102 protein-coding genes and 1 other RNA gene (1 of these 103 cut by a window edge) are annotated in these 115343 nt (G+C 30.0%); 92 read left to right on the top strand and 11 right to left on the bottom strand.

Features of this window, described 5'->3' with window-relative positions; translation table 11 throughout:
- Together ABCM86_RS01505 and ABCM86_RS01500 are read left to right on the top strand one after the other, a co-directional pair.
- Window positions 1–271, top strand: partial view of a class I SAM-dependent methyltransferase gene (locus tag ABCM86_RS01505; RefSeq protein ID WP_195929204.1) — the final stretch only. 476 nt of this gene lie to the left of the window's left edge; 271 of the gene's 747 nt are visible here — the last part of the coding sequence; the start codon falls outside the window, past its left edge; its stop codon occupies window positions 269–271.
- A gap of 58 nt (window positions 272–329) precedes the next feature.
- Window positions 330–1271 (top strand): Hsp33 family molecular chaperone HslO, encoded by a 942-nt coding sequence (locus ABCM86_RS01500; RefSeq protein ID WP_195929206.1) that lies wholly within the window; start codon window positions 330–332, stop codon window positions 1269–1271.
- A gap of 184 nt (window positions 1272–1455) precedes the next feature.
- Here ABCM86_RS01500 and ABCM86_RS01495 read toward each other — a convergent pair whose 3' ends face one another.
- On the bottom strand, window positions 1456–2775 hold the full coding sequence (locus tag ABCM86_RS01495; RefSeq protein WP_343003321.1) for a hypothetical protein: 1320 nt from the start codon (window positions 2773–2775) through the stop codon (window positions 1456–1458).
- Between the two features lie 231 nt (window positions 2776–3006).
- Between ABCM86_RS01495 and ABCM86_RS01490 the strand changes: the two genes are divergently transcribed.
- The 15 genes from ABCM86_RS01490 to secG all read left to right on the top strand — a co-directional run bounded on the left by ABCM86_RS01490 (window position 3007) and on the right by secG (window position 21726).
- Window positions 3007–4182, top strand: a complete 1176-nt coding sequence (locus ABCM86_RS01490) for a M20 family metallopeptidase (protein WP_295733396.1) — start codon at window positions 3007–3009, stop codon at window positions 4180–4182.
- A 131-nt stretch (window positions 4183–4313) separates the two neighbouring features.
- Entirely contained in the window at window positions 4314–5771 is a 1458-nt protein-coding gene (locus ABCM86_RS01485; protein WP_343003320.1) for an MFS transporter, read from the top strand.
- Window positions 5772–6477: 706 nt separating this feature from the next.
- A complete protein-coding gene (locus tag ABCM86_RS01480; RefSeq protein WP_295733402.1) occupies window positions 6478–7509 on the top strand; it encodes a sugar-binding domain-containing protein in 1032 nt (343 codons plus the stop codon).
- A 108-nt stretch (window positions 7510–7617) separates the two neighbouring features.
- Window positions 7618–8625, top strand: coding sequence for a type I glyceraldehyde-3-phosphate dehydrogenase (gene gap / locus ABCM86_RS01475; protein WP_195929216.1), 1008 nt, complete (start codon window positions 7618–7620; stop codon window positions 8623–8625).
- 247 nt (window positions 8626–8872) lie between these two features.
- The gene (locus ABCM86_RS01470; RefSeq protein WP_330593235.1) at window positions 8873–10069 is read left to right on the top strand and encodes a phosphoglycerate kinase; all 1197 of its coding nucleotides are present in this window, start codon (window positions 8873–8875) and stop codon (window positions 10067–10069) included.
- Window positions 10070–10307: 238 nt separating this feature from the next.
- Window positions 10308–11054, top strand: a complete 747-nt coding sequence (gene tpiA / locus ABCM86_RS01465) for a triose-phosphate isomerase (protein ID WP_295676687.1) — start codon at window positions 10308–10310, stop codon at window positions 11052–11054.
- A 16-nt stretch (window positions 11055–11070) separates the two neighbouring features.
- Window positions 11071–12597, top strand: a complete 1527-nt coding sequence (gene gpmI / locus ABCM86_RS01460) for a 2,3-bisphosphoglycerate-independent phosphoglycerate mutase (protein WP_343003319.1) — start codon at window positions 11071–11073, stop codon at window positions 12595–12597.
- 268 nt (window positions 12598–12865) lie between these two features.
- Window positions 12866–14158: a phosphopyruvate hydratase gene (gene eno / locus ABCM86_RS01455; RefSeq protein ID WP_195929224.1), complete on the top strand. Its 1293-nt coding sequence runs from the start codon at window positions 12866–12868 to the stop codon at window positions 14156–14158.
- A gap of 303 nt (window positions 14159–14461) precedes the next feature.
- A complete protein-coding gene (locus tag ABCM86_RS01450) occupies window positions 14462–15088 on the top strand; it encodes a methyltransferase domain-containing protein (RefSeq protein ID WP_343003318.1) in 627 nt (208 codons plus the stop codon).
- Window positions 15089–15284: 196 nt separating this feature from the next.
- Window positions 15285–17144, top strand: a complete 1860-nt coding sequence (locus ABCM86_RS01445) for an FAD-dependent oxidoreductase (RefSeq protein WP_343003317.1) — start codon at window positions 15285–15287, stop codon at window positions 17142–17144.
- A gap of 13 nt (window positions 17145–17157) precedes the next feature.
- The gene (locus tag ABCM86_RS01440; protein ID WP_295734612.1) at window positions 17158–18087 is read left to right on the top strand and encodes an ABC transporter ATP-binding protein; all 930 of its coding nucleotides are present in this window, start codon (window positions 17158–17160) and stop codon (window positions 18085–18087) included.
- A gap of 12 nt (window positions 18088–18099) precedes the next feature.
- Window positions 18100–19248: an ABC transporter permease gene (locus ABCM86_RS01435; protein WP_343003316.1), complete on the top strand. Its 1149-nt coding sequence runs from the start codon at window positions 18100–18102 to the stop codon at window positions 19246–19248.
- Entirely contained in the window at window positions 19241–20347 is a 1107-nt protein-coding gene (locus ABCM86_RS01430) for an ABC transporter permease (protein ID WP_343003315.1), read from the top strand. The genes ABCM86_RS01435 and ABCM86_RS01430 overlap by 8 nt, the downstream gene beginning before the upstream one ends.
- A gap of 247 nt (window positions 20348–20594) precedes the next feature.
- Window positions 20595–21338, top strand: a complete 744-nt coding sequence (locus ABCM86_RS01425) for a metallophosphoesterase (protein ID WP_295734602.1) — start codon at window positions 20595–20597, stop codon at window positions 21336–21338.
- A gap of 148 nt (window positions 21339–21486) precedes the next feature.
- Complete coding sequence (gene secG, locus ABCM86_RS01420; RefSeq protein ID WP_243269529.1) at window positions 21487–21726, top strand: preprotein translocase subunit SecG; 240 nt, start codon at window positions 21487–21489, stop codon at window positions 21724–21726.
- Between the two features lie 172 nt (window positions 21727–21898).
- Here secG and ABCM86_RS01415 read toward each other — a convergent pair whose 3' ends face one another.
- Both ABCM86_RS01415 and ilvD read right to left on the bottom strand, forming a co-directional pair.
- Window positions 21899–22837, bottom strand: coding sequence for an AEC family transporter (locus ABCM86_RS01415; RefSeq protein ID WP_295676211.1), 939 nt, complete (start codon window positions 22835–22837; stop codon window positions 21899–21901).
- Window positions 22838–22909: 72 nt separating this feature from the next.
- Window positions 22910–24577, bottom strand: coding sequence for a dihydroxy-acid dehydratase (gene ilvD, locus ABCM86_RS01410; RefSeq protein ID WP_343003314.1), 1668 nt, complete (start codon window positions 24575–24577; stop codon window positions 22910–22912).
- A gap of 435 nt (window positions 24578–25012) precedes the next feature.
- Between ilvD and ABCM86_RS01405 the strand changes: the two genes are divergently transcribed.
- The 16 genes from ABCM86_RS01405 (at window position 25013) to ABCM86_RS01330 (ending at window position 49539) form a co-directional block, all read left to right on the top strand.
- Window positions 25013–25702, top strand: a complete 690-nt coding sequence (locus ABCM86_RS01405) for a FadR/GntR family transcriptional regulator (RefSeq protein ID WP_295734595.1) — start codon at window positions 25013–25015, stop codon at window positions 25700–25702.
- A gap of 772 nt (window positions 25703–26474) precedes the next feature.
- Window positions 26475–28685 carry a ribonuclease R gene (gene rnr / locus ABCM86_RS01400; protein ID WP_343003313.1) on the top strand — a complete coding sequence of 737 codons (2211 nt, stop codon included), beginning with the start codon at window positions 26475–26477 and terminating at the stop codon, window positions 28683–28685.
- Between the two features lie 181 nt (window positions 28686–28866).
- On the top strand, window positions 28867–29796 hold the full coding sequence (locus tag ABCM86_RS01395) for an alpha/beta hydrolase (RefSeq protein ID WP_343003312.1): 930 nt from the start codon (window positions 28867–28869) through the stop codon (window positions 29794–29796).
- Between the two features lie 308 nt (window positions 29797–30104).
- Window positions 30105–30563, top strand: coding sequence for an SsrA-binding protein SmpB (gene smpB, locus ABCM86_RS01390; protein ID WP_007285558.1), 459 nt, complete (start codon window positions 30105–30107; stop codon window positions 30561–30563).
- Between the two features lie 219 nt (window positions 30564–30782).
- Window positions 30783–31137: a transfer-messenger RNA gene (ssrA, locus tag ABCM86_RS01385) on the top strand.
- Between the two features lie 114 nt (window positions 31138–31251).
- Window positions 31252–32115 carry an FRG domain-containing protein gene (locus ABCM86_RS01380; RefSeq protein ID WP_343003311.1) on the top strand — a complete coding sequence of 288 codons (864 nt, stop codon included), beginning with the start codon at window positions 31252–31254 and terminating at the stop codon, window positions 32113–32115.
- A gap of 275 nt (window positions 32116–32390) precedes the next feature.
- The gene (locus tag ABCM86_RS01375) at window positions 32391–32987 is read left to right on the top strand and encodes a DUF1819 family protein (protein ID WP_343003310.1); all 597 of its coding nucleotides are present in this window, start codon (window positions 32391–32393) and stop codon (window positions 32985–32987) included.
- Between the two features lie 15 nt (window positions 32988–33002).
- Window positions 33003–33560 (top strand): DUF1788 domain-containing protein, encoded by a 558-nt coding sequence (locus tag ABCM86_RS01370; protein WP_343003309.1) that lies wholly within the window; start codon window positions 33003–33005, stop codon window positions 33558–33560.
- Window positions 33561–33572: 12 nt separating this feature from the next.
- Window positions 33573–37112, top strand: a complete 3540-nt coding sequence (brxC, locus tag ABCM86_RS01365) for a BREX system P-loop protein BrxC (protein ID WP_343003308.1) — start codon at window positions 33573–33575, stop codon at window positions 37110–37112.
- A gap of 18 nt (window positions 37113–37130) precedes the next feature.
- Window positions 37131–40589: a BREX-1 system adenine-specific DNA-methyltransferase PglX gene (gene pglX, locus ABCM86_RS01360; RefSeq protein ID WP_343003307.1), complete on the top strand. Its 3459-nt coding sequence runs from the start codon at window positions 37131–37133 to the stop codon at window positions 40587–40589.
- 14 nt (window positions 40590–40603) lie between these two features.
- On the top strand, window positions 40604–43198 hold the full coding sequence (gene pglZ / locus ABCM86_RS01355; RefSeq protein ID WP_343003306.1) for a BREX-1 system phosphatase PglZ type A: 2595 nt from the start codon (window positions 40604–40606) through the stop codon (window positions 43196–43198).
- 16 nt (window positions 43199–43214) lie between these two features.
- On the top strand, window positions 43215–43829 hold the full coding sequence (locus ABCM86_RS01350) for a hypothetical protein (protein ID WP_343003305.1): 615 nt from the start codon (window positions 43215–43217) through the stop codon (window positions 43827–43829).
- Window positions 43830–43845: 16 nt separating this feature from the next.
- Window positions 43846–45900, top strand: a complete 2055-nt coding sequence (brxL, locus tag ABCM86_RS01345) for a protease Lon-related BREX system protein BrxL (protein ID WP_343003304.1) — start codon at window positions 43846–43848, stop codon at window positions 45898–45900.
- Between the two features lie 77 nt (window positions 45901–45977).
- On the top strand, window positions 45978–47717 hold the full coding sequence (locus ABCM86_RS01340) for a hypothetical protein (protein ID WP_343003303.1): 1740 nt from the start codon (window positions 45978–45980) through the stop codon (window positions 47715–47717).
- A gap of 33 nt (window positions 47718–47750) precedes the next feature.
- The gene (locus ABCM86_RS01335) at window positions 47751–48791 is read left to right on the top strand and encodes a hypothetical protein (protein ID WP_343003302.1); all 1041 of its coding nucleotides are present in this window, start codon (window positions 47751–47753) and stop codon (window positions 48789–48791) included.
- A 535-nt stretch (window positions 48792–49326) separates the two neighbouring features.
- Window positions 49327–49539, top strand: a complete 213-nt coding sequence (locus ABCM86_RS01330; RefSeq protein WP_343003301.1) for a hypothetical protein — start codon at window positions 49327–49329, stop codon at window positions 49537–49539.
- A gap of 250 nt (window positions 49540–49789) precedes the next feature.
- On the opposite strand, the gene ABCM86_RS01325 is transcribed toward ABCM86_RS01330, so the two are convergent.
- Window positions 49790–50818, bottom strand: a complete 1029-nt coding sequence (locus tag ABCM86_RS01325) for a putative sulfate exporter family transporter (RefSeq protein WP_343003300.1) — start codon at window positions 50816–50818, stop codon at window positions 49790–49792.
- A gap of 279 nt (window positions 50819–51097) precedes the next feature.
- On the opposite strand from ABCM86_RS01325, the gene ABCM86_RS01320 reads away from it, so the two are divergent.
- The 15 genes from ABCM86_RS01320 (at window position 51098) to ABCM86_RS01250 (ending at window position 65075) form a co-directional block, all read left to right on the top strand.
- The gene (locus tag ABCM86_RS01320) at window positions 51098–51994 is read left to right on the top strand and encodes a LysR family transcriptional regulator (protein ID WP_343003299.1); all 897 of its coding nucleotides are present in this window, start codon (window positions 51098–51100) and stop codon (window positions 51992–51994) included.
- A 119-nt stretch (window positions 51995–52113) separates the two neighbouring features.
- Window positions 52114–54054: a [FeFe] hydrogenase, group A gene (locus tag ABCM86_RS01315; RefSeq protein ID WP_343003298.1), complete on the top strand. Its 1941-nt coding sequence runs from the start codon at window positions 52114–52116 to the stop codon at window positions 54052–54054.
- Between the two features lie 162 nt (window positions 54055–54216).
- Window positions 54217–54684 carry a globin domain-containing protein gene (locus ABCM86_RS01310; RefSeq protein WP_343003297.1) on the top strand — a complete coding sequence of 156 codons (468 nt, stop codon included), beginning with the start codon at window positions 54217–54219 and terminating at the stop codon, window positions 54682–54684.
- A gap of 186 nt (window positions 54685–54870) precedes the next feature.
- Window positions 54871–55071, top strand: coding sequence for a hypothetical protein (locus ABCM86_RS01305; protein ID WP_195928710.1), 201 nt, complete (start codon window positions 54871–54873; stop codon window positions 55069–55071).
- 141 nt (window positions 55072–55212) lie between these two features.
- Entirely contained in the window at window positions 55213–56256 is a 1044-nt protein-coding gene (locus tag ABCM86_RS01300) for a LacI family DNA-binding transcriptional regulator (RefSeq protein ID WP_195928712.1), read from the top strand.
- A gap of 42 nt (window positions 56257–56298) precedes the next feature.
- Window positions 56299–57225: an ROK family protein gene (locus tag ABCM86_RS01295; protein ID WP_343003296.1), complete on the top strand. Its 927-nt coding sequence runs from the start codon at window positions 56299–56301 to the stop codon at window positions 57223–57225.
- A 21-nt stretch (window positions 57226–57246) separates the two neighbouring features.
- Window positions 57247–57978: a MurR/RpiR family transcriptional regulator gene (locus ABCM86_RS01290; protein WP_195928716.1), complete on the top strand. Its 732-nt coding sequence runs from the start codon at window positions 57247–57249 to the stop codon at window positions 57976–57978.
- A gap of 154 nt (window positions 57979–58132) precedes the next feature.
- A complete protein-coding gene (locus tag ABCM86_RS01285; RefSeq protein ID WP_195928718.1) occupies window positions 58133–59572 on the top strand; it encodes a glycoside hydrolase family 1 protein in 1440 nt (479 codons plus the stop codon).
- 72 nt (window positions 59573–59644) lie between these two features.
- Window positions 59645–59947: a PTS sugar transporter subunit IIB gene (locus tag ABCM86_RS01280; RefSeq protein ID WP_195928720.1), complete on the top strand. Its 303-nt coding sequence runs from the start codon at window positions 59645–59647 to the stop codon at window positions 59945–59947.
- A gap of 25 nt (window positions 59948–59972) precedes the next feature.
- Window positions 59973–61325, top strand: a complete 1353-nt coding sequence (locus tag ABCM86_RS01275) for a PTS sugar transporter subunit IIC (protein WP_343003295.1) — start codon at window positions 59973–59975, stop codon at window positions 61323–61325.
- 25 nt (window positions 61326–61350) lie between these two features.
- Window positions 61351–61662 carry a PTS lactose/cellobiose transporter subunit IIA gene (locus ABCM86_RS01270; protein WP_195928724.1) on the top strand — a complete coding sequence of 104 codons (312 nt, stop codon included), beginning with the start codon at window positions 61351–61353 and terminating at the stop codon, window positions 61660–61662.
- Between the two features lie 199 nt (window positions 61663–61861).
- The gene (locus ABCM86_RS01265; protein WP_343003294.1) at window positions 61862–62440 is read left to right on the top strand and encodes a TetR/AcrR family transcriptional regulator; all 579 of its coding nucleotides are present in this window, start codon (window positions 61862–61864) and stop codon (window positions 62438–62440) included.
- Window positions 62441–62626: 186 nt separating this feature from the next.
- Window positions 62627–62761 carry a hypothetical protein gene (locus ABCM86_RS01260; protein WP_343003293.1) on the top strand — a complete coding sequence of 45 codons (135 nt, stop codon included), beginning with the start codon at window positions 62627–62629 and terminating at the stop codon, window positions 62759–62761.
- Window positions 62762–63081: 320 nt separating this feature from the next.
- Window positions 63082–64437, top strand: a complete 1356-nt coding sequence (locus tag ABCM86_RS01255) for an ABC transporter permease (RefSeq protein WP_343003292.1) — start codon at window positions 63082–63084, stop codon at window positions 64435–64437.
- A gap of 11 nt (window positions 64438–64448) precedes the next feature.
- Window positions 64449–65075: an ABC transporter ATP-binding protein gene (locus ABCM86_RS01250; protein ID WP_007285587.1), complete on the top strand. Its 627-nt coding sequence runs from the start codon at window positions 64449–64451 to the stop codon at window positions 65073–65075.
- Between the two features lie 103 nt (window positions 65076–65178).
- Here ABCM86_RS01250 and ABCM86_RS01245 read toward each other — a convergent pair whose 3' ends face one another.
- On the bottom strand, window positions 65179–65913 hold the full coding sequence (locus ABCM86_RS01245) for a TraX family protein (protein ID WP_007285588.1): 735 nt from the start codon (window positions 65911–65913) through the stop codon (window positions 65179–65181).
- A 329-nt stretch (window positions 65914–66242) separates the two neighbouring features.
- Between ABCM86_RS01245 and ABCM86_RS01240 the strand changes: the two genes are divergently transcribed.
- Window positions 66243–66791, top strand: coding sequence for a nitroreductase family protein (locus ABCM86_RS01240; protein ID WP_007285589.1), 549 nt, complete (start codon window positions 66243–66245; stop codon window positions 66789–66791).
- Window positions 66792–66856: 65 nt separating this feature from the next.
- Entirely contained in the window at window positions 66857–67681 is an 825-nt protein-coding gene (locus ABCM86_RS01235) for a nitroreductase family protein (RefSeq protein WP_343003291.1), read from the top strand.
- Between the two features lie 335 nt (window positions 67682–68016).
- On the opposite strand, the gene ABCM86_RS01230 is transcribed toward ABCM86_RS01235, so the two are convergent.
- Together ABCM86_RS01230 and ytaF are read right to left on the bottom strand one after the other, a co-directional pair.
- The gene (locus ABCM86_RS01230; RefSeq protein WP_343003290.1) at window positions 68017–68802 is read right to left on the bottom strand and encodes an EFR1 family ferrodoxin; all 786 of its coding nucleotides are present in this window, start codon (window positions 68800–68802) and stop codon (window positions 68017–68019) included.
- Window positions 68803–69121: 319 nt separating this feature from the next.
- On the bottom strand, window positions 69122–69760 hold the full coding sequence (ytaF, locus tag ABCM86_RS01225; RefSeq protein ID WP_195928735.1) for a sporulation membrane protein YtaF: 639 nt from the start codon (window positions 69758–69760) through the stop codon (window positions 69122–69124).
- Window positions 69761–69946: 186 nt separating this feature from the next.
- On the opposite strand from ytaF, the gene ABCM86_RS01220 reads away from it, so the two are divergent.
- From ABCM86_RS01220 to phnE (ABCM86_RS01195), 6 genes are all read left to right on the top strand, one after another.
- Complete coding sequence (locus ABCM86_RS01220; RefSeq protein ID WP_195928737.1) at window positions 69947–70822, top strand: potassium channel family protein; 876 nt, start codon at window positions 69947–69949, stop codon at window positions 70820–70822.
- Window positions 70823–70996: 174 nt separating this feature from the next.
- The gene (locus ABCM86_RS01215; RefSeq protein WP_307993542.1) at window positions 70997–71167 is read left to right on the top strand and encodes a hypothetical protein; all 171 of its coding nucleotides are present in this window, start codon (window positions 70997–70999) and stop codon (window positions 71165–71167) included.
- A gap of 383 nt (window positions 71168–71550) precedes the next feature.
- Window positions 71551–72567, top strand: a complete 1017-nt coding sequence (locus ABCM86_RS01210; protein ID WP_295733983.1) for a PhnD/SsuA/transferrin family substrate-binding protein — start codon at window positions 71551–71553, stop codon at window positions 72565–72567.
- Window positions 72568–72698: 131 nt separating this feature from the next.
- Entirely contained in the window at window positions 72699–73469 is a 771-nt protein-coding gene (gene phnC / locus ABCM86_RS01205; RefSeq protein ID WP_343003325.1) for a phosphonate ABC transporter ATP-binding protein, read from the top strand.
- A gap of 1 nt (window position 73470) precedes the next feature.
- Complete coding sequence (phnE, locus tag ABCM86_RS01200; RefSeq protein ID WP_195928743.1) at window positions 73471–74295, top strand: phosphonate ABC transporter, permease protein PhnE; 825 nt, start codon at window positions 73471–73473, stop codon at window positions 74293–74295.
- A gap of 1 nt (window position 74296) precedes the next feature.
- Window positions 74297–75106 carry a phosphonate ABC transporter, permease protein PhnE gene (phnE, locus tag ABCM86_RS01195; RefSeq protein WP_307993544.1) on the top strand — a complete coding sequence of 270 codons (810 nt, stop codon included), beginning with the start codon at window positions 74297–74299 and terminating at the stop codon, window positions 75104–75106.
- A 194-nt stretch (window positions 75107–75300) separates the two neighbouring features.
- Here the strand turns inward: phnE (ABCM86_RS01195) and ABCM86_RS01190 are convergent, their stop codons facing one another.
- Window positions 75301–76815, bottom strand: a complete 1515-nt coding sequence (locus ABCM86_RS01190) for a bifunctional UDP-sugar hydrolase/5'-nucleotidase (protein WP_195928747.1) — start codon at window positions 76813–76815, stop codon at window positions 75301–75303.
- Window positions 76816–76984: 169 nt separating this feature from the next.
- On the opposite strand from ABCM86_RS01190, the gene ABCM86_RS01185 reads away from it, so the two are divergent.
- From ABCM86_RS01185 to ABCM86_RS01155, 7 genes are all read left to right on the top strand, one after another.
- Complete coding sequence (locus ABCM86_RS01185; RefSeq protein ID WP_288634461.1) at window positions 76985–77626, top strand: TlpA disulfide reductase family protein; 642 nt, start codon at window positions 76985–76987, stop codon at window positions 77624–77626.
- On the top strand, window positions 77619–77768 hold the full coding sequence (locus tag ABCM86_RS01180) for a CD1871A family CXXC motif-containing protein (RefSeq protein ID WP_007285598.1): 150 nt from the start codon (window positions 77619–77621) through the stop codon (window positions 77766–77768). The genes ABCM86_RS01185 and ABCM86_RS01180 overlap by 8 nt, the downstream gene beginning before the upstream one ends.
- An 8-nt stretch (window positions 77769–77776) precedes the next feature.
- Window positions 77777–78694, top strand: a complete 918-nt coding sequence (locus ABCM86_RS01175) for a 4Fe-4S binding protein (RefSeq protein WP_007285599.1) — start codon at window positions 77777–77779, stop codon at window positions 78692–78694.
- A gap of 110 nt (window positions 78695–78804) precedes the next feature.
- The gene (locus tag ABCM86_RS01170; protein ID WP_022071747.1) at window positions 78805–79470 is read left to right on the top strand and encodes a response regulator transcription factor; all 666 of its coding nucleotides are present in this window, start codon (window positions 78805–78807) and stop codon (window positions 79468–79470) included.
- The gene (locus ABCM86_RS01165; RefSeq protein ID WP_007285601.1) at window positions 79470–80930 is read left to right on the top strand and encodes a HAMP domain-containing sensor histidine kinase; all 1461 of its coding nucleotides are present in this window, start codon (window positions 79470–79472) and stop codon (window positions 80928–80930) included. Before ABCM86_RS01170 ends, ABCM86_RS01165 begins: the two co-directional genes overlap by 1 nt.
- Before the next feature lie 303 nt (window positions 80931–81233).
- Entirely contained in the window at window positions 81234–82580 is a 1347-nt protein-coding gene (locus ABCM86_RS01160) for a nucleobase:cation symporter-2 family protein (protein WP_295571418.1), read from the top strand.
- A gap of 233 nt (window positions 82581–82813) precedes the next feature.
- Window positions 82814–83662 (top strand): YwqG family protein, encoded by an 849-nt coding sequence (locus tag ABCM86_RS01155; protein ID WP_343003289.1) that lies wholly within the window; start codon window positions 82814–82816, stop codon window positions 83660–83662.
- Window positions 83663–83680: 18 nt separating this feature from the next.
- On the opposite strand, the gene ABCM86_RS01150 is transcribed toward ABCM86_RS01155, so the two are convergent.
- Entirely contained in the window at window positions 83681–85423 is a 1743-nt protein-coding gene (locus tag ABCM86_RS01150) for an ABC-F family ATP-binding cassette domain-containing protein (RefSeq protein WP_343003288.1), read from the bottom strand.
- Between the two features lie 164 nt (window positions 85424–85587).
- Between ABCM86_RS01150 and bsh the strand changes: the two genes are divergently transcribed.
- Entirely contained in the window at window positions 85588–86574 is a 987-nt protein-coding gene (gene bsh / locus ABCM86_RS01145) for a choloylglycine hydrolase (protein WP_343003287.1), read from the top strand.
- A 71-nt stretch (window positions 86575–86645) separates the two neighbouring features.
- Here bsh and ABCM86_RS01140 read toward each other — a convergent pair whose 3' ends face one another.
- Window positions 86646–87581 (bottom strand): AraC family transcriptional regulator, encoded by a 936-nt coding sequence (locus ABCM86_RS01140; RefSeq protein ID WP_343003286.1) that lies wholly within the window; start codon window positions 87579–87581, stop codon window positions 86646–86648.
- A gap of 183 nt (window positions 87582–87764) precedes the next feature.
- On the opposite strand from ABCM86_RS01140, the gene ABCM86_RS01135 reads away from it, so the two are divergent.
- The 11 genes from ABCM86_RS01135 to ABCM86_RS01085 all read left to right on the top strand — a co-directional run bounded on the left by ABCM86_RS01135 (window position 87765) and on the right by ABCM86_RS01085 (window position 97321).
- Window positions 87765–88733 carry a DMT family transporter gene (locus ABCM86_RS01135; protein WP_343003285.1) on the top strand — a complete coding sequence of 323 codons (969 nt, stop codon included), beginning with the start codon at window positions 87765–87767 and terminating at the stop codon, window positions 88731–88733.
- 237 nt (window positions 88734–88970) lie between these two features.
- On the top strand, window positions 88971–89366 hold the full coding sequence (locus ABCM86_RS01130) for a pyridoxamine 5'-phosphate oxidase family protein (RefSeq protein WP_048926206.1): 396 nt from the start codon (window positions 88971–88973) through the stop codon (window positions 89364–89366).
- A gap of 94 nt (window positions 89367–89460) precedes the next feature.
- Window positions 89461–90063 carry a 4Fe-4S binding protein gene (locus tag ABCM86_RS01125; RefSeq protein ID WP_343003284.1) on the top strand — a complete coding sequence of 201 codons (603 nt, stop codon included), beginning with the start codon at window positions 89461–89463 and terminating at the stop codon, window positions 90061–90063.
- A gap of 77 nt (window positions 90064–90140) precedes the next feature.
- Window positions 90141–90575: an Rrf2 family transcriptional regulator gene (locus tag ABCM86_RS01120; RefSeq protein ID WP_295675503.1), complete on the top strand. Its 435-nt coding sequence runs from the start codon at window positions 90141–90143 to the stop codon at window positions 90573–90575.
- 199 nt (window positions 90576–90774) lie between these two features.
- Complete coding sequence (locus tag ABCM86_RS01115; protein WP_295779071.1) at window positions 90775–91656, top strand: protein-ADP-ribose hydrolase; 882 nt, start codon at window positions 90775–90777, stop codon at window positions 91654–91656.
- The gene (locus ABCM86_RS01110) at window positions 91607–91780 is read left to right on the top strand and encodes a hypothetical protein (RefSeq protein ID WP_343003326.1); all 174 of its coding nucleotides are present in this window, start codon (window positions 91607–91609) and stop codon (window positions 91778–91780) included. Before ABCM86_RS01115 ends, ABCM86_RS01110 begins: the two co-directional genes overlap by 50 nt.
- Before the next feature lie 168 nt (window positions 91781–91948).
- A complete protein-coding gene (locus tag ABCM86_RS01105; protein WP_343003283.1) occupies window positions 91949–92734 on the top strand; it encodes a hypothetical protein in 786 nt (261 codons plus the stop codon).
- A gap of 210 nt (window positions 92735–92944) precedes the next feature.
- Window positions 92945–95431: a LuxR C-terminal-related transcriptional regulator gene (locus ABCM86_RS01100; RefSeq protein WP_343003282.1), complete on the top strand. Its 2487-nt coding sequence runs from the start codon at window positions 92945–92947 to the stop codon at window positions 95429–95431.
- A gap of 119 nt (window positions 95432–95550) precedes the next feature.
- Window positions 95551–95883, top strand: a complete 333-nt coding sequence (locus ABCM86_RS01095; protein WP_307993556.1) for a hypothetical protein — start codon at window positions 95551–95553, stop codon at window positions 95881–95883.
- Window positions 95884–96201: 318 nt separating this feature from the next.
- The gene (locus ABCM86_RS01090; RefSeq protein ID WP_195928770.1) at window positions 96202–96549 is read left to right on the top strand and encodes a PadR family transcriptional regulator; all 348 of its coding nucleotides are present in this window, start codon (window positions 96202–96204) and stop codon (window positions 96547–96549) included.
- Window positions 96533–97321 carry a permease prefix domain 1-containing protein gene (locus ABCM86_RS01085; RefSeq protein WP_343003281.1) on the top strand — a complete coding sequence of 263 codons (789 nt, stop codon included), beginning with the start codon at window positions 96533–96535 and terminating at the stop codon, window positions 97319–97321. The genes ABCM86_RS01090 and ABCM86_RS01085 overlap by 17 nt, the downstream gene beginning before the upstream one ends.
- A gap of 156 nt (window positions 97322–97477) precedes the next feature.
- Here ABCM86_RS01085 and ABCM86_RS01080 read toward each other — a convergent pair whose 3' ends face one another.
- Window positions 97478–98011 (bottom strand): GNAT family N-acetyltransferase, encoded by a 534-nt coding sequence (locus tag ABCM86_RS01080; protein ID WP_343003280.1) that lies wholly within the window; start codon window positions 98009–98011, stop codon window positions 97478–97480.
- Window positions 98012–98289: 278 nt separating this feature from the next.
- Here ABCM86_RS01080 and ABCM86_RS01075 point away from each other — a divergent pair, with 278 nt between their 5' ends.
- The 17 genes from ABCM86_RS01075 to ABCM86_RS00995 form a co-directional block, all read left to right on the top strand.
- Window positions 98290–98619 (top strand): cupin domain-containing protein, encoded by a 330-nt coding sequence (locus ABCM86_RS01075; protein WP_343003279.1) that lies wholly within the window; start codon window positions 98290–98292, stop codon window positions 98617–98619.
- A gap of 3 nt (window positions 98620–98622) precedes the next feature.
- Window positions 98623–98961, top strand: coding sequence for a cupin (locus ABCM86_RS01070; RefSeq protein WP_343003278.1), 339 nt, complete (start codon window positions 98623–98625; stop codon window positions 98959–98961).
- Window positions 98962–99178: 217 nt separating this feature from the next.
- On the top strand, window positions 99179–100531 hold the full coding sequence (locus tag ABCM86_RS01065; protein ID WP_343003277.1) for an enolase C-terminal domain-like protein: 1353 nt from the start codon (window positions 99179–99181) through the stop codon (window positions 100529–100531).
- Window positions 100532–100752: 221 nt separating this feature from the next.
- The gene (locus tag ABCM86_RS01060) at window positions 100753–101214 is read left to right on the top strand and encodes a hypothetical protein (RefSeq protein ID WP_337814866.1); all 462 of its coding nucleotides are present in this window, start codon (window positions 100753–100755) and stop codon (window positions 101212–101214) included.
- Window positions 101215–101744: 530 nt separating this feature from the next.
- A complete protein-coding gene (locus tag ABCM86_RS01055; RefSeq protein WP_337814867.1) occupies window positions 101745–103049 on the top strand; it encodes an SLC13 family permease in 1305 nt (434 codons plus the stop codon).
- A 180-nt stretch (window positions 103050–103229) separates the two neighbouring features.
- Window positions 103230–104357: a glycerate kinase gene (locus ABCM86_RS01050; protein WP_337814868.1), complete on the top strand. Its 1128-nt coding sequence runs from the start codon at window positions 103230–103232 to the stop codon at window positions 104355–104357.
- Window positions 104358–104554: 197 nt separating this feature from the next.
- Window positions 104555–105613 (top strand): sugar diacid recognition domain-containing protein, encoded by a 1059-nt coding sequence (locus ABCM86_RS01045; RefSeq protein WP_337814869.1) that lies wholly within the window; start codon window positions 104555–104557, stop codon window positions 105611–105613.
- Between the two features lie 149 nt (window positions 105614–105762).
- Window positions 105763–107298 carry a galactarate dehydratase gene (gene garD / locus ABCM86_RS01040; RefSeq protein WP_343003276.1) on the top strand — a complete coding sequence of 512 codons (1536 nt, stop codon included), beginning with the start codon at window positions 105763–105765 and terminating at the stop codon, window positions 107296–107298.
- A gap of 25 nt (window positions 107299–107323) precedes the next feature.
- Window positions 107324–108685, top strand: coding sequence for a glucarate dehydratase (gene gudD / locus ABCM86_RS01035; RefSeq protein ID WP_343003275.1), 1362 nt, complete (start codon window positions 107324–107326; stop codon window positions 108683–108685).
- A gap of 15 nt (window positions 108686–108700) precedes the next feature.
- Window positions 108701–109618 carry a dihydrodipicolinate synthase family protein gene (locus ABCM86_RS01030; RefSeq protein ID WP_337814466.1) on the top strand — a complete coding sequence of 306 codons (918 nt, stop codon included), beginning with the start codon at window positions 108701–108703 and terminating at the stop codon, window positions 109616–109618.
- Window positions 109619–109761: 143 nt separating this feature from the next.
- Window positions 109762–110658, top strand: a complete 897-nt coding sequence (gene garR, locus ABCM86_RS01025; protein WP_295761873.1) for a 2-hydroxy-3-oxopropionate reductase — start codon at window positions 109762–109764, stop codon at window positions 110656–110658.
- 186 nt (window positions 110659–110844) lie between these two features.
- On the top strand, window positions 110845–111699 hold the full coding sequence (locus ABCM86_RS01020) for an aldo/keto reductase (RefSeq protein ID WP_295735129.1): 855 nt from the start codon (window positions 110845–110847) through the stop codon (window positions 111697–111699).
- Window positions 111700–111892: 193 nt separating this feature from the next.
- Window positions 111893–112051 (top strand): hypothetical protein, encoded by a 159-nt coding sequence (locus tag ABCM86_RS01015; protein ID WP_343003274.1) that lies wholly within the window; start codon window positions 111893–111895, stop codon window positions 112049–112051.
- A 147-nt stretch (window positions 112052–112198) separates the two neighbouring features.
- On the top strand, window positions 112199–112489 hold the full coding sequence (locus ABCM86_RS01010) for an HNH endonuclease (protein ID WP_343003273.1): 291 nt from the start codon (window positions 112199–112201) through the stop codon (window positions 112487–112489).
- Between the two features lie 182 nt (window positions 112490–112671).
- Window positions 112672–112986 (top strand): lysozyme inhibitor LprI family protein, encoded by a 315-nt coding sequence (locus tag ABCM86_RS01005; RefSeq protein WP_295675486.1) that lies wholly within the window; start codon window positions 112672–112674, stop codon window positions 112984–112986.
- 129 nt (window positions 112987–113115) lie between these two features.
- A complete protein-coding gene (locus tag ABCM86_RS01000) occupies window positions 113116–113805 on the top strand; it encodes a lysozyme inhibitor LprI family protein (protein WP_343003272.1) in 690 nt (229 codons plus the stop codon).
- Window positions 113806–113931: 126 nt separating this feature from the next.
- Window positions 113932–115343, top strand: a 1412-nt coding sequence (locus ABCM86_RS00995) for a serine hydrolase (RefSeq protein WP_343003271.1), incomplete at its 3' end; no start/stop codon positions are given.

The raw sequence follows: 115343 nt of genomic DNA, 5'->3' as shown, positions 1-115343 counted from the left end.
AGAAAACAGAGATGGTGTATCATATATGTGGCAAAACTACTTCGATGATGAACAAAACTTAGTTGAGATGGAATTAACATTTTTTGTTGCAGACGAAGATGGAAAATATGACAAACACGAAGAAAGACATTTACAAAGAGCTTACACAGAAGAGGAAATCCTAGATATGCTTGAAGAAGCAGGTTTTTCTGATGTTAAGGTTTATGGAGATTTTACTTTTGAACAACCTGAAGAAGATTGTGAAAGAGTATTTTTCGTATGCAGAAAATAATATTATGCTTATAATAACTAAGTATGGGCAAATTTTAGATAATTAATGGAGGAATACAATGAAAGATTACGTAATAAAAGCTACAAGTGGAAATGGTGAAATAAGAGCTTATGTTGGTAACACTAGAGAAATGGTTGAACAAGCTAGAATAAACCACAATACAACAAAAGTAGCAACAGCAGCATTAGGAAGAACATTAACTGCAACTAGCATGATGGGTCTTATGATGAAAAATGAAAAAGACGAATTAACTGTAATAATCAAAGGTGGCGGACCAATAGGAACTATACTTGCAACTTCTGATGCAAAAGGTATGGTTCGTGGATATGTTCAAAACCCAGATGTACAAGTTGAAAACTATCCAAATGGTAAATTAAACGTAGCAGGTGCTGTAGGAACAGATGGATACGTTCAAGTAATAAAAGACTTAGGATTAAAAGAACCTTATATAGGATCTTATCCATTAGTAAGTGGAGAAATAGCAGAAGACTTCACACATTACTTTGCATTATCAGAACAAACTCCTTCAGTAGTTTCACTAGGTGTTTTAACTAGAAATATGGAAGTTGAAAGAAAAATAACTAAAGAAGATGGTTCAGAAGAAATAGTAGCATGTAGAGAATTCGACGTTGAACAAGCTGGTGGATTTATAGTACAATTAATGCCATTTGCTAGCGAAGAAACTATAGCTCAATTAGAAAACAACATAAAAGATATACCATCTATAACAACTTTATTAAAAGCTGGAAATAAACCAGAAGACATAGTAGAAATGGTACTTAAAGACTTAGAACCAAAAATACTAGATGTATGTGAAGTTGGATTTGAATGTAACTGTTCAAAAGAAAGAACAGGAAAAGTTCTTCAATCAATAGGAGAAAAAGAACTTCAAGCTATAATAGATGAAGATAAAAAAGCAGAAGTAACTTGTCATTTCTGTAACAACAAATATAACTTTACAGAAGAAGAATTAGTTAACCTTTTAAACGATATAAAATAATAAATTTAAAAGATATGTAGAATAAATATTCACATAAACATAACTGTATAAAAATAAAAAGGAGTATATAAAATAGATAAAATTTTCTACTTTATATACTCCTTTTTCGTATAACAATGGTTAAGTTGATATTTATTAGAGTATAAAAAATAAATGCCAACTTAACCATTGTTATAAATCAAGATTAAATATGGAAATTTAATTCATATACTTTTGTTGGTCGCCCCTTAATATTGCTAGTTTGGGTACAAGTGATTTTTGCATAACCACCTTTTTCTAAATTTTTAAGTATACGGTTTGCATTTCTTACTGTACTTTTTAGATGGGACGATAAATCTTGAGTTGTTACCATATTTGAATTGGTAAGTTTTAAAATGCTTATGATTCTTTTTATTGTAACAGCTGACAGACTACTGTTCTTAGCTATTTTCCCAATATCATAAATTGCATGATTTTCAATAACCATACACGCTTTTGAATTTAGTGGTCCAATAAGGTTGCCCTTTTCAGTAAATATAAAGCTTTTTCCTGATAATAATGCCTCCCTGCGTGCGGTATGTGAATTTTTAATTGCCATGTCTAAGTTAAGTCCTATCCCATAACCAATTGATACTTCAAAATCTAGATGTTTATCTAAATAAACGCTTAAATTACAATTTTGCTCATTATTTGTAATTTGGTGTAAATTATCTACAGTTATAACTGCACAAGCTGAAGCGTTATTTTTATGCATTGCACTATTTATCATGTTAGAGGATAAAAAGTCGTTTATATGTTTTGTGATTAACTCAATATTTTTATCTGTGTTTAAAGTATTATCAGAAGCTGCAACATTAATCATCACAGGTAGGTTTTCATGCATATGATCTAATGAGATAAGATACATAAATTTTTTAACTACATTTTCAAGAAAAACTGGCGTTTCTATTGCATACTCATAAGGGATATTGTGCTTTTCTAAAATCGGTACAATATTACTGTATTGGCATAAAACTATATCTATGGCATCCATATTCCATAGCCTTAAAATTTCATTTACAATTTGGGTTTCTAGTGTTTTTATACTATCTTTACTTAAATTTTTGCTCCAAATATCAATAGGATATTGTTCATAATCTGAATCCATTAAATTTAAATAATCATTAGCCGTAACGCCAATTTCAAGTGGAATCATAAAGTCCAAGATAACCCTATTCATATTTAAGTTCCGATTTCGTAGAAGCAAATTTAAAATTGAGCGATATACTCCCGTCGAATCTATTTCAAAAGAAATGATAGGACGTTTTATTTCATGATCTACCATCTCAAGAATAGCTTTTGCAGCAGAACTGCTTACGATAAAACCATCAGTACAAGCAGCATACTGGTCATAGACTTTGTGTATTTTATCAATACTGTCATAAGCTACGACATTGATATTGCAATCCAAGTCTAATTTTGAGAACATCTCTTCTAGATGAGCCTGGAGAAAATGACTCGTAATAACTACAATATTTGTGTTCATTTTTTATTCACCTCTAGCAATTATATTATCAAAAAGCATTTTATAAATCAATGTAAATATTCCAAAAGGGAAGTGTTTGTTAAAAAAATACATAAATGTATAATAACAAAGCAGAATTATTTGACAAATGGAACAAATATTGATATATTATTATTAAGAAAGTATTCCATATATATTCTATAAATATAGAAAATACTTCAAAAAATATTCCGTAAAAGGAGAACAAAGGTTATGAATTATTATAACAGAGCAAAAGAATTAGCAGAAGAAACGGTTGCACATCGTCGTTATATGCATACAAATGCTGAAGCGGGATTAGATCTTCCTAAAACTAAAGCATATGTTATGGAACAATTAAGAGCGTGTGGGATAGATGCTCAAGATTGTGGATATGGTGTAACAGCTACTATTGGAAAAGGCGGAAAAGTATTATTATTACGTGCTGATATGGACGCACTTCCAATGGCAGAAGAAAGTGGAGAAGAGTTTGCATGCCCAACAGGCAAAACTGCACACACTTGCGGACATGACTTCCATGCAGCTATGTTACTTACAGCAGCTAAAATGATAAAAGAAAATGAAGATGCTCTAGAAGGAACAGTAAAATTAATGTTCCAACCAGCAGAAGAAACATTCGAAGGTAGCAAAAACATGATCGAAAATGGTATATTACAAAACCCACCAGTAGATGCAGCGCTTGCATACCATGTATCAACAGGGCAAATGCCAGTTGGTCTATATATGTACAATAACAAAGATACAATGATGTATTCTGTAGATGGTTTTAAAATCACGCTAACAGGAAAGGGTTCACATGGGGCTTATCCTCATGCAGGTATAGATCCAATAAATATTGGTGTACATGTACATCTTGCATTACAAGAATTAATAGCAAGAGAAAGTGACCCAACACATTCTTGTGTATTAACAGTAGGTAAATTCCATGCAGGAACAGTAGGTAACATAATACCAGAAACTGCAGTACTTGAAGGAACTATACGTACTAACAAACCAGAAGCAAGAGAATTACTTGTTCGTAGAATGAAAGAAGTTGCAGAAAGTGTTGCAGCTGTTTATGGAGGAAGTGCAAAAGTAGAAATGCTTTCAGAAGTACCACCACTAATCTGTAATCCAGCTCTTACTGATGAATTCGTAGGATACATGGAAGAGATAGGTATACCAGGACTTACAGGATACCCAGGAATATCAGCTAGTGCATCTGAAGACTTCGCTGTTATAGCAGAGAAAGTACCAAGCACATTCATGTATTTATCGGCAGGATTCTTAGATGAAAGAGGTATAGCTCCAGCACATAATCCAAAAGTAAGATTCAATGAAGATGTATGTCCAATAGGATCTTCTTGTTTAGCTCATTGTGCAACACAATGGTTAAAAAACAATAAATAATAAATGGGATAAAAATTTATTACATATCGTGAAAACGATAAATTTAGAACGTGAAAACGGTAAATTAAAAAAGAAAATAAAAATTATTTTTAAATAAAAAAAACGGAAAAGAATTAAAGGAGATTTAGATTATGTCTAACGAACGAACGCAACAGACAGTAGCAATACCGCTACCAAAAGCTAAGAAAAATCTTGTACAAATCGGATGTATATGTATGATGCTTTCTGTAGCTATGTACGGTCTTGTATTTTCAACATTAACTTCACCAATATTAGAAAGTGTAAACGCAATGGGATACGTAGGTTTATTCTCTATTTTTGCGGCATTAGGAGTATCTATAATGACACCAATCGGAGGAAAGCTTGGTGACTTAATAGGACGTAGAAATATAGTAGTTATACCAGGTATCATATGTATAATATGTGGGGTTGCATTTGCATTTGTGCGCTCATTAGTACCACTTATGGCTTTACGTTTATTAATAAGTCTTGCACAAGGGGCTTTCACAGCTGCACCTTATATAATAATGGGATTAATAAACGAAAGAAAAGATGTACCAAAAGCAATGGGTATGTTAGCAGCTGCTATAGCAGTTGGTGGTTTTGGAGGAAGTATAATAGCAGGTATACTTACTGATATGAATATGCTTACAGTAGCAATACTTATGCCAGCTTTACCTCTAATCCTTGGTATAGTATTAATCGGATTAAACATGCCAAACCAAAAACGTGAAGGAAAAGTTACAATAGACATTCCAGGAATAATAGCATTAGTTGTTACACTTTGTGCGATATTATTATCTTTAAACTTCGGATCATCAATAGGATGGACTAATCCAGCTATAATAGGTGGATTCATATTAGGAATAGTTGCACTTGTAGCGCTTATAAAAATAGAAGAAAAAGCAGAGGAACCAATAATACCTCTTGCATTATTCAAAAACAAAAACTATACAATGCTTTTAGTAGTAGGATTTGCTAGTTACTTCTATCAAAATGCAATGAACGTTTATGCACCAATAGGAGCAATGCAAGTAATGGGTAAATCAGCAAGTATAGCTGGTTCTTTACAAATGCCTCGTACTTTACTTACTATAATAGTACCAATAATAGCAGGAACATGGGTTGGAAAGAAAACTTCAAACATGTGGAAAGCTATGGTAGGAGCAACTGCTTTAGCAGGTATACCAATGTTAGTTATGGGATTCACTTCTCCAACTACACCAATAATGATATACTTCGTAGCTCTTACATTTACAGGAATTGCAGAAAGTTTCCGTTCAGTATCTATAACACCAGCAGCTCAATCTATGCTTGAGCCAAAAGATATAGGTGTTGGTACATCATTCGTAAACTTCTTCAACTCACTTTCAGGAACAGTTGCAGCAACAGTATTCGCAGTAGCTTACAACATGAATACAGCAGCTGACCCAACAAATGTAGAATTAATACAAAAAGGTGTTAATGCAGTATATTGGGTTGCTGGAATAGTAGGAATAGTAGGACTTATAGTAGTTGTATTATTTGTAAGACCACAAATGTCTGACAAAAAACAACAAGTAGAAAAAACTGAAGAAAAATGTGCTTAATATAAAGCCTTAAATAATATAAAAAATAAGGGATGTTTTATATCTGTAGTATTACAGTATAGGACATTCCTTTTTTTTTATGTATAATAAATTAGAATATATTATTTTAAAAGGAAACAAAATATTTATTGGTGTGATAATAGCAAGTAAAAAATCATCATCAAAATTTAAAGAAAAGATAAAAATATAAGATAATGAAAAAGAGTTGAGCGGGAAAAATAAAAAAGTGGGAGTAAATTAAAAGCTTGCTTATAAACTCAGATAAATAAAAATATAAATTGCTTGAAAAATATAAGTTATAAAAGTGGTAAAGAGGGGACTTTGTAACTTAGAATAAAAAAGTTGGTTAAGGATACAATAAAAAACGAAGATTTACAAAATAACTAATTTATAAATAAAATCAATAGAGAAAATATTTAAATAAAATCATAAATAAATATACTAAACAACAAAAAAAATAAAAATAATGATAGAGATATTAGTATCAAGCGAAGACGGAACTTTGTTTTCTAAGTGAAAAGGCTGGGAAATCAAGGTTTTTATTAAAATATAAAATAAAAACTATAATCTGAGTTAAAAAAATAAAAAATTATGAAAACGTATTGAAAAATATTTGCATCTAAGGTAAAATAAAATTATCTTGTGGGACGCAAATGGATACATAGGACTTAAAAAGTCCCAGCGTAAAGAATGAGGTATAAAACTTATGAACAATTTATTAAAAATGCAACAAAAATTAATTCCACAAGTGCTTGACATAATGACAAGACGATACTCAATACTTAGAGAGATATATTTAAACGAAACTATCGGAAGAAGAAGTTTGGCAAATGTGTTAGGGTTGAGTGAAAGAATTGTTCGTTCAGAAACAGAAGTTCTAAGAGAACAAGGTCTTATCAATGTTGAAACATCAGGTATGAACATAACAGAAGAAGGAATAAAGCTTTTAGAAGGCTTAAAAGAAACTATGAATGAAGTTATGGGATTATCTACACTAGAAGATAGATTAACTCAATTATTAGGAATAAAAAAGGTAATACTTGTGCCTGGCGATTATGAAAAAAACAAAAGTGTTTTAATCGATGTAGGAAGATCAGCCGCATCACATTTTACACATATATTACACGACCACGACATTGTTTCAATTACAGGTGGAACTACGATGGCAGAGTTTTCAAAAGGACTAAAACACGATAAGAAATTTGAAAACGTAACTATAGCACCTGCTAGAGGAAGTGTAGGCTTAAATGTAGAGATACAGTCAAATAATATAGCGGCAGATATAAGCAAGAAATTACACTCACAATATGCATTGCTTAATTTACCTGATAAGTTAGGAAAAGAGTCAATGATGATGTTAGCTCAAGAGCCAGAAATCAAAAAGACTTTAGATTTAGTCTCAAAATCAGACATAGTTGTGTTTGGTGTTGGTAGAGCTGACGAAATGATATTAAGGCGAAACTTATCAAAAGAGGTAGCACAAGAAATACTAGATAAAGGTGCTGTATGCGAGTCTTTCGGATATTACTTTAATAAATCAGGTGAGATTGTATACAGATTAAATACAATTGGTATTGATTTAGAAAGTGTTCAACAAGCGAGAGAGGTAATCGCAGTATTTGCAGGATCTAAAAAGATAGAAGCTTTTCTAGCGATTTCTAAAATTAACAAGAACTTAGTTTTAGTAACTGACGAGCATAGTGGAGAAAAACTTATTGAATTAATTAAAAGTCAATAAATTTAGTCAATAACTAATGATATCAGCATATACTGATAAATAAATTAGTAAAATAGATATTAAAATATAATATAAAAATAGGTTTTATTTTTAGGAGGTTAAATCATAATGGTTAAAGTAGCAATCAATGGTTTTGGTAGAATAGGAAGATTAGCATTAAGAAAATTAATGGAACAAACTGACAAATTTGAAGTAGTAGCAATAAATGACTTAACAGATGCAAAAATGTTAGCTCACTTATTCAAATATGATACTGCTCAAGGTAGATTCAACGGTGAAATAGAAGTTAAAGAAGGTGCTTTCGTAGTTAACGGACAAGAAATAAAAGTTACTGCTGAAAGAAATCCAGAAAACTTACCATGGGCTGAATTAGGGGTAGACATAGTATTAGAGTGTACTGGATTCTTCACTTCTCAAGAAAAAGCTGAAGCTCACATAAAAGCAGGAGCTAAAAAAGTTGTTATATCTGCACCAGCAACTGGTGACGTTAAAACAATAGTTTACAACGTAAATAACGAAATATTAGATGGTACAGAAACAGTTATATCAGGGGCTTCTTGTACAACTAACTGTTTAGCACCAATGGCTAAAGCTTTAAATGACAAATTCGGTATAGAAAAAGGTTTAATGACTACTATACATGCTTACACTAACGACCAAAATACTTTAGATGGTCCTCATCCAAAAGGAGATTTAAGAAGAGCTAGAGCTGCTGCAGGAAACATAGTTCCTAACACTACAGGTGCTGCAAAAGCTATAGGTTTAGTTATACCAGAATTAAAAGGTAAATTAGACGGAGCTGCTCAAAGAGTTCCAGTTGTAACTGGTTCTTTAACTGAATTAGTTTGTACATTAAAAAATAACGTAACTATAGAAGAAGTTAACGCTGCAATGAAAGAAGCTGCTAACGAATCATTCGGATACACTGAAGAATACTTAGTATCTTCTGATATAGTAGGAATGAGCTTCGGTTCATTATTCGATGCAACTCAAACAAGAGTTATGGAAGTTGACGGAAAACAATTAGTTAAAGTTGTATCTTGGTACGACAACGAAATGTCTTATACATCTCAATTAATAAGAACTTTAGGATATTTTGCAAACTTAGCAAAATAATTTAGGATAAGGTCCGGGTTTGTAGTATCTTCTACAGCTCCGGACTTTTTTAGGATAAGGCACAATAAATAAATTTAACATAAAAATAAAACTACTCAAGAGAGATTATCATTTAGATTAGGGAATGGTACATTGGGGAATAAAAAAAGCAAATCGGAATGAATAATAAATAAATACAAATTTTTATAAATATATGATATATTAAAAAAAGGAAAGTGTTTACTTTGAAAGGAGTTTAATTATGTCAATGTTAAACAAAAAAACAATAGAAGATATAAACGTTACTGGGAAAAGGGTATTAGTAAGATGTGACTTCAACGTACCTCTACAAAACGGAGTAATAACTGACGAAAACAGATTAGTAGGTGCATTACCAACTATAAAATACTTAATAGAAAAAGGTGCAAAAGTTATATTATGCTCTCACTTAGGGAAACCAAAAGGAGAACCAAAACCAGAATTATCATTAGCACCAGTTGCAAAAAGATTATCAGAAATGTTAGGACAAGAAGTAGTATTTGCTGCAGATGATAACGTTGTAGGGGAAAACGCAAAATCAGCAGTTGCAGATATGAAAGACGGAGATGTTGTCTTATTACAAAATACTAGATATAGAAAAGAAGAAACTAAAAACGAAGAAAACTACTCTAAAGAATTAGCTTCTTTAGCTGACGTATTCGTTAACGATGCATTCGGTACTGCACATAGAGCTCACTGCTCAACTGTTGGAGCTGGACAATTCTTACAAGAAAGAGCTTGCGGATACTTAATCCAAAAAGAATTAAAATTCTTAGGTGAAGCAGTATCTAATCCAGTTAGACCTTTCACTGCTATATTAGGTGGATCAAAAGTTTCTGACAAAATAGCTGTTATAAATCAATTATTAGAAAAAGTTGATAACTTAATAATAGGTGGAGGAATGGCTTATACATTCTTAAAAGCTCAAGGATATGAAATAGGAAACTCTTTATTAGAAGCTGATAAAGTTGACTATGCAAAAGAAATGCTAGCAAAAGCTGAAGAAAAAGGTGTTAAATTATACTTACCAGTAGATTCTAAAGCTGCTAACAAATTTGCTGCAGATGCAGAAGTATTAGTAACAGAAGATCAAAATATACCAGAGGGATATTTAGGTTTAGATATAGGACCAAAATCAGTAGAAAAATTCGTAGATGTTGTTAAAAATTCAAAAACAATCGTTTGGAACGGGCCAATGGGAGTATTTGAATTTGAAGCATTTGCAGGGGGAACTTTAGCAATAGCAAAAGCTATGGCTGATTTAGAAGATGCAACTACTGTAATAGGTGGTGGAGATAGTGCGGCTGCTGTTAACCAATTAGGATTCGGAGACAAAATGACTCACGTTTCTACAGGTGGTGGAGCTTCACTTGAATTCTTAGAAGGGAAAGAATTACCAGGAATAGTTGCATTAGACGATAAATAAGAAGTATTTAAATATAAAAATTTAAATAAATAATGGGAAAAATAATAATATAAAGTCTAAGGAATAACTTAAAATTAAACTATATCTGATTATAAAGACGATATCTAAGAAATGTTGACATATAGGGAAAATTGGCATATTTTGGATTGTGTATATAAACAGTGTAAATTATAGCGATTTTTTACAATATAGTTTAAAATAAAAAGGTATTCTACATGTTCAAAAGGAGGAAATTTGAATGAGAAAACCAATAATTGCTGGAAACTGGAAAATGAACAAAAACATAAAAGAAGCTCTAGAGTTTGTTAAAGAAGTCGGAACTAGAGCTGATAGAGATGATGTTGAAGCAGTAATATGTGCACCATTTTTACAACTAAAAGACCTTAAAGAAGCTACTAAAGGTACTAAGATAAAAGTTGGGGCTCAAAACATGCACTACGAAACATCAGGAGCATTCACAGGAGAAGTTTCTGCTGAAATGTTACAAGAAATAGGAATGGACTATGTTATTATAGGTCACTCTGAAAGAAGAGAATATTTTGGAGAAACTAACGAAACAGTTAACAAAAAAGTATTAAAAGCATTACAAGTAGGTATAAATCCAATTTTATGCTGTGGTGAGACTTTAGAACAAAGGGAAGCTGGAGTTACTAAAGATCACGTAAAAACTCAAATATTAGCTGGATTAAAAGATGTAACTAAAGAAGATTTAGCAAAAGTTGTTGTAGCGTATGAGCCGATCTGGGCTATAGGAACTGGAAAAACTGCAACTGCAGAACAAGCTAATGATGTTATATCATACATAAGAGAAGTTATCGCTTCAGTTTACGGGGATTTAGCTAACGAAGTTAGAATTCAATACGGAGGAAGTGTTAAGCCAGCTAATGTAGCAGAAATAATGGGGCAAAGCGACATAGATGGAGCTTTAGTTGGTGGAGCATCACTTAAAGCTGATGATTATGTTGCTCTTGTAAATTTTAAATAGGAGTGAAATTATATAAATGAAAAAGCCAGTAGCATTAATAATCATGGATGGTTTTGGAGAGAGTAATAATACAATAGGAAATGCTGTTAAAGAAGCAAAAACTCCTAACTTAGACAGAATCGAAAAAACTTATCCAACAACATTAATAAAAGCAAGCGGTCTTGATGTTGGTCTTCCTGATGGACAAATGGGTAACTCAGAAGTTGGCCATACAAATATAGGAGCAGGTAGAATTGTATATCAAGATTTAACTAGAATAACAAAATCTATACAAGACGGAGATTTCTTCACAAACGAAGTCTTAGTAAAAGCTATGGAAAATGGAAAAGAACATGCTGTTCATATAATGGGATTATTATCTGACGGTGGAGTTCATTCACATATAGATCACCTTAAAGCTTTAATCAAAATGGCTAAAGAACAAGGTGTAGAAAAAGTATACGTACATGCATTTACAGATGGTAGAGATACTGACCCACAAAGTGGTATAAACTACGTTAAAGAAATTGAAGCTTATATGGCTGAAATGGGTGTAGGACAGTTCGCTACTATAAACGGTAGATATTATGCAATGGATAGAGATAAGAGATGGGAAAGAGTAGAAAAAGCATACAGAGCTATGGTTTGTGGCGAAGGTGAAACTGCTACTTCTGCATCTGAAGCTGTTGAAGAATCTTATAAAAAAGGTGCAACAGACGAATTTATCATTCCAACTGTAATAGTTAAAGATGGTCAACCAGTAGGAAAAATATCTGAAGGTGATTCAGTAATATTCTTCAACTTTAGACCAGATAGAGCTAGAGAAATATCTAGATGCATAGTTGATAAAGAATTCAATGGATTTGAAAGAGTAGACGTAAATACATTCTTTGTTTGCTTAACAGAATATGATGTTACTTTACCAAATGTTCAAATAGCATTTGGACCACAATCATTAAGTAATACATTAGGGGAATATTTATCAAAATTAGGGAAAACTCAATTAAGAGCTGCTGAGACTGAAAAATATGCTCACGTTACTTTCTTCTTCAACGGTGGTGTTGAAGAACCAAACAAAGGAGAAGATAGAGAATTAATACCTTCACCAAAGGTTGCAACATATGACTTACAACCAGAAATGTCTGCACCAGAGCTAGAAGCAAAAGTTATGGAAAAAATAAACGAAGACAAATACGACTTCATAGTTGTTAACTTTGCTAATCCAGATATGGTTGGACATACAGGTGTAATGGAAGCAGCTGTTAAAGCTGTTGAAACAGTAGATAATTGCGTTGGCAAATTAGTAGATAGAATAGTAGAAATTGGTGGAAGCGTTATAATAACTGCTGACCACGGAAATGCTGAATTAATGTTAGATCCTACAACAGGAAAAGTTATAACATCACATTCAGTAAACCCAGTACCATTTATAGTAGCTGGTAAAGATTACGTAGGAAAAGAGTTATTATCTGATGGTAGACTATCAGATATAGCTCCAACAATATTAGATATGATGGGATTAGAACAGCCAGAAGAAATGACTGGTCACTCATTAATAAAATAGCAATCTAAATATAAATTTTTTATATTTAAAATTAGGGTGGCTGCTAGTACTCAGCCATCCTACTAAAAAAGCCAATTTATATAAATAATAATTATAAATTTAACAAAAGTATAAAAAGGAAAGCTAATCGAGACAATTAAAATTAAAGAAAATAATAAATATAATTAAAATACATAGATAATTTGCAAACTTATCCATCAATCCGTTTGAAAATAAATTTATGATTTTAAAACTAACTTGATTAGTGGAGATTTGGAAGGAGAAAATTATGTCAGTAATAGAATCAGTATACGCAAGAGAAGTATTAGACTCAAGAGGTAACCCAACTGTAGAAGTTGAGGTTGTATTAGAATCAGGTGCAGAAGGTAGAGCTATAGTTCCATCTGGAGCATCTACAGGAGCTTTCGAAGCTGTTGAATTAAGAGACGGTGACAAAGGTAGATACTTAGGAAAAGGTACTCAAAACGCTGTTAACAACGTTAACACTATAATAGCACCAGAATTAGAAGGATTAGAATCAACTGATCAACCAGGAATAGATGCATTATTATTAGAATTAGACGGAACACCAAATAAAGGTAAATTAGGGGCGAATGCTATATTAGGTGTTTCTATGGCTGTAGCTAGAGCATCTGCTGATGAGTTAGGATTACCATTATTCCAATACATAGGTGGAGTTAACGCTAAACAATTACCAGTTCCAATGATGAACATATTAAACGGTGGAGAACATGCTGATAACAACGTTGACGTTCAAGAATTCATGATATTACCAGTTGGAGCTCCTTGCTTCAAAGAAGGTTTAAGAATGGGTGCAGAAGTATTCCACGCACTTAAAAAAGTTCTTGGAGAAAAAGGATTAGCTTGTGGTGTAGGTGATGAAGGTGGATTCGCTCCAAACTTAGGATCAAACAGAGAAGCTTTAGAATTAATAGTTGAAGCTATAAAAGCTGCTGGATACGAACCAGGAAAAGACGTTATGTTAGGATTAGACGTTGCTGCATCAGAAATGTACAACGAAGAAACTAAAAAATACGTTTTAGCTGGAGAAGGAAAAGAATTAACTGCTGCTGAAATGGTAGACTTATACGAAGATTGGACTACTAACTTCCCAATAATAACTATAGAAGATGGTTTAGATGAAGAAGACTGGGATGGATGGAAAGTTCTTACTGAAAGATTAGGTAAAAAAGTTCAATTAGTTGGTGACGACTTATTCGTTACAAACACTGAAAGATTAGAAAGAGGTATAGAAGCTGGTGTTGCTAACTCTATATTAATAAAAGTTAACCAAATAGGTACTATAACTGAAACTTTAGATGCTATAGAAATGGCTAAAAGAGCTGGATACACTGCAGTAATATCTCACAGATCTGGTGAAACAGAAGATACTACTATAGCTGACTTAGCTGTAGCTGTAAACGCTGGTCAAATAAAAACTGGTGCTCCATCAAGAACTGATAGAGTTGCTAAATACAACCAATTATTAAGAATAGAAGAAACAGTTGGTGCTCAAGCTAGATACTGTGGATTAAAATCTTTCTACAACTTAAACAAATAATTATAAATTAATTAGCAAACAAACAAATTTTATGAATAATAGTATAAATCCTTAAAAGCCTAGGTGGAAACTTCCACCTAGGTTTTTTTTAAAGCAATGGACGAAGCCGCCCGCTTATGAGCGAAGTGAATTTTAAGCAACGGACGAAGTCGTTGGCGCCATGAGCAAAGCGAATTTTTTTATAGTATTTAGATATATTTTTTAAAAAGATAATGAAAATGATATTCATTAACCTTTAAAGTGTGCTAAAATTAGAATTAAAGAAGAATAATTTTAGAATTAAATATTTGAAGGGGGTATATCATGAAAGATTACATAAAGTTATCAGAACAGCATTTTGATGGTCAAGCAGAAGTATATGATGAAAACAATAGTATGTATTATTCTGGTCCTGCAAAGGTTAGTTGTAATGATACTGTCAAGTATTTAAAAGATATAAATTATAATAAATTATTAGATGTTGGGTGTGGAACAGGATATCTTCTCAACCTATTATCTGATAAAAAAGAGGCAGAATACCATGGACTAGATTTATCAGAGGGAATGTTAAAACAAGCAAGAGCAAAAAATATTCGAGGTACAACACTTGTAAAAGGAAGATCTGATGAGTTGCCATATGAAGATAATTATTTTGATGTTGTGACATGCATCCAAAGTTTTCATCACTATCCTGATTCAGATAAAGCTATGCAAGAGGTATACCGCGTATTAAAACCTGGTGGAATATATATACTTTCTGATACAGGGGTAGGAGGTATCGGAGGATGGATTTATAACCATATTATATTTAAGTTAATAAATAGTGGTGATTGCCATGCAGCAAATAAAAATGGAATTTCAAACTTAATGATGAAAAATGGATTTGATGTAGTAGAAAATAAAAAACTAGGTAAATTTATATATACTGTTGTGGGGAAAAAATTAAAATAAAAAGAGATGGCCGAAATTGATGTAAAATTTCAGTCATCTCTTTTTATTTTAAGGAGATTAAATATTATAAATTTAGTGGAGAACATTAGCACCATGAACGTAGTGAATTTTTATTTCACGTTGTAATAGTGAGAAATCTCAATTCATAGATATTAATAATACATGAAAAATAGATAATATAAGGAGATTGATATTTATGAAAAAAGAAGTTGTTTTTATCGGAGCAGGAATTTCAGGTCTTACAGGGGCTGCACTTTTAGCAAAGAAGGGCTTTAAGGTTACTGTAGTAGAGGCACAATTTAAGCCAGGAGGTTCTTGTGGAATATTTAAACGAGATGACGTTATTTTTGAGCAAGGATCAGCTATGATTTATGGATTTGGAGAAATAGGGTTTAATCCACATAGATTTGTATTTAATTCATTAGAAGAACCGATAGATATTTTAAAACACGATAGTTTATATGCAATTCATTTTAACGGACACAAAATAATATTTTATGAAGATATAGATAAATTTGTAGAGCAATTGGGAGAGATTTTTCCAGATGAGAAGGAAGGATTTAAAAAGTTTTATCACGACTCAACAGATTTATATTTAAAAGTTATAGCAAACCAACCGACATTCACAACACCAGATGTAGTCACAAAGGAGCAGGGGTTAATGCAGTTGAAAAGTGCTCCAAAAGCATATTTGAAATTTTTAGGATATATGAATAAAAACACAGAGCATATATTGAAAAAATACTTCAAGTCCAAAGAAGTATTCGATTTTTTTAATAAATTAACATCTACATATTGTTATACAAATGTAAAAGAAACACCTGCCATACTTGCGGCTGTTATGTTTGTCGACAACCATATTGGAGGAAGTTATTACCCAGCAGGTTCAACATTAAATCTAGTTGGTAAGCTGGAAAAAGTAATTGAAGAAAATAACGGCGATATGATTTATAACAAGCAAGTCAAAAAAATACTAATAGAAAACGATAAGGTATCTGGAGTAAAGCTAGACGACGGAAGTATTATAAAATGTGACAGAGTAGTTAATTCAGGTAATGTGTGGAACTTATACAACAACTTAATAGACAAAAATTTATGTAAAAAGGGAAGAGAATGGGCAAATTCACTTATCCCGACATATCCATCATTAGTATTATTCACATTAGTAAAAGAAGACGTAATCCCAGAAGATACACTACCAATCGAGATGCTTATAGGAGATACAGAAAAAATAGATGAAGGCGAAGTAACGCTTTATATATTGGGAAAAGACGACTACACACTTTGTCCAAAAGGATACCAAACTGTAATTGCAATAGGACCAACTTTCAAAGAATGGATAAATCCAAAAGGAGATTATCACACCGAAGCATATTTTAAACAAAAACAAGAAGAAAAGAACAGAATATTAGATTTAATAGAAAAGAGATTCCCAGGATTTAAAGATGCACTATGTCATGTAGAACTAAGCACACCTGCAACTCTACAAAGACTTGTTATGAAAGAAAAGGGAGCAGTTGCAGGTCCAAAACAACAGCTAGGTCAACATATGTTAAAACGTTTAAAGACTAAAGGCGAAATAGAAGGGCTTTATAACTGTGGCGAATCAACAGTTATGGGAACAGGAACACCGGCTGTAACTGTATCTGGGATAAGTGTAGCAAATCTTATTTTGAGAGAGTGCAATATGCAAGAATATGAAGCGAAATACATCAAAGTCGATTATGTAACAATGGTGAAAAAACCGTACACAGGAAAAAACTTAAAATTAAGTTCTGATAAAAATGAAGACAAAATTGGAAAATTAGCAATGAAGTGCCAATATTGTATGAATCCTAGATGCCAAAAATCATGTAAAAACAATATTCCAATAAGAGATATAAATAGAAGGTTATCTGTCGGGAACTTTTATGGTGCAAGAAAGTTATTAAATCAATTTGATACAAATCCTTGCACTAACTGTGAAAATGTATCTTGTGAAGAAGTATGTATAAGAAATAAATTTGCAGAATCAGTAAGTATAAAAGAAATCAACAGTAACTTGGTTAAAAAGTAAAGGAGGAGGTCTGATGTATATTCTCCAGGTAGAGAATTTATACAAATCATATAACCATGTAGAGGCAGTAAAAGGAATTAGTTTCTCTATAAAACAAGGAGAAATATATGGGCTTTTGGGTCCAAATGGAGCAGGAAAAAGTACATTAATCAAGATGATTGCAGGAATTGAAAAAAAGGACAGTGGAAAAATAGTATTTGATGAAAACCAGACAAATATAAATAAGTATAAAAAACACTTGGGAATAATAACACAAGATATCGCAATTTATCCTAGTTTCACAGCTTATGAAAACGTGTCGTTTTTCTGCTCACTATATTCATTTAAAGGAAAAGAATTAAAAACAAGGGTAAAACATGCATTAGAATTTACAGGACTTAGTGAGTATAAAGATAAAAAGGCGTCGGAGTTTTCTGGAGGGATGTTAAGAAGATTGCACCTTGCCTGTGCAATAGCTCACACCCCAGAGCTTATCATAATGGATGAACCGACAGTCGGAATAGATCCACAATCCAGAAATCACATTTTGGAATCAGTAAAACAATTAAACAAAAATGGGGCGAGCATAATTTATACATCACATTATATGGAGGAAGTAGAAGAACTTTGTGACGAGATATGCATAATCGATAAAGGAAAAATAATTGCACAAGGAACAACAGGCGACATTAAATTGAATTTACTCAAGTACAACATTTACACAATAATGCTTAAAAATGAAATAGAAGGAATTGAAAATCATATAAAAAAAATCAAGGGGATATATAGTGTAGATGTAAATGGAAATGAGATAAAGTGCAATTATAACAAAGATATAAATATACTTCAAAAACTCGTAAATACAATTTTTAATAATGGTGGGGTAATCGAAAGTATAAAAGACGAATTGCCGACTTTAGAAACTGTATTTTTAGATTTGACTGGAAAGAAATTAAGAGATTAGAGGGGGATAGAGTTGATTTTATTAACTTTAATAAAAAAGGAAATAATACAATTTTTTAGAAATAAAACTGATGTAATTACAATGCTCATATTTCCAGTCATTCTTATATTTGTGATGGGAAAGTCACTAAACGGTCTTATGAGCATGGACAAGAATATATTTTCTGGAAAAACTATATATTACAATATAGAAAACGACGGTGGGAAAAACAACAATGTGCAAGTTTTTTATGATTTTATTACAGAATTTCAAAAGACTAGTGATATAAAATTTGTGCAGAGTAATAATATTGAGAAAATTACACAACTTGTAAATAAGAATGAGGCTATTTGCTTTATAAATATTGATGGTGATGATATAGATTATTTTAGAAATGAAAATAAAGAAAGCACCGAAAGCAAGGTATTTAGAAATTTATACGAGCAGTACATGAAAAAATACACATTTATCCACTATATTGCAAAGACTGATTCAACTAAAGTTTCAAAAATTCTAAGTTCTAAAAGCAATACAGAAATTAAGTTAGAAGGAATAGGATATGACGAGGTCAACTCATTTACATATTACACCTTTGTGGAGCTGACTTTGATTATATTATACATATCTACAATTACATCAATTTCAATGTATAAGGAGAAATTTTTACACACAATGACTAGATTGAGAGTATCAAATATTAAAAAAATAAATATAATTATCTCAAAAATTGCTCTTGGAATAATTATTGGTCTTATGCAAATCTTAATCGTATACATTTGCTCAACAAAGCTATTTGATGTAGATTGGGGAGAAAATACTACATATATTTTACTTGTCTTGATTTCATTTATAATATTTAGTTCTGTCTTAGGAATATTTATGTATATGGTGTTTGATGATCAAAAGACTGCCTATACATTTAGTAACATGTTGATAATTGTGATGGGGTTTTTGGGTGGTTCTTATGTACCACTTTGTTTGGTAAAATCAGCAAGAATAACGAGTTTTCTGTGCCAGCTAATGCCTAATTATTGGGTAAATATATCACTTCTAGGACTAAACTACAACATAGACACACCTTATTATAAAATGGCAATAGTAATATCTCTCTGGGCATCTGTTTTAATGATTATATTAGGAAATATAATATCGAAACTGAAAGAAGGTGGAAGTGTTGATTAAGCTAATATTAAACACAGTAAAGTTATTGATGAAGAAAAAAAGCTACATACTAATCGGGATAATTATGCCAGCATTTATAGTAGTTTTTTTCAGTTTTGAATTTGGAACAGAATATAAATACAAAGTGGGCATAGTCGACAAAGATAAATCATACGCCTCAAATGAAATTATAAAAAGTATAGACAATCTTGAAGATATAGAAACTACCAAAGTAAAAGAAAAAGACTACGATATTCTCTTGATAACGCAGCAAATCGAAGTAGCAGTAATAATAGATAAGGGCTTTGAAGCTAATTTATTAAATTTTAAAGAACAAGATATAAATATAAAATCTATTAAACATAATGATGTGGAAAGCTCGATAAGCCAATTAATAAATTTAAAATGTGAAGATTTGAGCATGGTGGCGTCTTTAAGCGAGAAAAACATAAATAAATTTAAAGAAATGAATTTAGAATATAACGACCAACTGGCAAACCTTAGTTTAAACAAAATAGAACAAAATATACCAAAAATACAAAATACCCTCGGACTTATGATTTTTACAATATTTATAGTAGCAGGAAATATAGCTAGTTTCTTGATAGAAGATGAAGAAAACAAAACAAAGATGAGAATATTGAGTTCTGGAATTAATAAATGGAAGTACTACATAGCTATGATTTTTATTTTTTACATAATGACTATGTTGACGACAGGTGTTTATTATATTGTCAGCAAAATTTTGAACATAGATTATGGAATGGAAAAAAGCAGTTATTTTTTAATCGTTATGGCAGTTTTTAATTTAATTGCGATAAGTTTTAACTTATGTATTGTTTCATTTACTAAAAGTAGATACGCATCTAGCATAATAAATATTTTGATAGTTGTGCCATGTTGTATGCTTAGTGGGGTGTTTTGGGACTTTGATATTATGGAAAAAAGTCTGCAAAAAGTCGGAAACCTTATGCCGACTAGATGGGTTTATTTATGTATTGAAACGCTTCAACAAAATAACAATTTAAGTGAAATAAATATGTACTTAGTGGCAATGATGATATTTTCTATGGGATTGTTTTTGATAAGTTTCGCTAAATTAAAAATGAATAATGAATAATGAATTATAGAATTGGAAAATAAATTGTAAAACGTAAATAAAGGATTATAGAAATTAGAAAATGAATTGTAGAACGTAAAAAAGGAATATTAGAAATTAAAAAAAGGAATTGTAAAAAGTATAAAAAAATAAGAGAAAAGTTAAACAATTTCTATATAACAGCATATAAATACATAAAATAAAAACTTTATTATAAATAATTAAAAAGGAGTAATTATAACAGAAGTAGAGGGAATGGAGGGAGAACATGATTTATATTACAGGAGATTGCCACGGGGATTATGCAAGATTTAATACGAAAAATTTTCCAGAGCAAAATAGCATGACAAAGGATGATTTTGTTATTGTTTGTGGTGATTTTGGATTTTGGACTCCATCAAAGGAACAAGAACATCAACTACAATGGTTGTCACAAAAGCCGTTTACAACATTATTTATAGATGGAAATCATGAGTGCTTTGATGAGCTTTACAATCTGCCTATAGAAGAGTTTTGTGGCGGAAAAGTTCACTATGTAAAAGACTCAATAATACATCTAATGAGAGGGCAAATTTTTAACTTAGATGGACTAAAAATCTTTACGTTTGGAGGAGCCAAAACCCACGATATGCCAGCAGGAATATTAGATATAGAAGATCCTCACTTTAAACAAAAGAAAAAGAAGTTGGACAAAGAGGGCGCAAAATACAGAATAAACCACGTATCTTGGTGGAAAGACGAGATGCCGAGTCAGTATGAATATAGATATGGAGTTGAAAATTTAGAAAAACACGACTGGAGGGTGGATTATGTAATAACACACTGCTGTCCATCTAGTATACAACGAATGATTGCAGAAGATGAATACAAAACAGATGAACTTACCGATTATTTAGACGAAATAAAAACAAGTTTGAGTTATAAAAATTGGATTTTTGGACATTATCATGATAACAAGATGATTACCGATAAAGATATTTTAATTTACGAACAAATTATAAGAATAAAATAAATTTACTTATAAATTTATAAAAAAGTGGCTAAAAAATTGGTAAATATATACCAATTTTCCTCAAATAAAACACTCGTTTTCTTGTAATAAATGCACTAATATGGTAAACTAAAATTTGAATAAATTCAGTAATAATAGGAGGGTACTCATGCTTAATAATATTTTAATGGGTGTACAAATAGTACTATCAGTACTTTTACTATTAGTTATAATGCCTCAAGAAGGAAAAGGGAATTTCTCTTCTGATTTCAGTGGAGCAGGAGATGATTTTGAAGCACAAGCTTACTTTAAACCAAAAGGAAAACAAGCATTTCTTTTAAAATCAACAAAAATATTCTCAGTATTATTTTTCCTTAATGCATTAGCATTAGTAGTATTAAATAAATAGGGAATTAGATGATTGGCCATCATTTAATAAAATTTAAAGATTGAATTTAGTTTTTAAATAAAAAGTCTTCTAGGATAACTAGAAGACTTTTTTTGTATATTTATATAAGTTTTTTTGTTATATAAAATATGTATATAAGTTATGTATATATTTATATATAAGTAAGTAGATTTTATATAAGCGATAAAGTTTTTAATATATAAATCCACATAAACATTGTTATTATGCAGAAAAATGATGTAAATACTATTATTTGGGCTGCTAAATCGCTATCTCCGTCCATTTGTTTCGCCATTTGGAAAGTCGATACACCTGTTGGCGCACCGTAGATTATAGTCAAAGTAAGAAGTGCAATCCCCCTAATTCCAAGATAAATACTAAGTGGAATCATAATTGCAGGAACTACTAATAATTTTGTTATGACGATAAATATTGTTTCTTTTAGATATTTATTTACATCAGAAAATGAAAATGATGCTCCAAGAAGAATTAGACCTAGAGGAGTTGCCATTTTTGACACATCCTCGACAGTTTCCATTATACAAGATGGAAGTTTTATGCCGATAAGAAGAAAGACAATTCCCACAAATGCACCGATTATAAGAGGGTTAGTAATAACTCCTTTAAGGATATGTTTTAAGTTTATTTCTGAATCTCTAAACATCTCTAGTGATATAACTGCAAGCATGTTAAATAGAGGTACAATAACAGCAATCAACATAGCTGTAGTACCTACATTTCCATCACCATAGACAGAGGTTGCAACAGGAATACCAAAGATGACGAAGTTGCTACGAAATACCCCTTGAATCATAACACCACGCTTTGGATTTTCTTTTTCGATTTTTGGGATAAAAAATAGTAATAATAAGAATAAAATAATCACGCCAGATGCAGCAAATAAAATAAGTTTGCCGTCAAATACTGTCTCCAAATCTGTAGTATATACGTTATAAAAAAGCAGCACAGGTAAAAATACTTTAAAGACGACTTTATTCATAACATCTAGTGTATGTTGGTCAAAGATTTTTATGTATTTTAGAAAATAACCAAGAACCATCATCAAAAACAACGGAGCTACAACGTTAAAAGATAAGATTAAGTTTTCCATAAGATTCTCCCCTTTAAAAATAAAGGACTAAGTCAGATGACTTAGCCCATATTAAGATTGAAAAGATTTCAATTATTTATTTGCTTTTAATACTGCGCCTTTGTCACCAGATGTAACCATAGAAGCATATCTTGCTAAATAACCAGTAGTTACTTTTGGTTCTCTAGGAGTCCAAGCAGCTTTTCTTCTTGCTAATTCTTCATCTGAAACGACAAAATCTAAAGTTTTTTCTTTTATATTTATTTTTATTAAGTCTCCTTCTTCAACAAGAGCTATCGGTCCGCCAACAGCAGCTTCTGGAGAAACGTGTCCGATTGATGCCCCTCTAGATGCACCAGAGAAACGACCGTCAGTTATAAGAGCTACACTAGAACCTAATCCCATACCAGCTATTGCAGAAGTAGGGTTAAGCATTTCTCTCATACCTGGTCCACCTTTTGGTCCTTCATATCTTATTACAACAACGTCGCCAGCTACGATTTTACCACCTTTTATAGCAGCTATAGCATCTTCTTCACAGTCGAATACTCTTGCTGGACCTTCGTGTACTAACATTTCAGGAACAACGGCAGATTGTTTAACTATACCAGAATCAGGAGCTAAGTTTCCTTTAAGGACAGCTATACCACCAGTTTCTGAATATGGGTTTTCGATTGGTCTTATTGTTTCTGGATCTTTATTTATACAATTAGCGATATTTTCGCCTACAGTTTTACCAGTAACAGTCATTATATCTAAGTTAAGTAAGTTTTTCTTAGTTAATTCGTTCATAACTGCATAAACTCCACCAGCTTCGTTTAAGTCTTCCATGTATGTGTATCCTGCAGGAGCTAAGTGGCAAAGGTTTGGAGTTTTTGAGCTTATTTCGTTAGCTATATCTACGTTTAAATCAACTCCAGCCTCGTTTGCTATTGCTGGTAAGTGTAACATTGAGTTAGTAGAACAACCTAGCGCCATATCTACAGTTAGAGCATTTTGGAATGCTTTTTCAGTCATTATGTCTCTTGGTTTGATGTCTTTTTCTACTAATTCTATTACTTTCATACCTGCATGTTTAGCAAGTTTTATTCTTTCTGAATATACAGCAGGAATAGTTCCGTTTCCTTTAAGACCCATTCCTAAAGCTTCAGTTAAGCAGTTCATACTGTTGGCAGTATACATACCAGAACATGAACCGCAAGTTGGACAAACTTTGCTTTCAAATTCTAAAACATCATCTTCGTCCATAGTTCCAGCAGCGAAAGAACCTACTGCCTCAAACATACTTGATAGACTTCTTTTTTCGCCTTTAACACGACCAGCAAGCATAGGACCACCGCTGACAAATACAGTTGGTATATTAACTCTAGCTGCTGCCATTAATAATCCAGGTACGTTTTTGTCACAGTTAGGAATCATAACTAATCCGTCGAATTGGTGAGCCATAGCCATACACTCAGTAGAGTCAGCTATTAAGTCTCTTGTAACTAGTGAATATTTCATACCGATATGTCCCATTGCTATACCGTCACAAACTGCGATTGCTGGGAACACTACAGGAGTTCCTCCTGCCATAGCTACACCAAGTTTAACTGCTTCTACGATTTTGTCTAAGTTCATGTGACCAGGAACTATTTCGTTGTATGAACTTACTATACCTATTAAAGGTTTTCTCATTTCTTCTTCAGTATGCCCTAAAGCATTAAATAATGAACGATGGGGTGCTTGTTGCATCCCTTTTCTTACTGCATCACTTCTCATCTTTATTATCCCCCTAAAATTTAAAATATATTCATTTAATGTAAAATTTTATAATTTATTGTTTTTATTGGTTTCATAAGTTCTGAAACATAAATTTTAAATATCTGTTAAATTCAAAATTATATACAAAAATTTAAAGATTCAGACTTTTTAATTTAAAACTATTGATAATCATTATATTATGAGGTATTATTTTCCTATAAATAATATAACATCATACTAATACATTTAACATATGATGTCAATAATTACTTATAGAAAAATTTAAAAATACTGAAAATATTGAATAATAAGAGAAAAATTAATAAAAAGTAATGCGAAATAAAAAATTGTGTAGATATAAACTAAGATAATAATTAATACCTAGATATATAAATAAAAGCAATGTAACAAGTAATAGCATGGTATATAAATAAAAATCAAGGGGTGGAGAATATGGAATATAAAAAATCACAATCATTATCAGAGCAAGCAGCTGATGAAATACTAGATATGATAACAATAAAAAAACAATTTAAAGTGGGGGACAAATTGCCTAATGAAACAGAGCTATCATCTATTTTAAATGTGAGCAGAACGACATTGAGAGAGGCTATAAAAATGCTCGTCTTAAAAGATATAGTAGAAATTAGAAGAGGAAAAGGAACATTTGTAAAAAGTGACGAAGTAGACAATTTCACACTTTCAGACTTAAAAGGACATTCATCCGATTTGGCGGATTTATTGGAGATGAGGTTGATTATAGAACCTATGGGTGCATATTATGCGACAAAGAGGGCAAGTGACAGCGAGATTGAAAAAATAATCGAATACGGCGAAATGGTAGAGCAAAAAATCCTAAATAACGAAGACAGAACAATAGCGGAACAACTGTTTCACAACGCTATTGCAAAGGCTAGCGGTAACTCATTTATGAAAGAATTAGTACCGATTATCAGCAAAGCGATAAACGAAAGTGTCCAACTTTCAAAACAATACGAAAAAGCAACAGAATTAACATTAAAAGATCACAAGCTAATTATGGATTTTATGAAAGATAGAAATGCAGAAGGGGCAAAAACAGCGATGAACCTCCATATCATCCACACAATCGATAGCTTTGGATTTAATGATAGATTAATATAGGTATAAAAATTGATTAACCTGCCAATAATGACATTGTGACGAATACACACTCACAAAGATGGTCTCAGGTTTAAATATACGGAAATAGCGTATAGAGTTGTTTAATTGAACAGAACTAAGAAAATCGGTGTTACTCTACACCGATTTTTAATTATATAAAAATTTATTATAATGAGCGAAGCGAATTTTAAGCAACGGAATCTTCGATTCGTTGGCGCCATGAGCAAAGCGAATTTCAAGCAACGGAATCTTTGATTCGTTGGCGCTATGAGCGAAGCGAATTTCATATACTTACAAAAAAAGAAAAATTCTCCTACGAAAATCTATAAAATATTTTGCAAATCAAGTATAATATTGATTTGGATTAAAATTCATTAAAATATAAAAGTGGCCAAATACATAAATAAAAATATTTATAGGAAAACTATAAATATTATCTAAAATTAAATAGGCAAATACAAAATTTTAATAAAAATCTTTATCCTAAAGAGCATTAAATAAAGATAGATTTTTGAAAAATATTAATAAAAACTATACTTATCCATAGATTTGTGGTAGAGAAAAATTAATAATATATTAAAAAAAATCTAGAAAATTAAGATAGTGAAAATAATTGAAAATATAAGATAAATATATTAAAAAATAGAGGATATTAAAACTTTAACATCTAAATAACATGTAAACCTAAATAAATTAAAAATTACAACATATAGATTAGAGTAAACACTTTTAATGAATTAATTTAAGAAATACAGTAAAGGGAGGATTCCAAATGACACCGGAAATAAAAGAGAAATTATTAGGTCTTATAAACGAAAAAGCATATAATCCCCTAAAAAAAGAAGAATTAGCATTAATATTTGACATACATTCATGTGAGATGCCGTTATTCAACAACTTTTTAGAGGAATTACAAGATGAAGGATATTTAATTATATCTAAAAAAGGTAGAGTTATGACACCAAGCGCTATGGGATACTTTGTTGGAAAATTCATATCTCATAGAAAGGGATTCGGATTTGTTGAATCAGATGAGGAATTCACACAAGATTTATTTATAGGTCCAGATGATATAAATGGAGCATTAAATGGAGATAGAGTAATGGCTGAGATAGTTAAACCAGCATCAGAAGGCAAAAGAGCCGAAGGAGCTATCGTTAAAGTATTAAAAAGAGAAAACGAAACTGTTATAGGTCTTTTCCAATTATCAAATAAAAACTTTGGATTTGTTATACCAGATAACAAGAAATTTACACAAGATATATACGTTCCAAGCAGATTCTTCTCAGGAGCGAAAGACAACGACAAAGTAGTATGCAAAATCACAGTTTGGCCGACAGAAGGAAGAAAGCCAGAAGGTAAAATAATAGAAGTTATAGGTCAAAAGGGAGAACGTGGGGTAGAAATCGACTCAATAATAAGAGCACATGGACTACCAGAAGAATTCCCACACAAAGTATTAGAAGAAGCAGACAGAGTTATCGTTCCAATACCACAAGAAGAAATAGATAGAAGAATGGATTTAAGAGATTTAAAAACATTCACAATAGATGGTGAAGATGCAAAAGACTTAGATGATGCAGTTTCAATCGAAGTATTAGAAAACGGAAACTACAAATTAGGTGTTCATATCGCCGATGTTTCTCACTATGTTAGAGAACATTCAAAACTAGATAAAGAAGCGATAAAAAGAGCAACTTCAGTTTATCTAGTTGATAAAGTAATACCAATGCTTCCAAAACAACTTTCAAACGGAGTATGTAGTTTAAATCCATTTGAAGATAAATTAACTTTATCAGTATTTATGGAAATAAACGCTGACGGAAAAGTTATAAAATACGACATAGCAGAGTCAATCATAAACTCAAAAGCTAGAATGACTTATACAGAAGTATCTGACATATTAGAAAAAGACGATGAAAAATTAAAATCTACTTTCTCTAATTTAGTAGAAGAATTCCACAATGCTGAAGACTTAGCGAGAATTCTTATGAAAAGAAGAGAGAGAAGAGGATCAATCGACTTTGATTTCCCTGAATCAAAAATAATCTTAAATTCAGAAGGAAAAGTAGCAGATATCAAGTCATATGAAAGAAGAATATCAAACAGAATGATAGAAGAGTTTATGCTTGTAACTAATGAAACAGTAGCAGAGCATTTCTTCTGGTTACAAACTCCATTCGTTTACAGAATACATGAGATTCCTGCAGCAGAAAAAATGGAGACATTAAGCAAGTTCGTTGCAACTTTCGGATATGCTTTAAAAGGTGATTTAGAACAAATTCATCCAAAAGAAATCCAAAGAGTTTTAAACTTAATAAAAGGAACTCCAGAAGAAGAAGCAATAAGCACAATCATGCTTAGAAGTATGAGACAAGCGAGATACGCACCACAATGTGTGGGTCACTTCGGTTTAGCGGCACAATACTACAGCCACTTTACATCACCAATAAGAAGATACCCAGACTTACAAATACACAGAATTATAAAAGAACAACTAAACGGCAAATTAACTCCAAAGAGAAGTGAACAACTTGCAAATATAGTTGAGTACGCATCTAACCAATCTTCAGAACAAGAAAGAGAAGCTGAATTAGCAGAAAGAGATGTACACGATTACTACAAAGCTGTTTATATGGAAGATAGAATCGGTCAAGAATTCGACGGAACAATCTCAAGCGTTACATCATTCGGTATGTTTGTTGAATTAGAAAACACAGTAGAGGGATTAATCAGAATGGTCGATATGACTGACGATTATTACAACTACATCGAAAGCAGCTACTCATTAGTAGGAGAAAGAACAAAGAGAGTGTTCAGAATAGGTGACCAAGTTAGAATTAAAGTTAGCAAAGTAAATGTAGATTTTAGAGAGATAGACTTCGAGCTTGTATCTGTTAAAGAAGACAACAGATTAGTAGACAGCGTTGTTGATGGTAACTTAGCAGAAGTAAATGAAGCTGACGAAAAAGACGCTGAGTAATAGGTTGGAATTAGTATTTAGTTTTAAGCAAAACTGTTGAAAAATGGCGAAAATGCTACTAAGATACAACGTAAAATAGTTGATAAAAGTTTATATAAGGGATATTATAAAATAGACAGTGATATTTTATAATGTCCCTTTTTTAATGTGTAAATTTTTAAAAATACATTGAAGTGGAGGAATGAGTATGGTAGAACCAGTACAGTACAGTTATGAGGAATTTCCAGAATCACATACGACTGCCAAGGGGATGAACGTAATAGAATTTGATGATGATATTGCGTCGATAGTCTGCAAAAGGTATGTGAATTATATCGAAAGAGATGGAAAACAACTAAAATTACAGTTTTTGATGCCTTATTACACAGTTGAACATATGGAGAAATTACCATGCGTTGTCTTTGTACAAGGGTCAGGTTGGATAAAACAAAAGCTGTATCTTAACATTGGAAACTTATCAAAATTAGCAGACAAAGGATACATCGTGGCGATTGTCCAATATAGATCAGCAGAAGACGCGCCTTTCCCAGCACAAGTTCAAGATGTAAAAACAGCAATAAGATTTTTGAGAAAAAACGCAGAAGAGTACAAAATAGACCCAAACAACATATTCCTATGGGGCGATTCATCAGGGGCACATATATCGTTGATTACTGGGATTACAAGTGGTGTAGCTGACCTTGACACAGATGACTACGGCGATTATTCTGACAAAGTAAACGGGATAGTCGACTTTTATGGACCGACAGACATCACAAAAATGAACGATGCACCCACAACAGCAGACTACACAGTTGCCGACAGCCCAGTCGGAATATTGATAGGAAAAGTAGATGTTACAAAGAATGAAGAAAAAGCACAAAAAGCAAATGTACTAAATTACATTACAAAAGGTAGGGACATACCGCCGATAATAATTTTCCACGGGAGCAAAGACAGAATCGTTCCATTTGAACAAAGCGCCATGCTACATGAAAAACTGTTAGCAGAACACAAAGACAGCACAATTTATAAAATAATGGGACAAGACCACTGCGGACCGGGATTTTGGCAAAACGAGGTTATCGATTTAATAGATGACTTTTTTGAAAAACATATGAAGAGAATATAAAAAAATAGGTGTATATTTGGATGGATTATTAGTTGAATATATGGTGGATGATTCATCCTTTTTTATGCGTTTTTTGTATAAGCTGTAAATTTTGGACATAATTATAGTATAATAATAGAGTAGAAATCGCAAAACTGTTTATAATAATTAAAGTATTGCATTTTAGATAGAAAAATGAGAATAATTATTAAATAGAATTATGGAGAACTTGACTAAATTGGTAAACTATGATAAATTATAAATCAGTTTAGTATAATAATTAATAAAGGCAATGAGTAATAAAATTAATAAAAAAAGAAGGTGAAAGTATGGCAGGAACTAAAAATTTAGCGACAAACAAAAAAGCAAGACATGAATACTTTATAGAAGAAACATACGAATGTGGAATCGAATTAAAAGGAACAGAAGTTAAATCACTTAGAATGGGTAGAGTAAACCTTAAAGATGGATTTGCATCTGTGGATAACTCTGAAGTTTTCCTAAAACAAGTTCATATAAGCCCATACGAACAAGGGAACTCTTTCTACAAATTGGACCCAATGAGACCGAGAAAGCTCCTTCTTCACAAATCTGAAATCAGAAAGTTAATAGGGGCGACAACTATAAAAGGTTACTCATTAATTCCGCTTAACATGTACCTTAAAAACGGTAAAGTTAAAGTAGAATTAGCACTTGCAAAAGGTAAAAAGCTTTATGACAAACGTCAAGATATGGCGAAAAAAGACGCACAAAGACGTATCGAAAGAGAAATGTCAGGAAGATACTAAAGAAATTATACAACATAATAATAGAAAAGTTATATTAATATAAGTCAAACAAGACAAGATATATAATGTTTCTATGTTTATGTAACAAATGAAAAATATTTCATTGATTTTTTAACTAAAAAGTATTATATTATTAATACAATAATATTTAAAATATACAACTGAATATGGTGGAACAAATAACAGTTTGCAAAAGTCTCAAAGACTCTAAACATCCATGGGGGTGTAAAGGTTTCGACGTGGGTTTGGAACTTGAGGCTGCGTGTCGTGTTACTCCTCTAGATCACGTTAAACCTGGGGAATTAAAATAAACGCAAACGAAAATTACGCTTTAGCAGCTTAATAACCGCTGCTTGTCCCTCTTAGCCCTCCTGCCGGCTAAGACTGGACATCATCTATGCAGGGAACTACTTCTTGGGTGCCTCGACCTGAAGTGGACTAATTGGGGCTGGCCGATGATGTAGTCTGCCACTGGACGACATCAAAGGCGAGATACTAATACAGATGGCTACACACGTAGATGCAGCGAGGAATAGGCTTGCGGACAGGGGTTCGACTCCCCTCATCTCCACCAGTAGATTATGAGAAGGTATTGACATAGGGATTATGTTGATACCTTTTTTTGTATAAAATCCTTCAGTAATAGTATTAAATAATATAAAAATCTAATAAATAGGGGGAAAGATATTTGGAAGATATAGAATATATAATAGAGATAAGAAATATAGAGGAATTTATAAGAGAACTACCTCCATTAATTCAAAAGTCAAGAGATGGAATATTTTATAGGGGGCAAAGTGATATTAAATATGAATTAGTACCATCTGTATTTAGAGGAAAAGTAAAGAGAAAAGAACAAAATATATATTTAAAGGTACTTGCAGAATGTTCAAATGAGTTTGATAAAAATATGAAACATATTGATATTTTATCTAAAATGCAACATTATGGAGTACCTACAAGATTATTAGATGTTACAACTAATGCTTTAGTTGCATTATATTTTGCCTGTGATGATAAAAATAATCATAATACAGATGGTTGTGTTTATATTTTTACTCCACAGGATAATGAAATAAAACAATTTGATAGTGATACTGTTTCAATATTATCTTCATTACCTAGATTTAATGAGAATGATAAGAATTTTTTGTTAAAAAAGGCTAAAGAATATGGTGATTGTAATAATATAGACAGTGATATTGAGGGATTTAATAATGAAGATACAGTGAAAAGACTATTACATGAAGTAAAAAAAGAAAATCCAGCATTTGAAAATATAATTAATCCAAAACATTTATTACGAAATTATTTTATAATTCCTAAAAAAGATAACCCTAGAATTATTAGACAAAGTGGAGCATTTATTATATATGGGTTAGAAGAAAAAGAGATTAAATTTAATAAAAGAATTAAGATTCCAAGTAATTCAAAAGAAACTATATTACAACAATTAAAATGTTTTGGTATATCCAAGGCTACCTTACATCCTGAGTTATATAAATTTGCAGAATATGTTAATGATTGTATATCAAATAATATAGACTTTTAATATGGTTTTTAAGTAAATATATTTATGGATTAAGAAATTGTTGATTGATGATGCTATAAGAGCCTACTAAGTTTTTAACTTAGTAGGCTCTTATTTTTTTGTTCATTTATTTAAATTTATAATTTATTCTCACGCTAAATATGGACAAATTTACCAAATAATGGTGATATAATTAATTATATACAAACATTATAAAAAAGCGAGGTGAAATAAATAAATTATATAAAATTTTATAAGAATAAATAAGAATAGAAAGGGTAAAGTGAAAAACAGCAATGAATAAATATAAGGCATCTATTACTAGAGAGCAATTTCTATTTTTTGAAATGAGAACAACAGCCAAGTTATTGACTACAGGGATGGACGATTATGAAATAGTAGAAACTATTATAAAAAATAATTTATTTCAATATCCTACAGAAAAATCAATAAAAAGAATGGCTTTAGCATGCATAAATAGGTTAAGAGCGATGGAAGAATACTCTTTAATTGAAGCTATTGCAAGTCAACCTGTTGATGTATCAAAACAGATATGTTTATATGCAATGATGAAACAAAGTAAACTAATTTGGGACTTTATGGTTACTGTTATAGGGGAAAAGTATCGTTTAAAAGAAAGTACTTTTAGTAGATTGGATTTGAATATATTTTTTATGCGATTACAAGAACAAGATAACACGGTATCAACTTGGAGTGAAACAACCATAAATAAGATAAAACAAGTTATAAAAAAAGTGCTTGTAGAGAATGAATACCTTGATAATACTAAATCAGAGTATCTAAATCCAGTATTATTAAATCCACTCTTAGAAAATGTGATTATAAGTAAAGGGGAAAATATTCTACTACCAGCTTTTAATTGTTTCCCATAGAAGGGGGTATAGAAATTGGGGAATATAAACGAAAGATTAGATAAAGTAAAGTTATTAGTTCAAAATACAGATTTTTTGGAAGGAAAAGGTCTAAGTAATGAAATTAATATTAGAATTTTTTGTTATGAACCAGAAGATGAAATGTCGGTTAGACATTTTGTAAAAAAAATAAAAGATGATAAGACTTTAAATTGTAATTTAATAGAATTTAATTTATATGAAGTATTTATTTCTATATGTGATGATAAGCGTATAACTAAAATGATTCCTAAAATGGAAAAAGCTAAGGGAAAAGAAAAATTGTTAAAGGAATTACAGAATATTGTTACTAGTGCTACATTTGTAGAAAGAATCAAATATGAACCACATAATATAGGAGATGTATTAGTATTGACAGGAATAGGAGAGGTATTTCCATTTATGAGAATTCACTCCTTGTTAGAGTCTTTACAACCATACTTTGCTGATATACCGATTTTAGTTTTTTATCCAGGTGTATTTGATGGTCATCAAGTTAAGTTATTTAATAGATTAAAACCTAATAATTATTATAGAGCTTTTAATGTAATATAAGGGGGAGTATAAATGATTATTCGTGATATGTTTGAAAATGACATTAATCGTAAAATACAAGGAGTAATACAAGTAAATCAAGATGTTAGTAATATTATAGAGCAAGAGCTGAATGAATATGTAATTACAAAAGAATTAAAGAAGCATTTTATTAGTTTTTTTAACTCTTATAGTGATGCGTTTGATGAACCTACAGTTGACATCGGTGTATGGATTTCGGGCTTTTTTGGAAGTGGTAAATCTCACTTTTTAAAAATGCTTTCTTATATATTAGAAAATAAAGAAGTAAAAGGTATAAAAACTGTGGAAAGATTCCGTGACAAATTTGATGATGATCCAGCAACTTTTATGCTTATTGATAAATCGACTAAAAATGATACAGAAACGATTTTATTCAATATAGATATTGAAGGATCTATCAATAAGGATAAGACTGCTGTAATGCGTGTTTTTGCTAAAATGTTTTATAATCATTTAGGATTTTATGGAGAAAACTTAAAGGTTGCTAAATTAGAGCAATTTATAGAGAAACAAGGAAAAACAGAGCAGTTTCGTAGTGTATTTGAAGAAAAAAATGGCGAAGCATGGGTTTCAACTAGGGATGCTTTTGCATTTTTTGAAGATGATGTTGTAGATACTTTGGTAGAAGTTTTGGGAATGAGTGAGATATCAGCGCATAATTGGTTTGATAATACAGATGAGGTTGATATGAGTATAGCTCAATTAGTTTCTGAGATAAAGGAATATGTAGACAATAAACCTAAAGATTTTCGTTTGTTATTTATGATAGATGAAGTTGGACAATATGTTGGGACAGATACAGATATGCTTTTAAATTTACAATCTTTAGTAGAGGAAATAGGTAGTAAATGTAATGGCAAGGTATGGGTTGTTTGTACAGGACAAGAAGCAATTGATGAAATTATAAAAGTACGCGCAGATGAATTTTCACGTATCCAAGCTCGTTTTAAAACAAGATTAAGTTTGTCTTCATCTTCTGTTGATGAAGTTATACAAAAGCGTATATTAAAGAAAAAGCCTGAGGTTTCAGTTGAACTAGAAAAATTATATACAAAAAATAATTCTATTTTACGTAATTTATTTAGCTTTAGTGATTCTGTTTTGGATATAAAAGGCTATTCTGGAGGTAATGAATTTGCAATTAATTTTCCATTTGTTCCATATCAATTTATTATAATGCAAAAAGTATTTGCAGAAATACGTAAACATGGAAATTCAGGAAAACATCTATCTGGTGGAGAGCGTTCTATGTTATCAGGGTTCCAAGAAGCTGTACAAAAGATACAAGAAAAAGATGAGTATTCTTTAGTTCCATTTTTTTATTTTTATGATACAGTACATACTTTTTTAGATAGTTCAATTCGTAGAGTTATTGAACGTTGTGATCGTGCAGCTGAAAAAGGTCATGGTATAGAAAAACAAGATGTGGATATTTTGAAACTTTTATATTTAATTCGTTACATTGATAATGATATTAAAGCTAATATTGATAACATTGTTATACTTATGGCTAACAATATTAACATAGATAAGATTACAATGAGAGAAAAAGTACGTCAATCATTAGATAGATTATTAAGCCAAAATTATATTGCTAGAACAGGTGATACTTATAATTTCCTTACAGATGAAGAACAAGATATACAAAGAGAAATTAAAAATACACCAGTAGATACAGCAGATATTGTAAACCGTATTGGTCAAATGATATTTGGAGATATATATACAGCTAAAAAATATAGATACGGAAAATATGACTTTGCTTTTGATGCAATGGTTGATGGAATGATTATAGGGTCAACAACAGGTGGTATGAAATTACGTTTTTTAACAATTGCAACTGATACAATACAAAAGACAGAACTTAAATTAGTGACTGATTCAGATAAACAGGCAATAGTTGTTCTTGGAGATACGTTATATTATGAAGCATTAGAAAATGCTATGAAGATTAGAAAGTATATAAAACAACGAAATGTAAGCCAACTTCCAAAATCAGTACAAGATATTATAAGAAACCAACAAGATGAGGCTACAAAATATGAAATCACTGCTATGGAAGAATTAAATAAAGCTATTTTAAGTGCGGAATTTTATGTGGATAAGGAACATATTCAAACAAAGGGCAAAGAACCAAAATCTAAAATAGATCAAGCTTTAGAGTATTTAGTCTCTCATGTATATAATAATTTAAGTTTAATAACAAAAAATTTTGATTCAGATGCAGATGTTATTTCAATACTTAATGGCTCTTCATATACTGGGTTAATTCCTGGATATGCAGATAATCGTGATGCTGCGGCAAATATAGAAGAATATTTAGAAATGCAAAATATTAAAAATTTACCTACTTCAATGGCAGATATTCAAAAAAGATATAGTGCTGTACCTTATGGATGGAGAGAAATTGATATAGCAGCAGTTGTCGCACTTTTAATTTATGAGCAAAAGGTAACTATTAAATATGCTGGAGTAACTATTCAAGCAGATAACCCTAAATTACCAGATATGCTTCGAAAAAAGACAGAAATAGGTAAAGTATCTATAAGTAAGCGTATTGTAATACCTATTAATAAAATTAGACAGATAAAAAATTTCTTAAGAGATTATTTTGATATTATGGATGTACCTAATGATGAAGACGGATTAATAAAATTCATTATACAAAAATTTGAAGAACAAAAATCTCATTATGAAGAGTTAGACAGACTTTATGATGGGCATAAGTATCCAGATAATGTATTAGTTAAAAATTCAATCTCTTTGACTAACGAAATACTTTCTAAAAAAAGCGATAATATTGCGCTAGTTGATGAAATAATTAAAAAACAAGAAGATCTTTATGATAATAAAGAAGATATGCAAAATGTAGAAGGCTTCTTTAATAACCAAGTAGCTATATTTGATAAGGCTGTTGAATTTGAAGCTAATCTTAGAGATGACCTTGAATATATAGAAAATAATAAAGAAGCGAATGATGCACTTAATAAAATTCGTTTGATTACTTTAGTACAAAGTGGTTCTAGATATAATTATAAACAAATTCCTAAGTTAAATACTTTGATGCCAATTGTAAAATCTATTCATGATGAATTGTTAAAAGAAAAAAGAGCAGATATATTAGAAGTAGTTCGTCAATGTATGGAAGAAATTCATACTAGAGCTGATGGGGAGCCTAGAGTAAAAGAAGTTATTACTAAATCTGATAATTATTTTACACAAAAGAAAAATGCAATTAGCAATACAGAAAGCTTAGCATTACTAGATGGATTAATTTCACCAATGATTTTATATAAAGATAATGCATTCGAAACTATTGAAATAATGCTTAAACCAGTACAACCACCTAAAGGGGAAGAAAATAAAGGGGGTAATGAGCCTAAGAAAGAGAATATAAAGGATGTACATAGACAAGCTATTTTTCCTTCAAAGACTTTAAAAACAGAAAAAGATGTAGATGATTATGTTGAAAAAATGAGGAGTCAGCTAAAACAACTTATAAAAAATTGTGATGGTATAAAGTTGAAATAGTGGATTAGGGGGATAATCATGGATAAAAATGCAATAAAGAATTATGCTGTTTGGGCAAGAAATGAACTTATTGAACGTGTTACTCAAAAGGCTTTGGAATATGGAATTACAGAAAATGAAATAGTGGATGCTGATGTAGATAGTATTGATGGAAAGTTATTAAATGATATTGAAAAAGGACAACGACAAGATTTAATTAAACAAATTGAAATAAAAGGATTTTATCAAGTTATAGAAGAAGTGGCTTATACATGGTTTAATCGTTTTTGTGCTTTGAGATTTATGGAGGTTAATGGTTATTTACCTACTCATGTACGTGTATTTACGGATGATGAAAATAATTTCAAACCACAAATTTTGACAGAAGCAATTCATTTAGATATTGAAGGTTTAAATATAGATAAGATATATAAATATAAAGAAAATAATGAAATAGATGAGTTGTATAAATATCTTTTAATAAAACAATGTAATGCATTAAATGCAATTTTACCAGGAATGTTTCAAAAAATTAACGATTATACAGAATTGTTGTTTCCAGATTATTTACTTCGTCAAGAAAGTATTATAGATCGAATGATAAAAAATATTAAAGAAGATGATTGGAAAGAACAAGTTCAAATTATAGGATGGCTATATCAATATTATAATATTGAAGTTAAAGAAAAAATAGATAATAGACCAAAATCTAATAAGATTGAAAAAGAAGATATTCCTGCAGAAACTCAATTGTTTACTCCAGATTGGATAGTTAAATATATTATAGATAACTCTTTGGGGAGATACTGGGTTGAAAGAAATTCTGAAAGTGATTTAAAAAATGATTTAGAATATTTTATTGAGCCTAGAGACGGATTTATTAATATTATTGATGAGAATATAATTCCAAATAAATTAACATTATTTGACCCGTGTATGGGATCAGCACACTTTTTAGTATATGCGTTTGATGTATTTATAAAAATTTATTCAGAGTACGGATATACAAATAATGAAGCAGTAAAATTTATTATAGAAAATAATTTATATGGATTAGATATTGATGAACGAGCATCTCAATTGGCGTATTTTGCCATTATGATGAAGGCTCGTCAATATGATAGTCGTTTCTTTAAACATAGAATTCAACCTAATTTATATTCGATTAAAGAAAGTGATAATTTGGATATACATTGTTTAAAATATTTTATAAATGATAAAGAGGAATTAAAATTTGAAATTAATAAATTAATTTGTAGCTTCAAGGATGCTAAAGAATATGGCTCTATTATTAAAATACCTGAAATTAATTTTAAAATTATTTATGCAAGATTTGATGAAATTATAAAAGAAAATAGTATATATACAGAAATAATATTGGAGGAATTACTTCCAATTGTAAAAGTAGGAGAGATGCTTTCAAAAAAATATACAATTGTTGTGACTAATCCCCCTTATTTAAATAATTATAATTATAAATTAAAAAAGTATATAGTAAATAATTATAAAGATTATGGTTTGGATTTATTTAGTGTATTTATTTATAGAAATTTTGATTATTGTAAATTAGGTGGATATTGTGGATTTATGTCACCAAATACATGGATGTTTACAAAAAGTTATGAGAATCTACGTAGATTTATTCTTAATAAAAAATCGATTATAACACTTATTCAAATGGCTAAAGGTGCTTTTTTTAAAGAGGCTACAGTAGATATTTGTTCTTTTGTATTAAAAAATGAATACTTAGAAAATAATGGTTTGTATATTAGACTTGAGGATTTTAAGGGAGATATGGATGTACAAAATAAAAAAGTTCTAGAAGCTATACAAAATAAAGATTGTGGATATTTTTTTGAAACCTCAAAAGATAATTATTTTAAAATACCTTTATGTCCTATTGCATATTGGATTAGTGAAGTTTTATTAAAAAATTTTTCTATTGGCGAAATGTTAAAAAATAAAGGTGATACTAGACAAGGTATGGCTACATCAGATAATAATCGTTTTTTAAGAATGTGGCATGAGGTAGACTTTGAAAAGATTGGTATTGGATGTGCATCTTCACAAGAAGCGATACTTTCGTGTAAAAAATGGTATCCATATAATAAGGGTGGAGAATTTAGAAAATGGTATGGGAATATTAACTATGTTATTAATTATGAAAATGACGGATTTGAAGTAAAAGAATATGCTAAATCATTATATAAAACCCCAACAAGAACAATAAAAAGTATTAGTGAATATTTCAAGCAGTGCTTAAGTTGGTCTAAAATTTCTAGTGGAGATATATCATTTAGATATTATCCGAAAGGATTTATTTTTGATGTTGCAGGATGTTGTATTTTTTTTGAAGATAAAAAAATTATGTTTTATGATTTTGGTTTTATCAATTCAAAAGTTGCAAAAAGTATTCTTTCAGTTATATCACCGACTTTAAATTACGAAGCAGGCCATATAGCATCTTTACCTATTATTATAGAAGAAACAAAATTGGATGTTGTTGGTGATATTGCAAGAGAAAATATTTTGATTTCTGAAATTGACTGGGATTCATTCGAAATTTCATGGAATTTTAAAAAACATCCATTAATTAATGGTTTGAGTATAAAAGAAGCTAATCAATTATGGAGTAGTATGTGTTTAGAAAGATTTTATAAGTTAAAATCAAATGAAGAAGAATTGAATAGAATTTTTATAGATATTTATGGGTTACAGGATGAATTAACTCCAGAAGTAAAAGATGAAGACATAACGATAAGGAAAGCTGATTTAACTAGAGATATTAAATCATTTATTTCTTATGCAGTTGGTTGTATGTTTGGAAGATATTCACTTGATGTAGACGGACTCGCATATGCAGGAAGAGAATGGGACGAATCTAAATATAAAACTTTTAAACCAGATAAAAATAACATTATACCTATATGTGATGATGAATATTTTGAAGATGATATTGTAGGTCGCTTTGTAGAATTTGTTGAAGTAGTATATGGTAGTGATACTTTAGAAGAAAATTTAAAATTTATTTCAGATACTTTAGGGGGAAGAGGCACACCAAGAGAAATAATTAGAAAATATTTCTTAAATGATTTCTTTAAAGATCACTGTTCTACTTATTCTGTAACTGGCTCTGGAAAACGACCAATTTATTGGTTATTTGATTCAGGTAGAAAAAATGGATTTAAAGCTTTAATGTATGTCCATCGCTACCAACCAGATACTATTGCACGTTTACGTACGGATTATGTTCATGAGCAACAAGCTAGATACCGTAGTGCAATTGAAAGTATTGAAAAAAACATAGAAAGTGCGTCTAGAAGTGAAAAAGTTAAACTTACTAAAAAATTAAATAAATTAAAAGAGCAAGAAATCGAGATAAGAGAATATGAAGAAAAAGTACATCATCTAGCAGATCAGATGATTAGTATTGATTTAGATGATGGAGTTAAACATAATTATGAAATATTTAAAGAGATATTAGCAAAAATTAAATAAAGGAAGGTAACAGCATGGATGCTAATAATATGATACAAGAATTAAATAGACGTTTTTCTGAACCTTTACCAGAGTTTTATGAACGTCGTATAATATTTTGGTATGATGAGGATAGAGAATTCGAAGATAAAATAGAAGAAATGATATTAGATAATGCTAAAGTAATTGTTTTAGATGGAAGCAATAACTTTGAAGTAAAAAAGTTGTTATCTTATGACGATAAAGAAAATAACTATTTAGTTTACGATCCAATTGTTCATAATGATATAGAAGAAAATTGGCTTCTTGATATTGAATTATATAGTGAAGAATTCCGTGCTGATTTAATTTCTATTTGGATGGATGAGATGGGGATTTCTTCTACTACAGCTTTGCGTAAACAGGTAAAAAAATATAGAAAGTATTTTAATGCAAAAGATCGTAGAGCGAAGATTATTTCACAAAATAATAATATAAATAAACCAGCACAACTTCATATGGCTGTAATGGCAGCCATATGTGGTATAAAAACTGCACAACCCAATGCAATTATACGTGCAGTTATTAAAGTTGGTTTAGATACTGATACAAATAATATATACAATGGATTTGTAAACTATGAAGTAAAAGATGCTTTTGAAGCAATGGTAGCACAAGGAACTGGATACAGTGAAGAGGAATTTAATCTAAGAAATTTAGCAATACACATAATTTTGACAGCATTAACTAGAACAATGCATCCAGAAAATTTAAAAGGATTAGAAAAATTTATTTCTTCATCTCATCAAGCATATTGTTATGATTTTGTTTCAGAATGGATAGCTAGTAAAGACTCCGAAGAGTTTTATAAAATAGCTAGATTTGTAGAAAAAGAAGCAAATTTAACAGATAAATTTAATAAATTGGAGATAGAAGATTTAATTGATACAGAGTGTTTACCATGTATTAACGAATGTATATTAACAAAATTAATGACAGAAATTAGTCATCATATAATAACTACAGATGTTATTATATCTACTGTAGAAAAAAGACGTACATTTGAATGGTACGATGAAGTAAAAAATTTTTATGAGGGAATTTTACAAGTTGCACATATGCATGAATTTTATAAAAAATATTCAGGTGGATTCCATACAGTAGAGCCTAAGGTTATATGGAAAGATTACACAGAATCTTATTATAAAATGGATATGTATTATAGAGAATTTCATATTTGTTTTGCAAAAAGTTTAAAAGAATATAACTCTGCTTTGCAAGATTTATTCAATAGTGTAAAAGAAATAGTTGAAGGATTATATACAAATTGGTTCCTTAAAGAATTAGGAGAAAATTGGTCAAATGCTTGTGCTAGTGAACTTAAAAAGTATGGTCGTATTTTAGAAGTACCACAACAAAAAACATTCTATACTGATAATATAGAAACTGCTAGTTCAAGAGTATTTGTTATAATATCAGATGCATTAAGATATGAAGTAGCAGTGAATTTGTCAGAGCAATTAAAAAGAGAGACACAAAGTAAAGTAGAGTTAAATAGTTGTGAAGCGATATTCCCAACGATAACTAAATTTGGTATGGCTGCGTTATTACCTCATAAAGAACTAAATATAGAGTTAAAAAATAATAGGTTATCAGTAATTGCAGATGGTGTTTACACTGAAAGTAATTATCGTGATAGAGTATTAAAACAAAAAAATTCTAAGAGTATAGCACTTAAATATGATGATATTATAGGATTAAAACGTTCAGAACGTAATGCTTTAGTGAAAGGCATGGAAGTGATATACATATATCATGATGCTATAGATGCAGCTAGTCATATTTCTGATAATATGGTATTCTCTGCATGTAATGATGCAATTGCAGAGATTAAGAATCTAATACGAATAATAGTAAATGATTTTAGTGGTGTAAATATTATAGTAACATCAGATCATGGATTCTTATATACATATAATCCGTTAAAAGAAGATAGTAAAGTAGATAAAATTAATTTTAATAATCAAGATATAGAATGCGGAAGACGATATGCTATTATGGAAAGAGGAGCAAAACCAGAGTATTTGTTGCCAGTTAAATTTTTAGGTGATAAAACTGATTTTGAAGCTTTTACTCCAAGAGAAAGCATACGTATAAAAATGAATGGAGGAGGACTTAATTTTGTACATGGAGGAATAAGTCTACAAGAAATGGTCGTCCCAGTTCTTGAATATCACCATCTTAGAAATAATTCTAAAGAGTATCAAAAAAATAAAAATAAATATGATACTAAACCAGTAGTTGTAAACTTATTATCATCTAGCCGAAAGATAAGTAATATGATATTTTGGCTAGATTTTTATCAAACAGAAGCCGTTTGTGATAACCGTGAAGCAGCTACATATTTATTGTATTTTGTAGATAGCAATAATAATCAAATTAGTGATGTACAAAAGATAATAGCTGATAAAACTAGCGATAATGGACAAGAACGTATTTTTAGATGTAGATTTAATTTGAAATCATTGAAATATAATAATACAGATACATATTATTTAACTATTGTGGATGAAGAAGGCATGGAGCAACAAAGGGTTGAGTTCCAAATAGATATTGCCTTTGCTATAGATGAGTTTGATTTTTTTAGTTAAAGAATAGAGGGTTATAATGAATTTGAATATAAACGAAATAGTTATGCTTTTAATTGGTGCAGGTATTGGATTAATTTCAAGTATATTTGTAATGATTGCTGAAAGATACTTTGATAAAAAAGGTAAGTTAAATATTTTTTATCGCTTTACTAATCAGAAAGGGATGGAAGATTTAAAATGGGGATTTTACGATGGACCATGTGGAGATATTGGTTTTATTATACCAGTGATATATGAAATTCAAAATACATCAAATACGACTAGAGTGATTAGAGATGTAAGTTTGAACTTATATAATGAAAATAGAAAAATAAAACGAATGCTTCAATTAGATAGTGTACAAGTTACATCACGTACTGGAAAAGAGATAAAGAGCGAAAAAGATTATTATTTTGGTTCACAAAAAGGTTCATATTCATTTGTAATTTCTCCTAGAAGTATAGAAAGGTTTGAATGTGAATATTTTTGTGAAATTAAAACAGATGATATAGATGAAAATTATTTTAACAGAATATATTTGCATTATTATGATGAAAAAAATAAGCTTCATAAAATTTATTTAAGAAAAATTGATAATGCATGGAATTTAGAAGAATTTCCTGTTGATGAAGAATGGATTTTATTAAAATGACGGGGAGGAAATAAAAATGGGCGAAATAGATAGCAGTCGTGAAATTATAAAAAATAAGCTTCGTCAAAATTTTGATGGAAAAATAGTTAGAAAAGATCTTACTAAAAAAATTAAAGAAGGAGCGAATGTTCCAGTATATGTACTTGAGTTTCTTCTGGGTCAGTATTGTAGCTCAGATGATGATGAAGTTGTAGAGGAAGGTATAAAAAGAGTAAAACATATATTAGCAGACAATTTTGTAAGACCAGATGAAGCACAAAAAATTTTATCTGTATTGCGTCAACGTGGTAGCTATACTGTTATAGATAAAGTCACTGTTAGATTAAATATGAAAAAGGATAGTTATGAAGCTGAATTTTCAAATTTAGGTTTAAAAGCGATACCTGTAGGAGAAGAATATCCAACTAAATATGATAGATTACTTTGTGGTGGAATTTGGTGTATTGTGCAATTAAATTATGAATATATTGAAGAAGATAAGAAAAATGGAACCCCTATTCAAGTATGTAAATTAACACCTATTCAAATGCCACATGTAGATATTGAAGAATTAAAAAAAGCAAGAAAAAATTTCACCAAAGAAGAATGGATGAATGTAATGTTACGTTCTATTGGTATGGAGCCAGATGAACTATCTATTCGAGAAAAGTGGTTATTGCTTACACGTATGATTCCATTAGTAGAAAATAATTTTAATTTATGTGAGCTCGGACCAAGAAGTACAGGAAAATCTCATTTATATAAAGAAATTTCTCCAAATAGTATCCTTGTATCTGGAGGACAAACTACTGTAGCCAATTTATTTTATAATATGGGAAGAAAAACTATTGGATTAGTAGGACTTTGGGATTGTGTAGCTTTTGATGAAGTTGCTGGCATAAATTTTAAAGATAAAGATGGGATTCAAATAATGAAGGATTATATGGCATCTGGTTCATTTGCACGTGGAAAAGAAGAAAAAGCAGCATCAGCTTCTATGGTATTTGTAGGAAATATAAATCAAAGTGTAGATGTTATGCTTAAAACTTCTAGTTTATTTGATCCATTCCCTCCTGAAATGGGAACAGATACAGCTTTTCTTGATCGTATACATTGTTATATACCAGGATGGGAAATCCCTAAATTTAGACCAGAGCATTTTACAGATGATTATGGCTTTATTACAGATTATTTGGCTGAGTTTATTAGAGAACTTCGTAAAGAGCAATATGGTGATGCCTTAGATAAATATTTTAGACTAGGTAAAAATTTAAATCAACGTGATACAATAGCAGTACGTAAGATGGTTGATGGATTTTTAAAATTACTATATCCAGATGGAGAATTTACTAAAGAAGAGCTAGAAGAGATTTTACAATTATCATTAGAAATGCGTCGTAGAGTAAAAGAACAACTTAAAAAACTAGGAGGTATGGAATTTTATGACGTAAATTTCTCATACATTGATAATGAAACCTTTGAAGAACACTATGTTTCAGTACCAGAACAAGGCGGCGGAAAACTAATACCAGATGGTATTTGTAAGCCTGGTCAAGTTTATACAATATCACAAGGAAAATCAGGAATGATTGGTGTATTTCGTTTGGAATCTCAAATGTTACCTGGAAATGGCAAGTTTGAACGTACTGGACTTGGTAATGATAGAAATTCAAAAGAATCATCCAATACAGCATTTAATTATTTAAAGGCTAATGGGAGCAGAATTAGTGGTTCCATAAGTACAACTACGAAAGATTATATCGTAAATTATCAGGACTTACAAGGGTTAGGCATGACAAGTAAGTTAGCACTTCCTACACTAATAGCTTTAAGTTCTATAGCTTTAGAAAAGCCAACTATTAGTAATTTAGCTGTGCTTGGTGAAATAAGTATAGCAGGGACTATGATAAAAGTGGATGAATTGGCGGATTCTTTACAAGTTTGTTTAGACAGTGGAGCAAAGAGAGTACTGTTGCCAATTACATCAGCTGGAGATTTGGGAAGTGTACCAGCGGAGTTGATAGGATGTTTTAATTTGATTTTTTATAATAGTGCGGAGGATGCTGTTTTTAAGGCATTAGGGGTTGAATAATATAAAATAAGTATGTTTGTTTAATTTAAAAATAAATATAGAAGATAATTATTAAAAATTAATGTGGGGGAATATTAGTGAATATAGTAAAATTTTTATGTGATAATATAAGATTAGATAAGACGAAAAAATTTAATGATGAAGAAGATATAATTCAAATGATATTAAATGATTTGGAATCTATAATAAATATAGATAACCAGGAAGAGAATAATGATATATATATAGATCCAATAGAAGATTTAATAAAATTAGATTTAGAAGTTATATTTGAAGAAGAAAAATTTAATATTAATATATATAAACAAACTTTTAAAATAAAAAATGAAGAAATATATACTTTAGAAGTTACTATAAAATCATGCAAAAGTAATACTAAGTTATATGAATTAAAAATATATATGAAAAATGTTTTGAAAAAGTATTTTAAAGAAATTTATATAATAAAAGATGATGAAAACGAATTATTGTGTACATCTTTATATTATAAAATTCATAAAATAGAAAATTTATTTAGAAGCTTAATTAATAATTATATGTTACGAAAATATGGTATTGGATGGTTTAAGAATAATATAATAAAAAAATACCAAAACAAAGTAGTTGAGTATTCTGAATGGTATAATAAAAATTATATTACATTTAGAGATATAAAAAATGAGTTATTCAATTTACAAACTGATGACTTAATAGAAATGTTACAAAATAGTTATATAAATACATTGGATAAATCAAATATAGAAGCTATAAGTAAATTAAAAAATCAGTTGGGTGATAAAGCAGATATAGTTATAAAAGAAGAATATATAAATTTAAAATCTATTTGGGAAGAAGATATTAGTTTATATTTACCAGATGATTTTGTAAATATATGGCATAAATTTTCTAAAATGAGAAATATGGTTGCACATAATAAACTTATATGCAAAGATTTAGAAAAGGATATTTGTTTAAAAGTAGATGAATTGAATAAAATTATGGATGATTTTGAAAATAAAATTAATAAAGAATTAAAATCTATTGAAAAAACAAATATACAAGAAATGGAAAGACAGATGTATTATGAGCTTGAATGTGAAGAGGCAGGAATATCTCCGCTTAAAGACGAAAAAGATGTACTTTATGAAATTTATGAATCTAATGATTGGACTTCATTTTGGGAACAATTAGAAGAGTATGTAGATGATTATAAAGTAATAATGCAAGAACTATTTGAAAGCTTGAATAGTTGTATAGACGAATTAAAAGAAAATGGATTTCAAGAATATTCTATTGATCAGATTATTGTAAAGATAAAGTTGATTTATGAAATCTTAGAATTTAACGGAATAGATATAGGAAAATTACGTTTTGATATAATACAGAATTTAATAAATAGTAGTAATTTAAATAAAATAATATGGGATGATTTATTGGAAGATTTAATAAAATTATTTAAAATTAGTTATGATAAATATAAAAATATAAATTGTTCAATAAATCAGGATTTATATGCTTATAAAAGTGTATTATTTAAATTTAAAGATTTAACTGATGATTATATAGAGATAACATCTATAGGGGGAGATGTATGTCCAGAACATGGAACAAGTGATGATATAGAGATTAAATTAAGTTTGAATAGTGAAGATTTAGCTTTTGGAAAAATTGAAATAACTTATGGTGACTATGAAATGAATTTTGATCAAGGGTGTTATATGCCTACAATTAAAGATGAATTATATATAGATTTTAAAGAACTTGAAATTGAAGTAGAAAAGTATTTTAATGATAGAATAGAAAAAGCAAGATATTATTATGACGAGCTAGAAAAGTAAATTTTTAGTTGAATTATATAAAGAGGGTTTTATATGAGAAAATCAAATAAACATTTTAATATAAATTATGAAAACTATAAAAATTATTTTGATATAGAAGATAAGTATAAAATAAATGAAAAAAAATTATTGCAATTTTTAATAAGATTACCATATTATATTCCAATACAAGATGGTAATAGTATAAGTGTACACGAAGAAAATAAAGCTATAGACATTTTTTTATTTAATTCTATAAAGATAAATCAACCAATTTTTACAAGCCGTTCAGAAGAAGATACTATTTATTATGATAAAAAATATACAATAGTTGAAATGGCATATATATCAGAAAAAGAGTTAAGTTCAGATGAAAAAGAATTAAATATTATTTTTGATAAATTAATTAATAAATTAAATGAAATAATATTATCTATTTCTATAAAAATGAAATATGAATATATATATAGAATAAATATTGAAATGCTCGAAATTTGTACACTTTATAGATATATAGATTTAATAAATAAAAAAGAAATTGATTTAGGAATATTTATGCTAAATCATAATATTGAAGTTTATGATGAGATTATATCTCTAGAAAAGACTAAAGAGATATTACAATTTTATCATAATGCAGTTTTTACTGGTGAAAATCCATTTGTTACATCGGAAGAACTTATGTTAGGTGCAACTAGGCAAAGGAAGTTAGGTTTTAGTAAAGAGTCTATTATGTTAGCCCAATCTAGTGTAGAGAGTTTTTTAAGAACTTTATATAAAGAGTTTTTAATAATAGAAGAAAACAATGAAAGAGAAATAGAAGATAAAATAGATAATACACCATTTATAAGTATTGTAAAAAAAGAAATGCATTCTAGATTAGGTGGAAATTGGAATATAAATGCTTATGGAGATGTTGGAAATTGGTATAGAGATACATATGAACTTAGAAACAAAGTTTCTCATGGTGGATATACACCATCTTTAGAAGAGGCAAGATTAGCAGTTCAGAGAGCTAAGCAATTAAGAATATATGTACTTGGATTGTTAAAAAATAAAGGGGATAAGTATAGTCATATAGTTAAATATCTTTAAACAAAATAAAAATTTTAGTTGTACCCCAATAACTAAAAAATAAATGGGTAAAAACAGTTGAAGACAATAAAGCTAAATGCTAAAAATGGTTTATTTGCTGGATTTGATGCGTATTGAAAAAATCAAAAAAATCAATTTTTAGACTCCCATCATGTCCACAATTCAAACTCTACAAAAAGAGGATAAGTAACTACCAAGTTTTGACTTAGTAGTTTTTTATATGTAATTATTATTACATAAAGCATCTAGAATATTAACGTAACATCATAAATGTAGATGAAAAATATCACGAGTAAGGAATCTAGGTTTTATAGAAGAGTTAAAAATATAGTAAATTAAATGTAGCTATATCATAGTCAATATGATATAGCTATTTTTATTAAATTGTTAAAATATAATATATTCAATAAGATATATAGACTGAATATTATATTTTAACGTTAATAAATAAAAATATTACAATATTTTGATACAAGTTTATATAAATTATCGTATTAATATAGTGTAAAAGCTTTTACAGAAGGAGGAAATCAAATTGCAGGATGAAATAATGATTAAGTACATAAAGAAGAAAAAAGAAAAAGGGATGGAACTTTTAATTGATAATTATAGAGGGATTATAACAGCTATAGTAAGAAAGCATTTAGGTGTGCTTATAAATTATGAAGATGAATGTGTAGATGATGTCTTAATGTCTATTTGGAACAATATAAAACGTTTTGATAGCAGTAAAAATACTACTACATAGATCAGGAATTATATATGAAGACAGAGTAGAATACTCAACTGATTTATAGAATTAGAAAATATATTTAGAATATAATTTATATTAGCGCACTTCGGTAACGGAGTGCTTTTATTAACATGCAATGATTTAACATGCAATTAAATAAATATTATATTGAAAATAAGGCATAGGCTAATTTAGCAAGCCTATGCCTATATAAAAATTATCATAGAAAGTTATTTACAGAAAAAATTTCGAACTCTCTCTTTACTTATAATAATATTCCAATTAAAGTTATTGTAGAGACAATTTGTAATAACGCTATAAATAATCCATACAGAGATACTGATTTTCCTTGTTTAATTAAATCTTTTACATTAACTCTTAATCCAATAGCAGCTAAAGCAATTATTTCAAATTTATTACTTATTTCTTTGCAAAGAACTGAAACATCAGTGTTTATCATATTTAAAGAGAATAATGCACAAGTTATAAAGAATCCTATTACATACCATGGTATTTTTATTTTTCCTTTTTCTATATCTTGTACTTCTTCTTCTATAATTTCTTTATTTGATTTATGTTTTAAATGACCTAATACGAAAACAACAACAACTAAGAATATTATACGTACAATTTTAAATATTGTAGATAAATCTTTTACATGTTCATTTACCATTGCTCCACTGGCAACAACTTGTCCTACAGATTGTAATATACCACCAATCATTGCAGATGTTTGAGTAATTCCACTATTATATAAGAATTTAGCTATTGCTGGTAGTAAGAACATAAGAAATATACCAGTTACGTTAACAATAGTTATTGATATTCCTTTTTCATTATCATCAGCTCCAATTACAGGTGCTGTTGCAGCTATTGCAGAAGATCCACACACTGCATTACCACTTGCCATCATATATCTGAAGTTTTCGGAAAAACCTAATTTTTTCCCTATATATAAAGCTCCTATTATTGTAATTGTCATTTGTAATACTATAAATAATACTCCAGAAAATCCGATTTGAGCTATAGTAGATATATTTAATGTTGCACCTAATAATACTATTGAGTATGATAATAAATTAGTTTCTGAAAACTTATATCCTTTTTGAAATATATTCTGATTTAAAAATACATTACCCACAAACATACCTAAGAATATAGCAATAGATGCTGCTCCAAACTTTGGAATAAATTTTGCAATAAGCATACTTAAACATGCTACTAATGTAGAAACTAGAAATCCAGGTAATATACCTTTTATATTTTTTATAAAATTATTATTATATTTTTTCATTATAATGCTCCTTTCATTATGACATAAATTTAATTTTAAATTCATATTTACAATTTGTTAAATATGTTTTTTTTATAATAAATATAAGTATTTGATTATATGTGATATATAATTTACATATTTAACAAAATTAAGTAAAAATTTTAATGGAAGTGCATTCTTTACAAAAGAAGAAGGTAATATAATATATAAAAAATAGTAATATTAAGAGAGGGGTGAGAATTTATTTTCACCTCTTTTTGTTGAATATAACAATATAGGTATGAGGAGGATATACTTATGAATATTAGAAAATTAGAGATTTTTTATCAAACAGCTAAGTGTTTAAATATGAGCCAAGTAGCAAAGGATATGTATATTAGCCAACCAGCAATAAGTCAATGTATATCTGAAATTGAGTCAGAAATTGATACGAAATTATTTGATAGAATAGGTAAAAAACTGTACTTAACATATGAAGGTAAAATTTTTTATGAATATACAAGGAGAATATTAAATATTTATGAAGAAGGCATAAATGTATTACGTTCATCTAAATCTAATAAAGGAAATTTAGTTATTGGTGCAAGTACAACTATAGGTACATATATAATGCCTCCTATAATAAATAGATTTAATAAAAAAGAAAAAGATATTGAAATATCTATGATTATAGATAATAAGCAGAATATAGAAGAACTTATATTGAATAATAAAGTGGATATTGCATTTATAGAAGGTACAGTAAGTTCAAAAGAGATAATATTAAAAAATATATGGACAGATGAACTTGTATTTATAAGCTCAATAAATCATGAATGGAATGGAAAAGAATACTTAGATTTAGAGGATTTAAAAAATAATAAATTTATTATAAGGGAAGATGGAAGTGGAACAAGAGAACGATTTGAAGATTTTTTAAAAGATAAAGATATTGAATTTGATTCATATATAGAATTAAGCAATTTAGAGGCTATTTTAAATTATGTTAAATTAAATATGGGAGTAAGTTGTGTACCTTATATATCTGTTTTATCTGAAGAAAGTTTAAAATCACTAAATGTATATAGGATAAAAGATCATAATATTAATAGACCTTTATATAGTGCTATACACAAAGATAAGTATATTTCTAAACCTATAAAATGTTTTATGGAATTTTGTGAAGAAATAACTATTTTAAGCAATAATATATAATTGAATATAAAAATATATTGTATAAGATTTTTTTATAAATCAATAATAAAAAACCACAATTAAGCAAAAAATAAACAGAATAAAAAGTTATACAAGGCGTACATAAAGGAGTGAAAAATATGACAAATATGAAGCCGACTATGATACATAGTGATAGAGGCTCTGTTTTTTCTGTTTTCAGTGAAGAAGAGCTAAAAAATATGACTAATAATTCTAAAAGAAAAGTTGCTATATGTGGAAGGATAAATAATAGTGGAATAGTTGAGGTGCCAGAGGGTGCTACTCTTGCGGAAATTATAGAATTGGCAGGAGGAATTTTAGACAAAAGAGAATTTAAAGGAGCACATGTGGGAGTTCCGCCATATGGTAGATTTTTATCTAAAGAAGATTTGGACAAAGAGCTAGATTTTGATTTGTTTGATAATTATATTAGGGCAATTAATGTATTATCAGAAGAGGATTGTATAGTTCAGTATGCCAAGTTTTATACAGATTCGGTAATTGGTTTGATGCAAAATGAAGGAAGTTTGAAAGATTATGCTAAAGTACAAGAGCCTTTAGAAAAAGTTTGGCAAATACTTGATAGAATAAGTAAAGGCAGATCAAATATGAGGGACCTTTATATACTTAGATCTTTAGCAGAAGAAGTGAAAGAAGAATTAAATCAAAAGCATAATATAATGGAAGAAATCATTGAAAATTATTATGACGAAATCAAAGAACATATTGAAGATGACAGATGCTACACTATGCAATGTAACAATCTAATTAAACTTACTATAACAGAAAAATGTATAGGATGTGGAATTTGCCAAAGGGTTTGCCCTGTTGATTGTATAGCAGGAGAGAAAAAGGAACAACGACGCATAGATTACAACAGATGTACTCACTGTGGTAGATGTTTATCTGCTTGTCCGGTTGATGCAATAACAGCAGGAGACAATACTTTGAAATTTATCAGAGATTTATCAACTCCTAACAAATTAGTCATCACTCAAATGGCACCGGCAGTTAGAGTTGCTATAGGGGAGGCTTTTGGTTTTGAAGCTGGGGATAATGTGGAGCATAAATTGGCAGCAGGACTTAGAAAACTGGGCGTGGATTATGTGTTTGATACATCTTGGGCAGCAGATTTAACTATAATGGAGGAAGCTGCGGAATTGCAAAATAGACTGGAACGATATTTTTCAGGAGATAAAAGTGTAAAACTTCCAATGCTGACATCATGTTGTCCATCATGGGTTAAATTTATAGAACAAAATTATGGTGATATGTTAGATGTGCCATCTAGTGCGAAATCACCTATGCAGATGTTTGCGACTGTAGCTAAAGATATTTGGGCGAAGGAAAAAGGACTAAAAAGAGATGAAGTGACTTCGGTTGCCATAATGCCTTGTATTGCCAAGAAATACGAAGCATCTAGACCGGAATTTTCTCGTGGTCTTAATTATGATGTTGATTATGTTATAACAACTAGAGAATTAATTAAAATATTCCAAGACTCAGGCATTGATTTAAAAACAATAGAAGGGGAAGAAATAGACCAAGTCATGGGAGAATATACAGGTGGAGGAATTATATTTGGTAGAACTGGTGGAGTTATAGAAGCCGCACTTAGAACTGCTCTAGAAAATATGACAGGCGAAAAAATTGAAAATGTGGAATTTGAGAGCCTTAGAAGTTTTGATGGATTTAGAGCTTGTGATGTGGAAGTTGGAGATATAAAACTTAGAATAGGTGTGGCTCATGGTCTAGAAGAAGCCGGCAAGATGCTTGACAAAATAAGAGATGGAGAAGAATTTTTCCATGCCATAGAAATTATGGCTTGCCCTGGTGGATGTGTTGGCGGTGGCGGCCAACCTAAAGTTAGAAAAAATAAGGACGCAATTTTACAAAAACGTGGAGAAGGTTTAAATAATATAGATAGAGAGAAAAATATGAGAGTTTCAAAAGAAAATCCAGAGGTTCAGGCGATTTATGATAAATATTTGGACCATCCGCTAAGTCATAAGGCACATGAATTGCTTCATACTAGATATTTTGTAAAGAGAAAAAAATAGGGGATTACTGATAAAAAGCTTGTAGATTTCTATGAGCTTTTTTTAGGTGGGAAAAGTAAAATATAAATATATTTCTCAAAAAATGTTTACACAAAAAATACTGGGGTATATTTCTAATATAAACAAAGTGTACACAAAATACACATTAAGGAGATAGCAATTATGTTAAGTCAAAAAACAATAGATATAATAAAAAGTACAGTACCAGTATTAAAAGAACATGGAGTAGAAATAACAAAAACTTTCTACAATACAATGTTTGAAAATAAACCAGAAGTAAAAGCTATGTTTAATATGGCTAGACAAGAGTCTGGAGAACAACCAGAAGCACTAGCAATGACAATATTAGCAGCAGCTCAAAATATAGATAATTTAGATGCATTATTACCAGCGGTAAAGAAAATAGGAATGGCTCATGTTAATTCAAGTGTAAAAGCAGCACATTATCCAATAGTAGGTGAAAATTTATTATTAGCGATAAAAAAAGTTTTAGGTGATGCGGCAACAGAAGAAGTATTAAATGCATGGGCAGAAGCTTATGAAGTTATAGCTAAAGTATTTATAGATGTAGAAAAAGATATTTATATAGATCAAATTTGTAGAGATAATCAAATACATCAAACATTATAGTTTATAAAAGGGCCCCTTAAGACTTTGATAATTTTATCATTGCTAAAAGGGGCCTTTATTGATTTTTGTATTTTAACCTATAAATAAAATACAAGTATATATTATATTTAATAACTAGATTGATAAAATTCAAAATAAAAGTTAAACTAAAGTATAATTACATAAAAATAAAAAAGAGGTGTAAAAATGACTAAAGAACAAAGAATTGCAAATATAGTAGCTGACTTAGAAGGATGGGAAATTAAATCAGATGATAATGGCTCATATCTTGAAGTAAAATTAGGAGAATTTTTATTAGAAATGGACTTATGTGATATACCTAGTATTGAAACTTTAACAAAGGAAGAACTAGCAACTATAATATTTGATAAATATTTAGAACAATAAATTTAAAAAACTACTAAGTTTATGGCTTAGTAGTTTTTTTATTGTAAAAAAATGTAAAAAAACTATTGAAAGTTATAAACATATCAACTACTATATGATTATGAAAATAAACGCGCGTTCACAAAGTTGATTGGAGGTTTTATGAAGAGTAATGATATTGCAAAAATTGCTGGTGTATCTAGGAGTACTGTATCTAGAGTAATCAATAATTACCCGAATGTACCTGAGGAGACTAGGCAAAAGGTATTAAAAGTAATTGAAGAATATGATTATGTACCACATGCGTCTGCAAGAATGTTAGCAGGGGCAAAAAACAAGGTAATAGGTCTTTTTATAATTGATATTAATGAAAGACAAGATGGTATGAAAAATAGAATTACAAGGAGTCCTTATTTTTTAGAGTTTACAAGTTCGGTAATCGAGCGTGCAAGTGAAAATGGATATAAGGTATTGGTGCAGATAATACATAATATTGAGGGGTACACACAAATCAAAGAATGTTTTTATAATAAGATGATTTCAGGTGGTATATTCATAGGAGAAAACAACAACGATGAAACAATTAAAAAAATAATAAATGATGGATATAAGGTTGCTTTAATAGATCAAGAGATAACAAAAAATAATGCATATAGTAAATGCATAGTAGTTAATTCGGACAACTTTAAGGGTGCGTATGATGCTACTAAGTATTTGATTGATAATAATCACAGAAAGATTGCTCATATTACAGGAGATATTGGAAAGTTGTCATCAATAGATAGAATTAAAGGATATAAAAAGGCATTACAGGATTCAAATATTTCAATAAATAATGATTTTATTATTGAATCGAAATTTCGTGAAGAAAGTGGATATGAGTCTGCGAAAAAATTGTTATCACAAAGTGATAAACCGACAGCGATATTTGCATCTAATGATAAGATAGCCATAGGGGTAATGAGGGCTATGAAAGAAATGAACTTAAAAGTTCCGCAAGATATCAGCATAATAGGTTTTGATGATATAGAGGAATGTAAATATATAAATCCACAACTTACGACGATAAAGATGGACTTAGTAAAGATGGCAGATATAACTACTGATTCAATAATTTATTTTATTGAAAAAGGGGAAAACAAATTCAATGAATACACAGTAGATGTTGAGCTTATAAAAAGAAAAAGTTGTATGAAGTTAAAGTAAAACCTAAAAAATATTAGTATAGAAATTAAAGGGGGATGTATTATGTCAAAATATAGTTTGGGAATAGATATAGGTGGTACGTTTATTAAATATGCTTTGGTAGATGAAGATTATAATATAAAAGAAAGATGGAAAGTAAAAACAACTAAATTCGATACGAAAGATGAGTTATATGATTATATTTGTTCAAATATGAAATATAACGAAGAGATTGATGTTATTGGGATAAGTGCACCAGGGCTTATTGATGAAGAGTCTAATGTTAAATCATATGCAGCTCCAAATGTAGCAAATATGTATGGAACAAATATAAATTCTGAAATAGAAAAAAGAGTAAATAAAGAAGTGGCATCTATAAATGATGCGAAGTCAGCAGGATTATGTGAGTTTGAAATAGGAAATGCAAAAGGAAGCAAATCTTCAGCATTTTTAATTTTGGGAACAGGTACTGGTGGATGTTTATGTGATGAAAATGGAGTTATATATGGAAAAGACTCATTTGCAGCAGAGTTTCACAACATTCCTTTTATGAATTTCCAAACTAAAAAAATAGACAAAATGGGTGACTACGCATCAATGACTGGTTTAATAGAGATATATAACAGTAAAGTTGATGAAGAAGAAAAGGTTGAATATGGTCATGAAGTTTGTAATAAGTTTTTAGCTGGTGATGAATTAGCTAAAGAAGTAATAGATGAATGGATAAACAATATTGTAATTGAATTAATAGCCATAACAGTTTCATATAATCCTGAAATTATATGTATTGGCGGCGGAATATCTGAAGAAGATTGGTTTATTGATAAACTAAAAACACATTATAAAGAAGTTTGTATAGAATATTTAGAAGCAGATTTTATAACGACTGAAATTCACAGATGCAAATACAACAATGATGCAAATATCTTAGGAGCTATAATAAACGCTAAGATAAAACAATCGAAAAAATGTGTAGTTAGCAATAGTTAGTTATAATGGAGAGGGTAAAATATGTTTAGTTATGAGGTTATACAAAGTTTAAACAATTTAGAACTATCTTTATACGAGTATATAATGAAAAATAAAAAAAAGGTCATATATATGAGGATAAGGGAATTAGCTGATGAAGCTCATGTATCGACAACAACTATATTGAGATTTTGCAAGAAGTTAAATTGTGAGGGGTTTTCTGAATTTAAAGTTAAATTCAAAATGTATATAGAAGAAAATAATATGAAGAAGGTCAGTGATGATACTTCTGAAATAATAAATTTTTTAAAAAATATAGAAAAAAGTGATTTGGATAAACGTCTGGATAATTTATGCGACATGGTAAAAATGGCGAATACAATTATATTTTTAGGAATAGGTTCATCGGGAATATTATGCAAATATGCGGCTAGATATTTTTCTGCAATTGGAAAGTTCACATTTCACATAGATGATCCGTTTTTCCCAAAGAACTTTAGATGTCATGGGCCATGCTTGGTAATAGCTTTGTCAGTATCTGGAGAAACAGAATCTACAATAGAAAATATAGATAGATTTAAACAAGAAGGCTGTTCTGTCGCTAGCATAACAAATAGTGAAAATTGCACAATTGCTAAAATGTCAAATTTAAATATACCTTATTATGTTCAGCAGGTAAAGGTTAATTATAGTGATATAACTACTCAATTACCAGTTTTATATATGATTGAGAGAATAGGTAAGAAGCTATACAACCAATATATAGTCGAATAACTACATAAGATTATTCTATTTAAATAAAAAACAAGTTGTTTTATTTTTGGATTAAATTATTAAAGTTGTGACATGTTTTTTTAGAAGTAAAAACTATTACTTACAACAAATTATAAGTTATACTTAGACTATAAGATACAAAGGGGGACATTAGATGATATATAAAGAATTAGACAAATTTAAAGATGATTTCTTATGGGGTTCGGCATCTGCAGCTTACCAAGTAGAGGGAGCTTGGGACCAAGATGGAAAGGGAAAAAGTATATGGGATATATATACTAAACAACCTGGAACAACTTATAAAAATACGAATGGAGATATAGCAGTAGACCATTACAATAGATATAAAGAAGATGTAGCTTTAATGGCAGAGATGGGACTTAAAGCTTATAGATTTTCAATAGCTTGGAGTCGTATATATCCAAAAGGTAGAGGTCAAGTAAATGAAGCAGGTTTAAAATTCTATGAGGACTTAATAGATGAACTTATAAAAAATAATATAAAACCAATAATCACTTTATACCACTGGGATTTACCACAACATCTTCAAGATTTATATGGCGGTTGGGAATCAAGAGAAATAATAGATGATTTTAACGAGTACTGTATAACACTTTTCAAAAGATTTGGTGACAAGGTAAAATATTGGGTTTCACTAAATGAACAAAATGTATTTTTAACATTAGGTTATTTAACAGCCCTACATCCACCAGGTGTTAAAGATCAAAAAAGAATGTTACAAGCAAATCACATTGCAAACTTAGCTAATGCAAAAGTTATTGAATCTTTTAGATCATATGTACCAAACGGAATGATTGGACCAAGCTTTGCATTTGGACCTAATTATTCATATAGCTGTAATCCAGAAGATGTATTAGCAATGGAAAATGCAGAAGAGTTAAACTGTAGTTGGTGGTTAGATGTTTATTGTAAAGGAACATATCCATCATTTGCACTAAAATATTATGAAAGATTAGGAATAGCTCCAATAATAGAAGATGGTGATCTTGAACTATTAGGAAGAGGAAAACCTGATTTTATAGGTATAAACTATTATCAAACAGCAACTGTTAAAGCTAACCCATTAGATGGTGTAGGTTTATCAGAAGGAATGAATAACACAGGTAAAAAAGGTACAACTAAGGAAAATGGTATACCTGGTGTTTATAAAAATACAAAAAATCCATATGTAGAGACTACTAACTGGGACTGGGCGATAGACCCTACTGGATTAAGAATAGGCCTAAGAAGATTAACAAGCAGATATGGGTTACCAATATTAATCACAGAAAATGGTCTTGGAGAATTTGATAAGCTTGAGGAAAACGATATTGTTAATGATGATTATAGAATAAAATACTTAAGCGACCATGTTAATGCATGTAAAGAAGCAATAACAGATGGGGTAGAACTTCTAGGCTACTGCACATGGTCATTTACTGATTTACTAAGTTGGTTAAATGGATACCAAAAACGTTACGGATTTGTATATGTAGATAGAGATGAAAATGATGAAAAAGATTTAAGAAGAATTAAGAAAAAAAGTTTCTATTGGTACAAAGATGTTATAAGCAGCAATGGAGAAAATTTATAAGAATACAAAATATAATATTCAACATACAAAATAAAAATTAAAATAAAAGGTTTAAAAATCAGGAGGGTTATTATGAAAAAAATATTATTAGTTTGTTCAGCAGGAATGTCAACTAGTTTACTAGTTAATAAAATGAGAGATGCAGCTAAAGAATGCGGGGAAGAAGTAGAAATAAATGCATTAGCAATAGCAGAATGCTCAAGTGTAATAAATGATGTAGATATAGTACTTTTAGGGCCTCAAGTACGTTTTCAAAAACCACAAGTAGAAAAACTTACAAATGGAAGCATACCAGTAGAAGTAATCGATATGAGACAATATGGAATTATGGATGGTAAAGGAATACTTGAAAGTACATTAGCTAAAATAAAATAATATAAAAAATCTAGGGGGTATACATATGACTACTATGGAAAAATTCCAAGCGGGTATAGAGAGATTCTTAGTTCCAATTGCCGCTAAATTAAATTCACAAAGGCACATATGTGCAGTAAGAGATTCATTTATACTTACATTCCCATTAACAATGGCAGGTTCATTAATGGTATTATTAAACTTTGTTTTCTTATCACCAGATGGTTTTGTGGCAAAATTACTTAAATTAGAGTCAATAATTCCTAATTTTGCAGAGTATCAAAATATATTCTCACCTGTTTTAAGAGGGTCTGCAGATATATTAGCAATATTCATAGTATTTTTAGTTGCTAGAAATCTCGCCAAAACACTCAAAGCTGATGATTTGTTAACAGGTTTAACAGCAGTTTCAGTTTACTTTATAATATATCCAGATTATGTAGGGGTAGATAATGTAAATCATTTAACAACTAAATTTTTAGGCTCACAAGGTCTATTCGTAGCGATAATAGTTGGTTTAGTAGTTGGGGAACTTATGGCAATTTTATCAAAATCTGAAAAGCTAGAAATAAAAATGCCAGAACAAGTACCTCCAGCAGTAGCTAGATCATTTAAGGTATTAATACCTATAATTTTAATAACTTTATCGTTCTCAATAATAAACTTCTTAATTAAAAAAGTTGCACCAGGTGGATTACATGAATGGGTTTATACAGTACTTCAATCACCACTAACAAAATTAGGACAAAATGTAGGTTCTGTAATAGTATTAGCATTTATATGCCAAATACTTTGGGCAATGGGTATACATGGTCCTAATACAATAGCAGCAGTTCGTGACACAATGTTTGCAGAAGCTGTAAATAGTAATGTATTATATGCAGCTCAACATGGTACTGCTTGGGGAGCACCTTTCCCAGTAACTTTCAATGGATTATTTGATGCATTTGGAGCTTATGGTGGTTCAGGGGCTACACTAGGGTTAGTAATAGCACTAATATTATTCAGTAAAGCTAAAGATCAAAAAAGTATTGCAAAACTTTCTTTAGCACCAGGAATATTCAATATAAATGAAATGGTTATATTCGGGTTACCAATAATATTAAATCCAATATATATAATTCCATTTGTTTTAGCACCAATAGCAAACATATTAATAGGATATTCAGCAACTTGCATATTTAAAATAATTCCACCGGTAGCATATAGTGTTCCATGGACTACACCAGGACCATTAGCTCCATTCCTTGGAACGGGAGGAAATGTATTAGCACTGTTTATAGGTATAATATGTTTAGTAGTGAGTGTATTAATATATGCTCCATTTGTAATTGTAGCTAGCAAAGCATCACAAGTAGATGATGGTTTAGAAAAAGATTCAAACGAAGAATTAGCATAAGATTTAATAATTAGAGGTGACGTAAATGGAAGGTATGGAATTAATAGCATTTGAGATAATTAGTAATGTAGGTATGGCTAAATCATTAGTAGTAGAAGCACTAAGAGTTGCTAGAGAAGGTAATTATGAAGAGGCCGAAGCTAAATTAAATGAATCAGCAGAATATATGCTAAAAGGACATCATGCACATTCATCATTAATACAACAAGAAGCATCTGGAGATAAAGTCGAATTTTCGTTGATAATAATGCATGCAGAAGACCAGATGATGTCAGCTGAAACTATTAAAGTTTTAGCCGAAGAAATGATACAAATGTATAAAGAATTTAGAAAATAAAAAAGCAAAGAACTACTGAGTTTATTCTTAGTAGTTCTTTTAATTATAAGAAAATTATATATTATATCGTTTGGTATAATGAGTAAGTTTATAGATAATAACAAAAATATAATATTTTAAATACCTCTTAATTTTGATAAAATTTTTATGTAAGCACAAAATAATAGAATATCAAAAAATGTGTAAAAGAGGTATTACAATGGAAAATCCTTATAAATCAATTAATGAATTAAAAACAGGAAAAATTACTACTGCACAGAAGGTATTGTTTGATGGGTTGATAAAGTTGTGGACAACAAAACCTATTTACAAAATTAGCGTTAAGGAATTGACTGAAATATCTAATGTGGCTAGGAGTACGTTTTATGTATATTATAAAAATATAGATGAACTTATAGAAGATATAGAAAATTATCATATTTCTCAGATGATGCATTTAAATGAGGAGTTAATGAATACGGATATAAAGTCGGACGTTTATTTATCATATTATCAAGAGATAATTAATTATGTAAAGAAAAATAAAGATGTATTTTATGCATTTTTAATCGCCAACATAAATAATAGATTTATTCAAAAATGGAAAGATGGAATGAAGTATCATTTATTAGAGAGAGAATATCGTCTGTATAATGCTGATAATTGTAATTTGATTTTGGAGATGGTGGCATCTCAAGTAATTGCTGGATATACTTTTTGGCTAACTAATCCTAATGACGTTAATATTAACGGTCTGGCTAAGATAGTATCACAAACACTAAGATTAATAGAAATTTAAAAAAGAGCAAAGTTTATACACTTTGCTCTTTTTTGTAGCAGAAAATAAAAATTATATAGTATAAAATAATATCAGAATTAAGTAAAAATAATAAAAAAGTAAAAAAACAATAAAAGTGAACTGTGGATATAAAAAATTATTTGATAAAGAATAGTTTATAGAAGCTAATTTCAGTAGGATAAGAATATGGACGAGATAAAAATTCACGTTTTACACACAGGGAAAGTCTGTGTATCACCAGATTTACCATTTGGAGGAGAAAACAGTAATTTGATAAAGCTGCCTAAATTAAGTCTCTTGGCTCAAGATTACTTTATTTAGTAAATCAAGGAGTGGTAGAAAAGGGTGAAGCAGTAGATGAACAATTAAACAAATTAGGATTAGAACAATATGCAGAGATGGAAGTTGAGATATAATTTTTATTAAAAGTACTTTTAAAATTTAAGATAAAGATAAGTGACTACTAAGTTTTAGGGCTTAGTAGTTTTTTTATACAAAAAATATTAAAATTTTATATTCATTTCATAAATATTTCACATTGGAAACTTAAAATCTATCTTAGATAAATGAAGTGACTGACACAAAGTCTAAAATATTTATTATGAAAATTTCTAAAAATTATAAAACAAGGAGGTAAAAAAATGGGTTCTTTTAAAAGAGCGGTATTATATATAACCCGAAAGAAAAAGAAAAGTATTCTTATGTTCTTTATTCTATTTTGTATAGCTACAGCTGTACTGAGTGGAATTTCAATTAAAAAAGCTACATCAATTGCAAGACAAAATTCAAGTAAGGAGACAGCAAATACATTTGAGATACAAAACAATTTGGCAACAAATTTCACAGGAACAATGCCAGAGAGTTTGGTAAATAAAGTATCAAAAGTAAATGGCATAAAAAATTATGATGCATCAGTTCAGGGCATTGGGCTAGTTTTTAAGCAACTTCAAAATGTGGAGCCAAAAAACAACACAGTTCAATACACTGATAAAAAGTATAAAAATCTTTTCCCTGTAGAAGCTCATAAGTTTACAGAATACGACACAAAATTTATGAGTAAATCATTTAGATTAGTTGAAGGTAGACACCTTGTAGAAGGTGATAAAAATAAAGTATTAGTTCACAAAGCGTTAGCCGAAAAAAATAATTTAAAAGTAGGAGATAGGATAATAGGAACTAAAGACAGCTTAGATTATAATGCATCTAAAGATGCACCGTCTGAATATGATCTTGAAATTGTAGGTATTTTTGAAAGTCAAAATACAGACAGAATGGGAAGTAAGTTAGAAATACCAGAAAACCTTATATTATCAGATATGAACACATTAAATGCTTTATATGGTTATTCAAAAGGAAACAGCCAATATACAAGTGCTGTGTTTAATACTAATAAAAATGTAGATGATGTAATATCAGATGTCAATAAAATACAAGAAAATTGGAGTCTTTATAATATATCAAAAAGTGATGATACGTTTTTAGCATTATCTAAGTCATTTGATAGCTTAGAAAAAATCGTAAATATGCTTTTAATCGGTTCAATTATAGTTGGAATAATAGTGCTTTCATTAGTTTTAGCATTTTGGATTCAAGGAAGAATTCATGAAACAGGTATCTTACTTTCTATCGGAGTTGGAAAGTTTAAAATAATTTCACAATATATAATTGAATTGTTACTTATAAGTGTGCTAGCTTTTGGAACATCATATTTTTCAAGTAAGATGATATCACAAAATATAGGAGATGCAATGGTTAGCCAGGCAAGCAAACAAGCTGTTCAGGAGGTGCAACAAGGGTTTGGAGGAATGTCATTAGGATATGATGCAAACACTTCTTTAGCAACTCAAACAGTAGATGGGATTGATGTTGATGTTAGTTTAAAAGAAGTTCTTTATGTTTATGCAATAGGGGCAACTATTATCATAAGTTCTGTAATGATATCTTCATCATCAATAATAAGATTAAAACCAAAAGAAATACTATCGAAAATGAGCTAGGAGGAAGACAAATGTCAATTTTAGCATTAAATAAAGTTAATTATTCATATACAAATGGTAAAAAAATATTAAATAATATAAGTATGGAGTTTGAAAAAGGCAAGTTTTACACGATTTTAGGTGTATCTGGTTCTGGAAAAACAACTTTGCTATCATTGTTGGCAGGTCTTGATGAACCACAAAGTGGTAAAATACTATATAACAATCAGGATATTAGGGAAAAAGGATATGAGAATCATAGAAAAAATAATGTTTCACTAATTTTCCAAAATTATAATTTGATTGATTATATGACTCCATTAGAAAATTTAAAAATAGTAAACCCAAAAGCAGATAAAACTATTTTAAATGAGCTTGGATTAAAAGATGATGAAATAAAAAGAAATGTATTGAAATTGTCCGGAGGTCAGCAACAACGTGTTGCCATAGCAAGAACACTTGTTGCAAATTCACCAGTAATTTTGGCAGATGAACCGACTGGAAATTTAGACAGTGATACAGAAGAAGAAATTATAGAAATATTAAAAACAAGTGCACATAAACATGGAAAATGTGTGATTGTTGTTACTCATAGTAAGGATCTTGCGAGCAAGTCAGATGTTATACTTGAGTTAAAAGATAAAAAGTTAGTTCTCTAGCAAGTAATATAGATATATAAATATTCCCTCATGATATTTTAAATAGAAAAATGGGCAAACGTAAATTTATACGTTGCCCATTTTTTATTTGAAAAATATTAAATTATATATTGAATACCATCCTTAATATACCTAATATTAATATATGAACAGGATAGAACCAGTAATTTATCATTTTATTTTGTCTGCCACGTTTTCCATTGTACATAAGTATAAATCCAAAACCAAGAAGTGCCCAAACCTCCTTGAAAATTGATAAATAACCAAATACACATGATAATATAGGTTTATTATAAAATACATAAAGGAAATATACTATTAATATAGCATGGTAATCATAATCTACTGAAAGGAATAGAGATATAATACACATAACAGCTAAAATTAATACTGTAGTCAAATACCATAGGAAACGAGGTATTTTTTCTAATTTTATTTTTAATGTATCTATAATCCAAATTGTTACAAGTGATAATGCTAGTGCAAATAGTACATTGTTATATCTAGGATTGAAGAATGTACGTGTTGTAAACATATCAAATGGTACTTCTGATATTACGCCAAATATCAATAAGTTTAGAAGATATTTTTTACGACTTCTCGTTTTGAAAAAACCCTCTACTATAAAAAATGCAAATAATGGGAATGCTATCCTTCCAAGTACATCAAATAAATCACTTATTTTTAAAAGTAATCCCCCATTTAAATTTGGATATATTAAGGCTTTATTCACGTGGTCGATTAACATAGATAGAAATGCTATGTATTTTAATTGTGCTCCAGAAAGAACCCTTATTTTATCCAATCCTTTTTTTCTTAATTCAATTGTTTCTGTCATAAATATTATCCTTTCTATAAGTTCGTTTAGATTTTTAATTAATAAATACGATAAATTGGTATGATTACCGCATTTTATATGGTATAATATGCAGAGATTAGAGTTGGCAACTGACTTTTAAAGGAAGAAAATTGCCATATAAATAACTTAATTTCTACAAATTACCGGTAGTGTTTAATATACCACGTTAATAGATGGATTAAAACAAAAAAGCAAATTTGTAAAACTTTCGTAAAAATTTCGTAAGATTTATTGAAGTAATGCGAAAGGTATAAAAGTTAAAAATATGCAAATTATAAAATTATAAATGGTCAATTAGAGGTGAAAATATGGACGCAATAACTATGATAAAAGAAAGACGTAGCGTAAGAAAATATAAAGACGAAAAAGTAGACAGAGAGACTATGAGAGAAATTGTCGATATAGCGAGATGGGCTCCTTCTTGGGTAAACTACCAAATAGCTAGATACACATTAGTAGACGACGAAGAAATAATAAAAGAAATAGCAGAGCATGGAGTTAATGGATTCGTATACAATATAGACACTTTAAGAACTGCAAAAGGAGTAGCTGTACTTAGCTTTGTAAAAGGAAAAAGTGGAACATATGACAAAGAATACATAACTTCAAAAGGTAACTCATGGGAAGTTTTTGATGCTGGTATAGCATGCCAAACATTCTGTTTAGCAGCACATGCAAAAGGTGTCGGAACTTGTATAATGGGAGTTATAGACGATAAATCTATAGCAAAAATAGTAAACTTACCGGAAGACGAAACTGTTGCAGCACTTATAGTTTACGGGTATGAAGATGGAGAACATGCAGCACCAAATAAAAGAAAAGACGTAGACGAAATAATGCGTTTTGTAGATAGATAAAACTTTAAAACAGCAATTAAAATTAAACAAAAGAAGAATCGTATAATCATATAAAGGAGAACAAAATGATAGTAGATAGAGATAAGTGTATAGGATGTACTTTATGTAAGCAAGACTGTATCGTAAGCGACATAGAAATGATCGATAAAAAAGCGCACATAAGAAACTTAACATGCATAAAATGTGGTCACTGTATAGCAATCTGTCCAGTAAAAGCAGTATCTTGTGATGATGAAGAAGAATACTCGATGGAAGAAGTCATCCCATATGAAAAAGAAGACTTCACAATAGATGCAGATAAACTAATGAATTTTATGAAATTTAGAAGAAGTGTTAGGTTATTTAAAAAAGATGAAATAGAAGAAGAGAAAATAGAAAAAATAATAGATGCAGGAAGATTTACACAAACATCAACTAATATGCAAGATATTTCTTATACTATTGTAAAAGACAGCATACCAGAGTTAAGAAGAATGACTTTAGGAACATTAAACGCAATGGCCGACAAGATGTTGGGAAGTGAAGAAACTCCAAAACACCTTCTAAAATACGCCCATATGTGGAAGCGTATGTATGAGAGTTTTGTAGAAAATCCAGATGGACATGATCAATTATTCTTCAAAGCACCATTATTAATAATTGTAAAAGCGCAAAATGAGATAGATGGTGGTTTAGCATCAGCAAAAATGGAGCTTATGATAGATGCGCTAGGGCTAGGAACTTATTTCAGCGGTTTCTTTGAAAGAGCGGCATCGATGAATCCTAAAATAGGAGAAATGATTGGATTAAAAGAAGGCGAAAAAATCATATCTTGTATGGTAGTTGGCTATCCAAGAGTAGAATATAAAAGAACAGTTCCAAGAAAACCTGCAAGAGTAACAAGAATGTAGGCATTGTGATAAGGATATACACATGGACGAAAGCAGAAAAGCAACTTTATTAAAACAATATAAAAATAAAAAAATCAAATATCCAATAGAATAGCGCTATATTTGATTGGGGGATGGAGCATAGCGACAAATTCGACTGGATAGAAAACTTGGAAATTGATAAAGATTTAGAATTTCCATATGGAGATTAAAGTTTTATACAGTATTAAAAAACATAAATGATATCAACCTAAAAAGGGCATACTCTAGTATTAATATATTTAAAATACTAATGTATGCCTATTTTTATGCTTATTTACACAAATAAAGTTTATATAGTTTTAGTTAAATAAATCTTATCCAACAAATATCTCCGGCATGCGAACAACATCAGCAAAATTAGTTTCAAGCATGTTCTTCATATTAGTAAATCCAGGGTGAGTGAATTTTTTAGAGTTAAACGGACATCTTTTTACACAACTACAACATCTTATACATTTAGTTGTATCTATTTTTTTACAATCTTCAAGATCTATAGCAGATGTAGGGCAGTGTTTTGCACATATTTTGCAGTTTACACAAGTGTCGTCTGTTTCTGGAGCCATTGGAACTTGTGGAAGATTTTTTTCGACATAAGGGAAGTTGCCTGGAACTTCTAGTTTTAATTCGCTTACGTCATTTAAATTTTCTAGTCTGTCTTTTATTTTCACACCGAAGTCATAAGCTATTTTTAAATCGTCTGAATTTGGTCTATTAGTCGCCAGTTTTGATGTAGATGAGTGTTCGGCTACGAATACTGCACCAGCTAGTCCAACAAATCCTTTTGATTCAAATAAATACTTTGTCTCTAAAAGTGAATCTTCATAATCTCTGTTTCCATATGTAACAGCAAATACAGCCATAGCCTTGTTACATGAAATTTTATCAAGATAGCTTTTTAGTAATTTTGGAAATCTACCAGCATAAGTAGGCACACCGATTATAACTAAATCATTTTCATCAAAAAATAATTCCTGAGTCCTATTTTGAGCTAAAGTAATATCAAATTCTTTGTACTCACATCCGATACCATTTGCGATTTCTTTTACAACTTTTTTAGTCCCATCAGTAGGGCTGAAGTAAAGTAAATTTAGGTTTTTCATAATACAATCTCCTTTTAAAAATTTATATAAAAATTATATAAAACAGGATAATGGTATGCAATAACGCACTTTGTAGTTATTTACTTACTTGGATGTAAGCAATAAAGAGAAATTTGAAAGTATAATAGAGAGTTTTAACAAATAAAAGTGTAAACATATAAAGGTGTAATGTAGAGTTTTAACAAATATCAGATAAGAATTTTAAGAAATATAGAACTTTAATCAAAAGGGAATTTTTTTGGGAGCGATAGAAATTCACATTCTACCAACTCCCGTTTATATTAATGAGAAAACAAATTTATATATCAATCTCAAATATTTATTTCAATTTTAAAAAAGCTAATAAAATTAATGTCACACCACTCAACCAAGACAGATTAAGCTCTGTTTTTTCTGCTATTTTGTTTCCTATAAAGCAACCACCGAGGATTGCAACTATATTTACAATAAGTGAGAATAAAATTATTTGAAAAAAGTTAGCCGAAACTAAACCTGCTCCAAAACCAGCCGCCAATCCATCTAAAGATAGTGCTAATGCTAGAGAAAATGATTCCTTTGGTGATAATATAAGCGAATGGTCGACATCTGCTGCTGTATTATCTATATATACTTTTAAGAAAAACCTAAAGTCGGAAACCTTAAATTCATAATTGCGAGTTAGTGAGCCGCGAGTACCCAACAATGCTTTTAACGTACTGTCAAATAATTTAGCCAAGCCTAACATTAATAGCATAGTAAAGCAAATACTTGTTGTAAAAATAGATGGAATGAATCTGCTTACAATACTTCCGAAAAACAAGGCTATCCCCAAAATAGTAGTAGATACAACATTAATAATCAAAGCTGATTTAAAGGGTATTTTTATTTTGCTTGTGGCATAGGCGAAACTGGCAACAAAAGCATCTATTGATAAAGCGCCTACAAGCAAAACTGCATTTACTGAAGATAAAAGATTCATGGCGTCTGTATACCCCCCTTGTGATAAGCATTAAAACCTATTAATTTTCACATAGTTTAACTATATATTAACAATATATGAGAAGTGCAATTTTTGGTGACCTTTTAAAAAGGTGAGATTTTATTATTTATAAAGATAATGAGCATACTAATATTGAAAAATCATAAAACTAGATTTGGAGGAAGTATGTTTAGATTATTTTTTATATTAATAACTTTATTTGCACTTGAAGTAGTAACTTATAAAAGAGTAAATATGGGTAAGTTTAAAAACGTCAAGAAACTAATTTATGAGATAAATAATCAATATAGATATTTGCTTAAAGGTAGATCGAGATATTTAAATTTCTATCAATGGTTTATACTTTTTATATCACAAATATTCGTAGTTTATGCTCTTATGAGATATATAGTTAAGAAGATTTTTAAATATGTAGAAGAAAATTATATTTTGTTTGGAAAGACATTGACGATAATATTTTTAATTATATTTTTGTATTTTGCAATAGGATGCGTATTATTATGTGTTTCAAGAATATACAAATTCTTATATAAAATTGAAGATAAAATCACAAAAGCTGATTTATTGATAAGTTATTTCATAATAAGCATGTATATGACGATTTTAATAATATTTCCCGGGGAATTTGCGAAAAATTACAAAATCGGACTTGTTGGAGTGACGCTCAGCTATTATCTAAATTTAAAAGTACTTTTAAGACTTATAAGAAGTCCCGAAATTGCTGATTTTAAGGCGCAAACTAAAAAAGCATTTGAAATAGACAGCATAGGTGTTATGGCTGTAATAGTTTTGTGCATGGTAGTAATAAGTTTGGCACTAGCAGTATGTTTTATTAGCTGTAGCAATGAAGGGGTGTATACTAATAATCCTACATTTTTTGATTTGTTTTACTATACGATTATCACCTTTGCCACAGTTGGATATGGAGATATAAGTCCAGTTTCGCCTGTCGCAAAATTTATGAGTATCATAATTTCTATGACGAGTATACTATGTCTTACAGTTTTTATATCTTCCGTATTATCTTATAAAAATGAATAATAATTTAAAATGATTTAAATAATGAAATAATATTTTAATATTAAATTATGAAATAGTATTTTAAAAACATAAAAGAATGTTTTAAATGATTAAAAAATGCCTTGACTTAGAGTTAACTTTAAGTACTACAATTATAATTAAGTTGAGAGAAAGAATTTACAGGAGGATTTTCAAATGAATAGATCGTATATATTTTGTCATATGCTTACGTCTTTAGAAAAACATTGGCATGGAGCAGCAAAAGATAGCTGGTTCCAACACTTAGCAATAGAAGTACCAGGAGTTGACACAAAAACAGAGTGGTGCGAAGAAGTAAGTGATGAAGAATATAATAAATTAAAGTAATAAGCTAAAGCGAAGAAGAATTGAAATATATAAAATTAAAAAATAGAGTTGTAAAAAGTAGCTAGAATATTAAATCTAGCTACTTTTTTTTATATAAGCAACGGACGAAGTCGTTGGCGCCATGAACGAAGTGAATTTTTTGGATTTAAACTAATAATCTAATAATTATATATCATACTATATTTACCAAAATGGTAAAGGAAAATGTTTTTTATAATTGAAAATATTATAAAAGTAAAAAATAACTTAAATAGTGTAGCATATTTAATGCGAAATAAGTTGAAAAGAATAAAAATAAATCGAAAAAAGGAAAAAATTGCACAAAAATATAAAAAATATGATATAATTAATAAGACTTAATAATTAATAAAGGAGACGCAATGATGAAAAAGAAAATTTTCGCATTACTTTCTGTAGTTGTATTAACTATGGCTCTTATGGTTGGATGTGGATCTAGTAAATCAGATGATGATGAATTAGTAGTATACTTTGTTCCTTCAAGAGACCCTAAAGAAATACAATCTGCAACAGAACCTTTAGCTGATATGTTAAAAGAAGAATTAGCTAAAGAAGGATTTGAATTTAAAAATATAAGAATTGAAGTAGGTACAAGTTTCGAAGCTGTTGGTGAAGCTTTAGAATCAGGTACTGCACACGTTGGATTTATACCAGGTGGAACATATGTATTATATGAAAATGGAGCAGATGTTGCTTTAACTGCTACTCGTTTTGGATTAAACCATGATTCAGATAATCCAGCAGATTGGAATACAGCTCCAACAGAAAATACAGACAAAAAAGTTACTTATTATCGTTCTTTAGTAATAGCTGGACCATCTGAAAAAGGTCAAGCTCTTGCAGATAAAATAAATAGCGGTAAAAAATTAACAGCTGAAGATGTTAAAGGCGTTACTTGGGGTGTATCAAGTAATACAACTTCTCCAGCAGGATATATATACCCAAGTTTATGGTTACAAGAAAACTTCGGTTTATCATTAACTGATTTACCAAATAAAGTGGCTTTAGATAACTATGCTACTGCATTAACTCAATTAGCAAGTGGTCAAATAGATGTTATGGTAACTTATGCTGATGCACGTCTTGACTATGCTGATAAATGGACAAGCGAATTCGGAAGAAGCAAGTCTGTTTGGGAAGAAACTAACGTTATAGGTGTTACAGCTCCTATATACAATGATACTATATCAGTAACTAAAAACTCTTCTGTAATGACTCCAGAATTAGTTAAAGCATTACAAAATGCATTTATGAATATAGCTGAAACTCCAGAAGGACAAGATGTAATATCTATCTATACTCATAAAGGATATGAAATAGGAGATAGCAAAAATTACGAAGAAGAAAAGAAAGCTCAAGAGCTAATAAAATCTATGCAATAGTAAAATAAATAAGTTCATGATTAGTATCATGGACTTATTTTATACGAATTAAAAAAATAATATCACGAAAGATACTATCAATTAAATGTATTGAAAACAAGAAAAACAGAGCATAAATAGAACGTGGAGGGATACAATTGATAAAATTTGATAACGTAAATAAAGTATATCCAAATGGATTACATGCATTAAAAAATATAAATTTAGAAATACAACAAGGTGAATTTGTTGCGATAATAGGTTTATCTGGTGCAGGTAAATCAACTTTACTAAGAACAGTAAACAGAATGCATGATATAACTGATGGTGTGTTAACTGTAAACGGACAAGAAGTTAACAATTTAAAAGGAAAAGAGTTACGTAAATTCAGACGTGGAATAGGTATGGTATTCCAATCTTTCAACTTAGTAACTAGAACTTCAGTTATAAAAAACGTATTAACTTCAAGAGTTCCAGGTATGCCATTATGGAAATCTATAATAGGATTATATTCAAAAGAAGATAAAGTTGTAGCATTAGAAGCTTTAGACAAAGTTGGTATATTAGATAAAGCTTATGTAAGAGCTGACCAACTTTCAGGTGGACAACAACAAAGGGTTGCTCTAGCTAGAACATTAGCTCAAAATCCAGAAATAATACTTGCTGATGAGCCTGTTGCAGCATTAGACCCAATAACAGCAGTACAAGTTATGGATGACTTCAAAAAAATAAATCAAGAATTAAACATGTCAGTTCTTATAAACATACATCACGTAGACTTAGCATTAAAATACGCTGATAGAGTTATAGGAATAAAAGCTGGTGAAATAGTATATGACGGACCATCAAGCGAAGTAACAAATGATGTATTAACTCAAATATACGGGCGTGAATTAGCTCAGGATGAAATGATGGGGGCTTAAGATGTTAAAAGCTATAAAAAATATATTTAAACCGGAAAAAATAGTATTAAGTGATGGCCAAGAAATTCAACCACCTAAATCTATCGTTCCTTATGTAATAATAGGTTTAGTTATATCAGTATTACTTGCAAGTAATGTGACTGGTTTCAGTCTTTCAACAATAATGAAAAGAGGAAGCGAATTCTTTATTATATTAAAAGGTATGATACCACCAGATTTTAGTTATGCAAAATCTGTATTACCTCCTTTATTAGACACAATAAAAATGTCGGTACTTGGATCTATGATAGGATGTTTTATAGCTATACCATTTGCTATAATATCATCAGTTAATATAAACAAGTCAAAAATAGTTTTAAATTTAGTTAGATTTCTTTTAAGTATAACTAGAACATTACCAACTTTAATAATAGCATTAGTTGCAACTTATATATTTGGATTAGGAACATTTGCTGGTACAGTAGCAATAACTATATTCTCATTCGGATTAGTTGTAAAAATGTTATACGAAAAAATAGAAACTGTAGATATGGGACCATTTGAAGCTATGGAAGCATTAGGTTCTACAAAACTTAAAGCATTCATAGGAACTATAATGCCTCAAATATTACCATCATATCTTTCAATATGTTTATATACATTCGAAATCAACGTAAGATACGCAGCAATACTTGGATACGTAGGTGCTGGAGGTATCGGTCTTATATTAAATGAGAAAATAGGTTGGAGAGAGTATGACAAGTTAGGTATGATACTTGTTATGCTATTTATAACAGTAGTAATAATAGAAAATGTAAGTAAATATATAAGAGAAAGGTTAGGGTAATATGCAGTTAACAGTTAATAAACAATTAAAACAAGAACCAAATTTATGGATAAATAAAGCCCTAACAGTACTATTTATAATAGGTATAATGGTATGGGCAGGACATTCAATTGAGTTTAATGGTTTAAAAGAAAATGGTGTAGAAATAGCTAAAAATGTAGTTGATGGTATATTCCATCCAAAAACTAGTATGTTATTCACACTAGATAAAGGTGGAGTTCCAGCTTTATTATTAGAAACTATATGTATAGCATTATTAGGTACATTAATAGGTTCAATAATAGCTGTTCCTCTATCATTCTTAGCATCAAGTAACATAGTTCCAAAGTGGGTTAGTGTTATTACATCATTCTTTATAGCAGCTATAAGAACATTCCCAGCTTTCGTTTATGGGTTAATGTTTATAAGAGTTACAGGTCCTGGAGCTTTTGCAGGGGTTTTAACTTTATCAGTAACATCAATAGGGATGGTATCTAAATTATTCATAGAAACTATAGAAGATTTAGATAAAAAAATATTAGAATCTTTAGATGCTGCTGGATGTAATGCATTCCAAAAAATAAGATATGGTATATTACCACAATTATTTACAAACTTTGTATCAACAGTAATATATAGATTTGAAATAAATATAAAGGACGCATCTACTCTAGGATTAGTTGGAGCAGGTGGTATAGGAGCTCCTTTAATATTTGCTATGAACTCATTAAGTTGGGACGAAGTTGGTGCTATACTATGTGGATTAATTGTATTAGTTCTAATAGTAGAGTATATATCAACTAAAGTAAGAAATAAATTAGCAAGAGGCTAAGTTTTAGAATTTAAATGCTGATTCCAAGTGGAATCAGCTTTATTTATTTTCAAAATTATTAACTAAAGCAACGGAATCGCTGATTCGTTGGCGCTATGAGCGAAGCGAATTTTATATATTAAATTTAATAAAAATATCTATTAAAAAAGCCCCTAGAGAGGAACAATATGCGTTCTCTATAAGGGGCTTTAAAATTATGCTAAAACAGTTAAATATTTTGATTTATCAACAGTTACGTTTGTATTATTTTTAAAGTAATCTATTATTATATCAGGCATTTCCATTAAGATTTCTTTTACAACTTTACATTCTGTGTAGAATTCGTATCCACCAGCACCGCTAGCTCTGTAGTTATTCATAACTAATTTAAGAGTAGTGTCGTGATCTAATTCTTTCCCATTATAAACTATAGAAGTTACTCTGTTTCCTACTTCTTTTGTTATGTCAAATATGTAGTTTAAGTTAGCGAAATAATCGTAGTTATAATGCTCAACTTTAGGTTTTAAGAATCTATCAGATATAGTTACTTCACCGTCTTTGAAGTCGAAGTAGCTAGCACATCTTTCTAAAGCAAGCTCTAAGTATTTTCTGTTAACTTCGTATACTACTAATGTATTTGGGTACGGGTAAGTCGACATTATATCTCTTACAGTTACATTTTTCTCGAACCCTTTTATAACATTTGCAAAAGAAGTACAAGCAATGTCAGCACCACTTTCACTTAATTGGATTTGGTTTATAAAGTTAGCAAGAGATGAACCGTTTAAAGCCATGTCTAAGTGAGCTGAAGGTTGTAACTCTGTATCTAAGAACCCAACTGGAGTATCAAGCCACTGTTGAACTTTTTCTTCTAGAGGTAAGAATTTATCGTACATTTCCTTGTTAGGGCTAAGCTCAACATCTATTAATTTTGAAGTTACGTTTTGGATTTGATCGTTGTCAAATTCTAAGTTTAACTCTATGAATTTACTTCCGTTGTGTGGAGTTTGAACTATATGAGTACCATGTAAGTCTATATCAGATATCTCCATGTGTTGGTGACCAGTTAATAATAAATCAAACCCAAGTTCATTACATATTTTATATGCTATATTTTCTTTAGTTTCGCTTAGTTTTTTGTGAGATTCTAAGTCGTACTCAAACCCACCATGATAAACACCTATTAAAACATCAACATTTCCTTTTAATTCATCATAATAAGGTTTTATAGATGATATAGTATCGTTTATAGTGAAGTTAGCTAAGTTTTCAGCTCTCTCCCAAATATTTATAAAATCAGTAGTAAATCCTATGATACCAACTTTTAATCCGTTCTCTAAAGTTTTTATATCGTAAGGGAATATACCAAGTTCGTTTGTTTTATCATCTACATTTGCACATAAACACTTAGCGTCTAAGTTGCAAAGGTATTTTTTAAGATAATCAAATCCGTAGTTAAAGTCGTGGTTACCAAGAGTTATATAGTCGTATCCAGCTTTATTGAATATAGTAGCTATTGGATGAACATCAAACTCAGCAGTACTAAGGTAGTTTGTGAAAGGAGAACCTTGGATAGTATCTCCAGCATCTATTATTAATGTATTACCGTCTTTTTCAAATTGATTTATTATGTTTAATAGACCTATGTTTTTTTGAGATCTATCAACATAATCAGTAGGGTATACATAACCATGTAAATCCGATGTAAAATATATTTTTAAATTTTTCATTGTGACACCTCTTTAATTGTTAATCCGTATATTTATATTACCTCAAAATCTTCATTTTATAAAGATAGTTATTTAATTTCATATACGTTACATATTGAAATTTTAATATTAAACCATAGAAAAGCAAAACAAATAATAATTAAAATATTGAAGTATTAGGAGAATGAATATGAACAGAAAAAGAATAACAAAAAAAGCAACATTAGCATTAGTAGCGATGATGACAGTAACATCAGTAGTAGGATGTACACAGTCAAATAACTCAAATAAAAACCAACAAGGCTCAAATCAAAAGACTGAACAAAAAACAGAACAAAAAACAGACAAAAATACAAACTCAAGTTTATCATCTAGCACAATATTTAAAGATATGAAAACTACAGATATAGATGGAAATAAGGTAGATAAATCTATATTCTCAAAATATAAACTGACTATGGTCAATGTGTGGAACACAGGCTGCAGCCCATGTATATCAGAAATACCAACATTAGATAGATTAAACAAAGAATATAGAGAAAAAGGTGTTTCGATAAAAGGTATGTTGCTAGAATCGGGAATTGGATTAACTGATGAAGAAAAAGCTACAGCAAAAGAAATATTATCAAAAGCAAATGCAACTTATCAACAATTAACAGTTACAAAAGATATGGTAGAAAAAGATGATACATTGCTTTTACAAGCATTCCCAACAACATTCTTTATAGATAAAGATGGAAATATCGTTGATAGTATAGAAGGTTCTAATGATTATGATGGCTGGAAAGCAAAAATAGATGAAGTATTAAAGAAGGTAGAAGCAAATGAATAATATTATTAAAAAAAATAAAGTAGGTTTAGCAATATTTATTGCAGGGATGCTTTTTGTATCTCTTGGAATTCACAGACAAGAACATAAAGTTGTGTCAAAGAAATCAAATATTATATGTCTTGAATGTATAGGAATTGGATAGGTGATAGTATGGATTTAATAAGAAAGATAAAGTCAAACCTGAGGCTAACCGTTCAAATAGTGTTTACTGCATTGACTAATGGATACTTTTTGGGCTTTGCAAAAGGGAAGATATATCAAGGTGATAGTAAACAACTATGTGTACCTGGGCTGAATTGTTATTCATGCCCAGGGGCGATAGGGTCTTGTCCAATAGGTTCTTTACAGGCCGTATTGGGAAGTAGAAATTTTAAATTTTCATTTTATATAATAGGATTTTTAATGATGGTTGGAGCGTTTGTAGGAAGATTTGTGTGTGGATGGCTATGTCCATTTGGATTAGTACAAGACTTGCTTTACAAAATTCCATTTATTAAAAAAATTAAAAAGGTGCCTTTGGATAAGCCATTAAGATATCTTAAATATGTTATATTAGTAGTATTTGTAATTATAATGCCACTTACACTGACAAACTTTGCAGGAGAGGGTAATCCTTGGTTTTGCAAATTAATTTGTCCATCAGGAACATTGCTTGGAGGGGTACCTCTAGTATCAATGAACAGTTCACTTAGAAAAATAATTGGACCATTGTTTACTTGGAAGATGTTTATATTAGTGAGTGTTGTTATATTATCAATAAAAATTTATAGACCGTTTTGTAAATACTTATGTCCATTAGGTGCTATATATGGGCTATTCAACAAATATTCTCTTTATAAATATGAAATTGATGAAGACAAATGTACAAAATGTGGATTATGTGAGCGAAAATGTGACATGAATGTCGCAGTATACAAAACTCCAAACAGTGCAGAATGTATAAGATGTGGAAAATGTATAAAAGTTTGCCCAAGAGGAGCTATAAAAACTACATTTACAAAAACAAAAGAAGCAGCTTGTAATTCAAAATGTTCTGGATGTAAGTCAAATTGTGCAAGCAAAAATTAATAAAAGCCTTTAAGTTTAAATTAAAACATAAAAAAGATATTTAATATAATATTTAAATTATAGTATACTATACTATAAAATATAATTAAAAGATGATGAGGTTGAAAAAAGTGAGCACAAAAATATTAATAGTAGAAGATGAGATAGATATAAGAGAAGGGATAAGTGAATATTTATCCGAAGTTGGATATGATGTTATGGTTGCCGAAGATGGGCAAGAAGGTATCGACTTATTCAAATCAAATGAATTTGATTTAGTTTTATTGGATATAATGCTACCAAAAATAAATGGGTTTGGTGTATTGAGCCAAATAAGAGAAATAAGCGATGTTCCTGTTATGATGCTTACTGCAATGACTGATGATTACAGTCAAATCATGAGTTTTAATGAAAAAGCCGATGATTATATAACAAAACCATTTTCGGTTGTAGTACTTCACAAAAGAATTGAAGCTTTGCAAAGACGTATCCAAGGAAGACAACAAAATAACAAATGGATTTATAAAGATGTTGAGGTGGATTTTTTAGGATTTTGTGCAAAGAAAGATAATAATCCAGTAGATTTAAAACCAAAGGAAATAAAGTTATTGGAATTATTAATTAAGCACAAAAACCAGGTGCTAACAAGAAATCAAATGTTAGATAGTCTTTGGGAAATAGACGAGGCCCCAGCTGATCGTGTTATTGATGTATATATTAAAAATCTTAGAAAAAAACTAGATTTAGATTGTATTACAACTGTAAAAGGTATTGGGTATAAGTTTGAGGATAAGTAATGAAAAAGATGAAACTATTCCAAAAAACATACCTATTTACAGTTGGGCTGATGGCAATTATCATCATAATTTCTCACACTTTGTTGTATATGCTTTTGCCGAGTTTTTATACTAATAAAAAGCAGCAAGATTTAGACAACATAAGCTATCAATTAACAGAGCAATTACAAAATAATAATTCAAATAAGAGCGATGAAATAGCTAAGAAATTTGCTGATATGCATAACATAAATATACTGTTGAGTGTAAATGGAAAAAATAAAGTATATGAAGGAATTAAAAGTTGTGATATATATATAAACCCAGATGCTTTAGATGAACAGTCGCTAGTTATCGACAATAAAACGGATTTTATAGAAGATAATAAGAAATCAAATTCAACAGAAGTTAAAAATGATTTTCTAAAAATTAGTGATTCATCATTACTTTACACTAAAAAGTTAAAGACAAAAGATAACGTAGATGCATCAATAAAAGTTGCTATGGATTTACAATATCTCCAGGAAGCGAGAAGTGTAGTATTTATGATATTACCATATTCTATCGGTATAAGTCTTATTATTTCATTATTTGCATCATATATATATACAAAAAAAATAACAAAACCAATAAAACAAATTTGTGACGTTACAAAAGAGATGCAAGTATTAAAAGAAGATGCGTATTGTGATATTAACACTGGAGATGAGATAGAGCTTTTAGCGACAAATATAAATAGTTTATATAAAAATTTATTAGATACGATTGACTCTTTGAAAGAGGAAATTGAAAATGTGAGTAAATCGGAAAAAAGCAAGGTAGACTTCTTAAGAAGTGCCTCTCACGAATTAAAAACACCTCTTATGAGCATACATATAATGCTTGAAAATATGATTTTGAATATCGGGAAGTATAAAAATCATGATGTTTATCTCCCAAAATGTCAAGAAGCTGTTGTTAATTTAAGTAGTATGGTTCAAGAGATACTAGACACATCTAGACTTAACTCTTTGAACGGCGAAAAAGAATTGAAAGAAGTAGATTTAAAAATATTGATAGAAAGTATTATTGAGCCATATAAAATTATCGCAAAATCAAAAAAAATCAATATGAACATAGATTATTCAAACTCATTAAATATAAATACTGATAAATCAATGTTAAAAAAGGCATTATCGAATATTATATCTAATGCAGTGAATTATACCGATAATGGAAAAAATATAAATATATATTTTGAAAAAAATTCATTAATAATAGAAAATGAGTGTAAACCAATAGAACAAAATCATCTAGATCATATATTCGAGGCGTTTTATAGGGCGGAATTTGACAGAAATAAAAACACTGGTGGAAATGGGTTGGGACTTTATATTGTTCAACAAATTCTAAAAACTTTAAATATCTCACACTCATTTGAAAGTGTGCAAAATGGTATGAAATTTACGATTAATTTTGAAGAAAATAACTTAATATGTTAACAAAAAAGTAGGGGCTAAGCTCCTACTTTTTGTATTTGTATATAGATAAAATATAAAAATATTGATAAAAATAAAAATCTAAAATAGTAAAGGAAATAATGAAAAATGTATTTAAATATATGGAAAAATACGAACTTTTTAATATATATGTTTTAATATATAAGTGAAAGTAGCATATTTTTTTCTTAAAAAATGATTTTTTTATTAATTAAACAACAAATTTTAATTTTTACAATTGTAAATTTAAAAGTTTTATAGTATACTAATTTCATATTAAGTTTACACACATGAAAGGGACACATGATGGAAAAAAGAGAAAAAGTAGTTTCGAGTATTGCAAATATTTATAAATTAGATGGACGAGTGCCATTATCTAAGGCAATTCCGTTTGGTCTACAGCACATTCTTGCGATGTTCGTGGGCAATTTAACACCAATTATGATGATAGGGAGTGCATCAGGTGTAGGGCAAGAACAGATGACTACGTTATTACAAAATGCTATGTTTATGGCAGGTATAGCAACATTAATTCAGTTGTATCCTATTGGAAAAGTAGGGGCAAAGTTGCCTATCGTTATGGGAGTAAGTTTTACATTCGTTACAATCTTATCTTATGTTGGAGCTCAATACGGCTATGGTGCTGTTGTAGGTGCAGTTATCGTAGGTGGTATCTTTGAAGGACTATTAGGATTGTTAGCTAAATATTGGAGAAGAATAATAACACCAGTTGTTTCGGGGGTTGTCGTTACAACGATTGGTTATTCGTTATTAACTGTAGGTGTACGTTCATTCGGAGGTGGCTACACTGAAAACTTTGGTTCTTTACAAAATATTATGGTTGGTACAATCACATTAGTTGCTTGTCTTTTATTTAATATTTTCGCAAAATCATTTTGGAAGCAATTATCAGTATTATTCGGATTATTTGTAGGATATATAGTATCACTTTGTTTAGGTATGGTAGATTTATCAGGAATTTTATCTAATGGAATTATAGCGTTCCCTAAACTTTTACCAGTTGCACCAGAATTCAACATAAACGCAATTATATCAGTATGTATTATATTTATGGTTTCAGCTGCTGAAACAATAGGAGACACAGCAGCAGTAGTTGCAAAAGGGCTAGATAGAGATATAACAGAAGAAGAAATCTCAGGTTCACTTTCTTGTGACGGTTTCTCAAGTGCTATAACAGGTCTGTTTGGATGTCCACCAGTAACATCATTCAGCCAGAATGTTGGACTAGTTGCTATGACAAAAGTAGTAAACAGATTCACAATAATGACAGGTGCTATATTTATGATTCTTGCGGGATTTGTTCCACCAATCGGTGCATTTTTCAGCTCTATTCCAGAATCAGTATTAGGTGGATGTACACTTATGATGTTCGGTACAATCGTAGTTAGTGGTATCGAGATGCTTGCAAGAGCAGGTTTCTCACAAAGAAATATCATAATTACAGCATTATCTTTAGCAGTAGGGATAGGATTCACTTCTGCAACAGAAGTAGAAATCTGGTCGATATTCCCTAAAATGATACAAGATATATTCAGCGGAAACTGTGTTGCAGTTGTATTCGTTGTTTCAATTATTTTAAACTTAGTACTGCCTAAGAATATGGAAATTGAGAAGTTGGCTGAAGCAGCTTAGGAAATAATTGAAGTAAAATAATAATAAATTAAAAGCAAAAATGCTACAAAGTAGGTTATCTATTTTGTAGCATTTTTTTATAATGTATAGGAAATTATAATTAGCTTTAAATTGTGGAATATAAATTAATTTATATTGTATTGTTTAAATTTTTAGTTTATATTAAAATAAAATATATTTTACCTTTATATGAAAAAATAGGTTATATAATTATAAATAGGTGGAGAAAGAGAATGAATAAAAAAGAAGCAATACTAAAAGTATACAATTGCATAAAAAAAGAAACAGCTAAGAAAGTTATAAGTATAGAGTTAAAAAAACAAAAAACACAACTTATAGATTCAAAAGTAGGAGGGACTCCATATTTACCTGTTGGTGCAGAAATTCCTGTTGATGATGATGGAAGACAACTTACATTATTAGCACAAATAAACTGCGAAGAGCTTGTAGGAATGGAAGATTATCCTCAAAAAGGATTATTACAATTTTTCATACTTATGGATGATTGTTATGGGCTGGATTTTGATAATCAAAATAAACAAAATACATTTAGAGTAGTTTACCATGACAGTATTGATGATAATGTAAAAGAAGAGGATATATTAAAAATATACAATCCTTATATTGAAGATGAGGATTATATGCCATTTGAAGATGAATTCAAGATGGTGTTTACAACTTATGAAGAAGGAATAACATCAGAAGATTTTAATTTTGATGAAATTTTTGTAAAAAAATACAACGAACTATTTCCTAATAATCAAATTCAAGCATTTTGGGACTTGGATGATGATAATGAAGGTGAAGAATCATTTGATGATATTCTAGAAGAAATCAACGATGAGATTTCAGGTTGCGGAAATAAAATAGGAGGATACCCTTACTTTGCACAATCAGACCCTAGAGAATATGACGGTCTTGATGTATATGATACTTTATTATTACAGATAGATAGTATGGACGATTATGAAAATGGATATATAATGTGGGGAGATTGCGGAGTTTGCAATTTCTTTATTAATAGGGAGAAATTAAAGAATTTAGACTTTAGTGATGTTTTATATAATTGGGATTGTTATTAAGAAGATAAATTTGAAAAATTAAAGAGATTTAATTATTTCCTCTAATTTTTCAGATAAACTTCTAGCACGTTCAAAATCAGTATCTCTAAGTGATGAGGCGATATCCATTTCAAGAGCCTTTTTCTTTTCTTCTATTTGAAGATAGTCTTTGTCAAAATGGTTAGCATATATCATTTTTCTGAATTTACGCATGCTCATTTTTCTTATTGTTATGTCTTCTATTAATAAGACATAGTCGGCACAGTTAACTATGAAATGATAGTCATGTGAAATCATTAAGATTGCGCCTCTGTAGTTTGAAATAGCTTTTTCTAATGCCATTTGTGAATATATATCTAAGTGGCTTGTAGGTTCATCCATTAATAGCATGTTTGCTTTACTTGCTGAAACTTTTGCAAGTTGAAGGATGTTTTTCTCACCACCTGATAATGATTCGATCTTTTGTGTAAGTATATCTGAACTAAATCCGTATCTTCCAAGATATCTTCTTATTTCACCATATGTTTCAAATCCAACATCATAGAATTCTTGTAAAATTGTGTTTGATTCATTTACAACTTCGCTTTGCATTTGCGATAAATATGCTAATTTGATGTTTTCGTCGATTTTTATAGCATCATTGTTATTTTTGAAAATTTGTTTTAATAAAGTAGTTTTACCAACACCGTTTGTTCCGATTATTGCAACTTTATCATTAGATTTTATCTCGAAGTTTACATTTTGTAAAAGCACTTCATCAAATGATATACCTAAATTATCTGTTTTTAATGCTATTATTTCTTCTTCGATTTCATTATTTGTTTCTAAGTTGATATATGGTTGTTTGATATCTACAAATGGATGTTTAATTCTATTTGCTTCTAATCTTTCTTGTATTTTAACTCTCGCTTTTAACGCTCTACCTCTAGATGCATCTGCATTGTAAGTTGCTTTTTCTCTTAATATTTTTATTAATTCTTCATTTCTTGCTATTTCCTCTTCATCAGCTATTGCCATCTCTTGTAATTCAATTTTTGTTTGAAGAAGAGAGAAGTTATAGTCAATATATCTTCCATCAAATTCTTGAAGTTCAGTGTTTTCAAGGTGGATGATTTTATTGAAACAATGATTTAATAAATATCTGTTGTGAGTTATAACTAAGATAGTTTTCTTGTGAGAATTAATTAAGTTTTTAAGTGAGTTAAGATTCTCAAAGTCTAAGAAAACATCTGGTTCATCCATAATCATTAAATCAGGATTATTAAGCATTTCTTTTATAACTTGTATAAGTTTGAACTCCCCACCACTAAGTTCAGAAATCATTCTGTCTCTGTGAGGAGTTAAGTTAGCAGCATTTAATTTTTTATTGATGTTGTTTTCATAATTATCACCATCAATCGCATCGAAAGCATCAAGTGCCTCTTGGTATTTTTCTAATAATGTTTCGATATTATCAGAAGTTACAATTTCAGAACAAAGAGTTGCTATTTCATTTTCAAGTTTTATAAATTCTTCTGCAATATATTCGAAAACAGTTGTTTCCTTATCTTTATCTCTTTGTGAAAATTGGCTTACGTACCCAATTTTTAAGCTTGGCTCCATTTCAACGTTTCCGTCAAATACGTATTTTTCAGGATCCATTATTATATCTATAAGCGTACTTTTTCCACTACCACTTGCACCGATAAATGCACAATGTTGACCTTCCTCTATTGTAAATGAAACATCAGTATAAAGGTCTTTTTGTGGAAAAGAGTACGACACTTTGTCAAATTTTATCATGTAATTACCGCTCTTTTTGATTCGCTTTTGATAGCATAACATTTTTTAGGGCTAATTTCAATTATTTAAAATTGGGATTTTAGATAATTCTTTATGCATAAATAATAAGCAATTTACAAAACATAAATAAGAATATTATTTTACATAAAAAGGAGGATTTTAACATGTGTACAGCTTTGAGTTTATTAACATTTAAAAAAGAACATTTATTTGGAAGAAATATGGATTTGGAATATACATTTGGACAAAGACCAGTAGTAGTTCCTAGAAATTATGAATACGTAGACAAAGTTTCTGGTGAAAATAAAAAGATAAAATATGCTATTACTGGTATGGCATCAGTTATGGATAATCACCCACTATTTGCTGAGGCTATAAACGAAGAGGGGCTAGGTTGTGCTGGGCTTAACTTCCCTGATGCATATTGGGAAGAGGACACTAAAGAAGGTATGGAAAATATGCCACCATATGACTTAATTCTTTGGATTACTGGTAATTTTGCAACTTTAGAAGAATTAAGACCATATCTAGATAAAATCAATTTAGTTGCAAGACCTTTTGCTGAAAATGTTGGACTTCCAACACTTCACTGGATGGTTACTGATAAAACAGGCAAAGCAATCGTAATCGAAAAGACTAAAGAAGGTTTCAAAGTATATGAAAACAAAGTTGGCGTAATGACAAATGCTCCATCATTTGACTGGCATATAACTAACTTGCGTCAATATATGAATGCGACTCCAGTTCAACCGACATCTGCAAATTGGAGCGATTTAGAATTAACTCCACTTGGTTCTGCAACTGGTGGAATAGGACTTCCTGGAGATTTTTCATCACCATCAAGATTTGTAAGAGTGGCATTTTTAAGAGCACAAATTCTTATGGAAGATATCGAAAACGACGGAATAATAGAATTTTTCCATATATTAAATAACGTAGCAATGGTAAAAGGATCAGTAATAACAAAAGACGGTAAAGACGAAATCACTCAATACAGTTCTTGCATGAATTTAGAAAAAGGACTTTATTATTATAAATCTTATAACAACAACCAAATAAACATGGTGGATATGCATAAGGAAGACTTGGACTCAAGTGAAATGAAGATATTCCCTTATAATGATATCCAAGTTGTTAACATTTTAAATTAAATGGTTATTATTGTGGAAGGGCTGTCGTAGTTTTTACGGCAGCCCTTTCGCTTTATTGTAATTTATTTTTGTTAATTATCTTTTTTTATTTCCGTTGATTCAAATTTTTTTGTATTTTTGATATTAGCTCTGTATTGTGATGGGGTGCAATTCATAAATTTTTTGAATGTCTTTCCGAAATAGCTTATACCGTTAAATCCGACATTTATGCAGATATTAGAGATTGATTCATCTGTATTATATAGATATTCAGTTGCTTTTAAAACTCTATACTCCATTAAATATTCAAATGGAGTCATTTTCAAAACTCGTTTAAAACTTCTACAACATTCGCTTTTGCTGATATTGCAAGACTTTGCTATATCATCTAGTGAAACTTCATGATTATAATTATGTTTTATATAATTAAGTGCTGTTTTCACTCTGTCATAATCAGGAGAGGTTTTTTTTGAAGGACTTTCAATTTTATCCTTCAAATTTCGTATAAGTTTAAGCCAAATCCAATTTATATTATTTACTATTTCAAGTTCATAACCATAGTCTGGAGAGTTATAAGCAGAATTAGTTTGTTCAATATATTTTAAAATTTCATTTTGCCAATCTATATCTCTTTTTAAAACTACAAAATCCAAGTTATTTGTATTTATAACAGCGTCCACATATTTTTTTCTTATAAGTGAGTGTTCACTTCCTGTGATAAGACTTTGATCAAACATAATAGAAATCATTTTACAATTGTAGTTAACAGGCTTGATTTGGTGAAGTACATTGGAGTTAAAAATAATACCTTCCCCAGGAACTAGAACTATTTCTTTACCACCAACTTGAAAACATATATCGTCATTCAATACATATGAAATCTGAAGATCTTTGTGCCAGTGCCACCTTATGTAACCTTCATCAAACAGACGAAATTCATCTGTATATATAAGAAATGGAAAATCGCCGCTTTTGTATTTAACTATTTCTCTATTATCATCATCAACTTCTATTCTAAATAATTGCATTTGGCCACCTCCTTTTAATTTGGCTAATATAGTTTCAATTTTGGTCAATATATTAATTGTTATATGTTGAAAATACTAATAAAATTAAGATGTATTATATTTAGTAAATCAATATATTTAAAACTTATATTAATAATAATTATATAGTAAAATTAAAATTTTATGAGAAAAAAGGAGATAAAAATGGATAAATTGCGTTTTAAAGGTATTATGTTAGCTATTTTGGGAACTACATTTTGGGGAGTTTCTGGAACTATTGCAGAATTTTTATTTAAATATAATTTCACTCCAGAGTGGCTTGTAGTTGTTAGAGTATTATTATCAGGTATTTTACTTTTAAGTTATGGTTTATTGAAGGGTGATAAAGGTGTTAAGGAAATTTTAAAAAATAAAAAAGATGTGCTAACTCTAATATCTTTTGGTGTTTTGGGTATATTGGGTTCTCAATATACTTATTTCGTAGCAATTAGATATGGAAATGCTGCAACAGCGACTATACTTCAATATTTGTCACCTATAATTATTACATGTTATGTTGCATTTTGTAGCAAGAAGTTGCCTAAAAAGAGCCAATTACTTGCAATATCATTAGCTATAGTCGGCACATTTTTTATAATTACAAAAGGAAATATAAATAGTTTATCTATATCAAAAGAAACATTACTTGGTGGATTGTGTTCAGCTGCAGCAGGTGCACTTTATACATTACAACCGGCTAATTTGCTAAAAAAATATTCAGCAATTACTGTGATTGGATGGGGTATGATAATCGGTGGAATAGCATTCAGCTTTATAAATCCACCATGGAAATTTAGCGGAACTTGGTCAGTAGCGACGGTTTCAGCAGTTGGATTTGTGGTTATATTTGGTACGTTATTTGCATATTGTTGTTATTTAGGAAGTTTGAACTATATTCAAGCAACTGAAACAAGTATATTAGGCGCCTTTGAACCATTATCAGCGGCATTCTTATCAGTTATATGGCTTAAAAATCCTTTTGGAATATGGGATTTTATTGGAACTGCTTGTATAATTATTACAACTGTGATTTTGGCTTACTCTAAGAAAGATGATGCAAAAGAAATTGTTGAAAATGATGAAGAAGAAGGTTTTGAGAGTATAGATAAAGATAAATCGAAACAATATATTTAGGAAATTATAAACTTAAAAAGTAGATCTAAAAAATTTGGGACTTTGGATATAAAATCTAGGGTCCTAAATTTTTTTTGAAAAAATTTTGTTGTAACTCTTGACATTACAACTCAAAAATAATACAATTTAGTTGTAATTAATAAGGTTACAACAAAGAAAATTGTTCATTGCCTTAAGTTATAACCACAAATGGCAATGGGGTATAGTTTATATAAAATAATATGGAGGTATCGAATTATGAAAAAAGTAGTAGAATTTTTACAAGCAAATCCAGTTCAATATTTAGCGACTGTTGGTCGTGATGGAAAGGCAAAATGTCGTCCATTTATGTTTTGTTTTGAACAAGAGGGGAAATTATGGTTCTGCACAAATAATCAAAAAGATGTTTATAAAGATATGATGGAAAATCCTGAAATAGAAATTTCTGTTTCTTCACCAGAATACGCATGGATTCGTCTAGCAGGAAAAGCAGTATTTGAAAATAATATGGAAGTTAAAGAAGGTTGCATGAATAATCCAATAGTAAAAGGTCAATATCAAACTGCTGATAACCCAATATTTGAAGTATTCTATTTAGAAAATCCACACGGTGTGATAGCTGATTTTTCTGGTAATCCACCTTATCAATTCTAGATAAATTAAAATATAAAAAATTTGCCCAATATTATTTATTTAATACAAAAGATAATGTTGGGCATAAAAAATATTAAAAAAGAGGAGGGCTAATATGCAAAAATATTTAAAAATACTTGTTGAAGATATTCATTCAACTACAGTTGCAACAATTGGTGCAGACGGACATCCACAAACTCGTGTAATAGACATGATGTTGTATGACGAAAAAGGTGTATATTTTTTAACTGCTAAGGGAAAAGTTTTTTATGAACAATTAATGAATCAACAATATATAGCTATTTCTGCAACAAAAGATAAGATAGCAATTTCTCTTAGAGGTAAAATCAAAAATATAGGATATGAAAAGCTAGATGCAATTTTTGAAAAAAACAAATATATGCAAAAAATATATCCAGATGATACAAGAAGTGCATTACAAGTATTTTGTCTATATGAAGCAGAGGGTGAATATTTTGATATTAGCGATCCTTCTCATATTGTTAGAGAGAGTATTGTTATTGGAGAAAAGGAAGTTCATCAAACTGGTTATTTTGTTGGAGAAGACTGTATAGGATGCAAGTTATGTTATTCTGTCTGTCCACAAAAATGTATTGATATTTCGAAAAAGCCAGTTGTAATAAATCAAAATAATTGTCTACACTGCGGGAATTGTGCAGAAATATGTCCAAAGCAGTGTATTGAAAAAAGAAACTAAGATTTATCAGCAATGTGTACTCGTTGACAGTGCAATAGCTATTTTATATAATAAAAGGCGAAAGAGAGGTGTTTTGTATGCAAATTTCTAGCAGATTTACACTTGCGGTTCATATATTTGCCTGCATCGATACATTTAAAGATGAATATAAGATAACGAGTGATTTTTTGGCGGGAAGTACAAATGTAAACCCTGTTATAGTTCGTAAAATATTAGGACAATTAAAAGCTGCAGGTCTTGTTGGAGTTGTGAGAGGGAGTGGTGGTGCATATATTACAAAACCACTAAGCGAAATCACATTTTTAGACATATATAGAGCTGTGGAATGTGTTGATAACGGGGAATTGTTCCATTTTCACGAAAATCCAAATACAAAATGTCCAGTAGGTCGAAATATTCATTTTATATTGGATGATAAACTTAAACAAGTACAAGATGCTATGGAAAGAGAACTGGCATCGATAACTTTAGAAGATGTGAAAAAAGATACAGAGAAATATATTGAAAAATAGCAGTTTGAGACTTGAGGAGATAAACTTGGGTCTCAAATTTTTTAATAAATTTTGTTGTAATGATTATCATTACAATAAGAATGTATAATACTATAATAAATAAGAAAGATAATATTTTAATAATAACTGTTATAACGATAATATAACAAATGATATAACTACAGTTGGATGTAATAGATTCAAAAAGGGGTTGATTATTATGAATCAAGACGAAAGAAGAATATTTTTAATAAAAGAATTATTAAAAGAAGACAAAAGATATAAAAATATCGAAATACCTAAAAATCCTACAGAGCAGGTTGATTTGCTTAGAGCACTTATGAATGTGCGTATGCCGAAAGAAATAAGCGAGGAATTTTTAAAGGTGCAAGATGAATATTTAAAAGAAGAAATAAACAAAAAAGGAATTGTGGATATAAATGACTTGGAGCCTATAAAAGAGGTTATAGATATAAGTAATTTAGAGTCTATAAAAGGGAGTGCTGATATAAATAAGTTAGAATCTATAAAAGAGATTTCTGATATAAATAATGTAAATCCTATACAAAAGGAGATTTATCTTTGGCAGGGCGACATAACAACTCTTCGTTGCGACGCTATTGTAAATGCGGCAAACAGTGCAATGACTGGGTGTTATGTTCCAAACCACAGATGTATTGACAATGCCATTCACTCATTTGCAGGGGTAGAGCTTAGACTTGAGTGTGATGAAATTATGAATAGACAAGGGTATGGCGAGCCGACGGGACAGGCAAAAATCACAAATGCATACAACTTGCCTTGCAAATATATAATCCACACAGTCGGCCCGATAATAAGTTATAAATTGACAAGTGAGGATTGTGAATTGCTTGCTAGTTGTTATAGATCTTGTTTAAACTTAGCAGCAAAAAACAACTTGGAGAGTATTGCGTTTTGTTGTATTTCGACAGGCGAGTTTCACTTCCCAAATGATAAAGCAGCCCAAATAGCTATAAAAACTGTTGAGGAATTTATGAAAAAAGATACTAGTGTAAAGAAGGTGATTTTCAATGTTTTCAAAGATATGGACAAAGAAATATACAGAGAATTACTCAAATAATATAGAAAAATTGAAAGAAATATTAGAAGATGCCGACGCTGTTGTGATTGGGGCAGGTTCTGGTCTATCAACATCAGCAGGACTGACTTATAGTGGTGAGAGATTTGAAAAATCACCCGGGTGAAAACCTCCAAACATCAAGTTATAACCCATAATTTAAACTATACTATAATTAAATAGAAAGTTTATATCTAGTAAAAATATTTTATTTAGGCTAATCAAGAAGGATACTTTATTTAGACTAAATAAAAAATATATCTTATTTAGACCTATCAAACAGGGGGGATTTTAGGTGAAGAGATTAACTGTTATTATATTATCATTAGTATTATCATTTGGTGTGGTTGGGTGTTCATCAAGTAGCAATGATGATAGTACTCAAAACCAAAAAGACGAGCAAACTCAACAAAAAGATACATCTACAACTTCGGAAATATCGACATTATTAAAAGATATGTATATAGTACTTAAGGATTCAGACGGGGGAACGAAAGATTGTAAAGATAAGCTAGTTAATTACGGAAAAGATATAAATAATGATATGTTGGCGAATAAGGACTATGGTCAAGATATGCAAAAATTAAAAGATGCTACAGAAAATTATGATTTAGAAAAAATAGCTAAGTATGTGTGTGACATTTTAAATAATATAGAAGGAAGTGACAAGTACAGCATAGAGATAAAATCAACAGATAATACAGATAAATCGAATAGCAATCAAAATACAAGCAACAAGTCAAATAACACAGATAAATCAAATAGTGATAAAAACACAAGTAATAAGTCAAGTAATACAAATCAAAATACAAGCAATAATACAAATAAAAATACTACAAACAAAAATAATAACACTAATAAAAATAACGACGACGAATATCAAAGTGGGGACTACGGAGATTATACAAAATGTCCACAATGCAAGAAAATGACATTCCATCCTGATGGATATTGCGAAAACTGTGGTTATAAAAAAGCAGGTAATGAAGATGGAGCTAACCATAGTTCTAAATGTGCAAACTGCGGAAGTGCAACTATAAATGCAGATGGAACTTGTCCATATTGCGGATATAAAAATTAGAGGGTATTTGATGAAGATGTACTACATTAAATAGTGTGAAAAGTAAGCAGGGTATATAAATAAGGAGCATATATGCTCCTATTTTTTTGTGGAAAATTTTAACAAAGAAGGCTAATGCAAAGAGTGAATAATATATAATTAAAATATAAGACTTAAAATAAACAAAACTGAGATTATATATTTTTTAGAAAGGAGTTTCAAAAAGGGGATATGGAATATATAAAGCAATATAATACGAATGAAGTCTATGTGAATGAGAAACTTACAGAAAAAATAGGGAAAATAAATTCATATCCGCTTACTGTGGTCGAGGCACCGATGGGATATGGAAAGACAACGGCGATAAAAATATATCTAAACAAATTTCACACGAATTACTATTGGCAAAATATCTACACAAATTCGGATATAGCGTTTTGGCAAGGCTTTTGCAGGATAATAAGCAAGATAGATTCAAATGCTGGTAGCCACCTAAAAAACATAGGTTTACCAAAGAATAGCATAAAGCTGGAGGAGTGTATTGAGCTTATAAATTCTATTTATATAAAAGATGAAATAGCGATAATTTTAGATGATTATCATTTAATAAATAATAAGAATTTAGATGAGCTGATATACAATTTGGTGAAATGTATGGACAACAAAATTCATCTCATAATAATTACGAGAAATAAGCCAAATATTGAGATTGAAGAACTCCAACTAAAAAAATTAGTCAATTATATTACGAAAAACTGCTTGGAATTTGAAAAGTATGATATAAAAAAATATTATAAACTTTGTGGTATAAATTTAAATACTTTAAATATAGATGATGTTTATAAAAAGAGTGAGGGGTGGATAAGTGCGATATATTTGCTTATGCTAAATTATATCGAATACAATACGATTGAGATAAGTGAAGATATATATGAACTTGTTGAAAAGCTGGTATATGAACCGTTTGAAGATAAGTTTAAGGACTTTTTGCTTAGATTATGCATATTTGATCAGTTTATATTGGAGCAAGTCAAATTTATAACTGGTGACGAAAATGTTGATTTATTGATAAAGGAATTGACTCAGGTCAATGCATTTGTGAAGTATGACAAGAAAAACAAAGTATACTTATTCCATGCAATTTTTAGAACGTGTTTGTTGGAAAAATTAAAAGAAAAAGACGATAATTATAAAAAAGAAGTATATAAAAAGGGTGGATTTTGGTTTTATAAAAACAGAAAATACGTTGTCAGTATGGGCTATTTTTATAAAGCTGGAGATTATGAAAACTTTTTAAATACATTGGTAGAGGACAAGGGAAACAGCATCACAGGAGAAATCAAGGACGAATTTATAAGATGTATGGAAAATTGTCCAAATGAATTTAAACAGAAAAATCATTTGGCGTTATTGGTATACGCAAGAAGGTTGTTTACTTACAATGAGATGGACTTGTTCGGGAAAGTTTGTGGGCAATTTTATGAAAATATAGCAAGAGATAAAAATATAGATGTTAAAGAGAAAAATCAACTGCTTGGGGAGATGAAACTTATACTTAGTTTTACAAAATACAACAATATAGAAGAGATGTCAAATCTTCATAAACAAGCGTATGAGTTGATGTACAAGCCTTCCACAATTATGACAAATAAATCTACATGGACTTTCGGTTCGCCGTCGATTTTATACATGTATTATAGAGAAAAGGGCAAACTACAAGAACAGCTTAGCATTATGAAAAATGCCATGCCTTATTATTATAAAATCACCCAAAATCATGGGATAGGTGCTGAGTATATTATGGAGGCCGAGGTCTGTTTTAATCAGGGGGATATATTAAACGCAGAAATAGCACTAGATAAGGCTATGCTTTTGTGTGATAAGTATTCGGGGGTTCTTTGCTGTGCTTTGTTTTTAAAATTAAGGATACTTATACATGAAGGCAAGTATGAAGAGTTTAGAACTTTGATGGATGAGATTGAAGAGAGGATTTATATAAATGATCTTCACATGTTTTCTGATACATTGGACATTATAAGAGCATATATATATTCCAATTTAAAAGAAGAGAGCAAGATTCCTAAGTGGATTGTAAATGGGAATTTTGAAAATACTAGATTATTATTTCCGACGATTTCTCTTGTGAATTTTATTTATTCAAAAGTGCTTATAACGAAAAAGGAATATGTTAAGGTCGTTGCACTTTATGAAAAATCTATGGCTATGGCAAAGATATTTCCCAATTTAATTTGTGAAGTTTTTGAAAATATACATATAGCAATAGCATACGATAATTTGTCTAAAAGAAAAGATGCAGTTGAAAAACTTGAAAAAGCGTTGGCAATAGCTCTAAGTGACAGACTATATATGATTTTTGCGGAAAATTATACTGATATAGAAGATTTATTAGATGAAATATATGAAAAAGGTAATTTTAAAGCACAGATAGACGAGATTAGAAGATTGCAAAAGCCTTATGATAAATTTTTAAAATTTGTTAAAAAAGAAAAATCGAGATTGGCTGAATTGTCGGAAAGAGAGCTAGAAGTTGCTAATTTAGCGGCACAAGGATTTACAAATAATGAAATAGCAAAAACATTATTTGTATCAGTAAACACAGTCAAAACAATATTAAAAGCAGTCTTTAAAAAATTATGTATAAAATCAAGACAAGAAATAAAAGATATTATAAAAAGCCAAAATAACAACGAAATCTAAGTTATAGCTACATTTTAAAAAACTTTTTTTGACAAAAAATACATCAAATTTAGATTATATCAAACTGCGATTTGGGATAATCTATTACTAAGTATTTTTTTATAGAGAGGAGAAGTAAAATGACTATTAGAGATAAATTTGAAGAAATGAAAGAACATCACGAAGGTAGAAAAGAATATCGCCATGAACTTAGAGATGAAAGAAAATTAGAACATGAATTAAAACACGACGTTAAAAAAGAAATAAAAGACATAACAAAACAAGATAAAGAATTAGGCCACGAAATAAAAAGAGAGGCAAAAGCAGATTATAAAGAATTTAAAAAAGACGAAAAAGAAGCTGAAAAATACGCAAAAGCAATAAATAAAGGAATGAAAGAATTACAAGAAGAAGAGAGAAAACAACAACATGAATTCGCTGAGATGTTGAAAAAACAAATGGAGAATGAATAAGATTATAATCAGTAGGATTTAATTCTGTTAAAACTTGGCTAATAAGTTAAACATGGATTGAAATTAAATTATGATTTTTCAAGTCCATATTTTGAGGTTAAGTGCAGAATAAAAAATACAAACGAGTGAGAAAATAAATAGGAATAGGAATAGGAATTGTATAATTTAGTATAATTCCTATTTTTATGTATTTATTGATATAAATATAACAAATAATCCTTGCATAACGAGTATTTATGATATACAATACTTGTAATACGAGGTTTTGTTTTAAATTAAAACCTCGCAATACGATGATTAGATTTTGGAGGTGAATTTGTGGAATTAAATAAGGAAATTTTAAAGGGGCATATAGATACTTTGATATTGGCGATACTTGAGAAGAAGGATTCTTATGGATTTGAAATAGCAAAAAATGTGCTTGATGAAACAACTTTTGAATTGAAAGATGGTACGTTATATATATCCTTGAAAAGGTTGGAATCTAAAGGATTGATAGAATCATACTGGCAAAGTAGCCAAGGTCCGGGGAATAGACGTAAATATTACAAAATAACAGAAGAGGGAATTCGTAATTTGGACTTAAAAGTTCAGGAATGGATTTTTGTAAAAAAAATAATGGACAAATATTTAGACGGGAGAAATTATAATGGAGAAAATAGATAAATATTTATACTTATTATATAAAGGGGACAATAGCTCGGAGGTCTTAGAGTTAAAGGAAGAACTGCGAGAACATTTAATATTATCTGCAAATGAATTTATAGAACAAGGATATACAGAAGAAGAGGCATATGATAAAGCTATCGAAAAATTTGATGGCGGTAAAGATATGTTAAATGAGTTACATAAAACGCTTAAGACAACTAAGCATAAAAATATAAAAAAACCTGAAAATATAAAATTGAAGAAGTTTAGTAGAAAGATATTGAGAAGTATATCGGCAATATGTTTAGTAACTGTTGCATTGATTATATTTCAAAGACATAAGTTAGACAGTACTGTTTTTTATGTCGAATCAAGATTAAATTCAAAATTAAACTATATAGTATCTTCAAATGAAATATATGATGTTTCAAAATATGAAGGTGAAATAAATAAGCTATTAAAAAACAAGCAATTTAAAAATGTAGTAAACCTTAGAATTTTTATGAATCCTGCAAAAGACTACAGTGGAGAAACTTTATATGAATATTCTACAGAATATAACAAAAATAATTGTCTTTTTAGTGTAGGCGGGACTGCTAATGAACTGACATCAAAAGGGGACAAAGCTTATTTTAGCGTTGAAATAAAGCATAATCCTTTAGTTAGAGATAACGACTTTTTTAGAAATGTTTTAGTTATAGGTATGATTAGTTTTTGTATAGAAATTATTTTATTGTTGAGATCTGTAATATTAAAATACAAGGGTAGAGTTAGGGTAAATATGGTTTAGTTTTTGATTTTTGGCAAGGGGAATGATGATTTATATTTTAATATAGTAGTGGGATAATTATATAAAAAGGTATAAGTCAGAGTTAGAAAAAACTAGCTAAATTTTAAGTTTAGCTAGTTTTTTTAAAAATTAAATTCTTTGAAATCCCTATTGACCCTAAATCTCAACACCATACACATCCTTATATATATCCTTCTTATATTTCTCAAACTCCTTTTCACCTATCGACTCAGGATAACTCATAATATTTAGCCTAAAAGGAGAGTCGCCTGGATTTAAAGGTTGTTGTAAATAATAAAAATCATTAAAAGAAAATCCTAGTTTCTCATAGAATGAAACTCTTTTTTTAGATGTATCGCAGTTTGGAGGTTCGACTTCTAAGAAGACTTTCTTGTCACATTTATTTAAATAATTTTTGATTAATGATGTACCGACACCTTTTCCTCTCAATTTGCTATCGACAGCTAAATGTTCTACATATACAAAATCGTTAAATTCCCAAATAGCCATCAGCGCCAAGACTTCATTATTTTCCTTAAATACGAAAGGGCGATAGTTACTTATAGAAAGCAAATCCTTTTGAGATGGATAATCTCTTCTTTCACTTTTGGGAAAAGAATTATCTAATATATTAAAAAATGAATCAAAATCTTTTTCATTCATATCTATAAATTCTTTGATATTATGCATAATTATATCTCCTTAATAATTTATATATTAATTATATTTTCATCTTATATTATAAATCTTCAAAAATGATTTACCAACTATAAAGTAGTTGTGTTTTGATATTTTTATGACTGGTTTGAAGTATATTATTCTATTTTTCAAATCAGTGAGTATAGAGCACTAGAATTTATAAATTTCATTTTCGCCTATCCATATACCTAAAATTTTAGTCCATAAGAATAGAATGAAGCTTATCTACACCAAATTATCTCACCCGCATGTTTGTCAAAGACGAGAACTTGTTTTCCACAGTAGAAAAAGGGAAACCAATAGATTTTGGCAGTTTAGTAAAATGTAATGAAGGTCAAATAGAAACAGTGACAATGGCACAAAAAAGCGGTGTAGGGATAACTGCTATGGCATTTGGACAAGGCGAAGGAGTAGGACCTCATGCAGCAAAAGGCGACGCAATGATATACATTCACGAAGGTGTTGCAACAGTGAAAATAGGTGACGACGTTATGGAAGCAAAAGCAGGAGAATTTGTAGTAATGCCAGCAAATATACAACATCAAGTAACTGCAAAAGAAGACATGAAGATGCTTTTAGTCGTAGTTAGAGAGGGATAGACTATGAAATATCTAAGAAATATCAAGCCTCACGAAGTTATCAAAATAACTGATATGATTAATCATTCAGGAAAATCGATAGCGAGCAAGGCTTTAATCGACAACGACCACACAGAAATAAGATTTTTCTCATTTCCAAAAGGCGAAAGTATAAGCAAAGAATACTACGAAATGGAAACGCTGTTTGTTATGTTAGAAGGCAGCGCAAAAATTGTATATAATAAAGACGACGAAAAGGTGATTAATCCTGGGGACATAATCGCTATGGAGTCTGATATAGAATATGGAGTTGAGGCTTTGACTGATATGAAGCTGTTTAATATATTGGTTAAGGTTGATTAGTGAGAACCGTATGCATGATGATTTTGATTGTTGTGTGTACGGTTTTTTGTTCAAATATACAAAAGTGTTGTGCGGTATAACGAAAAGTATAAATCGAGATTGAAAAAAACTTAACAAATAGATAGAATTAAATAAAAGATTCATAACAATATATTTTAAAGATGAAAAGCTTTTCAAAATAAAGTTTAATAAAATAATATCAAAAGGGGAAAAAGTAATGGAGACAAAAAAGGGAACACCAATAGTTACAGAGATGCAGGTAATACCTGTTGCAGGGTATGACAGTATGTTGATGACATTAAGTGGGGCTCATGCACCATATTTCACAAGAAATATAGTTATATTAAAAGATAGCTCAGGAAATACAGGAATAGGTGAAATTCATGGTGGTGATTATACATGCGAATCTTTAAGAAGTTGTATACCACTAGTAGTTGGAAAAGAGATAGGAAGATATCGTTCAATATTAAATGATATAAAAAATGCATCTACAAAAGCTGCAGGAGACGATGGTGAAGGTATACAAAGTTTAGATATTAGTAAATTAAAATTTGTAGTAAAGGCACAATGGGCAATAGAATGTGCATTACTTGACTTATTAGGACAACATTTAAATCTACCTATGTGCGAATTGTTAGGTGATGGAAAACAAAGAGATGAGATAGAGACACTTGGATATTTATTTTATGTAAGTGATAAAAATAAAGCGAAAGAACTACCATACTTAGATGAATCAGATAGTGATGATGCTTGGTTTAGACTTCGTAGAGAAGAGATGCTTACTCCAGAGAGAATTGTTGAGCAAGCGAAAACTCTTCATGAAAAATACGGATTTGTAAACTTCAAGCTAAAAGGTGGAGTGTTAAAAGGCGAAGAAGAGATGGAAGCTGTAAAAGCATTAAAACAAGCATTCCCACAAGGAAGAATAAATATCGACCCCAATGGTGCATGGAGCTTAGATGAGGCTATAAGAATATGTAAGCCTATGGAAGGTATACTTAGTTATGTGGAAGATCCATGTGGACCAGAAGCTGGATTTAGCAGTAGGGAGATAATGTGTGAATTTAAAAATGCAGTAAATATACCAGTTGCGACTAATATGATAGCAGTTAACTGGAGACAATTCTACCATGCGACTTCATTGAGAGCTGTCGATATAGTCCTTGCTGACCCTCATTTCTGGGGATTTGATGGAAGTGTTCGTATGGCACAAATATTAAACGATTGGGGACTAACTTGGGGTTCTCACTCAAACAACCACTTCGACATAACATTAACTGCGTTTGCACATGTTGCAGCAGCGGCACCAGGCAACCCAACAGCATTAGACACACATTGGATATGGCAAGATGGACAAAACTTATTAAAAGACACTCCATTAATAAAAAATGGATATCTACAAGTTCCAACTAAGCCAGGTCTTGGAGTGACTATCGATATGGATAGAGTTATGGAAGCTAACAAGTTATACAACGAGTTAGAAAGCCACGATAGAGATGACTCAATGGCTATGCAGTATTTAATAAAAGACTGGAAATTTGATTCTAAAAAACCTGCATTAGTAAGATAAATTAGAAATAGAGTGAGAAATAAAGTGTTTTATTTTAAATAAATTGATTAAAAGATAAATCAAAATATATAGAAAGAGATTTATAGAAAAGACTTCTATGGGTCTCTTTTTTTATGGAAATATTGGCTTTTAAAACTAATCATAAATAAAATATATCCTAAAACTTACCATTAATTATGATACTATATTAATATAACAATAGTTTATAAGGGGGTAGTGTTATGAGTAAGAGGTTATTTATAGTATCAATAGTGCTAGTTGTGTTATTTGGGGCAGTTGGATGTAGCAATAATATAGTTGATTATAAAAAAGCAGAGCAAGAGGAACAACAAAGCAGTAAATCAGTCGAACTATTTGTAAAAAGCAAGGGGTATAATTTTAATATTATTAAATATGAGGATGACAAAACAGTTGAACTAATAGACAATACAATAACAGATTCCTTTATAGACAACCAAAGTCTTTCAGTTAAGTTAAATGGATATAATTCTGTTAAAAGAAAATGGGATCAAAAGAATAAATTATTACTTGAAGATATAGACGAATACCGACAAGCAATGAAGACAATGGGATACGATATAAATATAAAAGTTTTGAGATGTAATGGAGACAGCAGCCAAAAATATTTCTGTGCTGTAAATGGAGATGTGAAATACGATAATTTATTTGAATATATAAATTAAGATTAAATGTAAATCTAAGATAATCTAAGTTATGTAAGTATAAAAACAAGGTATATATTACATAGAAACTATAGAAAAATAAATACAATAAATATATTTTTAAAAAGGTGTTATCAAATATAAAGATGACGCCTTTTTTTATTCTAAGGAAATTATACATTGCAAAAAACAACGAACGAAGTCGACTGGGCATAAACGAGGAAAATTCTAAGCAATGAATAAAGGAGTTGTGTATGGGAGATATGATTGCAGCGAATTTACTGTATAAATGCACAAATAAATAGTGAAAAAAATGTCAATTTGGATGATGAAATGGTCTAAGGAAATCGTTTATTATATAAGTATAAGCAATAAAAAAATAATATATATAAAGTTACACTTATATAAGTTAAAAAAATAACTAGAAAAATCAACAAAAGAGAGGGGATACAAAAGGGAAAATAATAGAGGCTATGGTAAGGAATTTAAACTAAAAAATATCTAATAAAATATCTAAGAAAATATTTATTTAATTTGAGGGGGAATAATATATGACATATTTAGCTTTCGTCGGTTTTGCAATGATGGTTTTAATAACATATTTATTGTTAAAGAAAAAAGTAAGTACATTAGTAGCATTTGGGATTATACCGATATTTGGTGCAATAATTGCAGGTTGTGCACTTTCAGAAATACCTGGATATATCTCATCAGGGTTAAATCTAACACTTGATATTACATTAATCATGCTTTTCTCAGTACCTTATTTCTCATTAATGAGTGATGCAGGTCTGTTTGATACAATCGTTAACTTTTTATTAAAACACAGTAAAATAAGTGCAGTAGTAGTATGTATAATAACAGTGGCAGTATCGTTAATAACAGAGATAGACGGTTCTGTAACATCAACATTTGTAATAACTATACCTATGTTATTACCATTATACAAAAAACTTAAAATGGATCCAAAAGTATTATTATTCTTATGTTCAGCATCAATGTGCGCAATGTTTAATACACCTTGGAACGGAAGAATTTTAAGAGCTGCAAGTTTAATGCCAGAGGTAGAAAATGCAACAAATTATATATTCATGCAATTGTTCCCAGTACAGCTAATATTAATAGGAATATTAATGGTATTTGCAGTAGTATTAGCTAAGAGGGAAGTAAGAAGAGGTGCATTAAAAGAGTTAGATAAAAGCGAATCTGCATCTAACATGATAGAGCCAACAGAATTATCTAGACCAAAATTATTCTGGTTCAACTTAATTTTAACAGTATTATTAATAGTTGCGTTAAGTATGGTTGATATACCTGATTATGCAGCATTTGCACTAGCATTAGTTATAGCTATTACTGTTAACTATAGAGATTTAAAATTACAAAACAAGTTGTTAAGCAAATATGCAGCGACATTATATCCAACAGCACCAGCAGTATTATTATCAGGTGTTGTAGTAGGGGTATTACAAGAAAGTGGTATGATGCAAGAGATGGTAAATTGCTTAGTAAGTATAATACCTACTGCAATGGGATCTTGGTTATACATAATAATCGCATTATTCAGTGTACCACTAATGATGATATTTACAAACGATACTTGGTATTATGCTCTTATACCAATTGTTGCAGCAATATGTGCTAAATTTGGTGTATCAAATGAGGTTGTAATAATGGCGTTAGTTATGAATATGGGGGCTATGATTTCACCAGTTGCACAACCGCAGATTTATCTGGCTTGTGATTTGGCAGACAAAACCGAGTTAGCCGACTATATAAGTTTCTCATTTGTTCCATTCTGTATATTAACAGTTTTATGGATAGGAAGTGGAATGCTTTTAGGAACATTTATATAAAAATTAAATAATAATATAGAGTTTATGAAAATGTAGAAAAACCCCTCACGATTGGTCAAATGCATATAAATGAGTGTATATATTGATCAAAGAAACGATGAAAGTTGTTTGTGAGGGGTTTAAAATAATTATTAGGAAAACATAATAAAGCGAAAATAAAGTAGATTATGGGGTGGATATATGAAATTTGTATTAGCGCCGGATTCATTTAAGGAGAGTTTGACGGCAAAAGAAGTTGCAGATGCTATGGAAGTAGGAATAAAGAAGATATTTAAAGATGCAGAATGTGTAAAAGTTCCTATGGCAGATGGCGGCGAAGGAACAGTACAATCGCTAGTTGATGCGACAGATGGGAAGATATATGAAGTTGTGGTGACAGGGCCATTAGGAAACAAGGTAAATGCTAAGTATGGTATTTTGGGCGATGGCCAAACTGCTGTTATAGAAATGGCAGAGGCAAGCGGAATACATTATGTTAAAAAAGAAGACAGAAACCCGCTAATTACGACAACTTTTGGGACTGGTGAACTTATAAAATCAGCATTAGATAAAGGTGTAAAAAAGATAATAATCGGTATAGGCGGAAGTGCAACTAATGATGGTGGAGCAGGAATGTTACAAGCATTAGGTGCAAAACTTTTAGACAAAGACAACAAAGAAATACCTTTTGGTGGTGGAGGATTGTCTGAGTTAGTAAAAATAAACTTAGATGATTTTGATAAGAGAATAAAAGAAGTTGAGATAGAAGTTGCCTGTGATGTCAGCAATACTCTTACTGGAAAAGAAGGTGCATCAGCAGTATTTGGACCACAAAAGGGAGCGACAGAAGAGATTATAAAAATACTAGATGAAAACTTACATCATTATGCAGATATAGTAAATAAAACTATAGGAAAAGATATGGAAAATCAAAAAGGATCAGGTGCAGCAGGGGGACTAGGTTTTGCACTATTGGCATTTTGTGATGGTAAACTTAATCGTGGTATAGATATAGTTATAAAATATGCTGATTTAAGCGAAAAGATGAAAGGGGCATCATACGTTATAACTGGAGAAGGTAGCATAGATTCTCAGACGAAATTTGGAAAGACACCTTTTGGCGTTTCACAAGTTGCTAAACAATATGACATACCTGTAATAGGAATAGCGGGAAATGTTGGAGAAGGAATTGATGAATTATATGATTTAGGATTTGATTCAATCTTATCTATAATGCCTGGAGTTATGACATTAGATAAAGCACTTAGTAATGCAAAAGAAAATATAGAAAATACACTTGAGAATGTAGCTAGATTACTATCAATTTAAATTAAAATAAATACTTATATATTATTCATAGATAGAAATAAAGATATTTTTTGAGAATAATATATAAGAATAAAGATTGTTAAAAAAATATTTAAGTTATATAATATTATACATAGTTTAAAAAATTATAGAAATTTAGGGAAATATGTGCAAGTATACATATCAATATATTCTGTATGAAAACAGGGGGAGCATAGATGTATAGTATAGACAGTAAAATAGCACAAGACATCGTTAATAGAGTTATGGAAGTAATACCTTATAACGTAAATATAATGAATAAAGATGGTGTTATAATAGCTAGTGGGGATAAAGGACGAGTAAATAAGCTACATAGTGGAGCGTTGGAAGTCTTACAAAAGGATGAAGTTATAGAAATATATATGAATACGGACAAAGAAAAGGAAGGTATAAACCTTCCTATTAAGTTCTATAAAGAGACGGTCGGAGTTATTGGAATAACTGGGAATCCAACAGAAATCAGACAGTTTGGACAGTTAGTAAAGATAACAGCAGAGCTACTTATTAATAAGCATTTTACATTTTCAAAGAAGAAAGCATTAGAAATTCATAAAAATAAATTCTTTTATGAACTTATGACTTCTGAAAATGAATACAGCTCTAATACAAAAAGAGAGGCTGAAGAATTAGGTATAAATTTAGATGTTTCTAAGATTGCATTAGTAATAGATATTAAAGATAGGAATTTTAATTATTTTGTAAATATAAAAGATAAGTTGGGAATGTTTTTAGATAAACAAGAGTTTATTGTTGAGTATTCAGAAAATATATTAGTTGCATTAGTTAATAATATATCAAAGCAAAACATATTAATCGAGATACTTGGTGAATATGATGTTGAGGTAGGTGTAGGACTACAGGAAAAACTAATATATAACACTGTTAATCAAGGTAAGGCTTGTTTAAAAGTTGGGAAAATACTAAATAAAGACGAGAAAATCTTTAAATATGAAGATCTTTATTTTTTGTCAACTTTAACAACTTGCAAAGGCAATAACAATTTAAAACGACATATGGAAATTTTAAAAGAAGAAGGAAATAAGCTGGATTTGATAGATACGATTTTGGCTTATATAGAAAACAATGGAGAGGTAAATATTATTTCTAAAGTATTAAATATACATAGAAATACGCTGAATTACCGTCTGGAAAAGATATATACACTTACAGGCAAAAATCCAAAGAAGTTTATAGATCTTTTAGAATTATACACAGCTTACATACTTTATAACTAAATTATGCAAATGAACAAAAAAATATAAAAATGTTAGTTAAAGAAACGATGATTAAATTATAACAAAAATTTATAATTAAAATATAATAACACATTAGAAATAAACAGATAGCAATTAAAAATACAGTAATAATTATAGAGAGGGATAGTATGGGGTGCAAAATAACTAATGAAAACAAAGAGCCTATATATATAAAAGTTAATCCTAAAGATAATGTTGCAATAATAGTTAATCAAGGCGGATTAAGTAAGGGGACTGTTTTTAAAGATGGACTACAATTACTTCAAGATATTCCAGAGGCTAACAAGGTGACTCTTTGTGATATAAAAAAAGACGAGCCGATAATTAGATATGGTGAAGTGATTGGATATGCAAATGAAGATGTAGCAAAAGGAAGTTGGCTGAGGGAGGATAAGGTTATCCTACCAAAGGCATATTCATTAGATGAGCTAAAAAGCGATTTTATTGAAAATGATTTAGAACCATTAGAAGGGTACACTTTCATGGGATATAAAAATAAAGATGGAAGTGTAGGTACTAAAAACATCTTAGGTATAACGACTACTGTTCAATGTTCACAAGGTGTACTTGATGTAGCTGTTGAAAGGCTAAAAAGAGAAGTTTTACCAAAGTATACAAATGTAGACGATATTATCGCATTAAATCACCTTTATGGATGTGGAGTTGCTATAAAAGGTAAGGGAGCAGAAATCCCTATAAGAACTATCAAAAACTTAGCTAAAAATGCTAATTTTGGTGGTGAGATTTTAACTGTATCGTTGGGATGTGAAAAGTTAGTTCCAGAGATGTTATTCCCAGATATAAAAGATGAAAATCTTATTATATTACAAGAGTGCAATGGATTTTTGGAAATGGTAAACCAAATAATGGACAAATCAGAAGAAAAACTTAAAGAATTAAATAAAAGAAAACGTGAAGAATGTCCAGTATCAGATCTAGTAGTTGGTCTTCAATGTGGAGGTAGCGATGCTTTTTCTGGAGTGACGGCAAATCCTGCTGTAGGATATGCAGCGGATTTATTAGTTAGAGCTGGGGCAAAGGTTATGTTTTCGGAAGTTACTGAAATAAGAGATGCAGTCCACTTATTAGCACCGAGAACTATAAATGATGAAGTATTATCAAAACTTGTATCAGAGATGAAGTGGTATGATAGATATTTAGAACAAGCTGATGTTGATAGAGATGCAAACCCATCTCCAGGAAACAAAAAAGGAGGCTTATCTAATGTTGTTGATAAGGCATTAGGTTCAGTTGCTAAATCAGGTAGTACAAGAATAGTAGATGTTTTATCACCAGGAGAGAGAATAAGAAAAAGCGGTATGACATATGCTGCTACACCAGCAAGCGACTTTGTTTGTGGGACTCAACAACTATCATCAGGAATAACGATGCAAGTATTTACAACAGGAAGAGGTACAACATATAACTTAAATGTATCTCCAGTAATAAAGGTATCGACAAATTCAACATTAAAGAAAAAATGGTTTGATTTAATAGATGTAGATGCCGGAACTATTGCAACAGGGGAGAAAACTATAGAAGAAGTTGGTTGGGAAATATTCAACTTAATCCTAGATGTTGCAAGTGATAGAAAGAAAACTTTCGCTGACGAGCACAAGATATACAATGCATTAGCAGTATTTAATCCTGCGCCAGTGACTTAAAATAAATTTTATGGGGGAAACAAAAATGACAAATAAAACACCAATCATAACAAAAATGGATGTAATACCAGTAGCAGGTCATGACAGTATGTTATTAAACTTAAGTGGTGCACATGCACCATTTTTCACAAGAAATATAGTTATATTAGAAGATAGCAACGGAAACGTGGGAGCAGGGGAAGTTCCTGGTGGAGAAGGAATAAGAAAAACATTAGAAGATTCTAAAGAATTAGTATTAGGACAAAGCATAGGAAACTACAACAACATTTTAAACAACGTTCGTAAAAAATTCAACGATAGAGATGCAGGCGGTAGAGGTCTTCAAACATTCGACTTAAGAATAACTGTTCATGCAGTAACTGCATTAGAAGCAGCTTTACTTGATTTATTAGGAAAACACTTAGATGTTCCTGTTGCAGCTTTATTAGGAGAAGGGCAACAAAGAGAAGAAGTAGAAGCTTTAGGATATTTATTCTTTATAGGAGATAGAAACAAAACTGATTTACCATACTTAGATGGAAAAGATGGAGATTGTGAATGGTACAGAGTTAGAACAGAAGAAGCATTAACTCCAGAAGCAGTAGTTAAATTAGCTGAGGCATCTCACGAAAAATACGGATTTAAAGATTTCAAATTAAAAGGTGGAGTTTTAACACCAGACGAAGAAATAGAAGCAATAACTGCTATAAAAAATAGATTCCCAGAGGCAAGAGTTACAATAGATCCAAACGGATGCTGGTCATTAAAAGATGCAATAAGAGTTTGTAAAGGAAAACAAGATGTATTAGCTTATGCAGAAGACCCATGTGGTGCTGAAGATGGATATTCAGGAAGAGAGATAATGGCTCAATTTAGAAGAGCTACAGGTCTTAAAACTGCGACAAATATGATAGCAACTGACTGGAGACAATTACAACATTCAGTACAAGTTCAATCAGTAGATATACCACTTGCTGACCCTCACTTCTGGACAATGCAAGGTTCTGTTAGAGTTGGTCAATTATGCAACGAATGGGGATTAACTTGGGGTTCTCACTCAAACAACCACTTCGACATATCATTAGCAATGTTTACTCATGCAGCTGCAGCAGTTCCAGGAGATATAACTGCAATAGATACTCACTGGATATGGCAAGAGGGAATAGACAGATTAACTAAAGAGCCATACCAAATAGTAGACGGAAAAATAGCAGTTCCTAAAAAACCAGGTCTAGGAATAGAGCTAGATATGGATAAAATAATGGAAGCAAATGCATTATATAATGAACATTGTCTAGGTGGAAGAGATGACAGTATAGGAATGCAATACTTAATAAAAGGCTGGAAGTTTGACAATAAAAAACCTTGCTTAATAAGAGAAGCAGAAAAAGAAGAAATATACGCTTAATTAGGGGGATTTAATATGGATACTAGTTCAATAAAGGGGATAATTGTACCTATAGTTACGCCTGTAGATGAAGAAAATCACATAAATGAAGAAGCTATGGCGAGAGTTGTAAATTATATTATTGACGGAGGAGTACACGGGATACTTGCTTTCGGAAGTAATGGTGAGTTTTTCGCAATAGATGCTGATGAACAAAGAAAGGCACTTGCTTGTATGGTAAAAACAGCAGACAAAAGGGTCCCAGTTTATATGGGTATAGCAGGAATTACAACAAAAGAATGTGTAGAAACTGCAAAAATGGCGAAAGAAGAAAACGCAGATGGTATATCAATACTACCACCTATGTTTATCTCACCAAGTGAAGACGAATTATACGCACATATAGTTACAATAGCAGAGACAGTACCAGATTTACCAGTACTTTTATACAACAATCCAGGAAAAGTTGGTTATGGGCTTAGCGTAAATTTAGTTAATAGATTAGCTGATGTTCCAAACATAGTAGGTATAAAAGATACAAGCGGAAATATGACATTGACTGCAGAATTTATAAGAACAACTAGAGATAAAGGTTTTAAAGTTATGGCTGGAAAAGACACTATGATTTTAGGATCATTAGCATATGGAGCAGTTGGAGCAATAGCATCAACAGCTAACATAGTACCAGAATTAGTTGTTGAAATATATGATAAATATATGGCTGGAGATATAGAAGGTGCTTGTGAAGCTCAATTTAAACTTACACCTTTTAGAAATACATTTGATAAAGTATCATTCCCAGCAGGAACAAAAGACGCTTGTAACTTAATAGGGCTTGATGTTGGAAATAGTATAAAACCAAACACAACAGCATCACCAGAAGTATTAGACGAGATGAGAGAAATACTTACTGAATTAGGATATATAAAAGAAGAAGTACTATTAGACGCATAAAATTTATAATAGAAAAACCAAGATTATCATAGATAAATAAAAATCAAATTTATCTATGATAATTAAAAGTAAAAGGATATAAAGAAATTTAAATTAAGAAAACAATAATAAAAAATATATTAGCAAGAAATGGAGTATGTGAAATGAAAAAAATAGGATTTATAGGATTAGGAATAATGGGAAAACCAATGAGTAAAAACCTTTTAAAAGCAGGTTATGAACTTGTTGTTTTAGATAGAAATCAATCAGCAGTAGACGAAATAGTAGCATTAGGAGCAAAATCAGCAGCAACACCAAAAGAAGTTGCACAACAAGTTGAAGCTATAATAACAATGTTACCAAACTCTCCACACGTTAAAGAAGTTGTTTTAGGAGAAAATGGTGTTATAGAAGGAGCAAAAGAAGGATTAGTAGTAATAGACATGAGTTCAATAGCTCCATTAGTAAGTAGAGAAATATACGAAGCATTAAAAGAAAAAGGTGTTAAGATGATAGATGCACCAGTAAGTGGTGGAGAACCAAAAGCAATAGACGGAACAATGTCTGTAATGGTTGGTGGAGATAAAGAAGTATTCGACGCTTGCTATGATGTTATGGATGCTATGGCAGGGTCAGTAGTTTATACTGGTGAAATAGGAGCTGGTAACATAACTAAATTAGCTAACCAAACAATAGTTGCATTAAATATAGCAGCAATGTCAGAAGCGTATATATTAGCTACAAAAGCTGGAGTTGATCCAGAATTAGTATACCAAGCTATAAGAGGTGGATTAGCTGGAAGTACAGTATTAGATGCTAAATCAAACATGGTTATGGACAGAAACTTCAAACCAGGATTTAGAATAGATTTACATATAAAAGACTTAGGAAACGTGCTTGATACTGCTCATGGAGTAGGAGCTCCATTACCATTAACTGCAGCAGTTATGGAAATGATGCAAGCAATAAAACTTGATGGATGCGGAACAGAAGACCACTCTTCATTAGTTAAATACTATGAAAAATTAGCAAACGCTCAAGTTGTTAGAAAAGGAAACTAGGTTTCAACATTTGATTTAACCTCAAAATATACCTACAGATTATGTGGATTTGCTACATAATCTGTTTTTTAATTGGGAATAAATTAATATAGGATTTAAAATGATATATAATTTAAGATAGAGTGAAGTTTTAAATTATATATAAGTGAAATATTAAGTGTTAATAATTGATAAGGAGGGGCCAAAATGGATAGATTTGTTAGATTAAAAGATGGAGCGTTGATGCCGAAATTAGGACAGGGGACGTGGTTTTTGGGAGAAGATAAATCCAAAGAACAAGACGAAATTAAAAGTATAAAAATAGGAATAGAAAACAACATGACGCTTATCGATACAGCAGAAATGTATGGAGAAGGGTTAGCAGAAGAATTAGTCGGAAAAGCCATAAAAGGATATGACAGAGAAAAACTATTTTTAGTATCAAAAGTATATCCACATAATGCAGGAAGAAGAAACATATTTAGAAGTTGTGAAAATACACTAAAAAGAATGGGAGTAGAATATCTTGACTTGTACTTACTTCACTGGAGAGGGGCAGTACCCCTAAGCGAGACTGTGGAATGTATGGAGGAGCTTGTTAAAAAAGGTAAAATAAAAAGATGGGGAGTTTCAAACTTCGATATAGACGATATGAAAGAACTTATGACTGTTAAAGATGGAGACAAATGCGTAGTAAACCAAGTCTTATATCACCTAGGCTCAAGAGGGATAGAATATAGCCTTTATCCTTGGATGAAAGAGCACAATATCCCCGTTATGGCATATTGCCCAATGGCACAAGGAGCAAGCTTAAAACACGAGCTAATGACAAATAAAGAACTAATAAAAATCGCTGAGAAATACGATTTATCAATACCAGAATTGCTGCTTGCATTCGTATTGCAAAAAGATAATATTATCGCAATACCGAGAACATCTAACCCACAACATGCACTTAGAAATGCGAAGGTGGCTGATGTGAAGATTGATGAGGGGGATTTGGAGATTATGGATAGGGAGTTTCCGGCTCCTGATAGGAAGGTTTATTTGGATATTGTTTAGGGGATGGATTAAAATATATTAATAAAGGCCGTATACATGATGATTTTGATTATTGTGTATACGGCTTTTTAAAATTGATAGTAAATATAGGTATTAAAATCAAAATTAGGATAAATACTGATAAGATAGAAAAACAATTCTATATGAGAGGTGCTATAATGACAGATTTTATAATTGATTTAATGGTTACAATTTGGCTTACGATATTAATAAATATTTTAATGTAAAAGCTGATGAAAAAACATTGAATAAATTAAAAAATACTTTAAATGATTTTTTAGCTGTGGAAGAAGGTAAAAAATTATTAGAAAGACAAAGAGATGAAATTATAAAAAAGATAAGAAAAGAATGACCTTATTTTATTAGACGATTTACAGGGATACAAAGATTAAGTAGAAAACTAGGATTTAAAGATATAGATTTAAAGGATTCATACTTTCCTACATATACTTTTAGATGTATAAGTAAGTATGGAAAAATAACTGGAGCATTCGATGTTGTGTTTGATTTGAAAGAATTAGAAGAATTTATAAAATATTTATTACAAAAGATAAAATTCAAGAAAAGTGTAGCAGGTCAAAGGGCATTAATGACACCAAAGTTAAGAGAAAAGATAAAAGAAAGAGATGGTTATACTTGTCAAATCTGTGGATTATCCAATAAAGATGAGCCGAATTTATTGTTGGAAATAGATCATATAATTCCTTTGTCTAAAGGAGGAATGACAACTGAGGGTAATTTGCAGACATTGTGTTGGAGGTGTAATAGAAGTAAGGGAGCTAAGATATAATTTTGTAGATGTTTTTTATTTGTATAGATATGGATTAACTAATAAATGATTTATAAAATGTGCTAAACTTTACTTAAAATATATGTTGAGGTTTTAGTTATATGGCTTTAATAGAGTAGTAATTAAACAATAATCTTGTTGGATTGAAAAGTAAATATTTAGCACAACTGGATGAGTTGACGGTGCAAACTGATGAAAGGCAGCAAATTGATGATATTCCATGGATAGAGGTTAGAAGGATAGCTGCAGAAAGTTACCAAATGTGGGATGATAAATTGAACGAGATTTATGGTGTGTTAAAGCAGGAGTTGCCAGCAGATGAGATGGCGGCCCTTAAGCAGGAAGAAATACAGTGGATAAATGAGAGGGATAGTGCAGTAAAACAGGTGGAAATTCAGAATGGACCTGGGACTTATGCGCCTTATGAGATGTCTATGACAAAGCTCAGTATGACAAGGGATAGATGTTATGAGTTGGTTAATTCTTATTTTAAATAGCAAATTATTATAATTAAATAGATATTTCGACACAAAATTTAACATTATAAGGATTTATTAGTAAAATACTATATCCCCAAAATCCATTATATGTTATAAATAATATAGACCATATAAGGAGGGGAAATAATGGTACCAATAATAGTTATATTTGTAGCAGCGGCAGTTGTTTTATTCTTCCTGCTAAAATCGAAAGTGGCGAAGGTGTTAGTTTCGGCATTTGTGATTGTGGTAGGGGTTGTGCTTATGATGCAGGATTCGACAATAAATCAAAAGCAAGAACAAGATGTCGTAAAGAGTGAAAATAAGTTAGAGGGAGAGAATAATGAGTCTGGGCAAAACGACTCAGATAGTAAAGATTCGACACAAGAGTCAAATAACGACAAGTCGGATGAGAAGAAAGAAGACAAAGAGGCTAGTAATAAAGACAATAGTCAAAGTACACAAAACAACAGTAATCAGTCTGCTAGTTTAAAATCTACATATTTGCAAGAATTAGCGAGTTTGGAAGCTAAAACGAATAATATGCTAGATGGATACACTACATATGAAATGACAAATAGTGCAACGCAAATTTATACTTTGTGGGATAATGAGTTAAATAAAATCTATGGAGTGCTGAAAAATCAGTTATCTGAAAGCGAGATGAATAGTCTTAGACAAAAGCAAAGAGAATGGATAACATATAGAGATAACAAGGCTGAACAAGATGCAGCTGAGTATGAAGGTGGGACTATGGCACAGCTAGAGTTGATACTTTCAAAGGCTAATACTACACAAGAGAGATGTTATGAATTAGTTAACTGGTATATGAAGTAAGTGATATGTAAAAATATAGAGAATTTTGTTCAAAAATGTTAGATATAGGGAATGATTGTATTGACTTAGACAATCATTCCCTATTATACTAAATTTAGACAATATATATACAATGTGAGGGGAATTATGACAAAAAACAAAAAAATCATATCTTTATTTTTAGCGTTTGTAATGCTAATATCAAGCGGTATATTCACTGCTAATGTGCATGCGGCACCAGCAAGACCTACAGTTTATGCACATGCATACACTATTATGGACGCTAATTCGGGAGAAATAATCATGTCTGAGCAGGGAAATAAGCGTATCTATCCTGCGAGTACAGTAAAATTATTGACTGCAATAGTTGCAATTGAAAATTGCAGTTTATCAAAGAGGATAACAGTAAAACAATCTACTATAGATAAGATTGATGCAGATACGACATCAGCAAATCTAAAAGCGGGTTATTCGTACACTTTGGAAGAACTTTTAAACATGCTTTTAGTTTATTCAGCAGGTGATGCGGCTGAAATTATTGCAGAGGCAGTTGGAGGAAGTAGCGCACAATTTGTCAATATGATGAATAGAAAAGCTAAAGCACTTGGAATGAATAATTCTTATTTTGACAATGCTATTGGAATGGACTGGCATGCAAATCCAAATATTTATTCGACGGCAAACGATATTGCGAAATTGACAAGATACGCTATGACAAACGACACAATTAGAGAAATCGTTAAAAAGCCACAATATGTGATAAAAAACTACTATAATGGACAATCAAAGACATTACTTGCATCAAATAACTTCTTAAGAAATTATAGCTATTCTAAGAATTTATTCACGATAATAGGTTCAAAAACAGGTACAACTGACAAAGCTGGATATGCATTAGCTACAACAGCAAAAGATAGCTCAGGAAGAGAAGTGATCTGTTCATTTTTCGGTAAAAGTACTCGTACGCAAATGTTCCAAGATATAAACAAATTACTGACTTATACTTTTAATAATTATAAAACTATTTTGCAAAGAAGTTTTTATGATATTAGATATTCATCATCAAAAGCTGTTATAAATCAATACTTGGCAAATGGAGTTTTAACTATGACTTCTACAGGAAAGTTCTCAGGGAGTGAACAAGTAAGCAAGTATGAATTTGTAAATACGACAAATAAAGCTTTAAAAACATCATATACGACAAGTAATACATCAGAAAAAATGACATTATTAGGTGTCGCAAACTTATTTAAAGATTATAACAATAAAGAATATAGTGAAACTGTGAAAAACAAATATAAAACAGTATTCAAAAATTTAAATTCAACTGATTTTAATAATATGGTACATTTATACGAATTAAATGTATTACCACATAATTATCAGTACAATGTAAATTCAAAGATTTCTAGGGAAGAGATGGTACTACTATTAAGTAAAATGCCGAAAAAAGTAGCATCTTTAAAAACATTCCCTACATTTACAGTAAATACGATAAACCCAACATCGACAACGATAACAGGGAAAGGACTAGCAACTGCAACGGTAAGAGCGTATGT

Origin of the sequence: Clostridium sp. 2218st1_F5_2218SCRN_220325 (assembly GCF_039062665.1) — a bacterium.
In the GTDB taxonomy this organism is placed as follows: Bacteria; Bacillota; Clostridia; order Peptostreptococcales; family Peptostreptococcaceae; genus Intestinibacter.
This window is presented reverse-complemented; position numbering and strand designations above follow the sequence as displayed.

Bases quoted from the DNA above. Each gene is read 5' to 3' on its own strand.
- ABCM86_RS01500 (WP_195929206.1), top strand. From the start codon at position 330: ATGAAAGATTACGTAATAAAAGCTACAAGTGGAAATGGTGAAATAAGA.
- ABCM86_RS01495 (WP_343003321.1), bottom strand. From the start codon at position 2,775: ATGAACACAAATATTGTAGTTATTACGAGTCATTTTCTCCAGGCTCAT.
- ABCM86_RS01490 (WP_295733396.1), top strand. From the start codon at position 3,007: ATGAATTATTATAACAGAGCAAAAGAATTAGCAGAAGAAACGGTTGCA.
- ABCM86_RS01485 (WP_343003320.1), top strand. From the start codon at position 4,314: ATGTCTAACGAACGAACGCAACAGACAGTAGCAATACCGCTACCAAAA.
- ABCM86_RS01480 (WP_295733402.1), top strand. From the start codon at position 6,478: ATGAACAATTTATTAAAAATGCAACAAAAATTAATTCCACAAGTGCTT.
- gap (WP_195929216.1), top strand. From the start codon at position 7,618: ATGGTTAAAGTAGCAATCAATGGTTTTGGTAGAATAGGAAGATTAGCA.
- ABCM86_RS01470 (WP_330593235.1), top strand. From the start codon at position 8,873: ATGTTAAACAAAAAAACAATAGAAGATATAAACGTTACTGGGAAAAGG.
- tpiA (WP_295676687.1), top strand. From the start codon at position 10,308: ATGAGAAAACCAATAATTGCTGGAAACTGGAAAATGAACAAAAACATA.
- gpmI (WP_343003319.1), top strand. From the start codon at position 11,071: ATGAAAAAGCCAGTAGCATTAATAATCATGGATGGTTTTGGAGAGAGT.
- eno (WP_195929224.1), top strand. From the start codon at position 12,866: ATGTCAGTAATAGAATCAGTATACGCAAGAGAAGTATTAGACTCAAGA.
- ABCM86_RS01450 (WP_343003318.1), top strand. From the start codon at position 14,462: ATGAAAGATTACATAAAGTTATCAGAACAGCATTTTGATGGTCAAGCA.
- ABCM86_RS01445 (WP_343003317.1), top strand. From the start codon at position 15,285: ATGAAAAAAGAAGTTGTTTTTATCGGAGCAGGAATTTCAGGTCTTACA.
- ABCM86_RS01440 (WP_295734612.1), top strand. From the start codon at position 17,158: ATGTATATTCTCCAGGTAGAGAATTTATACAAATCATATAACCATGTA.
- ABCM86_RS01425 (WP_295734602.1), top strand. From the start codon at position 20,595: ATGATTTATATTACAGGAGATTGCCACGGGGATTATGCAAGATTTAAT.
- secG (WP_243269529.1), top strand. From the start codon at position 21,487: ATGCTTAATAATATTTTAATGGGTGTACAAATAGTACTATCAGTACTT.
- ABCM86_RS01415 (WP_295676211.1), bottom strand. From the start codon at position 22,837: ATGGAAAACTTAATCTTATCTTTTAACGTTGTAGCTCCGTTGTTTTTG.
- ilvD (WP_343003314.1), bottom strand. From the start codon at position 24,577: ATGAGAAGTGATGCAGTAAGAAAAGGGATGCAACAAGCACCCCATCGT.
- ABCM86_RS01405 (WP_295734595.1), top strand. From the start codon at position 25,013: ATGGAATATAAAAAATCACAATCATTATCAGAGCAAGCAGCTGATGAA.
- rnr (WP_343003313.1), top strand. From the start codon at position 26,475: ATGACACCGGAAATAAAAGAGAAATTATTAGGTCTTATAAACGAAAAA.
- ABCM86_RS01395 (WP_343003312.1), top strand. From the start codon at position 28,867: ATGAGTATGGTAGAACCAGTACAGTACAGTTATGAGGAATTTCCAGAA.
- smpB (WP_007285558.1), top strand. From the start codon at position 30,105: ATGGCAGGAACTAAAAATTTAGCGACAAACAAAAAAGCAAGACATGAA.
- ABCM86_RS01375 (WP_343003310.1), top strand. From the start codon at position 32,391: ATGAATAAATATAAGGCATCTATTACTAGAGAGCAATTTCTATTTTTT.
- brxC (WP_343003308.1), top strand. From the start codon at position 33,573: ATGATTATTCGTGATATGTTTGAAAATGACATTAATCGTAAAATACAA.
- pglX (WP_343003307.1), top strand. From the start codon at position 37,131: ATGGATAAAAATGCAATAAAGAATTATGCTGTTTGGGCAAGAAATGAA.
- pglZ (WP_343003306.1), top strand. From the start codon at position 40,604: ATGGATGCTAATAATATGATACAAGAATTAAATAGACGTTTTTCTGAA.
- ABCM86_RS01350 (WP_343003305.1), top strand. From the start codon at position 43,215: ATGAATTTGAATATAAACGAAATAGTTATGCTTTTAATTGGTGCAGGT.
- brxL (WP_343003304.1), top strand. From the start codon at position 43,846: ATGGGCGAAATAGATAGCAGTCGTGAAATTATAAAAAATAAGCTTCGT.
- ABCM86_RS01335 (WP_343003302.1), top strand. From the start codon at position 47,751: ATGAGAAAATCAAATAAACATTTTAATATAAATTATGAAAACTATAAA.
- ABCM86_RS01325 (WP_343003300.1), bottom strand. From the start codon at position 50,818: ATGAAAAAATATAATAATAATTTTATAAAAAATATAAAAGGTATATTA.
- ABCM86_RS01320 (WP_343003299.1), top strand. From the start codon at position 51,098: ATGAATATTAGAAAATTAGAGATTTTTTATCAAACAGCTAAGTGTTTA.
- ABCM86_RS01315 (WP_343003298.1), top strand. From the start codon at position 52,114: ATGACAAATATGAAGCCGACTATGATACATAGTGATAGAGGCTCTGTT.
- ABCM86_RS01310 (WP_343003297.1), top strand. From the start codon at position 54,217: ATGTTAAGTCAAAAAACAATAGATATAATAAAAAGTACAGTACCAGTA.
- ABCM86_RS01305 (WP_195928710.1), top strand. From the start codon at position 54,871: ATGACTAAAGAACAAAGAATTGCAAATATAGTAGCTGACTTAGAAGGA.
- ABCM86_RS01300 (WP_195928712.1), top strand. From the start codon at position 55,213: ATGAAGAGTAATGATATTGCAAAAATTGCTGGTGTATCTAGGAGTACT.
- ABCM86_RS01295 (WP_343003296.1), top strand. From the start codon at position 56,299: ATGTCAAAATATAGTTTGGGAATAGATATAGGTGGTACGTTTATTAAA.
- ABCM86_RS01290 (WP_195928716.1), top strand. From the start codon at position 57,247: ATGTTTAGTTATGAGGTTATACAAAGTTTAAACAATTTAGAACTATCT.
- ABCM86_RS01285 (WP_195928718.1), top strand. From the start codon at position 58,133: ATGATATATAAAGAATTAGACAAATTTAAAGATGATTTCTTATGGGGT.
- ABCM86_RS01280 (WP_195928720.1), top strand. From the start codon at position 59,645: ATGAAAAAAATATTATTAGTTTGTTCAGCAGGAATGTCAACTAGTTTA.
- ABCM86_RS01275 (WP_343003295.1), top strand. From the start codon at position 59,973: ATGACTACTATGGAAAAATTCCAAGCGGGTATAGAGAGATTCTTAGTT.
- ABCM86_RS01270 (WP_195928724.1), top strand. From the start codon at position 61,351: ATGGAAGGTATGGAATTAATAGCATTTGAGATAATTAGTAATGTAGGT.
- ABCM86_RS01265 (WP_343003294.1), top strand. From the start codon at position 61,862: ATGGAAAATCCTTATAAATCAATTAATGAATTAAAAACAGGAAAAATT.
- ABCM86_RS01260 (WP_343003293.1), top strand. From the start codon at position 62,627: ATGGACGAGATAAAAATTCACGTTTTACACACAGGGAAAGTCTGTGTA.
- ABCM86_RS01255 (WP_343003292.1), top strand. From the start codon at position 63,082: ATGGGTTCTTTTAAAAGAGCGGTATTATATATAACCCGAAAGAAAAAG.
- ABCM86_RS01250 (WP_007285587.1), top strand. From the start codon at position 64,449: ATGTCAATTTTAGCATTAAATAAAGTTAATTATTCATATACAAATGGT.
- ABCM86_RS01245 (WP_007285588.1), bottom strand. From the start codon at position 65,913: ATGACAGAAACAATTGAATTAAGAAAAAAAGGATTGGATAAAATAAGG.
- ABCM86_RS01240 (WP_007285589.1), top strand. From the start codon at position 66,243: ATGGACGCAATAACTATGATAAAAGAAAGACGTAGCGTAAGAAAATAT.
- ABCM86_RS01235 (WP_343003291.1), top strand. From the start codon at position 66,857: ATGATAGTAGATAGAGATAAGTGTATAGGATGTACTTTATGTAAGCAA.
- ABCM86_RS01230 (WP_343003290.1), bottom strand. From the start codon at position 68,802: ATGAAAAACCTAAATTTACTTTACTTCAGCCCTACTGATGGGACTAAA.
- ytaF (WP_195928735.1), bottom strand. From the start codon at position 69,760: ATGAATCTTTTATCTTCAGTAAATGCAGTTTTGCTTGTAGGCGCTTTA.
- ABCM86_RS01220 (WP_195928737.1), top strand. From the start codon at position 69,947: ATGTTTAGATTATTTTTTATATTAATAACTTTATTTGCACTTGAAGTA.
- ABCM86_RS01215 (WP_307993542.1), top strand. From the start codon at position 70,997: ATGAATAGATCGTATATATTTTGTCATATGCTTACGTCTTTAGAAAAA.
- ABCM86_RS01210 (WP_295733983.1), top strand. From the start codon at position 71,551: ATGAAAAAGAAAATTTTCGCATTACTTTCTGTAGTTGTATTAACTATG.
- phnE (WP_195928743.1), top strand. From the start codon at position 73,471: ATGTTAAAAGCTATAAAAAATATATTTAAACCGGAAAAAATAGTATTA.
- phnE (WP_307993544.1), top strand. From the start codon at position 74,297: ATGCAGTTAACAGTTAATAAACAATTAAAACAAGAACCAAATTTATGG.
- ABCM86_RS01190 (WP_195928747.1), bottom strand. From the start codon at position 76,815: ATGAAAAATTTAAAAATATATTTTACATCGGATTTACATGGTTATGTA.
- ABCM86_RS01185 (WP_288634461.1), top strand. From the start codon at position 76,985: ATGAACAGAAAAAGAATAACAAAAAAAGCAACATTAGCATTAGTAGCG.
- ABCM86_RS01180 (WP_007285598.1), top strand. From the start codon at position 77,619: ATGAATAATATTATTAAAAAAAATAAAGTAGGTTTAGCAATATTTATT.
- ABCM86_RS01175 (WP_007285599.1), top strand. From the start codon at position 77,777: ATGGATTTAATAAGAAAGATAAAGTCAAACCTGAGGCTAACCGTTCAA.
- ABCM86_RS01165 (WP_007285601.1), top strand. From the start codon at position 79,470: ATGAAAAAGATGAAACTATTCCAAAAAACATACCTATTTACAGTTGGG.
- ABCM86_RS01160 (WP_295571418.1), top strand. From the start codon at position 81,234: ATGGAAAAAAGAGAAAAAGTAGTTTCGAGTATTGCAAATATTTATAAA.
- ABCM86_RS01155 (WP_343003289.1), top strand. From the start codon at position 82,814: ATGAATAAAAAAGAAGCAATACTAAAAGTATACAATTGCATAAAAAAA.
- ABCM86_RS01150 (WP_343003288.1), bottom strand. From the start codon at position 85,423: ATGATAAAATTTGACAAAGTGTCGTACTCTTTTCCACAAAAAGACCTT.
- bsh (WP_343003287.1), top strand. From the start codon at position 85,588: ATGTGTACAGCTTTGAGTTTATTAACATTTAAAAAAGAACATTTATTT.
- ABCM86_RS01140 (WP_343003286.1), bottom strand. From the start codon at position 87,581: ATGCAATTATTTAGAATAGAAGTTGATGATGATAATAGAGAAATAGTT.
- ABCM86_RS01135 (WP_343003285.1), top strand. From the start codon at position 87,765: ATGGATAAATTGCGTTTTAAAGGTATTATGTTAGCTATTTTGGGAACT.
- ABCM86_RS01130 (WP_048926206.1), top strand. From the start codon at position 88,971: ATGAAAAAAGTAGTAGAATTTTTACAAGCAAATCCAGTTCAATATTTA.
- ABCM86_RS01125 (WP_343003284.1), top strand. From the start codon at position 89,461: ATGCAAAAATATTTAAAAATACTTGTTGAAGATATTCATTCAACTACA.
- ABCM86_RS01120 (WP_295675503.1), top strand. From the start codon at position 90,141: ATGCAAATTTCTAGCAGATTTACACTTGCGGTTCATATATTTGCCTGC.
- ABCM86_RS01115 (WP_295779071.1), top strand. From the start codon at position 90,775: ATGAATCAAGACGAAAGAAGAATATTTTTAATAAAAGAATTATTAAAA.
- ABCM86_RS01110 (WP_343003326.1), top strand. From the start codon at position 91,607: ATGTTTTCAAAGATATGGACAAAGAAATATACAGAGAATTACTCAAAT.
- ABCM86_RS01100 (WP_343003282.1), top strand. From the start codon at position 92,945: ATGGAATATATAAAGCAATATAATACGAATGAAGTCTATGTGAATGAG.
- ABCM86_RS01095 (WP_307993556.1), top strand. From the start codon at position 95,551: ATGACTATTAGAGATAAATTTGAAGAAATGAAAGAACATCACGAAGGT.
- ABCM86_RS01085 (WP_343003281.1), top strand. From the start codon at position 96,533: ATGGAGAAAATAGATAAATATTTATACTTATTATATAAAGGGGACAAT.
- ABCM86_RS01080 (WP_343003280.1), bottom strand. From the start codon at position 98,011: ATGCATAATATCAAAGAATTTATAGATATGAATGAAAAAGATTTTGAT.
- ABCM86_RS01070 (WP_343003278.1), top strand. From the start codon at position 98,623: ATGAAATATCTAAGAAATATCAAGCCTCACGAAGTTATCAAAATAACT.
- ABCM86_RS01065 (WP_343003277.1), top strand. From the start codon at position 99,179: ATGGAGACAAAAAAGGGAACACCAATAGTTACAGAGATGCAGGTAATA.
- ABCM86_RS01060 (WP_337814866.1), top strand. From the start codon at position 100,753: ATGAGTAAGAGGTTATTTATAGTATCAATAGTGCTAGTTGTGTTATTT.
- ABCM86_RS01055 (WP_337814867.1), top strand. From the start codon at position 101,745: ATGACATATTTAGCTTTCGTCGGTTTTGCAATGATGGTTTTAATAACA.
- ABCM86_RS01050 (WP_337814868.1), top strand. From the start codon at position 103,230: ATGAAATTTGTATTAGCGCCGGATTCATTTAAGGAGAGTTTGACGGCA.
- ABCM86_RS01045 (WP_337814869.1), top strand. From the start codon at position 104,555: ATGTATAGTATAGACAGTAAAATAGCACAAGACATCGTTAATAGAGTT.
- garD (WP_343003276.1), top strand. From the start codon at position 105,763: ATGGGGTGCAAAATAACTAATGAAAACAAAGAGCCTATATATATAAAA.
- gudD (WP_343003275.1), top strand. From the start codon at position 107,324: ATGACAAATAAAACACCAATCATAACAAAAATGGATGTAATACCAGTA.
- ABCM86_RS01030 (WP_337814466.1), top strand. From the start codon at position 108,701: ATGGATACTAGTTCAATAAAGGGGATAATTGTACCTATAGTTACGCCT.
- garR (WP_295761873.1), top strand. From the start codon at position 109,762: ATGAAAAAAATAGGATTTATAGGATTAGGAATAATGGGAAAACCAATG.
- ABCM86_RS01020 (WP_295735129.1), top strand. From the start codon at position 110,845: ATGGATAGATTTGTTAGATTAAAAGATGGAGCGTTGATGCCGAAATTA.
- ABCM86_RS01000 (WP_343003272.1), top strand. From the start codon at position 113,116: ATGGTACCAATAATAGTTATATTTGTAGCAGCGGCAGTTGTTTTATTC.